The sequence below is a fragment of the Mycobacterium sp. IDUB_39 genome, from assembly GCF_055419205.1.
Genome location: NZ_JBVAXF010000001.1, coordinates 1 through 113,521 on the forward strand (window position 1 = coordinate 1; position 113,521 = coordinate 113,521).

108 protein-coding genes and 1 riboswitch (1 of these 109 cut by a window edge) are annotated in these 113,521 nt (G+C 66.8%); of the genes, 57 read left to right on the plus strand and 51 right to left on the minus strand.

Features of this window, described 5'->3' with window-relative positions:
- Positions 1-133 precede the first annotated feature (133 nt).
- Positions 134-757 (minus strand): uracil phosphoribosyltransferase, encoded by a 624-nt coding sequence (upp, locus tag ACZY0X_RS00005; RefSeq protein ID WP_463767570.1) that lies wholly within the window; start codon positions 755-757, stop codon positions 134-136.
- Positions 758-807: 50 nt separating this feature from the next.
- Between upp and ACZY0X_RS00010 the strand changes: the two genes are divergently transcribed.
- Together ACZY0X_RS00010 and ACZY0X_RS00015 are read left to right on the plus strand one after the other, a co-directional pair.
- Complete coding sequence (locus ACZY0X_RS00010) at positions 808-1,104, plus strand: hypothetical protein (RefSeq protein WP_463767571.1); 297 nt, start codon at positions 808-810, stop codon at positions 1,102-1,104.
- Between the two features lie 2 nt (positions 1,105-1,106).
- Positions 1,107-2,192: a C40 family peptidase gene (locus tag ACZY0X_RS00015; protein ID WP_463767572.1), complete on the plus strand. Its 1,086-nt coding sequence runs from the start codon at positions 1,107-1,109 to the stop codon at positions 2,190-2,192.
- Here the strand turns inward: ACZY0X_RS00015 and ACZY0X_RS00020 are convergent.
- Together ACZY0X_RS00020 and ACZY0X_RS00025 are read right to left on the minus strand one after the other, a co-directional pair.
- Complete coding sequence (locus ACZY0X_RS00020; RefSeq protein ID WP_463767573.1) at positions 2,165-5,350, minus strand: adenylate/guanylate cyclase domain-containing protein; 3,186 nt, start codon at positions 5,348-5,350, stop codon at positions 2,165-2,167. The genes ACZY0X_RS00015 and ACZY0X_RS00020 overlap by 28 nt on opposite strands.
- A gap of 10 nt (positions 5,351-5,360) precedes the next feature.
- The gene (locus ACZY0X_RS00025) at positions 5,361-5,813 is read right to left on the minus strand and encodes a universal stress protein (RefSeq protein ID WP_463767575.1); all 453 of its coding nucleotides are present in this window, start codon (positions 5,811-5,813) and stop codon (positions 5,361-5,363) included.
- A 179-nt stretch (positions 5,814-5,992) separates the two neighbouring features.
- Between ACZY0X_RS00025 and satS the strand changes: the two genes are divergently transcribed.
- A complete protein-coding gene (gene satS / locus ACZY0X_RS00030; RefSeq protein WP_463767576.1) occupies positions 5,993-7,243 on the plus strand; it encodes a protein export chaperone SatS in 1,251 nt (416 codons plus the stop codon).
- A gap of 12 nt (positions 7,244-7,255) precedes the next feature.
- Here the strand turns inward: satS and ACZY0X_RS00035 are convergent, their stop codons facing one another.
- Positions 7,256-8,344, minus strand: coding sequence for an adenosine deaminase (locus tag ACZY0X_RS00035; protein ID WP_463767577.1), 1,089 nt, complete (start codon positions 8,342-8,344; stop codon positions 7,256-7,258).
- Positions 8,345-8,642: 298 nt separating this feature from the next.
- On the opposite strand from ACZY0X_RS00035, the gene ACZY0X_RS00040 reads away from it, so the two are divergent.
- Positions 8,643-10,118 (plus strand): sensor domain-containing diguanylate cyclase, encoded by a 1,476-nt coding sequence (locus tag ACZY0X_RS00040; RefSeq protein ID WP_463767578.1) that lies wholly within the window; start codon positions 8,643-8,645, stop codon positions 10,116-10,118.
- On the plus strand, positions 10,115-11,623 hold the full coding sequence (locus ACZY0X_RS00045) for a sensor domain-containing diguanylate cyclase (protein ID WP_463767579.1): 1,509 nt from the start codon (positions 10,115-10,117) through the stop codon (positions 11,621-11,623). Before ACZY0X_RS00040 ends, ACZY0X_RS00045 begins: the two co-directional genes overlap by 4 nt.
- Here the strand turns inward: ACZY0X_RS00045 and ACZY0X_RS00050 are convergent.
- Both ACZY0X_RS00050 and ACZY0X_RS00055 read right to left on the minus strand, forming a co-directional pair.
- Positions 11,613-12,977, minus strand: a complete 1,365-nt coding sequence (locus tag ACZY0X_RS00050) for a thymidine phosphorylase (protein WP_463767580.1) — start codon at positions 12,975-12,977, stop codon at positions 11,613-11,615. The genes ACZY0X_RS00045 and ACZY0X_RS00050 overlap by 11 nt on opposite strands.
- Positions 12,974-13,393, minus strand: coding sequence for a cytidine deaminase (locus ACZY0X_RS00055; protein WP_463767581.1), 420 nt, complete (start codon positions 13,391-13,393; stop codon positions 12,974-12,976). The genes ACZY0X_RS00050 and ACZY0X_RS00055 overlap by 4 nt, the downstream gene beginning before the upstream one ends.
- Before the next feature lie 239 nt (positions 13,394-13,632).
- Between ACZY0X_RS00055 and sdhC the strand changes: the two genes are divergently transcribed.
- The 4 genes from sdhC to ACZY0X_RS00075 are packed head-to-tail and all read left to right on the plus strand — an operon-like array spanning position 13,633 to position 17,090.
- Positions 13,633-14,061 (plus strand): succinate dehydrogenase, cytochrome b556 subunit, encoded by a 429-nt coding sequence (sdhC, locus tag ACZY0X_RS00060; protein WP_241400550.1) that lies wholly within the window; start codon positions 13,633-13,635, stop codon positions 14,059-14,061.
- Positions 14,058-14,540, plus strand: coding sequence for a succinate dehydrogenase hydrophobic membrane anchor subunit (locus ACZY0X_RS00065; protein WP_463767583.1), 483 nt, complete (start codon positions 14,058-14,060; stop codon positions 14,538-14,540). The genes sdhC and ACZY0X_RS00065 overlap by 4 nt, the downstream gene beginning before the upstream one ends.
- Positions 14,541-14,556: 16 nt before the next feature.
- Positions 14,557-16,311, plus strand: coding sequence for a succinate dehydrogenase flavoprotein subunit (sdhA, locus tag ACZY0X_RS00070; protein ID WP_354525296.1), 1,755 nt, complete (start codon positions 14,557-14,559; stop codon positions 16,309-16,311).
- Between the two features lie 2 nt (positions 16,312-16,313).
- Positions 16,314-17,090 (plus strand): succinate dehydrogenase iron-sulfur subunit, encoded by a 777-nt coding sequence (locus ACZY0X_RS00075; protein ID WP_463767584.1) that lies wholly within the window; start codon positions 16,314-16,316, stop codon positions 17,088-17,090.
- Between the two features lie 76 nt (positions 17,091-17,166).
- On the opposite strand, the gene ACZY0X_RS00080 is transcribed toward ACZY0X_RS00075, so the two are convergent.
- The 5 genes from ACZY0X_RS00080 to fabG all read right to left on the minus strand — a co-directional run bounded on the left by ACZY0X_RS00080 (position 17,167) and on the right by fabG (position 22,014).
- On the minus strand, positions 17,167-18,018 hold the full coding sequence (locus ACZY0X_RS00080) for a hypothetical protein (protein WP_463767585.1): 852 nt from the start codon (positions 18,016-18,018) through the stop codon (positions 17,167-17,169).
- A gap of 125 nt (positions 18,019-18,143) precedes the next feature.
- Positions 18,144-18,809, minus strand: coding sequence for a GntR family transcriptional regulator (locus ACZY0X_RS00085; protein ID WP_463767586.1), 666 nt, complete (start codon positions 18,807-18,809; stop codon positions 18,144-18,146).
- A gap of 3 nt (positions 18,810-18,812) precedes the next feature.
- The gene (locus ACZY0X_RS00090; RefSeq protein WP_463767587.1) at positions 18,813-20,006 is read right to left on the minus strand and encodes an acyl-CoA dehydrogenase family protein; all 1,194 of its coding nucleotides are present in this window, start codon (positions 20,004-20,006) and stop codon (positions 18,813-18,815) included.
- Positions 20,003-21,220, minus strand: coding sequence for an acetyl-CoA C-acetyltransferase (locus ACZY0X_RS00095; RefSeq protein ID WP_463767588.1), 1,218 nt, complete (start codon positions 21,218-21,220; stop codon positions 20,003-20,005). Before ACZY0X_RS00095 ends, ACZY0X_RS00090 begins: the two co-directional genes overlap by 4 nt.
- Positions 21,217-22,014: a 3-oxoacyl-ACP reductase FabG gene (fabG, locus tag ACZY0X_RS00100; protein ID WP_463767589.1), complete on the minus strand. Its 798-nt coding sequence runs from the start codon at positions 22,012-22,014 to the stop codon at positions 21,217-21,219. Before fabG ends, ACZY0X_RS00095 begins: the two co-directional genes overlap by 4 nt.
- A gap of 91 nt (positions 22,015-22,105) precedes the next feature.
- On the opposite strand from fabG, the gene ACZY0X_RS00105 reads away from it, so the two are divergent.
- Together ACZY0X_RS00105 and ACZY0X_RS00110 are read left to right on the plus strand one after the other, a co-directional pair.
- The gene (locus ACZY0X_RS00105) at positions 22,106-23,302 is read left to right on the plus strand and encodes an acyl-CoA dehydrogenase family protein (protein WP_463767590.1); all 1,197 of its coding nucleotides are present in this window, start codon (positions 22,106-22,108) and stop codon (positions 23,300-23,302) included.
- A 102-nt stretch (positions 23,303-23,404) separates the two neighbouring features.
- Positions 23,405-23,986: a carboxymuconolactone decarboxylase family protein gene (locus ACZY0X_RS00110; protein ID WP_463767591.1), complete on the plus strand. Its 582-nt coding sequence runs from the start codon at positions 23,405-23,407 to the stop codon at positions 23,984-23,986.
- Here the strand turns inward: ACZY0X_RS00110 and ACZY0X_RS00115 are convergent.
- Positions 23,937-24,881: a sigma-70 family RNA polymerase sigma factor gene (locus ACZY0X_RS00115; RefSeq protein WP_463767592.1), complete on the minus strand. Its 945-nt coding sequence runs from the start codon at positions 24,879-24,881 to the stop codon at positions 23,937-23,939. The two genes, ACZY0X_RS00110 and ACZY0X_RS00115, sit on opposite strands and share 50 nt — an antisense overlap.
- On the minus strand, positions 24,878-26,065 hold the full coding sequence (locus ACZY0X_RS00120) for an MFS transporter (RefSeq protein ID WP_463767593.1): 1,188 nt from the start codon (positions 26,063-26,065) through the stop codon (positions 24,878-24,880). Before ACZY0X_RS00120 ends, ACZY0X_RS00115 begins: the two co-directional genes overlap by 4 nt.
- A gap of 169 nt (positions 26,066-26,234) precedes the next feature.
- On the opposite strand from ACZY0X_RS00120, the gene ACZY0X_RS00125 reads away from it, so the two are divergent.
- Together ACZY0X_RS00125 and ACZY0X_RS00130 are read left to right on the plus strand one after the other, a co-directional pair.
- Positions 26,235-27,752, plus strand: coding sequence for an APC family permease (locus ACZY0X_RS00125; RefSeq protein ID WP_463767595.1), 1,518 nt, complete (start codon positions 26,235-26,237; stop codon positions 27,750-27,752).
- Positions 27,753-27,792: 40 nt separating this feature from the next.
- On the plus strand, positions 27,793-28,647 hold the full coding sequence (locus tag ACZY0X_RS00130; RefSeq protein ID WP_463767596.1) for a universal stress protein: 855 nt from the start codon (positions 27,793-27,795) through the stop codon (positions 28,645-28,647).
- Positions 28,648-28,655: 8 nt separating this feature from the next.
- Here the strand turns inward: ACZY0X_RS00130 and ACZY0X_RS00135 are convergent, their stop codons facing one another.
- Complete coding sequence (locus tag ACZY0X_RS00135; RefSeq protein ID WP_463767598.1) at positions 28,656-30,131, minus strand: gamma-aminobutyraldehyde dehydrogenase; 1,476 nt, start codon at positions 30,129-30,131, stop codon at positions 28,656-28,658.
- 124 nt (positions 30,132-30,255) lie between these two features.
- On the opposite strand from ACZY0X_RS00135, the gene ACZY0X_RS00140 reads away from it, so the two are divergent.
- Both ACZY0X_RS00140 and ACZY0X_RS00145 read left to right on the plus strand, forming a co-directional pair.
- Complete coding sequence (locus ACZY0X_RS00140) at positions 30,256-30,777, plus strand: Lrp/AsnC family transcriptional regulator (protein WP_463767599.1); 522 nt, start codon at positions 30,256-30,258, stop codon at positions 30,775-30,777.
- Positions 30,774-32,159, plus strand: a complete 1,386-nt coding sequence (locus ACZY0X_RS00145) for an aspartate aminotransferase family protein (protein WP_463767600.1) — start codon at positions 30,774-30,776, stop codon at positions 32,157-32,159. Before ACZY0X_RS00140 ends, ACZY0X_RS00145 begins: the two co-directional genes overlap by 4 nt.
- A gap of 43 nt (positions 32,160-32,202) precedes the next feature.
- Here ACZY0X_RS00145 and ACZY0X_RS00150 read toward each other — a convergent pair whose 3' ends face one another.
- From ACZY0X_RS00150 to ACZY0X_RS00160, 3 genes are all read right to left on the minus strand, one after another.
- A complete protein-coding gene (locus ACZY0X_RS00150; RefSeq protein WP_463767601.1) occupies positions 32,203-32,619 on the minus strand; it encodes a PIN domain-containing protein in 417 nt (138 codons plus the stop codon).
- Entirely contained in the window at positions 32,616-32,852 is a 237-nt protein-coding gene (locus ACZY0X_RS00155; RefSeq protein WP_463767602.1) for a type II toxin-antitoxin system Phd/YefM family antitoxin, read from the minus strand. Before ACZY0X_RS00155 ends, ACZY0X_RS00150 begins: the two co-directional genes overlap by 4 nt.
- An 80-nt stretch (positions 32,853-32,932) precedes the next feature.
- Positions 32,933-33,382, minus strand: coding sequence for a MarR family winged helix-turn-helix transcriptional regulator (locus tag ACZY0X_RS00160; protein ID WP_463767603.1), 450 nt, complete (start codon positions 33,380-33,382; stop codon positions 32,933-32,935).
- A 188-nt stretch (positions 33,383-33,570) separates the two neighbouring features.
- Here ACZY0X_RS00160 and ACZY0X_RS00165 point away from each other — a divergent pair, with 188 nt between their 5' ends.
- From ACZY0X_RS00165 to ACZY0X_RS00220, 12 genes are all read left to right on the plus strand, one after another.
- Positions 33,571-34,506, plus strand: a complete 936-nt coding sequence (locus ACZY0X_RS00165) for a helix-turn-helix transcriptional regulator (RefSeq protein ID WP_463767604.1) — start codon at positions 33,571-33,573, stop codon at positions 34,504-34,506.
- A gap of 288 nt (positions 34,507-34,794) precedes the next feature.
- The gene (locus ACZY0X_RS00170) at positions 34,795-36,153 is read left to right on the plus strand and encodes a hypothetical protein (protein ID WP_463767605.1); all 1,359 of its coding nucleotides are present in this window, start codon (positions 34,795-34,797) and stop codon (positions 36,151-36,153) included.
- Between the two features lie 97 nt (positions 36,154-36,250).
- Positions 36,251-36,433, plus strand: coding sequence for a hypothetical protein (locus tag ACZY0X_RS00175; RefSeq protein ID WP_463767606.1), 183 nt, complete (start codon positions 36,251-36,253; stop codon positions 36,431-36,433).
- 387 nt (positions 36,434-36,820) lie between these two features.
- Positions 36,821-38,143: a hypothetical protein gene (locus ACZY0X_RS00180; RefSeq protein ID WP_463767607.1), complete on the plus strand. Its 1,323-nt coding sequence runs from the start codon at positions 36,821-36,823 to the stop codon at positions 38,141-38,143.
- A gap of 537 nt (positions 38,144-38,680) precedes the next feature.
- Positions 38,681-39,619 carry a helix-turn-helix transcriptional regulator gene (locus tag ACZY0X_RS00185; RefSeq protein WP_463767608.1) on the plus strand — a complete coding sequence of 313 codons (939 nt, stop codon included), beginning with the start codon at positions 38,681-38,683 and terminating at the stop codon, positions 39,617-39,619.
- Positions 39,620-39,891: 272 nt separating this feature from the next.
- Entirely contained in the window at positions 39,892-41,244 is a 1,353-nt protein-coding gene (locus tag ACZY0X_RS00190; protein ID WP_463767609.1) for a hypothetical protein, read from the plus strand.
- Positions 41,245-41,323: 79 nt separating this feature from the next.
- Positions 41,324-41,545: a hypothetical protein gene (locus ACZY0X_RS00195; RefSeq protein ID WP_463767610.1), complete on the plus strand. Its 222-nt coding sequence runs from the start codon at positions 41,324-41,326 to the stop codon at positions 41,543-41,545.
- A 325-nt stretch (positions 41,546-41,870) separates the two neighbouring features.
- Positions 41,871-42,779 carry a MarR family winged helix-turn-helix transcriptional regulator gene (locus tag ACZY0X_RS00200; protein ID WP_463767611.1) on the plus strand — a complete coding sequence of 303 codons (909 nt, stop codon included), beginning with the start codon at positions 41,871-41,873 and terminating at the stop codon, positions 42,777-42,779.
- A 12-nt stretch (positions 42,780-42,791) separates the two neighbouring features.
- Positions 42,792-43,991: a D-alanyl-D-alanine carboxypeptidase family protein gene (locus ACZY0X_RS00205; RefSeq protein WP_463767612.1), complete on the plus strand. Its 1,200-nt coding sequence runs from the start codon at positions 42,792-42,794 to the stop codon at positions 43,989-43,991.
- Between the two features lie 112 nt (positions 43,992-44,103).
- Positions 44,104-44,871: an SDR family NAD(P)-dependent oxidoreductase gene (locus tag ACZY0X_RS00210; protein WP_463767614.1), complete on the plus strand. Its 768-nt coding sequence runs from the start codon at positions 44,104-44,106 to the stop codon at positions 44,869-44,871.
- 26 nt (positions 44,872-44,897) lie between these two features.
- The gene (locus ACZY0X_RS00215) at positions 44,898-45,395 is read left to right on the plus strand and encodes a MarR family winged helix-turn-helix transcriptional regulator (protein WP_463767616.1); all 498 of its coding nucleotides are present in this window, start codon (positions 44,898-44,900) and stop codon (positions 45,393-45,395) included.
- 132 nt (positions 45,396-45,527) lie between these two features.
- Positions 45,528-46,016 carry a MarR family winged helix-turn-helix transcriptional regulator gene (locus tag ACZY0X_RS00220; protein ID WP_463767617.1) on the plus strand — a complete coding sequence of 163 codons (489 nt, stop codon included), beginning with the start codon at positions 45,528-45,530 and terminating at the stop codon, positions 46,014-46,016.
- Between the two features lie 54 nt (positions 46,017-46,070).
- On the opposite strand, the gene yhjD is transcribed toward ACZY0X_RS00220, so the two are convergent.
- From yhjD to ACZY0X_RS00235, 3 genes are read right to left on the minus strand one after another with little or no spacing between them, the layout of a single operon-like run.
- Positions 46,071-47,093, minus strand: coding sequence for an inner membrane protein YhjD (gene yhjD, locus ACZY0X_RS00225; protein WP_463767618.1), 1,023 nt, complete (start codon positions 47,091-47,093; stop codon positions 46,071-46,073).
- A gap of 16 nt (positions 47,094-47,109) precedes the next feature.
- The gene (gene trpS, locus ACZY0X_RS00230; protein WP_463767619.1) at positions 47,110-48,135 is read right to left on the minus strand and encodes a tryptophan--tRNA ligase; all 1,026 of its coding nucleotides are present in this window, start codon (positions 48,133-48,135) and stop codon (positions 47,110-47,112) included.
- Between the two features lie 24 nt (positions 48,136-48,159).
- Positions 48,160-48,555: a MarR family winged helix-turn-helix transcriptional regulator gene (locus ACZY0X_RS00235; protein ID WP_463768710.1), complete on the minus strand. Its 396-nt coding sequence runs from the start codon at positions 48,553-48,555 to the stop codon at positions 48,160-48,162.
- 89 nt (positions 48,556-48,644) lie between these two features.
- On the opposite strand from ACZY0X_RS00235, the gene ACZY0X_RS00240 reads away from it, so the two are divergent.
- Entirely contained in the window at positions 48,645-49,283 is a 639-nt protein-coding gene (locus tag ACZY0X_RS00240) for a TIGR03086 family metal-binding protein (protein WP_463767620.1), read from the plus strand.
- Positions 49,284-49,292: 9 nt separating this feature from the next.
- Positions 49,293-49,697 (plus strand): VOC family protein, encoded by a 405-nt coding sequence (locus tag ACZY0X_RS00245; RefSeq protein WP_463767621.1) that lies wholly within the window; start codon positions 49,293-49,295, stop codon positions 49,695-49,697.
- Between the two features lie 7 nt (positions 49,698-49,704).
- Here the strand turns inward: ACZY0X_RS00245 and ACZY0X_RS00250 are convergent, their stop codons facing one another.
- Positions 49,705-50,532, minus strand: a complete 828-nt coding sequence (locus ACZY0X_RS00250; RefSeq protein WP_463767622.1) for an exodeoxyribonuclease III — start codon at positions 50,530-50,532, stop codon at positions 49,705-49,707.
- 12 nt (positions 50,533-50,544) lie between these two features.
- Complete coding sequence (locus ACZY0X_RS00255) at positions 50,545-50,904, minus strand: hypothetical protein (protein ID WP_463767623.1); 360 nt, start codon at positions 50,902-50,904, stop codon at positions 50,545-50,547.
- Positions 50,905-51,049: 145 nt separating this feature from the next.
- Here ACZY0X_RS00255 and ACZY0X_RS00260 point away from each other — a divergent pair, with 145 nt between their 5' ends.
- Positions 51,050-51,892 (plus strand): alpha/beta fold hydrolase, encoded by an 843-nt coding sequence (locus tag ACZY0X_RS00260; RefSeq protein ID WP_463767624.1) that lies wholly within the window; start codon positions 51,050-51,052, stop codon positions 51,890-51,892.
- On the opposite strand, the gene ACZY0X_RS00265 is transcribed toward ACZY0X_RS00260, so the two are convergent.
- The 3 genes from ACZY0X_RS00265 to ACZY0X_RS00275 form a co-directional block, all read right to left on the minus strand.
- Positions 51,889-52,995 (minus strand): PDR/VanB family oxidoreductase, encoded by a 1,107-nt coding sequence (locus tag ACZY0X_RS00265; protein ID WP_463767625.1) that lies wholly within the window; start codon positions 52,993-52,995, stop codon positions 51,889-51,891. The two genes, ACZY0X_RS00260 and ACZY0X_RS00265, sit on opposite strands and share 4 nt — an antisense overlap.
- Positions 52,988-53,893 carry a metal-dependent hydrolase gene (locus ACZY0X_RS00270; protein WP_463768711.1) on the minus strand — a complete coding sequence of 302 codons (906 nt, stop codon included), beginning with the start codon at positions 53,891-53,893 and terminating at the stop codon, positions 52,988-52,990. Before ACZY0X_RS00270 ends, ACZY0X_RS00265 begins: the two co-directional genes overlap by 8 nt.
- A 97-nt stretch (positions 53,894-53,990) precedes the next feature.
- Positions 53,991-56,228: an NADP-dependent isocitrate dehydrogenase gene (locus tag ACZY0X_RS00275; RefSeq protein ID WP_463767626.1), complete on the minus strand. Its 2,238-nt coding sequence runs from the start codon at positions 56,226-56,228 to the stop codon at positions 53,991-53,993.
- A gap of 183 nt (positions 56,229-56,411) precedes the next feature.
- Positions 56,412-56,548, plus strand: a riboswitch (SAM riboswitch).
- 148 nt (positions 56,549-56,696) lie between these two features.
- Between ACZY0X_RS00275 and ACZY0X_RS00280 the strand changes: the two genes are divergently transcribed.
- From ACZY0X_RS00280 to ACZY0X_RS00290, 3 genes are read left to right on the plus strand one after another with little or no spacing between them, the layout of a single operon-like run.
- Positions 56,697-58,055 carry a bifunctional o-acetylhomoserine/o-acetylserine sulfhydrylase gene (locus ACZY0X_RS00280; protein WP_463767627.1) on the plus strand — a complete coding sequence of 453 codons (1,359 nt, stop codon included), beginning with the start codon at positions 56,697-56,699 and terminating at the stop codon, positions 58,053-58,055.
- Between the two features lie 13 nt (positions 58,056-58,068).
- Positions 58,069-59,199: a homoserine O-acetyltransferase MetX gene (gene metX, locus ACZY0X_RS00285; protein WP_463767628.1), complete on the plus strand. Its 1,131-nt coding sequence runs from the start codon at positions 58,069-58,071 to the stop codon at positions 59,197-59,199.
- A complete protein-coding gene (locus tag ACZY0X_RS00290) occupies positions 59,196-59,924 on the plus strand; it encodes a class I SAM-dependent methyltransferase (RefSeq protein WP_463767630.1) in 729 nt (242 codons plus the stop codon). The genes metX and ACZY0X_RS00290 overlap by 4 nt, the downstream gene beginning before the upstream one ends.
- Here ACZY0X_RS00290 and ACZY0X_RS00295 read toward each other — a convergent pair.
- On the minus strand, positions 59,888-61,432 hold the full coding sequence (locus ACZY0X_RS00295) for an FAD-dependent monooxygenase (protein ID WP_463767631.1): 1,545 nt from the start codon (positions 61,430-61,432) through the stop codon (positions 59,888-59,890). The genes ACZY0X_RS00290 and ACZY0X_RS00295 overlap by 37 nt on opposite strands.
- A complete protein-coding gene (locus ACZY0X_RS00300) occupies positions 61,429-62,049 on the minus strand; it encodes a TetR/AcrR family transcriptional regulator (protein ID WP_463767632.1) in 621 nt (206 codons plus the stop codon). Before ACZY0X_RS00300 ends, ACZY0X_RS00295 begins: the two co-directional genes overlap by 4 nt.
- 212 nt (positions 62,050-62,261) lie before the next feature.
- Between ACZY0X_RS00300 and erm the strand changes: the two genes are divergently transcribed.
- Positions 62,262-63,026 (plus strand): 23S ribosomal RNA methyltransferase Erm, encoded by a 765-nt coding sequence (gene erm / locus ACZY0X_RS00305; RefSeq protein ID WP_463767633.1) that lies wholly within the window; start codon positions 62,262-62,264, stop codon positions 63,024-63,026.
- On the opposite strand, the gene ACZY0X_RS00310 is transcribed toward erm, so the two are convergent.
- Together ACZY0X_RS00310 and ACZY0X_RS00315 are read right to left on the minus strand one after the other, a co-directional pair.
- Positions 63,023-63,316: a DUF3017 domain-containing protein gene (locus ACZY0X_RS00310; RefSeq protein WP_241400595.1), complete on the minus strand. Its 294-nt coding sequence runs from the start codon at positions 63,314-63,316 to the stop codon at positions 63,023-63,025. The two genes, erm and ACZY0X_RS00310, sit on opposite strands and share 4 nt — an antisense overlap.
- Positions 63,313-64,167, minus strand: coding sequence for a bifunctional methylenetetrahydrofolate dehydrogenase/methenyltetrahydrofolate cyclohydrolase (locus ACZY0X_RS00315; RefSeq protein WP_463768712.1), 855 nt, complete (start codon positions 64,165-64,167; stop codon positions 63,313-63,315). The genes ACZY0X_RS00310 and ACZY0X_RS00315 overlap by 4 nt, the downstream gene beginning before the upstream one ends.
- A 26-nt stretch (positions 64,168-64,193) precedes the next feature.
- Between ACZY0X_RS00315 and ACZY0X_RS00320 the strand changes: the two genes are divergently transcribed.
- A complete protein-coding gene (locus ACZY0X_RS00320) occupies positions 64,194-65,348 on the plus strand; it encodes an NADH:flavin oxidoreductase (RefSeq protein WP_463767635.1) in 1,155 nt (384 codons plus the stop codon).
- Positions 65,349-65,467: 119 nt separating this feature from the next.
- Positions 65,468-68,149 (plus strand): ATP-binding cassette domain-containing protein, encoded by a 2,682-nt coding sequence (locus tag ACZY0X_RS00325; protein WP_463767636.1) that lies wholly within the window; start codon positions 65,468-65,470, stop codon positions 68,147-68,149.
- A gap of 111 nt (positions 68,150-68,260) precedes the next feature.
- Here ACZY0X_RS00325 and ACZY0X_RS00330 read toward each other — a convergent pair whose 3' ends face one another.
- The 6 genes from ACZY0X_RS00330 to ACZY0X_RS00355 form a co-directional block, all read right to left on the minus strand.
- Entirely contained in the window at positions 68,261-68,824 is a 564-nt protein-coding gene (locus ACZY0X_RS00330; protein WP_463767637.1) for a pentapeptide repeat-containing protein, read from the minus strand.
- Positions 68,825-69,430 carry a GTP-binding protein gene (locus ACZY0X_RS00335; protein ID WP_241400601.1) on the minus strand — a complete coding sequence of 202 codons (606 nt, stop codon included), beginning with the start codon at positions 69,428-69,430 and terminating at the stop codon, positions 68,825-68,827. It abuts the gene before it with no gap.
- Positions 69,411-69,797 carry a DUF742 domain-containing protein gene (locus ACZY0X_RS00340; protein ID WP_463767638.1) on the minus strand — a complete coding sequence of 129 codons (387 nt, stop codon included), beginning with the start codon at positions 69,795-69,797 and terminating at the stop codon, positions 69,411-69,413. Before ACZY0X_RS00340 ends, ACZY0X_RS00335 begins: the two co-directional genes overlap by 20 nt.
- A 9-nt stretch (positions 69,798-69,806) precedes the next feature.
- Positions 69,807-70,211, minus strand: coding sequence for a serine protease inhibitor (locus tag ACZY0X_RS00345; protein ID WP_241400603.1), 405 nt, complete (start codon positions 70,209-70,211; stop codon positions 69,807-69,809).
- A complete protein-coding gene (locus tag ACZY0X_RS00350) occupies positions 70,208-73,012 on the minus strand; it encodes a HAMP domain-containing sensor histidine kinase (RefSeq protein WP_463767639.1) in 2,805 nt (934 codons plus the stop codon). Before ACZY0X_RS00350 ends, ACZY0X_RS00345 begins: the two co-directional genes overlap by 4 nt.
- A gap of 225 nt (positions 73,013-73,237) precedes the next feature.
- Positions 73,238-73,843 carry a class I SAM-dependent methyltransferase gene (locus tag ACZY0X_RS00355; RefSeq protein WP_463767640.1) on the minus strand — a complete coding sequence of 202 codons (606 nt, stop codon included), beginning with the start codon at positions 73,841-73,843 and terminating at the stop codon, positions 73,238-73,240.
- A gap of 27 nt (positions 73,844-73,870) precedes the next feature.
- Between ACZY0X_RS00355 and ACZY0X_RS00360 the strand changes: the two genes are divergently transcribed.
- The gene (locus tag ACZY0X_RS00360; protein ID WP_463768713.1) at positions 73,871-74,323 is read left to right on the plus strand and encodes a tRNA (cytidine(34)-2'-O)-methyltransferase; all 453 of its coding nucleotides are present in this window, start codon (positions 73,871-73,873) and stop codon (positions 74,321-74,323) included.
- A 24-nt stretch (positions 74,324-74,347) separates the two neighbouring features.
- Here the strand turns inward: ACZY0X_RS00360 and ACZY0X_RS00365 are convergent, their stop codons facing one another.
- The 3 genes from ACZY0X_RS00365 to ACZY0X_RS00375 all read right to left on the minus strand — a co-directional run bounded on the left by ACZY0X_RS00365 (position 74,348) and on the right by ACZY0X_RS00375 (position 78,829).
- Positions 74,348-75,001 (minus strand): nitroreductase family protein, encoded by a 654-nt coding sequence (locus tag ACZY0X_RS00365; protein ID WP_463767641.1) that lies wholly within the window; start codon positions 74,999-75,001, stop codon positions 74,348-74,350.
- A 114-nt stretch (positions 75,002-75,115) separates the two neighbouring features.
- The gene (locus ACZY0X_RS00370) at positions 75,116-75,361 is read right to left on the minus strand and encodes a hypothetical protein (RefSeq protein ID WP_463767642.1); all 246 of its coding nucleotides are present in this window, start codon (positions 75,359-75,361) and stop codon (positions 75,116-75,118) included.
- Between the two features lie 171 nt (positions 75,362-75,532).
- The gene (locus ACZY0X_RS00375) at positions 75,533-78,829 is read right to left on the minus strand and encodes an error-prone DNA polymerase (protein WP_463767643.1); all 3,297 of its coding nucleotides are present in this window, start codon (positions 78,827-78,829) and stop codon (positions 75,533-75,535) included.
- 77 nt (positions 78,830-78,906) lie between these two features.
- Here ACZY0X_RS00375 and ACZY0X_RS00380 point away from each other — a divergent pair, with 77 nt between their 5' ends.
- The 3 genes from ACZY0X_RS00380 (at position 78,907) to ACZY0X_RS00390 (ending at position 80,870) form a co-directional block, all read left to right on the plus strand.
- Complete coding sequence (locus ACZY0X_RS00380; RefSeq protein WP_463767644.1) at positions 78,907-79,605, plus strand: histidine phosphatase family protein; 699 nt, start codon at positions 78,907-78,909, stop codon at positions 79,603-79,605.
- A 75-nt stretch (positions 79,606-79,680) separates the two neighbouring features.
- Positions 79,681-80,400 carry a DUF899 domain-containing protein gene (locus ACZY0X_RS00385; protein WP_463767645.1) on the plus strand — a complete coding sequence of 240 codons (720 nt, stop codon included), beginning with the start codon at positions 79,681-79,683 and terminating at the stop codon, positions 80,398-80,400.
- Positions 80,397-80,870 (plus strand): SRPBCC family protein, encoded by a 474-nt coding sequence (locus tag ACZY0X_RS00390; RefSeq protein WP_463767646.1) that lies wholly within the window; start codon positions 80,397-80,399, stop codon positions 80,868-80,870. Before ACZY0X_RS00385 ends, ACZY0X_RS00390 begins: the two co-directional genes overlap by 4 nt.
- 15 nt (positions 80,871-80,885) lie before the next feature.
- Here the strand turns inward: ACZY0X_RS00390 and ACZY0X_RS00395 are convergent, their stop codons facing one another.
- Positions 80,886-81,755, minus strand: a complete 870-nt coding sequence (locus tag ACZY0X_RS00395; RefSeq protein ID WP_463767647.1) for a MaoC family dehydratase — start codon at positions 81,753-81,755, stop codon at positions 80,886-80,888.
- Positions 81,756-81,891: 136 nt separating this feature from the next.
- On the opposite strand from ACZY0X_RS00395, the gene ACZY0X_RS00400 reads away from it, so the two are divergent.
- Both ACZY0X_RS00400 and ACZY0X_RS00405 read left to right on the plus strand, forming a co-directional pair.
- Positions 81,892-83,916: an SDR family oxidoreductase gene (locus ACZY0X_RS00400; protein WP_463767648.1), complete on the plus strand. Its 2,025-nt coding sequence runs from the start codon at positions 81,892-81,894 to the stop codon at positions 83,914-83,916.
- A gap of 25 nt (positions 83,917-83,941) precedes the next feature.
- Positions 83,942-84,979: a nucleoside hydrolase gene (locus ACZY0X_RS00405; RefSeq protein WP_463767649.1), complete on the plus strand. Its 1,038-nt coding sequence runs from the start codon at positions 83,942-83,944 to the stop codon at positions 84,977-84,979.
- A gap of 7 nt (positions 84,980-84,986) precedes the next feature.
- On the opposite strand, the gene ACZY0X_RS00410 is transcribed toward ACZY0X_RS00405, so the two are convergent.
- Complete coding sequence (locus ACZY0X_RS00410; RefSeq protein ID WP_463768714.1) at positions 84,987-86,549, minus strand: DNA polymerase Y family protein; 1,563 nt, start codon at positions 86,547-86,549, stop codon at positions 84,987-84,989.
- A gap of 34 nt (positions 86,550-86,583) precedes the next feature.
- Entirely contained in the window at positions 86,584-87,291 is a 708-nt protein-coding gene (locus ACZY0X_RS00415) for a hypothetical protein (RefSeq protein WP_463767650.1), read from the minus strand.
- 309 nt (positions 87,292-87,600) lie between these two features.
- Here ACZY0X_RS00415 and ACZY0X_RS00420 point away from each other — a divergent pair, with 309 nt between their 5' ends.
- The 4 genes from ACZY0X_RS00420 to ACZY0X_RS00435 all read left to right on the plus strand — a co-directional run bounded on the left by ACZY0X_RS00420 (position 87,601) and on the right by ACZY0X_RS00435 (position 91,505).
- The gene (locus ACZY0X_RS00420) at positions 87,601-87,855 is read left to right on the plus strand and encodes a hypothetical protein (protein ID WP_463767651.1); all 255 of its coding nucleotides are present in this window, start codon (positions 87,601-87,603) and stop codon (positions 87,853-87,855) included.
- Positions 87,856-87,937: 82 nt separating this feature from the next.
- The gene (locus tag ACZY0X_RS00425; protein ID WP_463767652.1) at positions 87,938-89,560 is read left to right on the plus strand and encodes a S53 family peptidase; all 1,623 of its coding nucleotides are present in this window, start codon (positions 87,938-87,940) and stop codon (positions 89,558-89,560) included.
- Positions 89,557-90,786: a zinc ribbon domain-containing protein gene (locus tag ACZY0X_RS00430; protein WP_463767653.1), complete on the plus strand. Its 1,230-nt coding sequence runs from the start codon at positions 89,557-89,559 to the stop codon at positions 90,784-90,786. Before ACZY0X_RS00425 ends, ACZY0X_RS00430 begins: the two co-directional genes overlap by 4 nt.
- Positions 90,783-91,505: a hypothetical protein gene (locus ACZY0X_RS00435; RefSeq protein WP_463767654.1), complete on the plus strand. Its 723-nt coding sequence runs from the start codon at positions 90,783-90,785 to the stop codon at positions 91,503-91,505. The genes ACZY0X_RS00430 and ACZY0X_RS00435 overlap by 4 nt, the downstream gene beginning before the upstream one ends.
- A gap of 5 nt (positions 91,506-91,510) precedes the next feature.
- Here ACZY0X_RS00435 and ACZY0X_RS00440 read toward each other — a convergent pair whose 3' ends face one another.
- Complete coding sequence (locus tag ACZY0X_RS00440; protein WP_463767656.1) at positions 91,511-92,092, minus strand: TetR/AcrR family transcriptional regulator; 582 nt, start codon at positions 92,090-92,092, stop codon at positions 91,511-91,513.
- A 60-nt stretch (positions 92,093-92,152) separates the two neighbouring features.
- Between ACZY0X_RS00440 and kstD the strand changes: the two genes are divergently transcribed.
- The 6 genes from kstD to ACZY0X_RS00470 all read left to right on the plus strand — a co-directional run bounded on the left by kstD (position 92,153) and on the right by ACZY0X_RS00470 (position 99,205).
- Complete coding sequence (gene kstD, locus ACZY0X_RS00445) at positions 92,153-93,769, plus strand: 3-oxosteroid 1-dehydrogenase (RefSeq protein WP_463767657.1); 1,617 nt, start codon at positions 92,153-92,155, stop codon at positions 93,767-93,769.
- Between the two features lie 194 nt (positions 93,770-93,963).
- Complete coding sequence (locus tag ACZY0X_RS00450; protein WP_463767658.1) at positions 93,964-94,962, plus strand: alpha/beta hydrolase; 999 nt, start codon at positions 93,964-93,966, stop codon at positions 94,960-94,962.
- Between the two features lie 5 nt (positions 94,963-94,967).
- Positions 94,968-95,816, plus strand: coding sequence for an SDR family NAD(P)-dependent oxidoreductase (locus tag ACZY0X_RS00455; RefSeq protein ID WP_463768715.1), 849 nt, complete (start codon positions 94,968-94,970; stop codon positions 95,814-95,816).
- 9 nt (positions 95,817-95,825) lie between these two features.
- Positions 95,826-96,758: a ferritin-like domain-containing protein gene (locus ACZY0X_RS00460; protein WP_463767659.1), complete on the plus strand. Its 933-nt coding sequence runs from the start codon at positions 95,826-95,828 to the stop codon at positions 96,756-96,758.
- Complete coding sequence (locus tag ACZY0X_RS00465; protein WP_463767660.1) at positions 96,742-98,280, plus strand: flavin-containing monooxygenase; 1,539 nt, start codon at positions 96,742-96,744, stop codon at positions 98,278-98,280. Before ACZY0X_RS00460 ends, ACZY0X_RS00465 begins: the two co-directional genes overlap by 17 nt.
- A 1-nt stretch (position 98,281) precedes the next feature.
- On the plus strand, positions 98,282-99,205 hold the full coding sequence (locus ACZY0X_RS00470) for a MerR family transcriptional regulator (RefSeq protein ID WP_463767661.1): 924 nt from the start codon (positions 98,282-98,284) through the stop codon (positions 99,203-99,205).
- A 9-nt stretch (positions 99,206-99,214) separates the two neighbouring features.
- Here ACZY0X_RS00470 and guaA read toward each other — a convergent pair whose 3' ends face one another.
- Genes guaA through ACZY0X_RS00485 form a run of 3 tightly spaced genes read right to left on the minus strand, consistent with a single transcriptional unit; the run spans position 99,215 to position 102,265 of the window.
- On the minus strand, positions 99,215-100,783 hold the full coding sequence (gene guaA / locus ACZY0X_RS00475) for a glutamine-hydrolyzing GMP synthase (RefSeq protein ID WP_463767662.1): 1,569 nt from the start codon (positions 100,781-100,783) through the stop codon (positions 99,215-99,217).
- 23 nt (positions 100,784-100,806) lie between these two features.
- On the minus strand, positions 100,807-101,643 hold the full coding sequence (locus tag ACZY0X_RS00480) for a hypothetical protein (RefSeq protein ID WP_463767663.1): 837 nt from the start codon (positions 101,641-101,643) through the stop codon (positions 100,807-100,809).
- Between the two features lie 55 nt (positions 101,644-101,698).
- The gene (locus ACZY0X_RS00485; RefSeq protein ID WP_463767664.1) at positions 101,699-102,265 is read right to left on the minus strand and encodes a TetR/AcrR family transcriptional regulator; all 567 of its coding nucleotides are present in this window, start codon (positions 102,263-102,265) and stop codon (positions 101,699-101,701) included.
- 68 nt (positions 102,266-102,333) lie between these two features.
- On the opposite strand from ACZY0X_RS00485, the gene ACZY0X_RS00490 reads away from it, so the two are divergent.
- Positions 102,334-103,221 carry a TauD/TfdA dioxygenase family protein gene (locus ACZY0X_RS00490; RefSeq protein ID WP_463767665.1) on the plus strand — a complete coding sequence of 296 codons (888 nt, stop codon included), beginning with the start codon at positions 102,334-102,336 and terminating at the stop codon, positions 103,219-103,221.
- A gap of 9 nt (positions 103,222-103,230) precedes the next feature.
- Here ACZY0X_RS00490 and ACZY0X_RS00495 read toward each other — a convergent pair whose 3' ends face one another.
- From ACZY0X_RS00495 to guaB, 3 genes are read right to left on the minus strand one after another with little or no spacing between them, the layout of a single operon-like run.
- The gene (locus tag ACZY0X_RS00495) at positions 103,231-104,967 is read right to left on the minus strand and encodes an FAD-dependent oxidoreductase (RefSeq protein ID WP_463767666.1); all 1,737 of its coding nucleotides are present in this window, start codon (positions 104,965-104,967) and stop codon (positions 103,231-103,233) included.
- Positions 104,968-105,027: 60 nt separating this feature from the next.
- Complete coding sequence (locus ACZY0X_RS00500) at positions 105,028-106,155, minus strand: GuaB3 family IMP dehydrogenase-related protein (RefSeq protein WP_463767667.1); 1,128 nt, start codon at positions 106,153-106,155, stop codon at positions 105,028-105,030.
- Positions 106,156-106,185: 30 nt separating this feature from the next.
- Positions 106,186-107,727, minus strand: coding sequence for an IMP dehydrogenase (guaB, locus tag ACZY0X_RS00505; RefSeq protein WP_463767668.1), 1,542 nt, complete (start codon positions 107,725-107,727; stop codon positions 106,186-106,188).
- A gap of 182 nt (positions 107,728-107,909) precedes the next feature.
- On the opposite strand from guaB, the gene ACZY0X_RS00510 reads away from it, so the two are divergent.
- Positions 107,910-108,317: a DUF5319 domain-containing protein gene (locus ACZY0X_RS00510; protein WP_163918866.1), complete on the plus strand. Its 408-nt coding sequence runs from the start codon at positions 107,910-107,912 to the stop codon at positions 108,315-108,317.
- Between the two features lie 17 nt (positions 108,318-108,334).
- On the opposite strand, the gene ACZY0X_RS00515 is transcribed toward ACZY0X_RS00510, so the two are convergent.
- From ACZY0X_RS00515 to ACZY0X_RS00525, 3 genes are all read right to left on the minus strand, one after another.
- Positions 108,335-109,594 carry an anti-sigma-D factor RsdA gene (locus ACZY0X_RS00515; protein ID WP_463767669.1) on the minus strand — a complete coding sequence of 420 codons (1,260 nt, stop codon included), beginning with the start codon at positions 109,592-109,594 and terminating at the stop codon, positions 108,335-108,337.
- A complete protein-coding gene (locus tag ACZY0X_RS00520; RefSeq protein ID WP_241400680.1) occupies positions 109,587-110,165 on the minus strand; it encodes a sigma-70 family RNA polymerase sigma factor in 579 nt (192 codons plus the stop codon). Before ACZY0X_RS00520 ends, ACZY0X_RS00515 begins: the two co-directional genes overlap by 8 nt.
- Positions 110,166-110,249: 84 nt before the next feature.
- Positions 110,250-111,065 carry a hypothetical protein gene (locus ACZY0X_RS00525; protein ID WP_463767670.1) on the minus strand — a complete coding sequence of 272 codons (816 nt, stop codon included), beginning with the start codon at positions 111,063-111,065 and terminating at the stop codon, positions 110,250-110,252.
- A gap of 442 nt (positions 111,066-111,507) precedes the next feature.
- Here ACZY0X_RS00525 and ACZY0X_RS00530 point away from each other — a divergent pair, with 442 nt between their 5' ends.
- The 3 genes from ACZY0X_RS00530 to ACZY0X_RS00540 form a co-directional block, all read left to right on the plus strand.
- Positions 111,508-111,798: a WhiB family transcriptional regulator gene (locus ACZY0X_RS00530; protein WP_241400682.1), complete on the plus strand. Its 291-nt coding sequence runs from the start codon at positions 111,508-111,510 to the stop codon at positions 111,796-111,798.
- Between the two features lie 151 nt (positions 111,799-111,949).
- Entirely contained in the window at positions 111,950-112,411 is a 462-nt protein-coding gene (locus ACZY0X_RS00535) for an OsmC family protein (protein ID WP_463767671.1), read from the plus strand.
- A gap of 152 nt (positions 112,412-112,563) precedes the next feature.
- On the plus strand, positions 112,564-113,521 hold the 5' portion of the coding sequence (locus ACZY0X_RS00540) for a hypothetical protein (protein ID WP_463767672.1). Its footprint extends 722 nt past the window's final position; 958 of the gene's 1,680 nt are visible here — the first part of the coding sequence; its start codon is at positions 112,564-112,566; its stop codon lies off the right edge, out of view.

The window sequence follows — 113,521 nt, forward strand, 5'->3', positions numbered from 1 at the left end:
AAGCCAAAAACCTAGATGGGGAACGGCGTGCGGCCGTTTCGAAACGATCAACTACCCACGAATGTGGCACAAGAGCCACATTTTTGATGACGCCCCACAACCCGCATGGTCCTCCCCTGCGACCGGTCCGCCTTTAGCGCGGGCCGAACTGCCGATCCCCCGCGTCGCCGAGGCCCGGCACGATGTAGGCGGCCTCGTTGAGGCCGTCGTCGATGGCCGCGGTGAACAGCCGCAGCCCCGGCACCACCCGCTCGATCGCCGCGATGCCCGCCGGTGCGCACACCACGCACACCGCGGTGACGTCGACGGCATTGCGAGCGAGCAGCAGCCGCAGTGTGTGGGCCATCGATCCCCCGGTGGCCAGCATCGGGTCAAGGACCATCACCGGCTGCGCCGACAGGTCCTCGGGCAGCGACTCCAGGTAGGGCGTCGGCTGATGGGTTGTCTCGTCGCGGGCGATACCGACGAACCCGACCCGGGCCTCCGGGATCAGCGCGTGCGCCTGGTCGACCATGCCGAGGCCAGCGCGCAGTACCGGCACCAGCAGCGGCGGTGTGGCCAGCCGCGATCCGGTGGTGTCAGTCACCGGAGTGCGAACGGGGATCGACTCGGCGGCGGCCTCGCGGGTGGCCTCGTAGACCAACATCATCGTCAGGTCGCGTAGCGCCGACCGGAAGCCGGCGTTGTCGGTGCGCTCGTCGCGCAGCGTGGTAAGCCGCGCCGCAGCGAGGGGATGATCGATGACCCGGACGTCCATGCGCAGGAACCCTAATGGAACCGACTGGCCTCCGACGTCGTCATAACAACGTGCACGCCGACACTTCCGCGCTTCGCCTCCTCGCCGCAGCCCAGTCCCGCCACGCCGCCGATCTGGCCGATACCGCCTCCCGGCTGGTCGCAGCCAGTCCGTCGACCGATGCGTTCGGCCCAGTCGGTGCTCGCTTCCTCACCGCTTTGAGCGACGAGCTGACACGCGGCGCACGTGCAGTGGCGGAGCTGGGCGAGCGGCTGGCGACCGCCGGCGGGTCGACCACCGCGGCCGCGTCGTCATTCGACGCCACCGACCGGCGGGTGGGGCGTGCCGTCGGGTCCGTCGGGGTCTGACGGTGCCGAGCACGCTGGCGACGGCGTTGTCGGCACCCCTGCGCGAGGTGCGGGCGCTGCTGGGGACGGGCGATGCGCCGTCCGAGACGGTGGCGGCGCTGGCCGATGTGCGCGATGCCCTGGGCGGAGTCTCGGTCGCCGCGGGGCGGTCGTGGGACGCGACGAGCCCGGGATGGACCGGAACAGCTGCCGACGCGGCAGGTGAGTTCGTCGAGGCGACCATCGCGGAGATCGACGCCCTGTCACTGCGCGCCGAACATCTCAGCACCTCCGCCGCACGCGCGGCCGAAGCGGTGGCCCGCGCGCGCGTCCGGCTCGACTCGATCATCGAGGAGTTCGAGGCCCGCGTCGACGCGTTGGAGACCACGCTGGACGCCCCCGGTGCCGCCGAGGAACTCGCAGACGCGGCACGACGGGCGCTCGATGAGGCGAACGCGGTGGTCGATGAGCTGACCGCCGAACTGGACTCGCACGCCACCCAGGTCGCCGCACCGGCCGGCCCCACCGCGACCTCGCCACCGATCCCGGGAGCGCGCGGGTGGGGCCTGGGCTCCGGCGCGGGTGTCGGCTCGGGCGCGGGTGCTGGTTTTGGGTCAAGCGCAGCACCGTTCGGCGGGTCGCCGGATCTGGGGGCGGCCGCCGGCCGCGGCGTGCCCGACCTGGCCACCCCGTCGGACCCCGGCGTGTTCGGCAGCGGTACCGAGGTCCAGCTGCCCGGCGGGGAGACGGCAACCGCGCCCAACGCCGTTGCCGCGAGTGCCGTGCGGCACGCGCTGACTCAACTGGGTGTGCCCTACGACTGGGGCGGCACCACGCCGGGCGTCGGATTGGACTGCAGCGCACTGACCCAGTGGGCTTACCGAGAGGCCGGACTGGAGATTCCCAGGCTCGCCCAGGAGCAGGACATCGGGTCGGCGGTCGACCGCGGATCCTTGCGCCCGGGAGACCTCGCCGTCTGGGATGGCCACGTCGCGATGATCGTGGGTGACGGCCTGATGGTCGAGGCGGGCGACCCGGTGCAGCTCTCGTCGATCCGCACCACCAATGCGGGACAGGGCTTTCAGGGGTTCTGGCGGCCTACGGCTTGAATGGAGTCCGGCATCGACTCGGCCCATTGCATGTGCCCCTCGAGACCTATCGCGGTGGCGGCCTCGCGGTGGTGCTGCCGATGCCGGCGATAGGCGGTCTCATCGCCGAGCCGATACGCCAGGAGTGCCCGGAGCCGCAGGACTATGACACCGACCGTCGAGAGGCTGCCAACGCCGATCGCCGCCGCCACTCGCTCGATGGTGTTGGCCGCTTCGACCAGATAGCTGTCATCCCCGTGCTCAATAAGCGCTTCCACGAACACTTGGCTGGTCAACACGAAGGTGCCGGGCTGCCCCGTTCGAAGCGATTCCTCAATTGCTGCCCGTAACAGGGGCACAGCACCGTCGAGATCGCCGTCGTCGGCCCTCGCCCGCGCGAAGTACAAGTTGATGAGCGGAGCCTGGAACATCATGTCGCCGGACGATTCACGGACTTGCGCAAGCACTTCGAGTCCGCGTTGGCGATCCGCCGGAGAGTCTCGATACATCAGCGCCAGGCCAAGTGCCATCTGGGCGTTGAGCAGCGCCGAATCATCAGCCCAGCCGCGGGCGTTCAGCAGTGCCTCGTTGATGACGTGAAGCGCGTGGTCGTCCGCCAACAGAACACCGAACGGGATCGCCAAGCCGTATGTCGCATAGACCACATAGGTGTGTGACACCGGATCGACCCGGCGGGCCATCTCCACCGCCTCATCAAAGTCCTCACGCCACCCTGCAAGCCCCGCAACCCATCTCGCGACGCTGCGCGTTGCGAGCGCCCACGCCAGCGGTGCGCCGATGATGAGATCGCCCCTCGTCGGATCTCCGTCTGCCAGGTCGATGACGGCCTGAGACCATCGCAGCATGTCGGCCACGTCGCCGGCTGCGTGTTTCCCGATGATCGCCGCAAACGACAGCCCGATCGTCAAAGTGGAGTCACCAACCGAGTCGAGCAGCGCCATTTGTTCGGATGCCATCTGCGACGCCTCGCGCACCCGGCCGTAGGCGACATGCCCCATGATGCCCCCCGCCATGGCGATGGCCAGCGAAGCCTTGTCGCCGCTCGCTGCGCACAGCCGTCGCAGCTCCTCGAACTCCTGCTCAAAACTGCGTGCACGAACTCGCCAGGCACTCGCGCACAGCATGCCTCGGGGGGCGACACGCATCGCGGTGCGGTCCGGGACGTCGGTGGCCAGCGCATCGGCAATTTGGCGCGCGTTCTCCCAACTCAGCCTCGCAGCGGCGATATCCCGCTTGGCCAACCACCCTCCAGCACGCATATGCCATTGGTAGGCATCACGGAAGTCACCAGCAGCACCCAAATGGTCGGCTATCACCGCCGCATTCGCGTCGAGATCCTCTGCACCGCGCTCACCGATCGCCCGAGCCAGCCGCCGATGCAGCTCCGCACGGTCCGTCTTCAGTTGCGCGTCATAGGCAACCGTGCGAATCAACGAATGATGAAACGCATACACCGCGCGCGGAATGAACCTCACCTGGTCGATCAGTTCTGCCCTGACCAGTTCATCGAGCATTGGATCGGCGACGAGCATCTCCAGCAGTTCGGTGTCGAAGCGCGACCCGATCACCGCAGCTGCGGTCAAGGTCCGCTTGGCTCGCGGGGCCAGGCGATCGATCCGTGCGGCCAGGGCAGCCTGCAGGGTTGCGGGAACACTCGGCACGCCAACGCCTGTTCGGCACACGTAGGACCCCGGTTGCCCTTCCAACACACCGCGCTCATTGAGGTCTCGCACGATCTCATGCGCGAAATACGGATTGCCACCGGCTCGTTCCGCTATTGACCCCGCCAACTCGGCAATCGAGGGGTCATCGCCCAACAATCGAGCGATCAACCCCTCGGATTCCGAACGAGAAAGCGGCACAAGACCAATGGCCTGCACGCCGTGCACCCGCGCGAACGCTCCCTCGTAATCGGTGCGGTAGGTGGCCAAGACCATCGTCGACGTCTGCGGGATGACCGTGACGACGTCAGCGAGCATTGACTCGCTGATCACATCGATCCAATGCACGTCCTCTAGGACGAACACGCTCGGTGTCACCTTGGTCAACAACGCCGTACTGATCAGTGCGGTCAGCCGGCGTCGCCGGGCATCCGGATCGATTCTCGGAAGGTTCACCGCGGGATCAGCGACGCCGAGAAGATCATCCAGGAGCACCAGATCGTGTGGATCAGCGTCGGAGAACTGGGATCGGACACGCGAACGAGCCTCCTCATCCGCGAGGCCGCGGATCCCGAGAGATGCTCGCAGCAAGCGCGTCACCACGTTGAAAGGTATTTCCGTGGAATGTGATTCGCAGAACGTCGACACGACCTCGATACCGCGTGCCTTTGCGAGCGAGACGAGTTCGTCGACGAGTCTGGTCTTGCCGATTCCCGCCGGGCCTTCCACACAAACCACGCATCCGCGCCCACTCACCGACCGTTCCAGCAGGCCGACAACGGTTCTCAGCTCTAGCTCACGCCCGACCAGCATGGTGCGCGTTGCGTCGTTCCGTTCCGGCGACGTGATACCCAGAAGGCGACGGGTCACCGTGGGAGCCTCCCGGCCCTTCAACTGGGCCATCTCCGGTTCACCGAACACTGCCGCGCCCTCGACCAGCCGCGCAGTGGACTCGCTGAGCATCACACCGCCCGCGGGAGCTATCGACTCCATCCGCTGCGCCAACCCGACCTGCTCACCCATCGCGGTGTAACCGAAAGCGCTAGAACCGATCTCGCCGGCTATCACCTGACCCGAGTTCAAACCCACACGCAACTGCAGATCCACACCATCGCGGCCCTGCACCGTGGCCGCCTGCTTGCGTACCTCCTCCTGGATGGCAAGCGCGGCTAGGCAGGCACGTTCTGCGTGGTCCTCCAACGCAATCGGAGCGCCGAAGACCGCCATGATGCCGTCGCCGGTGAAATGAGCGACCGTCCCGCCGTAGCGGTGCACCTTCAGCGCCGCACGGTCGGCGAGTTCGGCCATGATCTCGCGCAAGCGCTCGGCTCCGAGCGCCGCGGCAATGTCCATTGAGTGCACCACATCGGCGAAGAGAACGGTGACCTGCTTGTACTCCGCGGATTGGGTGTCGCCTACGACCGATGTACCGCACTCACCGCAGAACTTGGCCGTTGCGCCCAATTCGGTGCCACACGACCCGCAGGGAACGGTCATGACCGTTTGGTCAGTCGGTGGTGTGGACGATCAGAACGTCGGATTTGGCCTTCGTCGATACCTGGCCTGCGACCGAGAACAACCGCCCGAGGATGGCGCGCCGCGCGTTCAGGCCCACATTGCCGACCACCAGCAGGTCGGCCTTGACTTCCTCGGCGAGGTGGACCAAGGCGTGCACCGGGGCATCCTCGATCGACCGCTCCTCGACGTTGGTCGCCCCTGCCGCCGCGGCGCGGGCGTGAGCCTCACGCAACACCGCGTAGATCGGAGCGTTGCCCTTCACCATGTACGCGTCCTCCTTGAGGACGTCGGCCGCGCGCGAATCCTCAGCGTCGCGGAAGTACCCCGTGGCAATGATCAGCTTCGCGTCCGTGTCCGCGGCGAGCCCGCCTGCGCGGCTCACCGCACGCAGTGAGGACTCCGAACCATCCGTCCCGACCAGCACCGTCCGATAACCACTCATGTCATCCCCCCACCACGGAAAGGTCCAGCGTTCACCCAGAGTAGGCACGTGAGCACGTCCCTGACCAGCAGTTCTTGCCGATACAAGTAGTTGGCCACCTCGGTCGTCGGGATGCTCGCGGGCGGGACTTCGACCGGTGACCATCGAAGCGCTCGAGCGACGTAGTTAGGCTGTGCCGCATGGCTGCAGAAATCGTGCCGGTTCGGCTCGGGCTGACCAAGGGCGATCTGTACACGTTGTGGGCGCCGTCGTGGCGTGATTCCGACGACGAGTGGCAGGGATTCCTCGGCAAGGACGAGGACCTCTACGCCTTCGAATCGGTCGCCGACCTGACGGCGTTCGTCCGGACCGACACGGACAACGACCTGGTCGACCATCCGGCGTGGACGGCGCTCACCGAGGCGAACGCGCACCGTTGCGACCCAGACGATCGCCACACCTACGACCTCATCGGTGTGCCCGACGCGGTCGCCGAGAAGCCCACCGAGGAGTCGGTGAAGTCGCTTCTCGAGGCGCTGTCGTTCGTTCAGGCCCTCGGCTCGGTGTGCGATCTGACGGCCGTCACGAAGTTCTTCAACGGCAACCCGGTGCTGGGCTCACTCGGCGGCGGTATCGACGCGTTCGACGGGCGGCCCGGCCGCAAGCGCTGGGCCGAGATCGAGGCCGCGATCGGTCGTAGTTGGGATGGCGTCGTCGACGCCATCGACGAGATCATCACGACACCCGACGTCAACTCGGCCGCGGTGAAGAAGGCCGAGGAAGAACTCGCCGAACCCGCACCGGAGCCCGAGGCCGAGGAGCCGGTGATCGATGACGTCGTCGACACCGACGAGGAGGTCGACGCGCTCGCGGCCCACGCCGAGGACCAGGTGCTGGGCAGCGACGAGGACTTCTGGACCCGCGTCGGCATCGATCCCATCCGCATCATGAGCCGCGGCGGCACGTTCTACACGCTGCGCTGCTACGTCGGTGACGAGCCGAAGTTCCTCGGCCGCAACGGCCGAATCAGCGTCTTCAGCTCCGAGCGATCACTGGCGCGGTTCCTGGCCGACGAGCACGAGAACGATCTCTCCGGGTTCGACTCCTACGACGACATCCGCACCGCCGCCACCGACGGCTCGCTGCAGATCGACGTCCTCGACGAGAACATCTACGTGTTGAGCGGCCTCGCCGACGATATCGCCGACGGTCCCGAGGCCGTGGATCGCGATCAGCTCGACCTCGCGGTGGAACTGCTGCGCGACGTGGCCGACTACGCCGAGGACCCCGCCGTCGACACGGCCCTGGACGCCGACCAGCCGCTGGGCCGGTTCGTCGCCCACGTGCTGGACGCCGCCACCGTCAGCAAGCCCCCCGCGCCGTACGCCAAGGCCGTGGCGCAGTGGGAGGACCTGGAGACCTTCGTCGAATCGCGGCTGCGCGCCGAGTAGCGCCCGCCGTGATCACCCGACCAGCACGGCGTATCGCGGTTTGATGACGTCATCGATAATGGCGAGGCGCTCGTCGAACGGGATGAACGCCGACTTCATCGCATTGATGGTGAACCGCTCGAGGTCGCTCCAGCCGTAGCCGAAGGCCTCGACCAGACGCAGCATCTCCTGGCTCATCGTGGTGTCGCTCATCAACCGGTTATCGGTGTTGACGGTGACCCGGAACCGCAGCCGCGCCAGCATGTCGAACGGGTGGCCCTCGATGCTGGGCGCCGCACCGGTCTGAACATTGCTGCTGGGGCACATCTCGAAGGGAATTCGCTTGTCCCGCAGGATGGATGCCAACCTGCCCAGCCGCATCGAACCGTCGGGCATGGTTTCTATGTCATCGACGATCCGCACGCCGTGTCCAAGCCGGTCCGCGCCACAGAACGCGATCGCCTCGTGGATCGACGGCAGGCCGAACGCCTCGCCGGCATGAATCGTGAACCGCGCGTTGTTGCCTCGCATGTACTCGAACGCGTCGAGATGCCGGGTGGGCGGGTATCCCGCCTCGGCGCCCGCGATGTCGAAGCCGACGACGCCCCGGTCCCGGAATCTGACCGCGAGTTCGGCGATCTCACGTGACCGGGCGGCATGGCGCATCGCGGTCACCAGGCAGCGCACGGTGATGGGCTTGCCCGCGGCAGACGCGGCCTTGGCTCCGTCGGCGAAGCCCGCCAACACCGCGTCGACCACCTCGTCCAACGACAGCCCGTTGTCGATGTGGAGTTCGGGAGCGAACCGCACCTCGGCGTAGACCACCGAGTCGGCCGCCAGATCCTCGGCGCACTCGTAGGCGACACGGTGTAGCGCCTCCGGGTTCTGCATGACGCCGACAGTGTGCGCGAAGGGCTCGAGGTAGCGCACCAGCGACCCGCTGTGGGCCTGCGTCTTGAACCACATCGCCAGCTCGTCGACGTCGGTGGCCGGCAACTCTGCGTAACCGAACTGGTCGGCCAGCTCCACCACGGTCGCCGGGCGAAGCCCGCCGTCGAGGTGATCGTGCAACAGTGCCTTGGGTGCTTGCCTGATCGAATCCAACGTCAGGAGTGTCGTCATCTCCCCATCTTGCGCAACAACTCCGGCGACGGCGCGGTATTCGGGCCGCTGCACACTCAATGTTCGGGTGATGATCAGCTCCCGGTGCTGTAGCAGTGCCGTTTTCGCCGCCGTCGCGCAGCGACCTCGAGACATGGCAAACACTGCGACCCACTGCGGCTGCCCCGGGCCCGAACTCGCGGTCGACAGCTGAACACTCTCCCAGCAAACGAAAGCGCGTCAGGATGGCTCGTCATTCCCGAACAGTTGGTTGACGATTCAAGCGCAGGCGAGCGTTGCTCGCAGCTACGATCGCCGAATGTGGATACCCGCTGTCGAGCGTGTTCGCTCGAGTCGACGGGCTACCGCAGTCGCCGCAATGGTGCTCGCGAGCTTGTACGTGCTGCTCGGCCGGCTGACATTCTCCGTATCCGTTGAACACAGCAACGTCACCAGCGTCGTCTTCGCGCCAGAGGGCATCGCCTTGGCGTTCTGCATTCTGTTCGGGCCGCGCGTCGCGTGGGGCGTGTTCCTCGGCCAGACCATCCTGTCGATCTGGACGGGTCCGTCGGTGCTGGGCGGTGCCGCCATCGGGCTGGTGAACAGCCTCGAGGGCATGCTCGGCGCGGTGCTGTTCGCGCGCTGGCGGATATCGCCGCAGTTCGGCAGCCCGCGCGACGTGGCCCTGTTCGTCGCCCTGGTGTTCCTGATTCTGCAGCCCATCAGTGCGACCGCCGGCGTGAGCGTGTTGTGGGGAGTTGGGATCACCCCCGACGAATGGATCCCCAGCGGCTGGGACGCCATCTGGGTTCACGGGATGCAACGCCCGATCTCCGATTCGAGTCAGCTCCCGTCGGCGTGGATTCACTGGTGGATCGGAAACTCTCTCGGCCAAATCCTGGTCGCCCCACTGCTGCTGGCCTGGGCCACGAAGGGGACCTGGCGGCGGCCCGATACCCGCGGTGATCTGCTCACCAGCGCACTGGTCATCGGAATGACGGGAATAGCAGCCACCGTGTTGCCCATTCACCCGGTGCTGGTACTTGGAGTGACCTGCCCGTTGCTCGTGCTGATCGGGTTACGCCGCGGCCTGCGCGGTGTGACCACCGCCAACGTCGTCATCACGCCAGCCGTGCTCTGGGCCGGTACCTCCGCCAAGAAGTTCCTGGACCATCTCAGCGTTCCGGATCGCCTCGCCTACGTCGGGTTCTTCGTCGCGACCGCCTTCATCCTCTTCTCGTTGATGCTGTTCGCGATGTTCGAGGAGCGCCGACTGCTGGTCGAACGGCTGGCTCGTCTCGCACGCGAGGACTCGCTGGTTCCGCTGGATAACCGACGCCACTTCGTCGAGCGGCTGGAACCACTCATCCAGCAGGCAACCGCACGTGGCAGCCCTTTGGCGGCAATAACATTCGACATCGACCACTTCAAGCAGATCAACGACGCCAATGGTCACGCGGCCGGCGACCGGGTACTCATCGCCGTCGCCAACACGTGCAAGGCACTGCTACGCGACACCGACATCGCCGCTCGGATCGGTGGCGAGGAGTTCGCCATCGTGCTCCCCGACACCGACGTCTCCGACGCGCAACAATTCGCCGATCGGCTCCGCAGCGCCATCGCTGCGCAGCACCTCGTGGCCCCTGACGAAACTGCGGCCGCTGCCATAACCATCAGCGTGGGTGTCGCCGCCCTGCAGCCGGGTGATTCCCTCGATGACTTCCTCAACCGCGCCGACGACGCCCTGTACGACGCGAAACGAGGTGGCCGGGACATGGTGGTGGTCGGCCGGTGACTAGCCTGCTCCCCACTAATATCCGCACCACCATGTGGACGAGCGCGATCGAGCGGATTCGGTCGAACCCAAGACACACCGCACTCGCGGCTCTGGTACTGGCGTTCGCCTACGTTGTGCTGGGTCGGCTCACCTTCGCGGTGTCGGTCGAGAACAGCAATGTCACGAGTGTCGTCTTCGCGCCCGAGGGCATCGCCTTGGCTTTCTGCATCCTGTTCGGGCCGCGTGTCGCATGGGGCGTGCTTGTCGGGCAGACGATCCTGTCCATCTGGTCCGGGCCGTCGGTGCTGGGCGGTGCCGCCGTCGGGCTGGTGAACAGCCTGGAATGCGCCCTCGGCGCGATTCTGTTCGCGCGCTGGAGGATCTCGCCGCAGTTCGCCCGGCCGCGCGATGTCCTCCTGTTCGTCGCGTTGGTCTTCCTGATCTTGCAGCCGATCAGCGCCACCGGAGGGGTCAGCGTGCTCTGGGCGATCGGCGCTACACCCGCGGAGTGGATTCCGGACGCGTGGCAGTCGTTCTGGATTCAGGGAATCCAGCGCCCGCTTGCCGACCCGAGTGCGATCGCCCCGGCTTGGATTCACTGGTGGGTCGGCAACTCCGTGGGACAGATGTTGTTCGCACCGTTGCTACTCGCCTGGGCGATCCGGGGCGTTTCGCGCCGGCCGAAGTCGAGCTACGACCTACTTGTCAGCGCGCTGGCAATCGGTCTGCTGGGCCTCGCCGCGACCAAGTTGACCATCTACCCGTTGCTGGTGCTCGGCGTGACCTATCCGCTGCTGGTCTGGATCGGGCTTCGGCGTGGCCTGCGTGGCGTCACCACTGCGAACGTCCTGATCGCACCGGCCATCACGTGGGCGGGAGCGGTCGGAACCGGTTTCCTGTCACATCTCGACGTTCCCGACCGCCTCGCCTATGTCAGCTTCTTCATCGCCACGGCCTCCATCTTCTCGTTGATGCTGTTTGCGATGTTCGAGGAGCGTCGAGTGTTGGTCGAGCGGCTCGACGATCTCGCACGCCTCGATTCGTTGGTGCCCTTGGCGAATCGCCGACACTTCGTCGAGAGCCTGCAACACGAACTCAGGAGGAGGACCGAACGCGACGGTCCGGTGGCGGTCGTGGTCTTCGACGTGGACCACTTCAAACGCATCAACGACGAACACGGCCACGCGGCAGGCGATTCGGTGTTGATCGCAATCGCGCTCACCTGCCAGACGCGGCTGAAGGAGGGTGAGTTGGCGGCCAGGATCGGCGGCGAGGAGTTCGCCCTCGCACTACCCGGCACCGAGCTTTCGGACGCCCAACGATTCGCCGACCAGCTCCGCGACGCCATCGCACACCAGCATCTGACCCAGGACGCTGCCGACGCGTTGATCCCCGTCACCGTCAGCGTGGGCGTCACCGTGGCGCGGACTGCGGATTCGATCGACGCGATTCTCACCCGCGCTGACGAGGCTCTCTACGGTGCCAAAAGGGGCGGCCGGAACACCGTGGTTGTCAGCGAGTGATCCGATCGATGATGAGCGGGCCGATATCGGGTGGCTGCTCCCCGGGGCCGCTGACGCTCCACCCGCCGTCGAGTTCGGCGATTGCACCCGGGTAGCGCTGCGGGGTGTCGGTGTAGAGCGTGAACAACGTCTCACCTGCGGCGACGGGCTCACCTGGCCTGCGGTGAATCCTCATACCCGCGCCGAACTGCACGTTCTCGCCCGGCGCCGACCTGCCGGCCCCGAGCCGCCACACCGCAAGACCCACCGCCATCGCGTCGATGTCCCCCATCGTGCCGCCGTGGGGCGCCGTGATCGTCTCGGAGTACGCCCCGACGGGCAGCGGCTGGTCCAGGTCGCCGCCCTGGGCGGCGACCAGCGCGCGGAACCGGTCCATCGCGGTGCCGTCGGCCAGCGTGTCCGCGGGGTCGATCCCGTCGACCCCGGCGGCGTCGAGCATCTCGCGGGCCAGCGCCAGGGTCAGCTCCACCACGTCGGCGGGGCCGCCACCGGCCAGCACGTCGATCGACTCGGCGACCTCGACGGCATTGCCCACGGCTAGGCCCAGCGGGCGGTTCATATCGGTGAGCAGCGCCCGGGTGGGCACCCCGTAGGCCGTCCCCAGGTCGACCATCGTGCGGGCCAGCTCGCGCGACTGCGCCTCGGTCTTGAGGAAGGCGCCCCTGCCCACCTTGGAGTCCAGCACCAGTGCGCGGGCGCCCTCGGCGAGCTTCTTGCTCATCACCGAACTCGCGATCAGCGGTAGCGACTCAGTGGTGCCCGTGACGTCGCGCAGCGCGTAGATCTTGCGGTCCGCCGGCGCCAGGTCCCCTGCAGCGAACACTGCGGCGCCGATGGTCTGAAGTTGTTGGCGGATTTGGTCTTTTGAGATCTCCGCGGTGAAGCCGGCGATGGCCTCGAGCTTGTCCAGGGTGCCGCCGGTGTGCCCGAGGCCGCGTCCGGCCGCCTGGGGCACCGCCGCGCCGCACGCCATCACCACCGGCACCAGCGGGATGGTGATCTTGTCGCCGACCCCGCCGGTGGAGTGCTTGTCCACCAACGCCAATGGCTTGCCGCCACGCCGGAGGTCGCCGAAGTCGAACCGCTCCCCCGAGGCGATCATGGCCGCCGTCCAGCGGGCGATCTCGCCGGTCTCCATGCCGCGCAGGAAGATGGCCATCAACAGCGCCGACATCTGCTCCGGGTGCACCCGACCGTGGGTGTAGCCGTCGATGACCCAGTCGATCGCGGCGTCGGACAGGACACCGCCGTCGCGCTTGGTCCGGATGACGGACGGAGCATCGAGATGCGACCCTGCGTCCTGAGCATCGAGATGCGACCCTGCGTCCTGAGCATCGAATGTGAACTGGGTCACTGCGATTGCCCCTCACGCTGCACCCGGTCGAGATCGTCGGGGCCGAACGCGTCGGGCAGCAGTTCACCGAGCGTGCGTGGCCCAGCCGGATGGTCGATCAGCATGCCGGGACCGCCATGCTCGAGCAGCACCTGCCGACACCGTCCGCACGGCATGAGCAACGTGCCGGAACCGTCCACACACGCCAGTGCGACGAGCCGGCCGCCCCCGCTGGAGTGCATCGCGCAGACCACAGAACACTCGGCACAGAGACCTAGGCCATATGAGACATTCTCCACATTGCAACCGACCACCACACGACCATCGTCGGTCAGCGCGGCCGCCCCCACCGGAAAGCCGGAATATGGCGCATAGGCCAGCTTGGAAACACTAATTGCGTTGTGCCGCAGATTCTTCCAGTCGATTTCCGTTGCCATATCAGGCCTTCCGTCCATCTTCTGAATGCATTCCGAAGAACCTCTCGAGCGGCTCGAATAGCTAGATAGGTGACCCTAACTTTCTACGCCAGTGGGTCATCCGCCCTTCCACGCTAGTTCTTTCAGTGGGACATTTGGGATTAGAGTCCCCCGTGGTTTCGGGCAGTTCGAATCGATGGCTTTGCGCTACCGGTTACGACGGGATTCCGAAGTCCACCGATGACGTTGGAGGGTCGGAGATGAGTACAGCGACAGCCGCGGATTCGGCCATACCGGCCCCGCGTTCGTCACCCCCGCGCCGCCGCACCTTGTATCGCGGCGACCCGGGCATGTGGTCGTGGGTGCTGCACCGCATCACCGGCGCCACGATCTTCTTCTTCCTCTTCGTCCACGTGCTGGACACCGCGCTGGTCCGCGTCAGCCCCGAGGCCTACAACCAGGTCATCGAGACCTACAAGACGCCGATCGTCGGGCTCATGGAGATCGGCCTGGTGGCTGCCGTGCTCTACCACGCCCTCAATGGCGTCAGGATCATCCTGATCGACTTCTGGAAGGACGGCCCGAGGCATCAGCGCAAGATGCTGTGGATCGTCGCCGGCGTGTTCATCGCCGTCCTCATTGCCTCGCTTGGAGTGATCGGCATGCACATGGTGGAGCGATTCCTATGAGCCCCTCGGTGGAGAACCCCTACGACCACGTGACCGAGCGCGGCGGCCCCGCGCCGGTCATGCAGCGCGCCTTCGACCGGCCCGCCAGCCTGGACAATCCGCGTGCACCGCGGAGTCGCGGCGGAATGCCGAACTTCGAGAAGTACGCCTGGCTGTTCATGCGGATGTCCGGTGTCGTCCTGATCTTCCTTGCGCTCGGACACCTCTTCATCATGTTGATGTGGGAGAACGGCGTCTACCGGATCGACTTCAACTACGTCGCGCAGCGCTGGTCCTCGCCGTTCTGGCAGACCTGGGACCTGCTGCTGCTCTGGCTGGCGCAGCTGCACGGCGGCAACGGCATGCGCACGATCATCGCCGACTACACCCGCAAGGACTCGACGAAGTTCTGGCTGAACACGGTGCTGTTGCTCTCGATTGTGTTCACCCTGGTTCTGGGCACGTATGTGCTGCTGACATTCGACGCGAACATCTCTTGACCCAGGAGTCCTGCAAATGCTGATCGAACACCGATACGACGTTGTGATCGTGGGCGCCGGCGGCGCAGGGATGCGCGCCGCTGTCGAGGCCGGCCCCCGGGCGCGCACTGCCGTCCTGACCAAGCTCTACCCGACGCGCAGCCACACCGGCGCCGCGCAGGGTGGCATGTGTGCAGCACTGGCCAACGTCGAGGACGACAACTGGGAGTGGCACACGTTCGACACCGTCAAGGGCGGCGACTACCTCGCCGACCAGGACGCGGTCGAGATCATGTGCAAGGAGGCCATCGACGCGGTCTATGACCTCGAGAAGATGGGGATGCCGTTCAACCGCACCCCAGAGGGCCGTATCGACCAGCGCCGCTTCGGCGGGCACACCCGGGACCACGGCAAGGCCCCCGTCCGCCGCGCCTGTTACGCCGCCGACCGCACCGGCCACATGATCCTGCAGACGCTCTACCAAAACTGCGTCAAGCACGACGTCGAGTTCTTCAACGAGTTCTACGCGCTGGACCTCGTCCTGTCGGAGACCCCCGGCGGCCCGGTGGCCACGGGCATCGTCGCCTACGAACTGGCGACCGGCGACATCCACGTCTTCCACGCCAAGGCGATCGTGTTCGCCACCGGCGGGTCGGGTCGCATGTACAAGACCACCTCCAACGCGCACACGTTGACGGGTGACGGCCTTGGCATCGTGTTCCGCAAGGGACTTCCCTTGGAGGACATGGAGTTCCACCAGTTCCACCCGACAGGCCTAGCCGGCCTGGGCATCCTGATCTCCGAAGCCGTGCGCGGTGAGGGCGGTCGCCTGCTCAACGCCGACGGTGAGCGGTTCATGGAGCGCTATGCGCCGACGATCGTCGACCTCGCGCCGCGCGACATCGTGGCCCGCTCAATGGTGCTCGAGGTGCTCGAGGGCCGCGGTGCCGGACCCAACAAGGACTACGTCTACATCGACGTGCGCCACCTCGGCGCCGACGTCCTCGAGGCCAAGCTGCCCGACATCACCGAGTTCGCCCGCACCTACCTCGGCGTCGACCCGGTCACCGAGCTGGTGCCGGTGTACCCGACCTGCCACTACGTCATGGGCGGTATCCCCACGACGGTGCACGGCCAGGTGCTGCGCGACAACAACTCGGTCGTGCCCGGCCTGTACGCCGCGGGCGAGTGCGCCTGCGTGTCGGTGCACGGCTCCAACCGACTGGGCACCAACTCGCTGCTGGACATCAACGTGTTCGGCCGTCGCGCCGGTATCGCCGCCGCGAACTACGCGCTGGGACACGACTTCGTCGACCTCCCCGAGACTCCGGCGAGCATGGTGACCGGCTGGGTCGGCGACATCCTCTCCGAGCACGGCAACGAGCGCGTCGCCGACATCCGCGGAGCGCTGCAGCAGTCGATGGACAACAACGCCGCGGTGTTCCGCACCGAGGAGACGTTGAAGCAGGCGCTCACCGACATCCACGCACTGAAGGAGCGCTACTCGCGAATCACGGTGCAGGACAAGGGCAAGCGCTACAACAGCGACCTTCTCGAGGCCATCGAACTCGGCTTCCTGCTGGAGCTGGCGGAGGTCACCGTGGTGGGCGCGCTGAACCGCAAGGAGTCCCGCGGCGGCCACGCTCGCGAGGACTACCCGAACCGCGACGACACCAACTACATGCGTCACACCATGGCCTACAAAGAAGGCACCGACCTACTGTCCGACATTCGGCTGGACTACAAGCCCGTCGTCCAGACCCGATATGAGCCGATGGAACGGAAGTACTGACGATGAGCGCACCAGTCATCGACAAGGTCGATCAGCAGGAACCCCCCGTGCCCGAGGGTGCGGTGATGGTGACCCTGAAGATCGCACGGTTCAACCCCGAGGATCCCGACGGCGCGGGCTTCCAGAGCTTCCGCGTGCCGTGTCTGCCCACGGACCGACTGCTGAACCTGCTGCACTACGTGAAGTGGTACCTCGACGGAACGCTGACCTTCCGCCGGTCGTGCGCCCACGGCGTGTGCGGTTCGGACGCCATGCGCATCAACGGTGTGAACCGGCTGGCGTGCAAGGTGCTGATGCGCGACATGCTGCCCAAGAAGGCAAGCAAGCAGCTGACCATCACGATCGAGCCGATCCGCGGGCTGCCGGTGGAGAAGGACCTCGTCGTCGACATGGAGCCGTTCTTCGACGCGTTCCGTGCGGTCAAGCCGTTCCTGATCACCAGCGGCAACGAGCCCACCCGCGAGCGCATTCAGAGCCAGACCGACCGGGCGCGCTACGACGACACCACCAAGTGCATCCTCTGCGCGTGCTGCACGACGAGCTGCCCGGTGTTCTGGAGTGAGGGCTCCTACTTCGGGCCCGCGGCGATCGTCAACGCCCACCGGTTCATCTTCGACAGCCGCGACGAGGCCGCCGCCGAGCGCCTCGACATCCTCAACGAGGTCGATGGCGTGTGGCGTTGCCGCACCACGTTCAACTGCACCGAAGCCTGCCCCCGTGGCATCCAGGTCACCAAGGCGATTCAAGAGGTCAAGCGCGCGCTGATGTTCGCGCGCTAGATTTCCCTGCGTCGAACGTCAACTAGATGGCGAGTTCTCACGAATTCCTCGCAATCTTGTTCACGTTGGGCGCACTTTAGAAAGGTCCACCTGCGGCCTGTAACGCTGCCCGGGTCCGCCCGATGACAGTGGCCTCCCGGTACCGCATAAGGTCGGCGCCAACACGGACGATGCGCCAGCCCAGCTCGGCGTAGGCGACGCCCTGATCGATGTCGCGGGCACGCTGCACAGGGTCGTCCCAGTGCTGCTTCCCGTCGTACTGGACGCCGACCTTCCATTCCGGCCAGCCCATGTCGAGTCGCCCCACGAACTGGTCGTACTCGTCGAACACCTCAATCTGCGTTGCCGAGGGACGCATACCCGCGAAGGTCAGCAGCAGCCGCAGCCGGGTCTCCTGCGGCGACTCGGCGCCGTAGTCGGCCAGATCGAGCACGCGGCGCAGCTGGACCACACCGCGTGCACCGCGATGCGAATCGACAAGCGTCTGCACGTCAGACAGTTTCAGCTCCCCGGTCTGCAGGAGCGCATCGACCCGGATGACCGCGGTCACCAGTCCGTGCTGGCGACCGAGATCGAATACGGTGCGTGCCGGTGTCGTCACCCGGATGCTGTCGAGCACACCGACGTCGTCCTCCGCGAGGTGGTCGCTGTGCAGGATGATGCCGGTGGTCTTGTGCCTGCTGGGCTGATTCAGCTCGGCGGGCAGGTTCGCATCGATCCACATCGATCCGTGCAGCGCCGCAGCCGAGAGGCCCGCCACCACCCCGCGTCGTCCCGACCACAGCCATGCCGCCACCGCCTTGTCGACGGGGGTGAGCACCGCCCCGCGCGGCACGAACACATCGCGGTGCAGCATGTCGTGGCTGGTGTTCAGCTGATATCGGTTGACGGCGCCCGCCGCGAGCGCCTCACTCCCCAGAAATGGCATGTGGATAGGACGGTGCACAGGCCCGCCGCGTTCCATCCCCGCCGAATGTGAGGAAGATTGCGAGGAATCCGCGAAGTTTCGCCATCTTCTTCACGTTCGGCGGGCCGGGTCAGGGAGTGCGGGGCCTACTCCAGCACACCCAGCCCGGCTAGGTGATCAATGAGCGGTTGTGCTCCCGCACAAAGATGCTCGGCCATTGCCGCGCGGGCCGATTCGCCGTCGCGCTCCCTCAGCGCCGTCAGCACACGCCGGTGATCGTGCATGGACTGTTCGGCCCAGCCGTCGACTGTCGGGAACACTGATTCCAGTGCGTACCGAGTGATCTGGGACATCAGCTGCGCCAGCTTCGGGGACTGAGCGGCGATGTTCACGCCGCGGTGGAACTCGTGGTTGAGCCGGACCGCCCGATCCTGGTCATTCTGGGCATGCGCGTCCTCGAGCTGCGCCTGGAGGCGTTCGAGTTCTGCGATCTGATCATCGGTGATGTGCGTGGCGGCGCGCGCCGCCAGCTCACCGCCGATGTGGCCCTGCACTCCGGCGACATCGTCGATGTCTCGGCGAGTGACGGGTAACACCGCGAAGCCACGTCGGGGCTGCTGAGTCAGCAGTCCCTCAGCCTGCAGACCGAACAGTGCTTCGCGCACGGGCGTCACGCTGATACCCAGTTCCGCCGCGAGCTGCTCGAGACGGACGTACTTCCCTGCCGGGTAGGTGCCGTCGAATATCCGCCGGCGTACCAGTCGAGCCACGTCGTCGGCCAGCTGCGGCGCCGTTGTATCCGAAGCGGTCACCGGTCAGATCCGGTAGTCGGCCAGCAACCGCTTGCTGATGATGTTCTTCTGGATCTCACTGGTGCCCTCGCCGATGAGGAGGAATGGGGCGTCCCGCATCAGCCGTTCGATCTCGTACTCCTTGGAGTAGCCGTAGCCACCGTGAATCCGGAAGCTCTGCTGAGTGACCTCGGCACAGAACTCACTGGCCAGGTACTTGGCCATCCCGGCGGCGACATCGTTGCGCTCACCGGAGTCCTTCAGCCGCGCCGCGTTGACCATCATCAGGTGCGCGGCCTCGACCTTGGTGGCCATCTCGGCCAGCTGGAAGGCGATGGCCTGGTGGTCGGCGATCAGCTTGCCGAACGTCTCCCGTTGCTGCGCATAGCGAATGGCGAGTTCGAAGGCGCGGATGCCGACGCCGCAGGCACGGGCCGAGACGTTGACTCGGCCGACCTCGACGCCGTCCATCATCTGGAAGAAACCCTGCCCGGCCACACCGCCGAGGACGTCGTCCGCGTCGGCGCGATAACCGTCGAAGATCAGCTCGGTGGTGTCGATGCCCTTGTAGCCGAGCTTGTCGAGCTTGCCCGGGATGGTCAGGCCGGGCATCACCTCTCCGAATCCGGCCGGCTTCTCGATCAGGAAGGCCGTCAGGTTTCGGTGCGGTTTGTCCGCTCCCTCATCGGTTTTCACCAATGCGGCGACCAGGGTCGAGCTTCCACCGTTGGTCAGCCACATCTTCTGGCCGGTGATGGTGTAGTTGCCGTCCGCATCGCGGACGCCCTTGGTGCGGATCGCCGCGACATCAGATCCCAGTTCGGGCTCCGACATGGAGAACGCGCCGCGGACCTCACCGGTCGCCATGCGCGGCAGAAACCGCTGCTTCTGCGCATCGGTGCCGTGCTGACGGATCATGTACGCCACGATGAAGTGGGTGTTGATGACGCCGGACACGCTCATCCAGCCGCGGGCCAGCTCCTCGACGCACAGTGCGTAGGTCAGCAGCGACTCGCCGAGCCCGCCGTACTCCTCGGGAATCATCAACCCGAACAGGCCCATCTCCTTCATCTGGTCGACGATGGCCTGCGGGTAGGTGTCGGAGTGCTCCAGCTCCTGGGCGACAGGGATGATCTCCTTGTCGACGAATTGCCTTACCGTCGAGACGATCTCGGCCTGAATCTCGGTCAGACCCAAAGTCTGTGCCAGTTTGGTCATGGCGCGATCCTCTCGAAGACGGCGGCCAACCCCTGGCCGCCGCCGATGCACATGGTCTCCAGTCCGTAGCGCGCCCCGCGCCGGTGCAGCTCCCGGGCCAGGGTCGCGAGCATCCGCCCGCCGGTCGCGCTGACGGGATGTCCGAGTGAGATGCCCGAGCCGCGAACGTTGGTGCGCTCGTGGTCGGCCGCACCGAACTTCCACTCCTTCATCACCGCCAGCGCCTGGGCCGCGAACGCCTCATTGAGCTCGATGAGGTCGATATCAGCCAGTTGCAGTCCGGCCTTGGCCAGGGCCACCTCGGTGGCAGGGACCGGGCCGATACCCATGATGTTGGGCGCAACTCCGGCCGACCCCCAGGAGACCATCCGCACCAATGGCGTCAGGCCAAGTTCGGCGGCCCTCTCGACGGTGGTCACGATGCACATCGACGCCGCGTCATTCTGGCCGCTGGAGTTGCCCGCCGTCACGGTCGCCTCCGGATCCTGTTTGAGCAGAACCGGTTTGAGCTTGGCAAGCGTCTCCACCGTGGTGTCGGCACGGGGGTGCTCGTCGGTGTCGACGACCTGTTCCCCCTTGCGGGTGTGGACCGTGACCGGAATGATCTCCTCGGCCAGCACGCCTTCGGCCTGGGCGGCGACAGCACGCTGATGGGAGCTGACGGCGAGCTCATCCTGCTCGGCGCGGGTGATGCCGTACTGACGGCGCAGATTCTCGGCGGTCTCCAGCATTCCGCCGGGCACCGGGTAGTCCCGCCCGCCCGCGGTGGTCCGTCCACGTGCCAGTCCGTCATGGATCTGGACACCAGCGCGTGCACCCCATCGCATGTCCGTGGAGTAGAACGCGACATTGCTCATGCTCTCCGCGCCGCCGGCGACGACCAGATCGTTGTCACCACTGCCGACCTGCAGACAAGCCTGGATGACGGCCTGCAGACCGGATCCGCATCGGCGATCCACCTGCATACCGGGAACGGTGACGGGCAGACCGGCATCGAGTGCCACCACCCGGCCGATCGCAGGAGCCTCGCTGTTCGGATAGCAGTGCCCGAGAATCACATCCTGCACCTGATCGGGTGCGACCCCGGTGCGCTCCAGCAGTCCCTTGAGCGCCGTCACGCCGAGATCCACGGCGGTCAAAGATCCGAACACGCCACCGTATCGACCGATCGGGGTGCGGACAGGTTCACAGATGACGACATCGCGGGTGCTCATACGTGCCGACCTCCAGTCACTTCGAGCACGGTCCCGGTCATGTACGACGACAGATCGCTGGCGAGGAACAGCGCCACCTTGGCGACCTCGTCTGGCTCTCCGGCCCGGCCGATCGGAATCTCGGCGAGCTTCTGATCCCAGATCCGTTGCGGCATGGCCTCAGTCATCGCCGAGCGGATCAGGCCCGGCTGGATCGCGTTGACCCGCACACCGAGGTGCGCCAGCTCCTTGGCCGCGGCCTTGGTCATCCCGACGATGCCGGCCTTGGCTGCTGAGTAGTTGGTCTGGCCGACCAGGCCGACCTTGCCCGAGATAGACGACATGTTGACGATCGCGCCAGACTTGTTCTCCCGCATGATCGCCGCGGCCGATTTGAGGCCGTTCCAGGTGCCCTTGAGGTGGACCGCTATGACCTGGTCGAACTGGTCCTCCGTCATCTTGCGCAGAGTCGCGTCACGCGTGATGCCGGCATTGTTCACCATGATGTCGAGGCTGCCGAACCGATCGACTGCCGCTGCGACCAGCGCGTCGACGTCGGACGCGCGAGTCACGTCGCACTGCACCGCGGTGGCGACATCGGCGCCGCCGAGCTGTTCGACAGCTGCCTCCGTCGCCTCCAGATTGAGGTCACCGAGCACCACCCGGGCACCTTCGGAGATGAAGCGCTGCGCGATGGCGAGGCCGAGGCCCTGGGCACCACCTGTCACGACTGCAGTCTGGCCGGCCAGTAACGACACCTGATCACCTGTCCTAACTCGATATTCCTGTGGTTTCGCCACCGTCGACGGCCGCATTTTCGTATACGATAGCATTTTCATATACGAAAATGACGCACGGTTCCGCCGCGCTGCGAGACCACCAGCCGAGACAACTAAGGAGTCCTCTGTGACCCCCACCGCGAGTGGCACCCCGGTCGCCGACGACGTCAGCGACGAGGACTTCAAGGAGATCCTGGCGCAGACCCGCACCTTCATCCGCAGCGCCGTCGTACCGCGCGAGAACGAGATTCTGGCCAACGACAAGGTGCCCGACGAGCTTCGCGACCAAGCCAAGGCGATGGGGCTGTTCGGCTACGCCATCCCCCAGCAGTGGGGCGGCCTGGGCCTCAACCTCGCCCAGGATGTCGAGCTGGCAATGGAATTCGGCTATACCTCGCTGGCCCTGCGGTCGATGTTCGGCACCAACAACGGCATCGCCGGTCAGGTGCTGGTGGGCTTCGGCACCGAGGAGCAGAAGAGCATGTGGCTGGAGGGGATCGCCTCCGGGGATGTGGTGGCGTCCTTCGCACTGACCGAGCCCGGCGCCGGGTCGAACCCGGCTGGCCTGCGCACCAAGGCGGTCCGCGACGGCGACGACTGGGTGATCAATGGGCAGAAGCGCTTCATCACCAACGCCCCGACTGCCAATCTGTTCGTCGTGTTCGCCCGCACCCGGCCGGCCGACGATGCCGGCCCCGGGATCGCGGTGTTCCTGGTGCCCGCCGACGCCGCGGGCATCGAGGTCAGCCCCAAGGACGCCAAGATGGGTCAGGAGGGCGCCTGGACCGCCGATGTCAGCTTCACCGACGTGCGGGTCTCCGACAACGCGCTGATCGGTGGCAGTGAGGACGTCGGCTACCGCGCCGCGATGACATCGCTGGCCCGCGGCCGGGTGCACATCGCCGCGCTCGCCGTCGGCGCAGCCCAGCGGGCGCTCGACGAGTCGGTGGCCTACGCCGCCGCGGCCACCCAGGGCGGTCAACCGATCGGCAGCTTTCAGCTGGTGCAGGCCATGCTCGCCGACCAGCAGACCGGGGTGATGGCGGGCCGCGCATTGGTCCGCGACGCCGCCGCCAAATGGGTGTCGGGCGAGGACCGCCGGATCGCCCCGTCGGCAGCCAAGCTGTTCTGCACCGAGATGGCCGGTAACGTCGCCGACCTCGCGGTGCAGGTGCACGGCGGCACCGGCTACATGCGCGAGGTCCCTGTGGAACGGATCTACCGGGAGGTCCGACTCCTGCGTCTGTACGAGGGCACCAGCGAGATCCAGCGACTCATCATCGGCGGCGGTCTGGTCAAGGCCGAGCAGAAGAAGACTCGCTGACCCCCCGCCGAACGTGAACAAGATTACGAGAAATCCGCAAAGTCTCGCCATCTTGTGCACGCTCGGCGGTCACACATCGACGAGCTGTCTCGTCTGAGGGGTATGACCACGAGAATCGCACCGCTATCCCCCAAGAAGGCCCCGCTCGTGACGCGGCTGATGTGGCGCTACGCCAAGCGCCGCTACGGCGAGGTCCCCGAACCGTTCACGATCTACGCCCACCACACGGGCCTTCTGGTCACCGGCGCCGCACACGAGGGCATGTTGGAGAAGGCGTCGAGAACGCTGCCCGCCAACATCCGCGAACTCGCCGTCTATTGGACGGCCCGCTGCGTCGGCTGCTCCTGGTGCGTGGACTTCGGATCGATGCTGATGCGCATGGAGGGCCTGGACATGGCGCGGCTGAAGCACATCGACGACTACGCCACCTCCTCGCACTTCTCCGACGACGAGCGCGCCGCCATCGCCTACGCCGACGCCATGACCACCGATCCGCACAACGTCACCGACGAACAGGTCGAGGACCTGAGGCGACGCTTCGGTGACAAGGGCGTGATGGAGTTGACCTACCAGATCGGCGTCGAGAACATGCGGGCCCGGATGAACACCGCACTCGGAATCACCGAGCAGGGCTTCAATTCCGGTGACGCGTGCCGGGTTCCGTGGGCTGACTCGAACGGCTAGCCAGCGGCGACGCGGTGAACTTGTCCGGGTTGGCGACGTCCCAGATCGCGCACACCAGACCGTCGCGCACGGTCAGCGCCTGGATGCGCGGCGCCAACTCGGGCCACTGCCCGTCGGTGTCGAACCTGTCGTTGTAGATGCCAAGTTCGCCGTTGATGAGTGCCAACTGCGGGGCCTCGAAGATCCTCGGGCCGTACCGCGACACCAGACCGAGGATGAACCTGGCCACCTTGTCGGATCCGTGGATGACGCGGGCAGCGGTGGGCGCCATACGATTCGAGTCCCCGGTGAAGGTGATGTCGGGCGCAAGCACGGCGACGACGGCGTTCAGGTCACCGCTCGCCATGGCCGCCATCAGCTTGCCGACGACCTCGTTATGAGACGAGTCGCGGGGCGGCGCCTGCGCACCGACCACCGACCGGCGCGCGCGTGAGGCGAGTTGGCGTGCCGAGGCCTCGCTGACGTCGAGCACGGCGGCAATCTCGCCGAACGGCACCGAGAAGCCGTCGTGCAGAACGAACGCGACCCGCTGGTCGGGGGTGAGCCGCTCCAGCACGACCATCGCGGCGAACCGCGCGTCCTCGTCGGCGACCACCGCGGCCAGTGGATCCGAGCCGTCGAGCGGCGTCACGACCGGTTCGGGCAGCCACTCCCCGACATATGTCTCGCGCCGGTGCGCCGCCGACCGCAGCCGGTCCAGTCCGATGCGGCTGACAACTGTGGTCAACCACGCCCGGGCGTCGATGATGCCGTCGCGCTTGGAACCCAGCGCGTCCCAACGCAGCCAGGCGTCCTGGACCGCGTCCTCGGCGTCCGCGAACGTGCCAGTGAGCCGGTACGCCACTGCAAGCAGATGCGAACGCAGCCCCTCGAACTCATCGACGCGGGTCGTCACCTCTTCGAGCCTAGTAACCCGACGACGACTGACGCCACCGCCGCGACCGCGCCGCCCGCCACCATCAGCGCCACCACCGACACCCCGTCGAGGAGCACCCCGCCCAGTAGCGCACCGATCGAGATGGTCGCCTGGAACGAGGTGGTGAAAAGCACCGTGGCCGCCTCGTCGGCTCCGCCGGACGCACGCGCCAGCCACGTCTGGCTGCACGCGGGCACCGCGCCATAGCCCACGCCCCACAACAGCAGCAGCAGTACCGCGCCGGCGACATGACCGCCGATGACGGGCAGCAGCAGCGTCGCAATGGCAATCAGTGCGGCCGCGCACCCGAAGGTGGCACCCACGCTGCGCCCCAGGGCCACACCGGCGATGGCGTTGCCCGCCAACCCCGCCGCGCCGTACAGCAGCAGCAGCGCGCTGACCGCCGCCAATCCGATGCCCGTCACCTCGGTCAGGAACGCCGACACATAGGTGTAGGTGCCGAAGTGCGCGAGGACGACCAGGAACGTGATCAGCAGGCCGACCCGGATGTCGCGGACACGCAGCAGCCGACCGAGCACCGAGAGCCGCGTCGCCTCCGCGGCGGGAAGTGCGGGAACGGTGCACGCCAACGCGATCAGCACGACGGCCGACAGGGCGGTCAGGCCGACGAACGCGGCGCGCCAGCCTGCGACGTCTGCGACGAATGTGCCCAGTGGGACACCAAGAACCGATCCCAGGGGCACCGCCAGGAAGATGGTCGACGTGGCCCGGGCGACTTGCCGGGTCTCGACGAGACGACCGGACAGGCCGGCGCCGATGGACCAGAAACCGCCGATCACCACGCCCACCAGGACGCGCGCGGCGAGGATCATCCAGAAATCCTGCGCGACGGCGCAGATCAGGTTCGAGGCGACCAGCAACGCCGTCCACACCATCAACATCGTGCGCCGGTCGACCCGGGCGGTGGCCACGGTCGCCAGCGGCGCCGCCACCGCGGCCACGAACCCGGGCACGGTCATCATCACGCCGGAGACTCCGGGCGTCACCCCGAACTCCGATGCGATCGGCAGCAGGAGCCCGATGGGAAGGATCTCGGCGGTCACGATCGCGAAGATCCCCGCCATGATGGACACCACGGCCAGCCACCGGTTGGCCGGCGGAGCCGCGGGATCCGTGCGAAACAGGTTGAGGGCGAACGTCACTGAGTCTCCGATCGAGTGATGAGCTACTCGTCGAAGTCCAGCACCGCATCGCCGCCGACGCTGGCGGGTTTGCGACGGCGCAGTCGCGCGGCACTGCGAGGTCGCTATTCCGCTACCGCGCTCAACCGAACGGGCTCGCACAGCCGAGCGGAACCGTATATTCCCTGAAATGGCAATCGCTGAACCGTCGGCTCCCTCCCCGCCGACCGTTGCGGGCAAGGGACTCCAGGCCGGGGCGCTGGGCCTCGTCGGCAATATCGTCATCGGTCTCGCCGCGGTCGCACCCGCATACAGCCTGGCGGCCACCCTCGGCTATGTCGTGCTCGCGGTGGGCGACAAGGCGCCCGCGATGTTCGTTCTCGCGTTCATCCCCATGCTGCTCGTCGCCTTCGCGTACAAGGAACTGTCGCAGGACACCCCCGACTGCGGCACGACCTTCACGTGGGGCACAAAGGCGTTCGGACCGTGGATCGGCTGGATCGGCGGCTGGGGTCTGGCTGTGTCGGCGATCATCGTGCTGGCCAATGTCGCCGAAGTCGCTGCCATCTACCTGTTCAAGTTCCTGGGCCAGGACGCGCTCGCCGAGAACCTCTGGGCGAAGGTGACGCTGGGCTCGTTCTTCATCATCGCCATGACCCTCGTCAGCGCCCGCGGCGTGGTGCTGTCCGAGCGCATCCAGAACGTCCTGATCGCCATTCAGTTCGGTGTGCTCATCATCGTCAGCATCTGGGCGTTGGTCCGGGTGTTCGCCGGAAACGCCGGGGCGCAGGCCATCACGCCGTCGCTGGCCTGGCTGTGGCCCGGCGGTCTGGACGCCTCCTCGATCGCCGCGGCAATCATCCTCTGCATCTTCATCTACTGGGGCTGGGACGCCTGCCTGGCCGTCGGCGAGGAGACCAAGAACCCCGGCCGCACACCCGGTATCGCGGCCGTCCTCACCACGCTGATCCTGGTGTGCACCTACGTTCTCGTCGCCTACGCGGTGCAGTCGTTCGCGGGTTTCGGCACTGTCGGGATCGGCCTGAACAACGCCAACAACACCGACGACGTGCTGACGGTGCTCGGCAAGCCGGTGGCGGGCAGCATCGCAGCATCACTGCTGTTGTTGACCGTCTCGGTGTCAGCTCTGTCCTCGACGCAGACCACCATCCTGCCCACCGCACGCGGCACGCTGTCGATGGCGGTCTATGAGGCGCTGCCGAAGCGGTTCGCCCAGGTCCACCCGAAGTACATGACGCCGGCGTTCGGCACCATGGTGATGGGTGCCGCCGCACTGTTCTTCTACCTGGTGCTGACGTTCCTCTCCGAGAACGCCCTGGCGGACTCCGTGGCCTCCCTCGGTCTGGCGGTGGCGTTCTACTACGGCATCACCGCCTACGCCTGCGTCTGGTACTTCCGCAGGACGCTGTTCGCCTCGGCCAAGAACCTGTTCATGCGTGGCATCTTCCCCCTGCTCGGGGCGCTGGCCATGACGTGGGCGTTCATTCAGAGCGCCACCGACATGATCGCGCCGGACTACGGCTACACGGCGTTCGGTCCCATTGGCGGCGTCTTCGTCCTCGGTGTCGGCATGCTGGTACTCGGCATCCCATTGATGTTGGCCTGCTTCGCATTCGGCACCAAGCGCTTCTTCCGGGGCGAGACGCTCAATGCCTCGACGGAGGTCAAGGTCCCGGACGTCTACTGATCATCTCGAGAGGCTCGGCCACGCGGACTTAGGAGACAACATGCATTTGACCGTCGGCTATCTGGCCACCCCCACCGGTGATGACGGCGTGGCACTCGCCGGCGTGTTGGCGAAGACCTTCGGCGCGACCGTTGACGTCGTTCTCGTCGTGCGCGAGGAGCTGCCCGATGGCCATCCCGGCCGCGCGCAGTACCAGGAGTTCCTGATCGAGCGTGGCAAGGAATGGATCAGCAAGCCCATCGCCGCCCTCGCCGCCGCGGGTATCCAGGCTGCTGCGACGGTGACGATCGGCGACTCATTCCCCGAGACGCTGATGTCCTTCGCCGAGGAACACCACTCAGACCTGATCGTTGTGGGTGGCGCGCGGGACGGGTTCTTCGGCGGTCACGTGATCGGTCCGGTCTCCAGCGCGTTGCTGCACACCTCCTCGATTCCGGTGGCCCTCGCGCCACGCGGTTACGCCGAGGATCCCCCGGCCGCCATCACCGCGGTGACGGCGGCGGTCCCGACGAAGGCGGGCGACGACAACCCGCTTCCCTTCGCCATCACCCTGGCCAGCGCCGCGGGGCTGTCCATCCGAATGGTGTCACTGGTATCGGCCGAGAATCTGGCGACTGCCGAGAACCTGGCAGATTTACGTGCACAGCAGATTGCGGCCGCGCGGGAGAACCTCGCGATCGCCGATCGTGCCTTGCCGGACACCACTATCGAGTCGCTGGTCGCCGAGGGCATGACGCTGGAGTCGGCGCTGAAGAAACTGAACTGGTCCGACTCCGAGGTGCTGGTCGTCGGCTCCAGCCGGTTCGCCGCACCCAAGCGAATCTTCCTGGGCTCCACCGCTTCCCGGATCCTGGCGGGAACCGCCGCTCCGGTGATCGTCATCCCCCGCGACTAGGCGAAGCCCTAGCGCTTGCTGAAGATGATGCGGTGCCAATCCTTCTCGGCCACAGCGGTGATATCGCTCATCACGTGCTTGATGGTGAGGTACTCCTCGAACGAGTAGTCGCTCATGTCCTTGCCGAAACCGGATGCGCCGACGCCGCCGTGCGGCATCTCGCTGATGATCGGGATGTGATCGTTGATCCACACGCAGCCGGCATGGATCTCGCGCGACGCGCGCTGCGCCCGGTAGACGTCGCGGGTCCACGCCGAGGCGGCCAGGCCGTAGTCGGTGTCGTTGGCCTGACGTAGCGCGTCGTCGTCATCGGTGAACGCGCGTGCCACCAGGACCGGGCCGAAGACCTCGTCGCGGTAGATCTCGGAGCGCTCGTCGACGTCGGCGATGAGCGTCGGCCGGTAGAAGGAGCCGGGCCCGTCCGGTGCGCTGCCGCCGGTGACGATCCGCCCGCCCTCACCCGGGGCGCGGGCGACCATGGCGGCGACCTTCTCGCGGTGCGCCGTCGTGATCAGCGGACCCAGGTCGGTGTCGGGATCGTGCGGGTTTCCGACGACGATCTTGCCCATCAGCTCGCCGACACCGGCGACGAAGTCGTCATACAGCGGGCGGGCGATGATGGCGCGAGTGGCGGCGGTGCAGTCCTGACCGGTGTTGATCAGCGACGCGGCGACCGCCCCGTGGATGGCGGCGTCCAGGTCGGCGTCCTCGAACACCACGAACGGCGCCTTGCCGCCCAGTTCCAGCTGGGTGCGGCGCCCGTGCAGCGCGGCGGCGGCCATGACCTTGCGGCCGACGGCGGTCGAGCCGGTGAACGTCACGAGGTCGATGCCCGGGTGCCCTGCCAGTGCCGTGCCGACGTCGTGACCGGCGCCGGTGACGACGTTGAGCACACCGTCGGGCAGGCCGGCCTCGCTGGCCAGCCTGGCCAGCGTCAGCGTCGTCAGCGGGGTGATCTCGGCGGGCTTGATCACCACCGAGCAGCCGGCGGCCAACGCGGGCAACACCTTCCACACCGCCATCTGCAGCGGGTAGTTCCACGGAGTGATCGTGGCGACGACGCCGATGGCCTCGCGCCGAATGCTCGAGGTGTGATCGGCCGAGTACTCGGCGGTCGCCTTGCCCTCGAGGTGCCGGGCGGCGCCCGCGAAGAAGTCGATGTTGTCGATGCTGCCGGGTACGTCGAACTCGGTCGCCAGCCGAACCGGCTTACCGGTCTGGCTGACCTCCTCGGCGACCAGACTCTCGGCGTTCGCGCCGGCCAACTCGGCCAGTTTGGCGAGTACCGCCGAGCGGTCCGCCGGGGTCGCCGTCGCCCAACCTGAGAGCGCCTTGCGCGCCGACGCGACCGCTGTGTCCACCTCCGTCGGGGTCGCCAGTGCGTACTCGGTGACCACGTCGCCGGTGGCCGGATTGATGATCTTGTGGGTTGGGCCTCCGGTCAGAACCTCGCCACCGTCGATCCAGCTGCTCGCCATCGTCATGCCACCAAGCTAGCCGACCTCTGGAGGCCTCCGCCACGCAATACCGCAGCATCGGGCACCCGAAACTTACGATTTCAGACGGATCGGTTGCCCCTGACGACTGATTCCGTGCACAATCGTGGGCATGGACACCCCTGACGCTCGCCCCGGGTTGCAGGCCGTCTCACTCCGCATCAACCACTCTCGGCCAGGTGCGGCGTATCACCTTGACGAGCTGTCCAAGGCGATCGTCGAGAAGCTGCAGCAGGACGGTCGACGGTCGTACGCGGGTATCGGCAAGGCGGTCGGGTTGTCCGAGGCCGCCGTGCGCCAGCGCGTGCAGCGCATGGTGGATGCCGGGGTGATGCAGATCGTCGCGGTCACCGATCCCATGCAGCTGGGCTTCGCCCGCCAGGCCATGATCGGCATCCGCTGCACCGGCGACACGCTCAAGGTCGCCGAGCAGCTGGCCGCCATCGATTCCGTCGACTACGTCGTGCTCACCGCGGGCTCCTTCGACGCGATCGCCGAGGTTGTGTGCGAGGACGATGACGACCTTCTAGACCTACTCAACACCAAGATCCGCGCCGTGCCAGGAGTGATAACCACCGAAACCTTGGTTTACCTTAAACTCGTTAAGCAGCAATACAATTGGGGCACAAGATGACACTCATCGACTCAACGAACGACACTACTTCCAACCTCAGCGCCAAGGCCGACCGCCATCTGTGGGGGCACTTCTCCCGCCACGGCGCCGGCATCACCCCGCCGATCATCACCCGCGGCGAGGGCGTGCACATCTTCGACGACAAGGGCAAGAGCTACATCGACGGGCTCTCAGGGCTCTTCGTGGTCCAGGTCGGGCACGGCCGCAAGGAACTCGCCGAGGCCGCGGCCAAGCAGGCCGAGACCCTGGCGTTCTTCCCGCTGTGGTCCTACGCCACGCCGCCGGCGATCGAACTCGCCGACCGGCTCGCCGGGTACGCACCGGGCGATCTGAACCGCGTCTTCTTCACCACCGGTGGTGGCGAGGCCGTCGAGAGCGCCTGGAAGCTGGCCAAGCAGTACTTCAAGTTGACCGGCAAACCCGGCAAGTACAAGGTGCTCTCGCGGTCCATCGCCTATCACGGCACCCCGCAGGGCGCGCTGGCCATCACCGGCATCCCGGCGTTCAAGGCGCCGTTCGATCCGCCGACCCCCGGCGGTTTCCGGGTGCCCAACACCAACTTCTACCGGGCACCCGACCGCTATGACAACGACCCGAAGGCGTTCGGCCGCTACTGTGCTGACCGCATCGCCGAGGCCATCGAGTTCGAGGGCCCCGACACCGTCGCGGCGGTGTTCCTGGAGCCGGTGCAGAACGCCGGCGGCTGCTTCCCGCCGCCGCCCGGGTACTTCGAGCGGGTCCGGGAGATCTGCGACGAGTACGACGTCCTGCTGGTCTCTGACGAGGTGATCTGCGCCTACGGCCGGATCGGTTCGATGTTCGCCTGCCAGGACTTCGACTACATCCCCGACATCATCACCTGCGCCAAGGGTATGACCTCGGGGTACTCGCCGATCGGGGCGATGATCGCGAGCGACCGGCTCTTCGAGCCCTTCGACGACGGTCAGACGGTCTTCGGGCACGGTTACACCTTCGGCGGGCACCCGGTGTCCTCGGCGGTCGCGCTGGCCAACCTCGACATCTTCGAGCGCGAGGGCATCAACGACCACGTCAAGACCATGGCACCCGCGTTCCGGTCAACGCTGGAGAAGCTGTATGACCTACCCATCGTCGGCGACGTCCGCGGCGAGGGCTTCTTCTACGGCATCGAACTGGTCAAGGACAAGGCCACCAAGGAGACCTTCAACGACGAGGAATCCGAACGGCTACTGCGCGGCTTCCTGACCCCCGCACTGTGGGAGGCCGGACTGTACTGCCGCGCCGACGACCGTGGCGACCCAGTCGTTCAGCTCGCGCCCCCGCTGATCAGCGGGCAGAAGGAGTTCGACGCGATCTACGACATCCTGCACAACGTGTTGAGCGAAGCCAGCGCCCGGATGTAGGCAGCAACCCCTGACCACGTGGCCTGGCGTCCAAGGTGGGACGTCAGTCCACGTGGTCGGGATGCGGGACCCCGCGAACATCCAACGCAGCGATCCCCGTGAAGTCGGCTGGATTGCACGTAAAAAGCGGCAGCCCATTTGCAATTGCACTGGCGGCGATCAACGCGTCGTAGGCGCGTTCCGCCGGCTTTCGCCCGGCGGCACGCAGCGCGGCCGCAACCTGACCGAACACCCGGGCCGCGGCGGCGTCGAATGCGACGACGTCGAAGTCAGCTTCGGCCTGTTGCAGGTGCGCCTGACGGGCAGCGCGGTCATCCTCAGAAGTCGCGACGTGAGGGCCGACCGACAACTCGGCGAGCGTGATAGCGCTGATGACGGCTTCCTGGGGCAGAGCCGTCGGATCGCTGATACGGCCCAGCAGAATCACTGTTGACGTGTCGAGCATTCCGCGACCCGTCACAGCGACTGATCCAGGACGGCGTCGATGTCACGTCGCAACGCGGCGGGGTCCACCTGCGGCAGTCGACGGCGGCGGGCGATCAACTCGGCTGGACCCACACTCGGACGAGGAAGCGGGCGAAGCTCGGCAACGGCGCGTCCGTCCCGGGTCACGATGACGCTCTCTCCGCGTCCCACGCGGTCGAGTACCTCTCCACCCTTGTTGCGCAGGTCGCGCACGGTTACCGTATCCATACGACCACGGTATCACCGGTGAGACACTCGCGGTTCGACCGAAAAGCGCACGCAGAACTGCGACCGCTTCCACCCTTGACCTACGCGGAACGCCAACCTCTCAAGCCGTCACTGAGTCGACTCGCGGTGTCCCCCAACGCGGTCATCCGGTCTCGGGTCAGGGAACCGAGGTAGTACTGCCGCACGAGTTCGGCATAGGTGTGCAGCGCGAGCCGCAGACGATCCTCTCCCTTTCGGGTGATCCCGACGACGACAACTCGTCTGTCCTTGCGGCTACGGACCCTGCCCACCAGCCCCCGATCCTCCAGTCGGGTCACCAACCATGTGACTCGACTGGGTGAGACCACCAAAGTCTCTGCGAGAACTCCCATTCGAACAAGACGAGTCGGGTCGGTGTTGAGCTGTTGAAGTATCTGCACGTCCCGAAGCGCGAGGTCGTGCTCCGCCGTGAGGGCGGTGTCGATCTCTCGGTAGAGCAGACTGGCCGAGTCCGCGAAGCGCTTCCAGGTCCACTGCTCCTCGTCAGTCATGTCGAGGAATCCTCGAGCCAGGACTTGCTCCCCGGATACAGTTGCCGACATCGCGTGCGACACCCCCTCGCCCATTGAAACGCCCATTGCGCGGTGTGGTGAGTCACCGCTAGGGAGATCACAACGGAGCCAGAGAATGCGGTCTATGCAGATTGGGACACCGGCCCGATGTCCTACACTGACGATTCATGCAGGTGCCGTTCGCTCGGACGCAGATCGATCGACTCGAGGATCTTTGCGACGCGGTCGACAACGCGGGACTCAGTGCCTTCCAGCTATCGCGCCAACCTCCCAGCGGCAGTCTGGTGCACGCCGCCCACGACGACATAACGCTGAGTTCTGGCCAGCATGAGGGCCGGATACAGCTCCGCGGGCCACTGTCCGATGAGGCGATTTCCGTCTGTGTTGGCCTACGGATGCCCAGGAGCCGACTCCTACTGCGTGACATCGACAGCGGGATCGTCTGCATGCTGCGCCCCGGCGAGGAGCAAGAGGCATTTCACGATCTGGACACCCGCTACGCCGTCATAACCCTCAGCGAGGAGGCATTGGAGCGCGAGGCAGAGCGCCTTGGCTTACCGTTCTCCCGCAACGCCTTTCGGCGCACACGCGTTCATCCGGAGCCAATGGCACCGGCGCCCCTCACGATGATCTCCGACGTCCTGGCCCGCCTGCACCAGGCCGACGGCCAGTCCCGACTCAGCTCGGCTGTGTTCGCCGATATCGTCGCGGCCCTCATCGGCCATTTCGCGCAGCGCCCCGAATCCCTGATCCTGCGGCCGCTGCGGCAACGCGAGAGAATCGTCGAGTCGACCCGCGCCCACATAGACCAGAACCTGGGTCAACGCCTCGACATCGAGGATCTCGCACGCCGCGCAGGCGTCTCCCGCCGAACTCTCACAAGGTCTTTCGAGGAAACGCTCGGCGAGTCACCGTCGTCGTACATCGCACGCATGCGGCTGCACCGCATCCGGGCCGACCTGCTTGCCATCGACCCGCGGACCTCAACGATCGCCGATGTGGCCAATCAATGGGGAATCAGCGAACTGGGTCGTATGTCGGCCAGGTACCGCATCCTGTTCGGCGAACTCCCGTCGCAGACCCGGGCGCGAGGGGCCCGATGATCGTGTTGAGGGGACGGGCCAAGCCGGCAACGCTCGCTGGCTGAACGTGTTCTATTTTGCGCCTTGAAGTACTTCCATGTTGAACTTTTCACGATTGCCGAACTCTGATTGCTAGTTCGCACCGTCCTACGTGTTCAACAGGCTCTTTATGACTGTGTATTGATTGCCTGATGTTTGGCCATCGGCATGCATCCCGCGCATGATTGCAATTCGTTGACGGCTCTCAGGTTCCTCTCAGTTACGTTCGTCGCTGGCTCAATCCCAGTCCGGCCCAGCAAAGGAACCCACTTGCAACTCGCACTTCGCCCCTACGTCACCAGCGGCATAGCGCTGGTCGGTGCCAGCGTCATCGCCATGAGTCCGATCAGCCCCGTCACGCCCGATATTCACGTGCCGTCGATCAGCACCTCTTCTGCGACGGTGCAGCTGACGGCATCCATCGACAACCCCGTCGACGTCTTCCGGCCGGTCTTCGATCAGGCTGGCGCCGTCATCCAGGGCTTCATTGCCACGCAGGCCGCCAACCCGTTCCCGGTCCTGCGGCAGTTCATTGCGAATCAGGTCGAGAGCGCGGCCATTCTCCGCGGCTATGTCGAGATCGTGGGCCGGTCGCTCCAGGTCATGGTCATGAACATGCCCGGGGTGCTCGGGCGCGGACTCCAGAAGTCGCTCGCGGGTGATCCCGCCACGGCGTTCGGTGACGTCTTGCAGGGAATCCTGTTGCCGGCGGGCTCATTCGTCACTGAGTTGTATCGTGTCTACACGGTCCTGCAGCGGCCCGTCGCCGTGTTCCAGGAACTCGTCGCGGCGGCATTCACTCGACCATCGAACTTCATCCTCGCCGTTATGACGTTTGGGATTCCCGTAATCCAGCAAGTCATCCGCAGCGGCCAGTCAATCATCGACTCGGTTATGACAGGCGACCCGGTGAAGATGATCAATGCCGTTCAACACGGCATCGCCGACGTCGCCTCGAAGGGTGTGACGTTCGCCGGTGGCATGCTCAACCAGATCAAAGTCATCCAGACCATTCTGACCAGGGCGTTCAAGGTGAGGCCTCCCCGCCTCCCCAACCCGACAGCGGCGAGCGCTGTGGCCCCATTGGCGGCCGCTCCAGAGACGCAGGCGATCGCAGCGGGCCCGTCCGAGATCGTCATCGCGGGTGATGCACCCAGTGCCGCAAGCGATGACGCGCTTGACGCGGCTATTGCCAGCGCCAGCACAACACTGGCTGTCGATGCGCCGTCAACCGAAGTCACCGCCACCGATGAGGTAGTCGAAACCGAGCCTCAGGTTGTGGACGCCGGGGCACAGGTCGTCGACGTGCCTGCGACGGATGCAACCGTCATCACCGAGGTCGCCGCCGAGACCCCGGTCGACGAGACTCCCGTCGTCGACGCCGAGGCCGATGTCGAAACGGAGCCGACTACGCGCGTTCGCGACAGTGCCCAGGCCAAGCCGGGCCAGCTCGGATTGACCAAGGCCAGCGAAGCAGGTGCGGGCCTGTCCAAGTCCGTCCGTGGCGAAATCTCCAAGGTTGCCAACAAGATTGATGAAGGCATCAAGAAGGCCCTCGGACAACCGACCAAGAAAGCTGCCACGCAATCCGCCGGCAGTGACAGCTCCGACAGCGCCAGCAACGAGTAAGTAATTCAAACCCGACCGGCCCCTCTCCCTTCACGGGAGGGGGGCCGATCTCCTTGCCCGACCGACCAATGGAGACGAAGCAAGTGGATTCCGCGTGGTGGCTACTACTCAGGGTGTCGACGACTTGGCCGCTGCTGTTCATCAGCAACCCGCCGACCACTGCGGCGGCGATCTCACTCTCGCCCGCCAGCACGGCGGCCGAAGCGGGTGCGTCCAGATCGACGTGGGCATCGTCGGCTCGCTGATCGTATTGGGCTCGTCATCGGCGCACGGTCACTGAACCGTCGGCCCATTCACTAACTGACTGCCACATTCGCCCGCCGCGCCATCGCACGCACTACATCGATCAGATATCACGCAAACCGATGATCGCGTTAGGGAACGGCAGGCGACGGGCCAAACGGGCAACTATTTCTGGCTGAACATGTTCCATTTTCTGCCGCGAGATACTTCCATCTTTAACTTTTCGCCATTGCCGAACTCTGATTGCCATGGCGCACCGCCCTACGTGTTCAACAGCCATTTCATGGCCGTTAGTTGATTGCCCACTAAGTGGCCATCGGCATGCAGCCCGCCATGATTGCTCAATGTTTGACGTAACTGAGATTCTTCTCAGTTACGTTCGTCGCTGGCTCAAATCCCAGGCCAGTCCAGCAAAGGATCCAACTTGCAACTCGCACTTCGCCCCTACGTCACCGCCGGCATAGCGATGGTCGGAGCCACCGCCATCATCGCCTCGCCGATATCAGTGACACCACACGACATCCACGTGCCCGCGGTTTACGGCACTGACGTGCAGCTCGCCGCGGTGTTGAATCCGTTCGAGGTCTTCGCGCCCATCGTTGGGCAGGCGGTTGCGAACGCACAGGTCATCGGCCAGAAGGTCTTTGACAACCCCATGCCCATCCTGCGGGCACTGACCCTCAACCAGCTCGATAGCGCCGGTACCCTCGCCGGGCTGGGAGTCGATGTCGCCACCGCGCTCGCTACGACGGTGCTCTCCGTGCCGGGAAATCTGCAGACCGCGATCGGCCTGCTCCAGCAGGGGAAGGTCGATCAGGCGCTCAAGGTCGTCGAGAACGGCTTCGTCAGCCCCTTCATTCCCCTGTTCATGAGCGGGCTCCCCAAACTCATCGAGGTCCTGAAGAGACCCCTCATCGATGCGCAGGTATTGCTTGACACCCTTCCGAGTTCATTGATCGCCGGTGTCGGATTTCCGCTTCTGAACACGGCGTATGGCCTCCAAACCCAATTCATCAATGGCATCACCGCTGTGGTTGCTGCGTTGGGCACCGGCGACCCCGAGGCAGTCGTGAATGCCGTCATCACCGGCGCGGCGAACTTCACTCAGGAACTGCTCAACGGAAATCCGGCCAACGGCACTCATGGGCTTCTAGGCATATACGGGGCCATCAACGGGTTCCTGGACGCACGGACACTGGCTGAGTATTTCCTCCGGCCACCGGCGGCGTTCGCCGCACGGACCGCGGCACCCGCAGCAGTGGAATCTGCGCCAGACCTGTTGGTGGCTGATGTCTCGAGCATCTCGAGCACCACAATCTCGGCGATCGGCGGGGCGGGAACCGTCACGTTGTCGCCGGCTACTGAGGCCCCGGCTGGGGAGACCCCCACTGCCGAAACCCCCGTCGAAGAGACGCCGGTCGAGACCCCGGTCGAGGAGACCCCGGCTGCCGAAACCCCCGTCGAAGAGACGCCGGTCGACGAGACTCCCGTCGAGGAGACCCCCGTCGTCGACGCCGGGCCGGTTGTCGAAACGGAGCCGACCACGCTCGTTCGCGACAGTGTCCAAGCCAAGCCAGGCCAGCTCGGATTGACCAAGGCCGGCGAGACGGCCAAGTCCGTCCGTGGCGAAATCTCCAAGGTTGCCAACAAGATTGATGAAGGCATCAAGAAGGCCCTCGGACAATCGACCAAGAAAGCTGCCACGCAATCCGCCGGCAGTGACAACGACGGCGGCAGCGACGAGTAAGTAGTTCGAACGGACCGGCCCCTCTCCCTTCACGGGAGGGGGGCCGATCTCCTTGCCCGACCGACCAATGGAGATGAAGCAAGTGGATTCCGCGTGGTGGCTACTACTCAGGGTGTCGACGACTTGGCCGCTGCTGTTCATCAGCAAAAGGCCCGTTGCCGAAGCCACTGCTAACCTGTTGCCAAGTCATCGGATGTAAGCGATTGGCCCTCTCCACTCGCGGAGGGGGCCGATTCTCTGGCAGGGACCATTCTTCACATCAGGCACACAAGCCGATCAACAGCAGGTCGTGGGCACCGCCGACGAACGCCACCGGGGGCACCAAGATCGGCGCCACCGAACCGAGACGAGCTGTGCGCACGGCTTCGGTCTCTCGGCAGAGCAACGAGGCTGAAGCGCCAAAGTCCATCCAGCTCTGCCCCTTTCGTTCGCGTTGACTCCAATGTGCGGCCTGGCGAGTTGCCGCTGTCGAGATCACACCACAGCCAAACAGATCGGTCTATGCAGATTGAGAACCCCGCCCTACACTGCTGCTCCATGAACGTGCCGCTGGTTCGGACGCGGATCAACCGACTCGAGGATCTGTGCGACGCGGTCGACAACGCTGGGCTCAGTGTCTTTCAGCTGTCACGCGAATCACCCAGCGGCAGTCTGGTGCACGCCACCTACGACGGCATGACGCTGAGTTCTGGCCAGCTCGACAGCCGGGTACAGATCCGTGGGCCGCTGTCTGACGAGGCGATTTCCATCTGCGTTGGTCTACGGATTCCGCCGAGGAATCGACTCCTGCTGCGCGACATCGGCACCGGGATCGTCAGCTTGTTTCGCCCCGGCGACGAGCATGAGGCATTTCACGATCTGGACACCCGCTATGCCGTCGTCACTCTGAGCGAGGAGCACCTGGAGCGCGAGGCGGAGCGCCTTGGCCTAGAGTTCTCCCGCACCGCTTTTCAACACACCGGCATTCACCCAGAACCACTGGCAGCGGCGCACCTCAGCACGATCTCGGCGTTCCTGACCGGCCTGCACCAGGACGAGCGCCAGACCCGACTCAGCGCGGCAGTGTTCGCCGATATCGTCGCGGCCCTGATCGGGCATTTCGCGCAGCGGCCGGCAGCCCTGCTCCTGCGGCCGCTGCGCCAACGCGAGCGACTCGTCGAGGCCACCCGCGCGCACATCGACCAGAACCTGGACCAACACCTCGACATCGAGAGCCTCTCGCGCCGCGCGGGCGTGTCTCGTCGAACTCTCACCAAATCTTTCGAGGAAACACTCGGTGAGCCTCCGAGCGCTTACATCGCACGCATGCGCCTGCACCGCATCCGGTCTGACCTCCTCGCCATCGACCCTCGGGATGCCACCATCACCGACATCTCCAACCAGTGGGGCATCGGCGAGCTCGGCCGCATGTCAGGCCGATACCGCGCCCTGTTCGGCGAGCTACCCTCACAAACCCGAACGCGCGGGGCGCGTTAGCTCTCCAAACTGGAACCGGTTGCAGTTCAGCGCGAACGAATCTAGTTCCGCGGCCCCTTGTTTGAATGTTGCCGCTATTCGCGCGTTGCCGTGAACGCAGACGAAGCGGGAATCCCCCTGTTCACCGGGTGTGGTTTGGGCGGTCCACACGTCGCCCGAAATATCAAGGTTCCCAAATCGCATATTGCTAGAGGCTCTCACTCCATTACCTTCTGGTCGTCCTAGCCCGTTCCAGGAAGGAACACATCTTGCAACTCACACTTCGGCCCTACGTGACAACGGGCGTGGCCCTGGTGGGCGCCACCGCCATCGCCCTCACGCCGATCAGCCAAGCGCCTGCCATCCTGTCCTCGCCTGCGGGACTGTCGTCCACAGTCGTCTCGAACGCCCAGGTTGCGCTCACCGCCGCCGTCGACCCGTTCACCAGGTGGGTACAGGTCGGGCAAGCATCCGTTGACAACATCTCCGAGATCATCAACAGAGTGGTCGAACAGCCTCTGCTGCTAAACGCGGTACAAGCCAAGCTGGGCTATTTGGGGCAGACGGCTTTCGGCGAGATCCCACTCACCGTCCAGAAGCTCGTCAACTGGGCGACGACAATTCTGCCCACCGGACTGCAGCAGGCAGGGCAGGAGCTGCTGTCCGGTCAAATCACAGCAGCGGCAACTACCATCCAGGCCACGTTAGGGTCGGTGATCTGGGCCGGGATGGGGCTGGCCGGAATGCTGAGCATCCCGGGTGTCATTCTGCAGGATCTGACGAACACCGTGAATACGGTAATCGGTATTCAACAGGTTACTGGGTATCTGACGAACGGCCTACTGAACCCGATCTTCAAGCCATTCATGTCACTCGCAGAAAGCGCGCAAGCGACTCTCGACGCAATCAAGGCCGGCGATGTTGTAGGGGCACTGAGCGCCATCGCGAACGCCCCCGCCAACGCCGTGGACGCGTTACTCAACAGTGAGGGCGGCCTGCTCGATTTCAAGTCGCGGGGGCCCGGCGGCCGCATCGTCACGGGCGGCTTGTTCACCCAACTCTTCGTCCAACTCCCGAACGCCATCGCCAGGGCTCTGACCCCGGTGCCGCCCCGCGCCGCGGCGAGGATGTCGATCACTGACACCAGCCTGACCGGTGGCACGTTGGTTTCGCTCGATGCCGGCTCGACGGTTACCGACCCCGGAGTAACCGATCCAGCGGCCCTGCCCGCGCCCAGCGAATCGGCACCGGAAGCCGATGGGGCAGTGGCTGTAAGCAACGAGACGCAGGCGCCGGTAACGACACCGGTACCGGCCGAGGCCGAGCCAGTTGTCGTCGTGGAGCCGATTGTTGAGGCCGAGCCAGTCGTCGTCGCCGAGCCGGTTGTGGTCGCCGAGCCGGTGGTCGAGGCCGAAACGGAGCCCGCCACACTCGTTCGCGACAGCGCCCAGGCCAAGCCGGGCCAGCTCGGATTGACCAAGTCCAGCGAGGCAGGTGCCACCCTGGCCAAGTCCGTCCGTGGCGATATCTCCAAGGTTGCCAACAAGATTGATGAAGGCATCAAGAAGGCCTTCGGTCAACCGGCCAAGACCGCTGCCACGCAATCCGCCGGCAGCGACAGCTCCGACAGCGGTAGCGACGAGTAAGCAGTTCGAACGAATCGGCCCCCTCCCCCAAGGGAGGGGGCCGATCTCCTCGCCCGAATAACCAATGGAGACAACGCAAGTGGATTCCGCATGGTGGCTACTACTCAGGGCGACGACGACGTGGCCAATGCTGATCATCAACAAGCCGGCAGCGACCGCAGCGGCGACGACCGGGCCCTCGCCCGACAGCACGGTTGCCGTTGCGGCACTTGCGACTGATCCCATCGACGACACCGCCGGCTCGCTGCCATCCGCTGAAGCCCGAATGGTCTCACTGGACGCCGGTTCACCCGCCGACTAGAACGCGACGGGCAAAAGACAGAACCCGGCTCGGGCACCGACCAGGGCCCGTGACGCCGGGACGTCCGGTGACCACTCGTGACCGTCACCGATAAGCCCACCGGCGACGACATCACTTCGAGCAGAAAGAAGGACACTCCGTTGCGACTCGCACTTCGGCTCGATGCGACTGCCTGCCTGGCGATACGTACATGAGCGGCCCCACCATCGGCCACCTACCGGGATTAGATACCGCAGAGGCGAATTCGTGGCAGCACTATCTGGAGTCCGCGCGTAGTTTTCATTCAGCGCAGACCCGTCTGTTGCACGGCGAACACCAACTGTCCGTGGTTGACGTAGAGGTACTGGACATCCTGAGCAATTCGGCCAGCGGATCCGCACGCATGGGCGATCTGGCCGAGACGCTTGAGTTGATGCCACCCCATCTGACCACACGGATCCGCCGCCTGATGACGCTGGCTCTGGTGCGGCAGGAACCGAGTCCAGCGGATAGGCGCGGGGTGCTAGCGATCATCACCAATGACGGCAGGAACGTCGCTCGGCAGGCCGCGGCCACCTCCGCGCACGGGGTTCGGACCCATTTGATCGGCCCGTTGTCACGTTCGCAGATCATCGCATTTGAGAAGAGCTGCCAACGGATCAGCACCAACCCGGTCCAGACACTGCCCCCGCTGTCGACGTTCCACCTCCCCGGCCTTGATGACATCGAGGTGACATGCTGGCGACAGTTCGTGAATTCCGCACGGCGGCTATTGCCCAGCGTGAACAACACACTCAAGGCGACACATCAACTCACCCTGGCCGAAGTGCTGATGCTGCACGCACTCGCCACCTGCGACCGGTCCGCCCGGATGAGCGCCCTAGCCAGATCGCTCATGCTGATGCCCAGTCGGGTGACCCAACAGATCAGCCGCCTGGAAGCACGGGGGCTTGTCAGCCGTACCCCGTGCCCTGGCGATATGCGGGGCGTGCTTGCCGACATCACCGGCCATGGGCGGGCGCGCGCCCAGCCCGCCTTCGAGACGTATGCCCGAACGATTCGCACGCACTACCTCGACCGGTTGACGCGCCGGCAGATGTTGGACCTCGGCGACACCTGTCGCCGGATCAGTGCACCGCTGATAAGTGCGAGCCCGCTGGCGAAGCCAAAGCGGGCCAAGCCGCCCCTGGGCCATTTCACATCAGTCACACACGTCACAGCGTGCCTCCCCGAAAACCGACGCTCGATCTCCTAATCTGCAAACACCATGTCTGGATCCGTATCGCGCCGCGTGGCCTGCGTGGCCGCGGCTCTCGCCTTCGGGGCGGCCCCCGTGTTCGTCGGCGTCCCGATCGCCGGCGCCGACCCTGACCCCTGCCCGTACAAGGTCGCCACCCCGCCCGCCGTCGACTCCTCCGAGGTGCCGAAGGCCGGACCTCCGCCCGCGCCGCTGCCCGTACCGGCCAAACCGCTTGGCGGCGACGCACTGTCGGGGTGCGGCATCATCACCGCGCCCGACACTCCCCCAGTCCCGGACGACATCTCGGCCGAGGCCTGGCTCGTCGCCGACCTCGACACCGGTGACGTCATCGCCGCACGCGACCCGCACGGCCGACACCGCCCCGCCAGCATCATCAAGGTTCTGGTGGCGATGCAGTCCATCAAGGACGTGCCGATCAACAAGCAGGTCGTGGGCACCGCCGACGACGCCGCCGCCGAGGGCACCAAGATCGGCGTCAAGGACGGCAGCGTCTACACCGTGAACGACCTGCTCCACGGGCTGCTGATGCACTCCGGCAACGACGCCGCCCACGCGCTGGCCGGGCAACTCGGCGGCATGGACTCCGCACTCGGCAAGATCAACGAGCTGGCGGGCAAGCTCGGCGGCCGCGACACCAGGGCCGCCACCCCGTCGGGCCTCGACGGTCCCGGCATGAGCACCTCGGCCTACGACATCGGGCTGTTCTACCGCTATGCCTGGCAGAACCCGGTGTTCTCCGACATCGTGGCCACCCGCAAGTACAACCTGCCCGAGTACGAACTCGAGAACGACAACAAGCTTCTCGACAACTACCCCGGGGCCCTCGGCGGCAAGACCGGCTTCACCGACGACGCCGGCCAGACGTTCGTCGGCGCCGCCGAACGTGACGGCCGCCGACTGGTCGCGGTGCTGCTGCGCGGCACCCGCGTGCCGATCGCCCCTTGGGAGCAGGCCGCCCGCCTGCTGGACTACGGCTTCGCCACCGCGCCGGGAACCAAGATCGGCACGCTCATCGACCCCGACCCCTCGCTGACCGTCAAGGACCCGGCCACGTTGTCGAATCTCGAAGCGGCCCAAGACCTTGCGGCGGCACTGCCCCCCGAGGACGCCACCCCGGTGCGCGTCGGAGTCGGCATCGTCGGATCGCTGATCGTCTTCGGGCTCATCATGGGCGCACGGTCTCTGAACCGGCGCCCCACCCACTAGCGCCGGGGCCCCCACACAGGACCTCACGTTTCGACTCGGTGCCACGTCTACCTCATGTGCGGACAGCGTTTCAACGCGCCGCCAACAGTTGACACCGCCGAGAGGAACTTAAGTGACCACCACCGATAGCACCACAACATCGAAGCGAATTGCCCTGATCACGGGCGCAAACCGCGGTCTCGGCTTCGCCACGGCCCGGGCCCTGGGCCAAGCAGGCGTCAAAGTTCTGGTAGGAGCACGGAATTCGGAGCAGGGACGGTGCGCGGCTGCTCGCCTACGCAGTGAGGGATACGACGCCGAGTCCGTCGATGTCGACGTCACCTCCGAAGCGAGTGTGGCGTGCGCGGCAGCCGAAGTCGACCGCCGGCACGGTCATCTCGACATCCTGGTCAACAATGCCGGCATCTTGCCCGAGGCTACGACGACGGACATCGACTGGCCGCTCGATCCATCGATGTTCAGGACAACATTCGAGACAAATGTCTTCGGGGCTGTCACGGTGATTCGACACTTCCTTCCACTGCTGCGGATATCGGTCGCCGGAAGGATCGTGAATGTCTCGAGCACCATGGGCTCACTCGCCGATCAGACCAACCCGGAGTCCGGGTACTACGGAATGGTCATCCCCGCGTATCAGATGTCGAAGGCCGCACTCAACGGGCTGACGGTTGCGTTGTCGAAGGCGCTGGCTGACACAGCCATCAAGGTGAACTCGGTCTGCCCAGGCTGGGTACAAACCGATCTCGGTGGACCCGTCAATCGTGCTGCCGCGCCAACCACCGCCGAGGAAGCGGCCCGAGTCGTGGCAGAAGTGGCATTGATGCCCGACAACGAACCCACGGGGCAATTCGTCGGCAGTGCCGGCGCGATCGAGTGGTAGCAGGGACTCGTGTTTAGCATGGCGCCATGGAACGTCGTCAGCATCGCCGGTCGGCCAGCGATCTTCCCGGGCTGGATATCGCCGAACAGAAGTCGTGGCAGAACTATCTGGACGCGACGCTGCGCTCCCGTGCGGCGGTCAACCGTCAGCTGACCGACGAGCACCAGCTTCGCGTGGTCGACCTTCGGGTACTGGACATCCTGGCCAAAGCCACCGACGGCTCGGTGCGGATGGGCGATCTGGCCGACGCGGTGGAATCACTGCCCGGCCGCCTCACCAAGCGGGTCCGTCGGCTTGAGGAGCGCGGGCTGGTGCGCCGCGAGACAGTTCCTAATGACAGACGCGGAGTGATGGCCGTTCTCACCGACGACGGTCGAGCGATGGTGGCCAAGGCGGCGGTGACCTATGCGCAAAGTGTTCGCACAGATCTCCTTGGCGGGTTATCGCGTGCGCAGGTCGCCGCCATCGAGGAGAACAGCCGGCGGATCCACACCGCTCTGAAACCAGCCTGCCCCACGGGGTAGTCCGCCTGCGGGGACCAAGCGACCTGGTCGGCGCCACGGACTACACAAAATTGAACGGGTTCCAAAAATATGCGCTGAGCAGGTGGCGATTCATCAGCGATTCGGCCGCCGCACTCATTATCGTCGCCCGCCATGCAGGTGGAGACAGACCCGGAGCCGTCGACGTGGCACATACCGGAAGCCGATGGCGCCGAGATCAGGTGCTGGCAACAGTTTTTCGCCTCGTCGACGCGTCTGTTGGCCACCCTGAACAGCAGCCTGACAGAGGCCCACGGGCTCAGCCTGTTCGAAGTGCTACTGCTCGACTCGCTCAACAAATCGCACGTCGGAAGCGCACGGATGCGCGATCTGGCCGACACATTCGTAATGGCGCCGAGTCGGGTGACCCAACAGATTCGCCGCCTGCAATCTCAGGGGCTGGTCACCCGCAGCGCCGATCCTGGTGACCGGCGGGGGGTACTCGCCACCATCACGACGAGGGGCCGATCTCGGCTCGGACCTGCGGTGGAGACGTATGCCCGAGAGATTCGCGCGCACTACCTGAATCACATGTCACGCGAGCAGATGATCGCGCTGGGTGACAGCTGCCGCCGGGTGGGTCCCGCGCGCAACCCCGAGTGAACGTGTTCTATTTGCGCCCTGGGCCCTTCTCCGAGGAGGGGCCCACCGCTTGCGTCAACGACGTCGCATCAACCGGGAAAGACCAAGGGCGCCAAGCGCACCAGCGGCCACCGCCGTCACCGTGCCCGCGACGCCGAGCCCCTCCCGCACCTGCACGCGAGTGATGATCTGCGCCGGGTCCGGCGGATCGACCGGTGCCGCGGCCAGGTTGTCCCTCGACGTGGCCGCCCACGCGGTCGCGAACAGGATCAGCCGGGCAGTGATATAGGCGAACACCATCAAGCCCAGGACGGGACCGAACGTCGCACCGGCGGGGCCGGTCACCACCGACTGCAGGTAGATCGAGGCGACCTGTTTGAAGATCTCGAAGCCGACGGCGGCCAGCAGCCCGGCCCGGACCGAACTGCGGAGGCTCACCGACTCCCGCGGCAGCCGGGCGATGATCCAGGTGAACAGCAGCCAGGACACCAACAGCGACAGCACCAACGACACCACCCGCAGCCCCACCGTCAAGGCCGGGAACTCGGGTATGCCAAGCCAATCGAGCACCTTGTTGATCAGGTCCGACCTCGCCAGTACGGTCAGCGCGATCGTCACCACGATGGCGAGGAATGCCGAGACGAGCGCACCGAGGTCCGACAGCTTCGTCTTGACGAAGTTCGCGGGTTCCCGGCGCTGCTCCCACATCGCGCTGAGCGCCTCCCGCAGATTGGCCATCCAGCCCAACCCGGCCCATGCGGCGGCGGCCAGGCCGATGACGCCCACCGAGGTGCGCGACTCGATCGCGGAGTCCATCAGGCTGACCAGCTGGTTACCGAGGTCGCCGGAGATCACTGACTTGATCCGACTCTCGATCTCGTCGAGCAGGTCGGGCCTGCGCGAAAGCACGAAACCTCCGGCGGCGAACCCCACCATGAGCAACGGGAACAACGCGAAGATCGTGAAGTAGGTGATACCCGCCGCGTAGAAGTTGCCGTCGCGGTCGGTGTAGCGCTGCTGGGCCCGCATCGTGCGATCGAGCCAACGGAATCTGGCCCGCAGCCGGTCGAGCACTCCCGGTTCGGCCGGCTCGGTCATACCAGCCTCCTGGGCGTCAGTGGGTTTGCCGCAAGAACCCTAACCGGTCATATACCCGCTGCACCGTCTTCGCAGACACCTCTCGCGCACGTTGCGCGCCAGCGGCCAGAACGCTCTCGAGTTCGGCCGGGTCGGCCAGAAGTTCATCCACCCGCGCCTTGATCGGCGTGACGAATTCCACGACGGCGTCGGCGGTCTCCTTCTTCAGATCGCCGTAGCCGCGTCCGGCGTAGCCGTCGACCAGCTTGTCGATGCTGGCTCCGGTGACCGCCGACTGAATGGTCAGCAGGTTGGACACACCGGGCTTGGCCTGCTGGTCGAAGCGGATCTCGCGCTCGCTGTCGGTGACCGCCGAACGGATCTTCTTGGCGGTCTTGGCCGGATCGTCCAGTAGGGCGATCAACCCGGTGTCGGTGGCCGCGGACTTGCTCATCTTGGCGGTCGGATCCTGCAGGTCGAAGATCTTGGCGGCGGCCTTCGGAATCATCGCCTCGGGCACGACGAAGGTGCCAGGGAAGCGCGCGTTGATGCGCTGCGCCACGTCGCGCGACAGCTCCAGGTGCTGGCGCTGATCCTCGCCGACGGGCACCAGATCGGTGTCGTAGGCCAGGATGTCGGCGGCCATCAGCACCGGATAGGTGAACAGCCCCACCGTGGTCGCGTCAGCGCCCTGCTTGGCCGACTTGTCCTTGAACTGCGTCATCCGCGACGCCTGGCCGAATCCGGTGAAACATCCGAGCACCCAAGCCAATTGGGTGTGCGCCGGCACGTGACTCTGCACGAAGATGGTGCTGCGGGCGGGATCGATGCCCAGCGCCAGGTACTGCGCGGCGGTCACCAGGGTGCGCTTGCGCAGCACGGCCGGATCCAGGTCGGTCGGAATGGTGATCGCGTGTAGGTCGACGACGCAGAAGAACGCCTCGTAGTCGTCCTGCATCCCCACCCACTGGTTCACCGCGCCCAGGGCGTTGCCGAGGTGCATGGAGTCGGATGTGGGTTGGGCGCCGGAGAAGACGACGCGCTTGCTGTCGCTCGTGCTCATGATGGGTCGATCTTCTCATCCGGGTCATTCGATTTCGTCACGGGCCAGTCGTCGCAGCACGCGTAGGAACACCCGGCGCTCGTCGGCGTCCAACTCCCCCAGCCACCGCTCCTCGCCACGTTGAATCTCGGCCTGTGCCGCGTCCTTGACCGACCGGCCGGACTCCGTGATCGCCAGCAGCCGCACCCGGCGGTCGTCGGGATCGGGGTGGCGCTCGATGTGGCCGTCGGCCTGCAGTTCATCGAGGGTGCGGATGATGCGGGTCTTGTCGGCGCCGATTGCCTCCGCCAGCGCGGACTGAGAGCGCATCGCTCCCCGATCCAGCGCCAACAGCACCACGTACCCCCACATCGTCAGCCCGTGGGACGCCAGCACGGGGTGCTCGGCCGCGATGAGATCGCGCATGAGTGGGGCAAGCATCGCTGCCAGGTCGGGGCGTCGAGAGCCGCTGGTGGACACCGCGTCATCGTAGGCGTTGCACAATCATGTGCTGCGCTTACCGTAAGCGCATGCCTACTTTCAATTCGCAGCACCGCACTGCCGTCCTCGCCTCCGTCGACGTCGTCAACACCGTCCGCCCCACCGACCTGCACCTGACCACCCCGTGCGCGGGCTGGACGCTGGCCGACCTGCTCGCCCACATGACCGTGCAGCACCACGGGTTCGCCGCGGCGGCCCGCGGTGTGGGCGCCGATCCGAACGTGTGGCGCGTCGAGAACGTCGCCGAGGCGGTGACGGCCGACCCGGCCGGCGCCTACGCCGCCGCAGCGCACGACGTACTGGAGGCGTTCGCTGCCGACGGCACGGACGAGGCGCCGTTCGCCCTGCCCGAGTTCGGCCCCGACGCGGTCGTCCCGGGTGCGACGGCGAAGGGCTTTCACTTCGTCGACTACGTGGTGCACGGCTGGGACGTCGCGGCCTCGCTCGGCGTGCCGTTCACACTGCCCGCCGACGTCATCGAGGCGGTCCTCCCCCTCGTGATGGCGGTGCCCGACGGCGATTTCCGCGACCAGGCCGGTTCACCGTTCGCGCGGGCCGTCGAGCCCGCCAGCACAGACGATTTCGATCGGATCCTGCGCCACCTCGGACGCCGAGCGGATTGGCACCTGAATTGCGAAACCCCACCGTCGGTCCGCTCAGGGGGCTAAGCAGGAATCATGTCCGACACAACGTTTGCGCCCCTGGCCCACGTGGCAGTCACGGTCCGCGACCTCGCGGTGAGCGTGCCCTGGTATCGGGCGCTGATCGGCTCCGACCCGGTGCTCGACGAGAACACCGACGGCGGGTTTCGCCACGTCGTGTTCCTGATCGGCGACGGCATGCTGTTCGGGCTGCATCAACACGAGACACCCGCACCGGACGGCGACTTCAGCGAGTACCGGGTCGGCCTGGACCACGTCGGATTCGGCTGTCCCAACAGGGCAGCGCTCGAGAAGTGGGCGACGAAGCTGGACGCACTCGGCATCAAGCACAGCGGCATCGTCGACGCCGGCTACGGGTCAGGCCTGAGCTTCCGCGACCCCGACGGCATCGCCCTGGAGTTCTTCGCGCCCCCGGGCTGAGTTTGCGCTACTCGGACCCGTACTCGACGGTGACGGGTGCGTGGTCCGACCAGCGCAGCGCGTACGCCTCGGCCCGCTCCACCCGGGCGGACACGACGCGTTTGGCCAGCCGCTCGTTCGCCAACTGATAGTCGATGCGCCAGCCCGCGTCGTTGTCGAATGCCTTACCGCGCCACGACCACCAGCTGTACGGACCCGCGACGTCGGCGTGCAGCACCCGCACCACGTCCACCCAGCCGGTGGCCAGCAGATCGGTAAGCCACTGCCGTTCGCTCGGCAGGAAGCCGGCCTTCTTCTGGTTGGCCTTCCAGGCCTTGATGTCGAGTTCGGTGTGGCCGATGTTCCAGTCGCCGCACAGCACGGCGTCGCGGTCCTCGCCCCGCAGGTCGGCCATCCGGGCGGCGACGGCGGCCATGAACCGCTCCTTCTCCAGCTGCCGGTCAGTCTCTGCCTCCCCGGTGGGGACGTAGACGCTCGCGACGGTCAGGTCGCCGGTGTCGACCTCCAGATAACGCCCGTGCGCCTCGAACTCGTCGACCCCGTTCTCCACACCAGGCCCGATCTTCACCCGGGTGATGGCCTGACGGCTGAGCACGGCAACACCGTTGCGGCCTTTGATGTGCGGATCGGCCGACGCGAGGTGCCACCCGTCGGCCAACGCGGGCGCCAACGCCTCGGCCAGTTGCTCGTCGTCGGCGCGGGTCTCCTGCAGGCACACCACGTCGGCGAGCGTGGTCTTCAGCCACGGCAGCAGTCCGAGGTTCTCCGGCGATCGCTCCTTCACGGCAGCGCGGATCCCGTTGACGTTGATAGTGCTCACGATCGTCGATGTCATCAGCGAGAGACCCTAATCGAGGAGACCGACGTCGCCGAAGCGGCGGTGCAGCGACTGCCGGGACACCCCGAGCAACTGACCGATCTCGCCCCAGGACAACCCCGCGGCGCGAGCGGCGCCAATGGCGTCGGCGTACCGCTGTTTGGCGCGGTGGAGGTCGTCGCGAGCCTCAGCGAGTTTCCGCGTGATCGCACCGCTGAGGACGTCAACGAGCACCGGATCGGGCTCAGTGGGCGCCGGTGGCCGCGGCTGCGGCGGCACATGCACGAACTCGTCCATGACAGCCTGGTTGATGGCCGCGATGTCCGGATCGGTGGCCCACCACGGTTGTGGTTCCTCACTCGCCGGGTCGGCCGCCTCGTTCACCGCCATGGAGTGCACCACCTTTTGCGGGCCGTCAACATTTGATGACGTCAACATTTGATGACGCCTCGCAAAAGCATGTCCCGCCCCACCGACATCGACACCGCGACGACGCACCTTGCGGTACCGGCGGTATCACCTTAGTGTCGGCCGCATGCCAGAACGTGATCCCATCCACCTCGGGTCCGGCGAACCGATCCTGCATCTGCACCCGTTCCTGTGCTCGCAGAACGTGTGGCGGACCGTGGCCGAGCAGCTCGCCGACACCGGGCGCTTCGAGGTGTTCGCACCGACGATGGTTGGCCACAACGGCGGCACCAGGGCCAGCAGCTTGTTCCTCGACACCGCCACCCTGGTCGACGACATCGAACGCCGGATGGACCGGCTGGGCTGGGACACCGCTCACATCGTGGGCAACTCGCTGGGCGGCTGGGTCGCCTTCGAGCTGGAGCGCCGCGGCCGGGCCAGGACCCTGACCGCGATCGCCCCCGCCGGCGGCTGGGGCAAGCACGCACTCACGAAGTACGAGACGGTGCTGAAGTTCCTGCTCGGCGGGCCGGCGCTCATCGCGGCGCGGCTCATGGGCCCCCGGATCCTCGATCTGCCCTTCGCCCGCCGCCTGGCGACGCTGCCCGTCAGCGGTCCCGCTGACGGACCCAGCCAACCCGACCTTCTTGCCCTGGTCGAGGACGCGACGCACTGCACCGCCTACGTCCAGCTGATGGTCAAGACACTGCGGCTACCGGGCCTGCTGGAGCTGGCCAACGTCGCGGCGCCGACGCACCTGGTGCTGTGCGAGAAGGATCGGGTGTTCCCCAGCCCCCGCGGCACCCGCTACTTCGTCGACAACCTGCCGCAGGAGGCCAAGCTGACTCGGCTCGAGGGGCTTGGCCACATTCCGATGCTGGAGGCACCCGGCCGCGTCACCGAACTCATCGCCGACTTCGTCGACGCCCACACCGCGCCCGAGCGCGCCGAGGTGCCGCCGACCGGTTAGAGGTCCAGCACCAACCGTCCGCCTGCGGACTTCGCGCGGGACACACAGACCTGCACCTGACCGAGGTCCCGCTGCCGTTGGGTGAGGCTGTGGTCGCGATGCTCCACCTCACCGGCGAGCACCCGCTGGACGCACGTACCACAGAAACCCTGCTGGCAGGAGTAGCCGACATTGGGCCGCACCGCGCGCAGCGCAGCCAAGGCGCTCTGATCGGCGGCGACCTGCACGACCTCAGAGGTGCGCGCCAGTTCCACCTCGAAGGGCACCCCGTCGATGACGGGCAACGGGGAGAACCGCTCGACATGCAGTTCCGTGCCCGTGCCGACTGGTATCCCCCGACGGACCGCGTCGAGCAGCGGCGGCGGGCCGCACGCGAACACCGCGGTCCTGCCGTCGACGCCGGCCAGGAGGTCAGTCGAGGACGGCAGCCCGTGCACGTCGTCGGTGCGGACCTGCACCCGGTCACCGAACGCGAGCAGCTCGTCCACAAACGGCAGGCTGCCCACATGACGTCCGGCGTAGCACAGCGACCACGGCACGCCGAGCCGTGCGGCGAGGCGGACCATCGGCAGAATCGGGGTGATACCGATACCGCCGGCGATGAAACGGATCTTCTCCGTGCGCGACCCGGAACCGGGTATCGGCATCATGAAGGCATTGCGCGGATCGCTGATCTCGACGTGCTCTCCCGAGGTCAACCCATGCACCTCGATGGAGCCACCTCCGCCATTGGGTATGCGCCGCACCGCGATTCGATACTCGCGCTCGCGGTGCGGATCCCCACACAACGAGTACTGCCGGGTGCGCCCCGACGGAAGGTGGAGGTCAATGTGGGCGCCCGCGTGCCAGCGCTGCAGCTTCGCCCCGTCCGGGGCCGCGAGGGTGAGTTCGACGACGTCCTCGTCCCGCGCGATGAGTCGTCGGTCCGCGATCAGCATCCTCGTCCGATTGACGCGCCGCGGGAGTTCGGGCGGTTCCTGATCGCCACCGAGCCGCATGATCACCGACAGCAGGCGCGGCACCGCCGCCCCAACGGCACGGATAAGCAGGTCTGAGGAGCCACGCCGATACAACCCCGGCGGCGGTGCGCCGGCCTCACCCATGGTGGGCGCGTGCCGCCGGCGAGCTGGCCAGATACGCGACGGCCTGCGCTGTGCTCGCCTCATTGGCCGGGTTGTAGTCACGCCGCAGCAGGTGCAGCCCCGATCGGGCGACGAATCCCGCGGCGGGCAGGGCACCGCTCTTGCCTGACGCACGCAACTTCCAGGCCAGCCGCACATAGCCGAGCGTCGGCAGCGACGGATCCTCGTGGACCAGAAACTTCGTGCCGCGCAGCACCATCGCGAAGAACACGACGCTGACCATCACACCCGCCAGCGCCTGCGCCAGGTGATCCATGCCGAAGTACTTGGCGACGTTGTAGGAGACGTGGCGGTGCTCCACCTCCTCGGCGCCGTGCCAGCGGTAGAGGTCAGACAGCGTCGGGTCAACACCCATGTCATCCCAGGAGTTGTTGAGTGCCCAGTCGCCGAGCACCCCGGTGAAGTGCTCGGCGGCATTCAGCGCATGCGTGCCCGACGCGAGCGCCTTGCGCCGCTTGCGCTCAGTGACATCCGAGACTCGCTGGTCGTACTTGCCGACCACCCACTCCAGCTGACGCGTGAACGGCACGGGGTCGATGCCGTGTCGGAGCAGATACTCGACCAGGACGTCGTCATGGGTCTTGGCGTGCACCGCCTCCTGACCGATGAAGCCGATGATCTCCTCGCGCAGGTGCTCGTCACGCACGTAATGCAGCGCGTCACCGAGCAGCCGGGCAAACCATCGCTCCGCGACCGGCAGGAAGAGGTTCAACGCCGTCACCGCGTGCGATGCATACGGGTCACCGGGAATCCAGTGCAGCGGCGGCGTGCGCCAGTCGAAGTGGACGTCGCGGGGCCGCAACGCCACTTCGTCAGGGGCGAACTGATCCGGCGCCGGGTCGTTCGCGAGATTGTCCATCGCCACGATTCCTGTGTACCCACACATCGCGTGGGCATTGGATCGAAATTTGTGACCTTCTCAGAACGTTAGTTACGCGGCGCCGCCAGCACCAGCCTCAGCTGTGAGATGCCTCCAGCACCGAGTTGAACGTCTTGCTCGGCCGCATCACCGAAGTGGTCTTCTCGCGGTCGGGGTAGTAGTACCCACCGATGTCGACGGACTCGCCCTGGACCTCGTTGAGTTCGGCAACGATGGCGTCCTCGTTCTCCGCCAACGCCTTGGCAAGCGGTGCGAAGTGCTCGGCGAGTTCCTTGTCCTCGCTCTGCGCGGCGAGTTCGGCCGCCCAGTACATGGCGAGGTAGAACTGGCTGCCACGGTTGTCGAGCTCACCGGTCTTGCGCGACGGGTTCTTGTCGTTGTCCAACAGCTTGCCGGTCGCGGCATCGAGCGTCTTGGCGAGGATCTTCGCTCGCGGGTTGTCGGTCTTCTTGCCGAGGTCCTCCAGGCTGACCGCCAGCGCGAGGAACTCGCCGAGCGAATCCCAGCGCAGGTGATTCTCCTCGATCAGCTGGCTGACGTGCTTGGGTGCCGAACCGCCTGCCCCGGTCTCGTACAGACCACCGCCGGCCATCAGCGGAACGATCGACAGCATCTTGGCGCTGGTGCCGAGTTCCAGGATCGGGAACAGGTCGGTGAGGTAATCGCGCAGGATGTTGCCGGTCGCGGCGATGGTGTCCTGCCCGCGGCTTACTCGCTCGATGGTGTACCGCATGGCCCACACCTGCGGCATGATCTGGATGGTCAGACCCTCGGTGTCGTGATCCTTCAGGTACTTCTTCACCAACGTGCGCAGTTCGTTCTCGTGCGGACGCTCGGTGTCCAGCCAGAACACCACCGGCATGTCGGAGTCGCGAGCCCGGGTTACGGCCAGCTTCACCCAGTCCCTGATCGGTGCGTCCTTGACGATCGGCATGCGCCAGATGTCGCCCTCTTCGACGTTCTGCGTCAGCAGCACCTCGCCGGTGTCGTTGTCGACGATGTTGGCGACGCCGTCTTCAGGGATCTCGAACGTCTTGTCGTGGGAGCCGTACTCCTCGGCCTTCTGTGCCATCAGACCGACGTTGGGGACGGTGCCCATGGTCGTCGGGTCGAACTGGCCGTGCGTCTTACAGAAGTTGATGATCTCCTGGTAGATCCGCGAGAACGTCGACTCCGGGTTGACGGCCTTGGTGTCCTTGGTCCGTCCGTCGGCGCCGTACATCTTGCCGCCGAGGCGAATCATCGCGGGCATCGAGGCATCGACGATGACGTCGCTGGGTGAGTGGAAGTTCGAGATGCCCTTGGCCGAGTCCACCATGGCCAGCTCGGGACGGTGCTCGTGGCACGCGTGCAGATCTCGGATGATCTCCTCGTGGAGCGAGGCGGGCAACGACTCGATCTTGTCGTACAGATCGGACAGCCCGTTGTCGACGTCGACGCCCAGTTCGTCGAACAGCTTCTGGTGCTTGGCGAAGGCGTCCTTGTAGAAGATCTTCACCGCATGGCCGAAGACGATGGGGTGGCTGACCTTCATCATCGTCGCCTTGACGTGCAGGGAGAACATCACGCCGGTCTTGTAGGCGTCCTCCATCTGCTCCTCGTAGAAGTCGCAGAGGGCCTTCTTGCTCATGAACATGCTGTCGATGACATCGCCCTTGTCCAACGACACCTCGGGCTTGAGCACGATGGTCTCGCCGCCGGTGGTCAGCAGTTCCATCCGCACCTTGCGAGCGCTGTCCAGCGTCATCGACTTCTCGCTGTGATAGAAGTCGCCGTGCTTCATGGTCGCCACGTGGGTGCGCGAGGCCTGTGACCAAGGACTCATGCTGTGCGGGTGCTTGCGCGCGTACTCCTTGACGGCCTTGGGGGCGCGGCGATCCGAGTTTCCTTCGCGCAGCACAGGGTTCACCGCACTGCCGAGGCACTTGCCGTAGCGCGCCTTGATCTCCCGCTCCTCGTCGGTCTTCGGCTCACCGGGGAAGTCCGGCAGGTCATAGCCCTTGCTCTTCAGCTCCTTGATGGCGGCCAGCAGCTGAGGCACCGAGGCGCTGATGTTCGGCAGCTTGATGATGTTGGTGTCCGGCAGCTGCGTCAGCTCGCCCAGTTCGGCCAAGTTGTCCGGCACGCGCTGCTCTTCGGTCAGGTAGTCGGAGAACTCGGCCAGGATGCGCGCCGCCACCGAGATGTCACTCGTCGTGACATCGATGCCGGCCGCGTCGGCGAAGGTCTGCACGATCGGCAGAAAGGCGTACGTCGCGAGCAGCGGAGCCTCGTCGGTCAGCGTGTAGATGATGGTGGGCTGCTTGGCAGTCAAGGGTCACTCTCCTGGCATCACGGACGTAAGTATTCAGAACACAAGTATCGCGTCGGTTCCGAACCTACGCGTAGGCGGCGGGTCGGCAGGAGGCTCCCCCGCGGTCCGCGGAGCCGGGTCACCGACCGTCCTCACCAGCAACCTACTGGCACGGGATCGCGGTCGTGAGTTAGGCTTCGTATCGGTCATGAGTGCCAGCGTCAAGCCCCGGCTCGCTGGCCGGCAACCCTCCAACCGCGGTGGGGTGCCCCGGGTGATTGACCAGGTTGGGTAGCTGACTGGTTGTGAAACCACAGTCGGCCACACGGCAAGCGCGGGTCCGCAGTCAACGGACCCCCCGAGAGAACAGGGAAACCTGATGTGGAGGCCCGTCATGTGTGCGTGTCGTTGATCTCGCCTAAAACCCCAGATCACTTGCGTGCGCTCGCCATCGCGACGCGCCGCACACCTCGCTAGGAGATCTACCCCATGACCGACCCGGAAAGAGCGGCCAACCCCGAAGCGGATCCGAGCGCCAACTGGTCTTTCGAGACCAAGCAGGTGCATGCCGGCCAAACCCCCGACATCGCCACCAACGCGCGCGCACTGCCGATCTACCAGACGACGTCGTACACGTTCAACAGCACTGAACACGCCGCGGCGCTGTTCGGGCTGGCCGAGCCCGGCAACATCTACACCCGCATCATGAACCCGACCACCGACGTCGTCGAGCAGCGCATCGCCGCACTCGAGGGCGGCGTCGCGGCGCTGTTCCTGTCGTCCGGCCAGGCCGCGGAGACCTTCGCAATCCTCAACCTCGCCAGCGCGGGTGACCACATCGTGTCCAGCCCCCGGCTGTACGGCGGCACGTACAACCTGCTGCACTACACGCTGCCCAAGCTCGGCATCGAGACCACCTTCGTCGAGAACCCCGACGACCTGGACTCCTGGCGCGCCGCCGTGCGGCCCAACACCAAGGCGTTCTTCGCCGAGACGATCTCCAACCCGCAGATCGACATCCTCGACATCCCCGGCGTCGCCTCGGTGGCCCACGACAACGGCGTGCCACTGATCGTCGACAACACCATCGCGACGCCCTACCTGATCCAGCCGATCAGCCACGGCGCCGACATCGTGGTCCACTCGGCCACCAAGTACCTCGGTGGCCACGGCTCGGCGATCGCAGGCGTGATCGTGGACGGCGGCACGTTCGACTGGACGGCCAGCGGACGCTTCCCCGGTTTCACCACCCCCGACCCGAGCTACCACGGCGTGGTGTTCGCCGAACTCGGCGCGCCCGCCTACGCGCTCAAGGCCCGCGTGCAACTGCTGCGCGACCTCGGCTCGGCGGCATCGCCGTTCAACGCGTTCCTCGTCGCCCAGGGCATAGAAACGCTCAGCCTGCGCGTTGAACGCCACGTGTCCAACGCGCAGAAGGTGGCCGAGTTCCTGGTCGGCCGCGACGACGTGGTGTCGGTGAACTACGCCGGCCTGCCGACGTCGCCCTGGTACGAGCTGGGTAAGAAACTGGCGCCCAAGGGGACCGGCGCGGTGCTGGCCTTCGAGCTGGCCGGCGGCATCGAGGCAGGCAAGGCGTTCGTCAACGCCCTGACGCTGCACAGCCACGTGGCCAACATCGGTGACGTCCGCTCACTGGTCATCCATCCGGCCTCGACGACACACGCCCAGCTCTCACCCGAGGAGCAGTTGGCGACCGGCGTGACCCCCGGCCTGGTACGCCTGGCGGTCGGCATCGAGGGCATCGACGACATCCTCGCCGACCTCGAGCAGGGCTTCGTCGCCGCCAAGGCATTCTCCGGTGCGGGCCACACCGTGCCGTCGGTGTGAGTGCGGAGACGACATGACCACCTTCGACATACTGAGCGACGTGCCGACAGCCCTGCCCTCTGACGGAGACACCGGCGTCGTCCACATCGGTTCGCTGACGCTGGAGAGCGGCATAGTCCTGCCCGACGTCTCGATCGCCGTGCAGCGCTGGGGCGAGCTCTCCCCCGAACGCGACAACGTGGTGATGGTGCTGCACGCCCTCACCGGCGACTCGCACATCACCGGGCCGGCCGGACCGGGCCATCCCACGCCGGGCTGGTGGGACGGTATCGCCGGACCGGGAGCCCCGATCGACACCGACCGCTGGTGCGCGATCGGCACCAACGTCCTGGGCGGCTGCCGCGGCTCGACTGGCCCGAGTTCGATTGCCCCGGACGGCAAACCGTGGGGCTCACGGTTCCCTGCCATCACGGTGCGCGATCAGGTCAACGCCGATCTCGCCGCACTCGCCGCGCTCGGCATCACCCAGGTGGCCGCCGTTGTCGGTGGGTCCATGGGTGGCGCGCGGGCGCTGGAGTGGGTCGTCGGCCATCCCGACACCGTTCGGGCCGCGCTGGTCCTGGCCGTCGGGGCACGCGCCACCGCCGACCAGATCGGCACGCAGTGCACCCAGGTGGCGGCCATCAAGGCCGACCCCGAGTGGCAGGGCGGCGACTACCACGGCACCGGGCGGACACCACACCTCGGCATGGAGATCGCGCGCCAATTCGCCCACCTGACCTATCGCGGTGAGGAAGAACTCGACGAGCGCTTCGGCAACGACGGACAGGACGACGAGCGGCCGTCCGAGGGCGGCCGGTACGCGGTGCAGAGCTATCTGCAGTACCAGGGCGGCAAGCTCGCCCGCCGGTTCGACGCAGGCACCTACGTGGCGCTGACCGACGCGCTCAGCAGCCACGACGTCGGCCGCGGTCGGGGCGGCGTGCGCGCCGCGCTGGTTGGCTGCCCGCGTCCGGTGATCGTCGGCGGCATCACCTCCGATCGGCTCTACCCGCTGCGTCTGCAGGAGGAGTTGGCCGAGCTGCTGCCCGGCTGTACGGGCCTCAACGTCATCGACTCGGCCTACGGCCATGACGGCTTCCTGGTCGAGACCGATGCTGTGGGCGAACTCATCCGGCAGACACTGGATTTGGCGTCGAAGTGACCGACGCCACCCCCACCCGTTCACTGTCATTCGGTGCGCAGGCGGCGGCCTACGAGCGCGGTCGACCCTCATATCCTCCCGAGGCGATCGACTGGCTGCTGCCCTCGGGGGCACGCGATGTGCTCGACCTCGGAGCGGGTACCGGAAAGCTGACCGTGCGGCTCGTCGAACGCGGCCTGAACGTTTTCGCGGTTGATCCGATCCCCGAGATGCTCGAGGTGCTCAGCGGATCGCTGCCCGAAACGCCGGCGCTCCTGGGCACGGCCGAGGAGATCCCGCTGCCTGACGACAGCGTCGACTCCGTTCTGGTGGCGCAGGCCTGGCACTGGTTCGATCCCGAGCGCGCCGTCAAGGAGGTCGCCCGTGTGCTGCGTCCCGGTGGACGACTCGGGCTGGTGTGGAACACCCGCGACGAGAGACTGGGCTGGGTCAAGGATCTGGGCCACATCATCGGCCACGACGAGGCCTCCCACCACAACGTATCGCTGCCCGACGCGTTCTCCGATGTGGAGCGCCACCATGTCGAGTGGACCAGTTACCTGACGCCGCAGGCGCTCATCGACCTGGTGGCGTCGCGTAGCTACTGCATCACCTCACCGGCCGACGTGCGCACCCGCACGCTGGACCAGGTTCGCGAACTGCTGGCCACCCACCCGGCACTGGCGAACACCTCGGGCCTGGCACTGCCCTACGTCACGGTCTGCATCCGCGCCACGCTGACCTGAGACGTCGCGCCGAACCAGCGGGTCGTCGCGGCCGTCAGTCGCTGCGCGTCCTCGGGTCCGAAGTCGTCTGCCGCCCAGGCGACATAGCCGTCTGGCCGGATCAGCAGCGCGGCCGCGGGGGGCGACGCCATCGTGCCGCTCACCACCTCGATCCGGTCGTGCGACAGCGTGATGCCACCGGACAGGTCCAGCAGAATCGGTCGGGCTGAGTGCAGCATGTCGGCGACGCGGCGGCCGTCGTCGAGCACGAGGTCGGGCACCAAGTAGCCCGACAGCGGGTGATGGTCTCCGACGTCGTAGCGGACATCCGATCCGGCCAGCAGGTTTGCGATGTGTGTCGACCCGTCCGGCGTGGACAGCAGCTCGCCGAAAAGCGTTCGCAGAGCCGCGACTTCGGGGCCTGCTGCCATAAGGGCGGCCTGAGCCATCGAATGCATCATCACGCGCTGACCGGCCGGGTACCGCTCGGCGTGATAGCTGTCCAGCAGTCCGGGCGGGGCCCACCCATGGATCACCGCAGCCAGCTTCCAGCCCAGATTCATTGCGTCCTGCATCCCCAGGTTCAGGCCGGGACCGCCCATCGCGGAGTGCACATGGGCGGCATCCCCCACCAGAAACACATTCCCGGCCCGGTACCGGTCGGCCTGCCGGGTGTTCTGTCCGTTGATACGCCGTAATGCGTGCGGCCCGGGGCCGGTCGGCGGCTCAATCGGCACATCGACACCGAGCACCCGCCCGGCACTCTCGCGTAGTTCGGCGATGGTCAACGGCGGTGCGTCGTCGGGCAGCAAGGTGCCGTACTCGATTGTCCCGAACATGGGACGACCTGGCTCAAACTCGGCATAGATGAGTACGCCGCTATCGAATCTGTTGTGTCCAAACGGGAGACGTCCGACACCGGGAATGTCGATACCACCGTCTCCGGTGCGTAGCTCGTCGGGAATGCTGACGTGAGCCAGACGCGCGACCATATCCGTCGTCAGGCCCGGAAATTCGATGCCGACGCTCTTTCTGACCTGGCTTCGACCACCGTCAGCGCCGACGAGATAGGTGGTGTCAAGACCATAGCCGCCATCGGGTGACGCCACGGTCAGAGCGACGCCGTCGCGTCCGGGAACGACACCTTCCAGCTCATGCCCCCAACGGATCTCAGCACCCAAACCCAACACCCAGTCGACCAGGTGGCGCACCACGCGTGGCTGCTGTATCAGCATGCCGTACATCGGGTTGTCGGCCACATCGACGAACGGCACCTGCATGCCGGCGAAGAGGAAGCCGTTCATCGGTTGCGGTGGCTGGTCCGATCCACTGAGCGTTCGGTAGAGATCACGCAGGTCGAGCACCCGATTCGCCTGCCCGATAATCCCGTTGGCCTTCAGTTCGTCATCGGGACCAAGCAGGCGCTCCAGCACGACTGGACGAATACCGGCCAGTGCCAGCTCGCCGGCCAGCAGCAGGCCGTTGGGTCCGGCGCCGGAGATGACGACGTCTGCGCTGCTCTCGTTCATCGGTTCCTCTCCGGTTCGGGCAGTCCCGCGGCGACGGCCGCGAAACCGCTTCGCAGCAACGACGTGAATGCCACCGGCGGATCGGCCGTCACGTACTGGTCCATCGCGGCATCACCGACCGCCCGCACCACGGCGGCCACGAGCCGCGGGTACATATCGCGCTCGGGATCAGTGCCGGTCCGCTCGGCGAGCACTGTGACCCACTCGTCGAACAGTCCGCGGAACGTCGCGTTGCGAATCTCCGGAACCATGAGGAGTTTTCGGACCTCGGCGAGCTGCTGCCGCGTCGGCAGCGCCATCTCCGCGCCGTACACGTCCGCGAAGTCGTCCTCCAACGGTTCGACCACGGATTCTACGATCGAGGTCCACAACGGCTCGCCGGCGGGTCGGGCACTCAGGAGGTCAATGCTGCGCCGCATTCGCTCGACCTGGCGGTAGGCCAGCGCCTCGTACTTCCCGGTGAAGTAGTTGTTGAACGTGCGCAGCGAGACACCTGCCAGGGTGGCGATGTCCTCCCGCGTGACGGCGTCCAGGCCGCGCTCGAAGACCAGCTCCAAGGCGGCGTCGCTCAGCGCCCGACGGGTGTCCGCCTTCTTGCGCTCTCGCAATCCAGTCATGCCCACCACAGTAGACACAATATTGCCCACTGTGCAATATTGCCTTCCGGGCAATTTCCTGTGAAATTCCTTTGCACCCGCGATGCACACCCCGGTACCGTCGCCGCCATGTCTGTGACCTACATCCGCTTGCGCACCAACTAGCGGCGGATCGGCTCCAACTCAAAGCACGTCCGCCGCAGCGGCTTCATCCCTGCGATCGCGGAGTCACTTTGTCCTGCTCAAATCACGGCCGACATGAACTCGGCCAGAACTTCATTCATGACCGTGCCGTCATCAGCGCCATGGTCGACCTCGTTGCATCCACCGACGGGCCGATCATCGAAGTCGGCGCTGGAAGCGGCGCCCTCACCCTGCCACTGGAGAGACTCGGCCGGCCGCTGACCGCTATCGAGGTCGACGGCCGCCGGGCCGCGCGCCTCGCCGACCGCACCACGGCGTCTACTCGCGTCGTCGACTCCGACTTCCTGCGCTACCGGTTACCCAGGACGCCCCACGTCCTGGTCGGCAACCTGCCGTTCCATCTGACCACGGCGATGTTGCGGCGGATCCTGCACGGACCGGGCTGGACCGACGCCGTCCTGTTGGTGCAGTGGGAGGTGGCCCGGCGTCGCGCCGCGGTGGGCGGAGCGACCATGATGACCGCACAGTGGTGGCCATGGTTCGAATTCGCCTTGATCCGAAGGGTTTCGGCATCAGCCTTCCGGCCACAGCCCAATGTGGACGGCGGTCTCATGACGATCACCCGGAGATCCGATCCGCTGGTCCCGCACCCCGACCGACGGGCCTATCAGGCGATGGTGCACGCGGTGTTCACCGGCCGTGGCCGCGGCCTGCCCGACATCCTGGGACGCCACTACCGCGGGGCCACCGTGCGAGGCTGGTTGCGACACAATCGGATAGGGCCATCGACGCTGCCGCGGGATGTGACCGCCGAGCAGTGGGCGGAGTTGTATCGGATCGTGACGAGGGACTAGCTGGTGCCGAGCGGGTCAATGGTCCACGCGATGAAGAACATTGCCGCGCTCACTGTGGCGGTGGTGGCGACGTCGATGGTCCGCGATCGCACCACGAGCAGACCGGCGCGGCTATCGGTCATGGTCAGGCGCATCGCGGCCGCGACACCCACCCCGATCGCCAACACCAGCGCGCCGCGTCGCCAGTAGCCCGCGGCAACCAGCCCGAACGCCGCAAGGAAGAACAGCCCGACGGTCAGGATCGGCCACTGACCGGCGAACACCTTGCGGGCGAACTCCCTTGGTGTCACTTACTTTTGGCTTCGTCCAGCTCGACGACGTTGGTCAGCAGGAAAGCCCGCGTCAATGGTCCGACGCCGCCCGGGTTCGGCGAGACGTGCCCGGCGACGCTCCAGACGTCGGGATGAACGTCGCCGACGAGCTTGCCAGCCTCGTCGCGGCTCACGCCCACGTCCACGATCGCCGCACCCGGCTTCACCATGTCGGCGGTGAGCATGTGCCCCACTCCGACCGCGGCGATGATGATGTCGGCCTGGCGTGTGAGGTCCGGCAGATGACGGGTCCCGGTGTGACACAACGTGACCGTGGCGTTCTCCGACCGGCGGGTCAGCAGCAGGCCCATCGGCCGGCCCACCGTGACACCACGACCGATCACCACGACGTGCGCTCCGGCGATCTCCACGTCGAACCGTCGCAGCAGGTGCACGATGCCGCGCGGCGTGCACGGCAGCGGAGCGGGCTCGTTGAGGACCAGGCGGCCGAGGTTGGTGGGGTGCAGACCGTCGGCGTCCTTGCCCGGGTCGATGCGCTCGAGCGCCGCGTTCTCATCGAGGTGCTTGGGCAGCGGGAGCTGCACGATGTAGCCGGTGCAGTCCGGGTTGGCGTTGAGTTCGTCGATGGTCTCGTTGAGCGCCGCCTGGCTGATGTCGGCGGGCAGGTCGCGCCGGATCGAGGTGATGCCGACCTTCGCGCAGTCCGCGTGCTTGCCCCGCACGTAAGCCTGCGACCCCGGATCGTCGCCGACGAGGACCGTGCCGAGTCCGGGCGTTCGGCCCGCGGCGGTCAGACCCGCCACTCTCTTCTTCAGATCCTCGAAGATCTCGTCGCGTGTGGCCTTGCCGTCCAGAGTGATCGCTCCCACGCCAGCCATTGTGGCAGGCTGCGATGATGAACACCCAGCCCAATGTGTTCACCGATATCTTCAGCCCTGCTCAGCTGGGGCCGGTGAAGCTGCGCAATCGCGTCATCAAGTCGGCCACCTTCGAGGCGGCCAGCCCGAACTCGCTGGTCACCGACGATCTGATCAAGTTCCACCGCCTGCCCGCGGCGGGCGGGGTTGGCATGACCACGGTCGCCTACCTTGCGGTGACCCCCGGCGGTCGCACGCAGGGCCCGGTGATCTGGTGGCGCCCGGAGGCCATCCCCGGACTCCGCACCCTGACCGACGCCATCCATGCGGAGGGCGCAGCCGTCAGCGCGCAGATCGCGCACGCCGGCCCCGTCGCCGATGCTCACTCCAACCAGACCGAGGCTCTTGCCCCGATGACGAGCAGGCGCGCCAGGGGTGCCACCCGCGACGACATCGCAGACGTCGTCGCAGCGCATGCCAATGCTGCTCGCTTCGCGATCGATGCGGGGTTCGACGCCGTCGAGATCCACCTCGGGCACGGCTACTTCGTCAGCTCCTTCCTGAGCCCGCTGATCAACAAGCGCGACGACGAGTTCGGTGGCTCGCTGCAGAACCGCGCGAAGGTGGCACGCAGCGTGGTCGAGGCGGTGCGCCGCGCCGTCGACGACGCCGGAGCGGGCAAGATCGCCGTGACCGCCAAGCTCAACATGGCTGACGGGGTGGACGGTGGGATCACCGTCGAGGAGTCACTGCAGACGGCGAAGTGGCTGCAGGACGACGGCTGTCTGGACGCGATCGAACTCACGGCGGGCAGCTCGTTGGTGAACCCGATGTACACGTTCCGGGGCGGCGCGCCCGGCAAGGACGTCCCCGCACTCGCCAAGGTCGTCCGCGAGTATCCGTACCACGACGCGTATCTGCTCGACGATGCCCGCCTGTTCCGGGCCGAGCTGACGATGCCGCTGATCCTTCTCGGCGGCATCACCAACCGGGAGACGATGGATCTGGCGATGGCCGAGGGATTCGAGTTCGTCGCGATGGGACGAGCACTACTGGCTGAACCCGATCTGGTGAACCGCATCAAGGCCGACGGCGACGCGCACACCGTGACATCGGTCTGCACGCACACCAATGACTGCGTGGTCACCATCTACAGCCACACCCACTGCGTGTTGACCGGGTCCCCCGGCTAGCGCCCGCGGTCTTGGGCACCGGCGCGGCCTCGCCAAGGGCGTCAATCACGGGCGCGAATACCAAATCGTTAACCCGCTGAAATCAACGCCCGTGCGCGGTACCGATAGAGTTGCCTTCGATGACGCGACCCTCACCGCCCGCGCTGACCGTTCGGTATGACGGTTCGTCCCGCACCTTCGCGCCAGGAAACGACGTTGTCGTTGGCCGCGATCTCCGCGCCGACGTCCGGATTGCCCACCCGCTGACCTCGCGTGCCCACTTGATCCTGAGATTCGACCAGGGCCGATGGCTGGCCATCGACAACGGCTCCCTCAACGGGATGTACGTCAACGGCCAGCGCGCTCCCGTCGTCGACATCGCCGACGGGCTCGGCGTCAACATCGGCAACCCCGACGGGCCCCGACTGACCTTCGAGGTCGGACATCACCAGGGCGCCGCCGGGTCGCCACCGCCGACCGAGGCGGTGCCGGTCGCCGGCCGGCCCAGCGCGGCATGGCCCACCCAGCCGCCCCACGCGCCGCTGGCCAACCGTCCCCCGATGCCGCCACCCCCGGGACCCCGCGCACAGCCGATGTACCCGTCGGGTCAGCAGCCGCGTTACCAGTCGGGCCCCACGCCGATGCCGCCCAGCGGCGGACAGCCCGCCTATCCGAGCGGTCCGCAGTCGTCGTACCCCAGTGCGCCCCATGCCTACCCGAGTGCGCCGCACCAGGCGTACCCGCCGCCGCACATGTCGCAGCCGATCTCGGCGCCGTCGGCCGAACCCGTCACCCAGCTGGGCCCGACGGCCGCACCGCGCCAGAGTGAGGGCAACCTCGCCACCAGCATGATGAAGATCCTGCGCCCCGGACGGGCGCCGGAGGCTCCTGCGGGGTCGGTCAAGATCGGTCGCGCGACCGATAACGACATCGTCATCCCCGACGTGCTGGCCGGGCGCCACCACGCCACCCTGGTGCTCACCCCCAGTGGCACCGAGATCCGCGACAACCGCAGCATCAACGGCACATTCGTCAACGGCACCCGTGTCGACGCGGCACTGCTGCGCGATGGCGACGTGGTCACCATCGGCAACGTCGACCTGGTGTTCACGGGCGGAACGCTGGCCCGGCGCACCGAGACCGAAGCCGCCACTCGCACTGGCGGTCTCGACGTCAACGGCGTCACGTGGACCATCGAGGGCAATAAGACGCTGCTCGACAACATCTCGCTGACCGCGCGACCGGGCACCCTCACCGCGGTGATCGGACCGTCCGGCGCGGGCAAGTCCACCTTTGCCCGACTGGTCGCCGGATACACCCATCCGACCAGCGGCACGGTGACCTTCGAGGGTCATGACGTCCACGCCGACTACGCCTCGTTGCGCTCCCGAATCGGGATGGTTCCCCAGGACGATGTCGTGCACGGTCAGCTGACCGTCAAGCAAGCGCTGATGTACGCCGCGGAACTGCGGCTGCCACCGGACACCACTACGGCCGACCGCGAGCAGGTCGTCATGCAGGTGCTCGAGGAACTCGAGATGACCAAACATCTGGAGACCCGCGTCGACAAGCTGTCCGGCGGGCAGCGCAAGCGCGCATCGGTTGCGCTCGAACTGCTGACCGGCCCGTCGCTGCTGATCCTCGACGAGCCCACCTCCGGCCTGGACCCCGCACTGGACCGCCAGGTGATGACGATGCTGCGCCAGCTCGCCGACGCGGGCCGCGTGGTGCTGGTCGTCACGCACTCGCTGACCTACCTCGACGTGTGCGACCAGGTGCTGCTGCTGGCGCCCGGCGGCAAGACCGCGTTCGCGGGGCCGCCCAGCCAGATCGGTCCGCAGCTCGGCACCACCAACTGGGCTGACATCTTCAGCGCCGTCGCGAGCGATCCCGACGGTGCCAGCCGCAAGTTCCTCGAACGCAACGGTCCGGCGGGGCCCGCGCCGCAGGCCGGTGAACCCGCGGATCTGGGCAGTCCCGCCGCCACCAGCGTGATGCGGCAGTTCTCGACCATCGCGCGACGACAGATCCGGCTGATCGTCTCCGACCGCGGCTACTTCATCTTCTTGGCCGTCCTGCCGTTCATCATGGGTGTGCTGTCGCTCTCCGTGCCCGGCTCCACCGGCTTCGGTCAACCCGATCCGCTCGGCGACGCACCCAACCAGCCGGGCCAGGTGCTGGTGCTGCTCAACGTCGGCGCCATCTTCATGGGCACCGCGCTGACGGTCCGTGACCTGATCGGCGAACGCGCGATCTTCCTGCGCGAGCAGGCGGTTGGCTTGTCCACCACCGCCTATCTGCTGGCGAAGGTCTGCATCTACTCGGTGTTCGCGATCGTGCAGTCCGGCATCGTTACGGCGATCACGCTGATCGGCGTCGGCATGCCCAAGAATGGCGCGGTGATGCTGGGCAGTAGCGAAACGGCTGCCGCCATCGAGCTGTTCCTGGGAATGGCCGCCACCACCGTGTGCGCGGCGACGGTCGGCCTCGCGCTGTCGGCATTGGCGAAGACCAGCGAGCAGATCATGCCGCTGCTCGTCGTGGCGGTCATGAGCCAGCTGGTGTTCTCCGGCGGCCTGATCCCGGTCACGGGCCGGGCCCCGCTCGACCAGATGTCGTGGGTCACCCCTGCCCGCTGGGGTTTCGCCGCGACGGCGTCAACGGTGGGCGTCACAGACATGGTGAAGCCGCCGATCATGCCCGACGACGCGCACTGGAAGCACACCTCCGGGGCGTGGCTCCTCGACATGGCCATGCTGGCCGCGCTATCGGTGTTCTACCTGAGCTTCGTGCGGTTCAAGATCCGCCTCAAGGCAGGCTAGAGCCCATTCGTTTCGTTGAGATAGCACTGAGCGCCATACCCACTCGAACATTGGCACCGTGAGCGCTATCTCAACGTCCCAGCTACCCGACGTCCCGGCTGCCCGCGAGGGTCAGTCGCCGCCGAGGACCAGGCCATGCGCCACGGCGTAGGCCATCGCCTGATCGATGTCGACCTTGGCCCCGCGGAGCTTCGCGGTGGTCCAGAACGTGGCGTCGACACGCGCGCCACGTAGATCGGCCCCCTCGAGCTTGGCGTCCTGCGTGCGGGCCCCCATCAGGTCCGCGCGCCGCAGCACCGCCTTGCGCAGGTCCGCGCCGACCAGGCTGGCCTCCCGGAGGCGACAGTCCGACAGGTCCACCTTCTGCAGGTCACACGCGGCGAGCACGGTCAGCGTGAGATCCACCTCGGTGAACGTCGCCGGCCGCATCCGACTCTCGGAGAACACCGATCCGAGCAGACTGCACTGCGCAAACGTGCTGTGCTGCAGGGATGCCCGCCGGAAGTCACAGTTGCGGAACGCCGAGCCGTAATGCTCCGACTCGGTCAGGTCGACACCGGAGAAGTTGCAGTCGGTGAACACCACCCGCTCGGTGCGCAGTCGGCTGAGGTCCTCATCGCGAAAGTCGTGGCCGGTGAACTCTTGGTCCACCCATACCTGTTCTGAATCGGCCATTTATGACGCGTTGCTGAGGTTGGTCAACGCGTACTCGGTGACCGCGATGAGCGACGCCCGCGCAGAGTGGCGGTCACGCGCATCAACGAGGACTACCGGGATGTGGTCGGGCAGCGCGAGCGCCTTGCGCACTTCCTGCGCTGGATACCTTGGTGCACCGTCGAATTCGTTGACACCGATGACGAACGGCAGCTTGCGGGCCTCGAAGAAGTCGACGGCGGCGAAACTGTCCTGTAGGCGTCGCACGTCGACCAGGATGATCGCGCCGATGGCACCGCGGATGAGGTCGTCCCACATGAACCAGAACCGCCGCTGCCCGGGCGTGCCGAACAGGTAGAGCACCAGGTCGTCAGCCAGGGTGATGCGCCCGAAATCCATGGCGACGGTGGTGGTGGTCTTGTCCGGTGTCGCCTCGAGACCGTCCAACCCCTGTGAGGCGTTCGTCACGATGGCCTCGGTCCGCAGCGGCATGATCTCCGAAACCGCGCCGACGAATGTCGTCTTGCCAGCACCGAACCCGCCGGAGATCACGATCTTCGTCGAGGCGGTCTCCCGCCGCCGCTGGGTTGCGGTGTCTCGGGGACCATCAAAGTGCCCGTAGGCCACGCAAGGTCCTTCCTATCAGCTCTCGTCGTTCATCCGTGGTCGCCGACTCCGAAAGGGTGGCATGCACCCGAAGATACCCTTGCGTCACCAAATCGCCGATCAGCACGCGCGCGACGCCGAGTGGCAAGGACAACAACGCGGCGATCTCTGCGACCGACGGGCTGCTCACACCCAACTGGAGAATCCGGGCCCGAATGTCGTTACCCGGCCAGCGCGGAGCAGGGCCGGGCTCGAGCGTCCCGACCGGTGCCTCGAGCGGCAGTTCGATCCGGGAATTCGTGCGGCCCGACGTCAGGGTGTACGGCCGCACCAGGCTGGGCTCACCCAGCGGTTCCCTGGACTCCCATCCGTCGCGCCACCTGTCCATGACGTCTCACTAACGCTGCGCAGTGCGACGGGCTGACTGGACGACGGTGCCGACGCGCTCAACCAGGATCGCCATCTCATAACCGATCTGGCCGATATCGCAGGTTCTGGTGGCCAGCGTGGCCAGGTGCGAACCATCACCAACGCGCATCAGCAGCAGATACCCGTTCTCCATCTCGACGACGGACTGCAGCACGTAGCCGCCGTCGAAGAGTTGCGCGGCACCGGCGGACAGGCTGGCCAACCCGGAGGCGACGGCGGCGAGTTGGTCGGCGCGCTCGATGGGCATGTGGGCACTGGCCGCCATCAACAGCCCGTCGGCCGACACCAGGATCGCGTGCGATACCCCGGAGACCTCGTTGGCGAACTTGGCGACCAGCCAGTCCAGTGATTCACGCTGGGCGGAACGGGTCATTCGCTGTCTGCCTCCCTACTCTCGCGGGCCTGCCGGCCAGCGTGCACTCCGCCGAAGTGGTTGCTGATGCTGGCGCGCACCGCCTCGGGGTCACGCACCGGAAGCCCTTCTTCGTCATTGCGGCTGGTGTCATTGCTGCTGGTGTCCTGGACGCCGTTGGTGCCGTTGCGATGTCGACCGTTGCGACCGTCATCGTCCTCGGCGGCGCCGGGCACCAGGCGAGCACCGGGCTCGCGGATCGGCAGACCGTGCTCGGTGTGTTCGGCCACCGGCGCCTGCTCGGCCGCCTCCGCCGCAGACCAGCCCCGGTCCCACACCGTCTGCCAGTCGAGGTCGGTGCTGTTGGCCAGTTCGTTGGGATCGTCGATGAGCCACTCCGAGAGCATCTTGTCGAAGATGCTGCCGTCACCGCTCGCCGGTGCCGGGGCCTGCTCGGCCCGCACCGGCTCCTGCGGCTGCTCCGGCTCCTGCCGCGGCGCTTGCGGCTGCGGCGCTTGCGGCTGCGGTTCGGCGGCCTGTGCGCGCGAGGCGAAGAACGCCGACGTGTCGGTCGGAACCTGACGTTGCGGGAGCGACTGCGCGGGCATCGAGTCTTCCGGCCACTGGTCGTCCGACCACTGGCTCGACGCCGGCTCGGGCGTCGGCTCCGGTGCGAGTTCGGTGAACTCCGGTGGACCGGCCGGGATGTGGGCGATCCCGCTGGCGCCCGGATCGCGTTGCGGCAGGAAGGAGACGCCCGGGTCGACGTGCCCGTTGCGGTACTCGGGCGCGGCTTGCGCCACGGGAGCAACGGGCGCCGACTCGAATTCGGGCTCGTCCGGCGCGAACTGGGCTGACGGGTAGCTCTCCTCGGGTTGCGCCGGCACACCGAACGCGGGCGTATCGAGAGTCAACCCGGTGCCACCGCGCAGCAGCAGTTCGGCCGGTACATAAACACCGGCGGTGGTGCCCGAGTTCAGGTCACCCGCGACGGTGCTGCGCAGCCGTACGACCAGCCCGTGCTGAGCGGCGAGCCGGCCCACCACGAAGAGCCCCATGTGGCGCGCGGTGTACGGATTGACCTCGCCACCGGACTGCAGTCGCGTATTCGCCACGCGCAGATCGGAATCCGTCATACCCAGGCCGACATCGCTGATCTCGATGACGAGGCCGCCATTGCCGGTGTGCACCGCCGACACCCGCACCTGCGAGATGGGCGGTGAGTACCGCAGCGCGTTGTCGAGAAGTTCCGCCAACAGATGCACCAGGTCACCGGCCACCACGCCGAGCACCTCGCTGTCGGGGACCGACGCGGTGACCACGCGGGTGTAGTCCTCCACCTCGGAGGCCGCGGCGTTGATCAACGCCGAGACCGGCACGTGGTCAGCCTGCTCGCGAGCCACCCGCGACCCGGCCAGCACCAGGAGGTTCGCGCCGTTGCGGCGCATGCGAGCCGCGAGATGGTCTAGGTGGAACAGACTTTGGAGTCGTTCGGGGTCCTCTTCGTTGCGTTCCAGGTTGTCGATCAGCGACAGTTGCTGATCGACGAGCGAGCGATTGCGGCGGGACAGCGTCTCGAACATGTCGCCGACCTGAACCTGCAGCCGGGCCTGCTCACCGGCCAGCAGCACGGCCTGCTCGTGCAGTTCGTCGACGGCATGCGCGACCTGTCCGATCTCCTCGGTGGTGTGCACCGGCAGCGGCTTCACCGGACCCGGCTCACCACCGGCGAGGACGCGTTCAAGTTCACGGGAGAGGTCTTCGTGGGCCACCTTGAGCGCGCCGTCGCGCAGCGTGCGCAGCGGACGGATCAGCGTCCGCGCGACCAGCGTCACGAGCAGGAGCGCCAGGAGCACAGCGACGCCGACGATCACGGAGTCCCGAATGGCCTCCTGCCGCTTGGCCGACGCCTGATCCTCGACGCCCGTCGTCACGGCCGTGGTGGTCGAGTCGATCACCTGCGTGGCGATGTCATCGGTCGCCTGCAGCGAGGCGGTGATCTCAGGGTTGTTGACCAGGGGCACGGCCGGATCCGACATCATGGCCATCCGCTTGACCATCTCGGCCTGCAGCTTCTGCGCGTCGGCCGACCCGACGCCGAGCACCTGGGCCATCCCGAACAATGTCGAGGGCTCGGTGCCGGCCAGGGTGATCATCGACGTGCGGAGCTCGGGCTCGGGCAGCTCGGCGCCGAGGTTCACCAGCAGCTGCTGCATCATCATCTGTCCGCGCGCACCCATCGCGCGGGACAGACCGAGTCCCTCGGCGCGGATTCTCTCGTCCTCGACGCGAACAGATCCGATGACCGCGTCCTCGGCGGTGAGCAGGATCGGCGCGTAGGTAGTGACCTTCTCGCGCAGCGGGATGCTGTTGGCGATGACCCGGTCCAGAAGCGCCTGGCCGCCGTCGAGCAAGTTCGTGACACCCGTGCCGACGTCGGGCACGACGTCGGTCGTCTCGAGTGCCCGGGCAAGATCCCGCTTGTTGGAGTCGAATGCGGTCAGCGCCGCCTGAGAGTCACCACCGGTGGAGTTGGCCAGCAGCGCGCCCTCGAGCGCGGCCATGTAGTTGGCGATCGCCGGCGCCATTTCGGCGCGGTCTGCGGCCAGTCGCAGATCGCCCGCCTCATTCCATCCCGAGTAGACGCGCAGCCCACCGAATATGCCCGCAAGGAGCAGCGGCACCAAGACGATTGCGACGACTTTCCAGCGGACCGGCCAATTGCTCATCGACCACCGAGGCGGCCGCTTCGGTGCCTGCGCCGCATGGAGATCGAATTCCGCTGCGACGGCGCCGTGTGGTTGCTGCTCGAAGGACGTCATTACAGCCCGGCCGCACTACCGGCCGCTTGTCCGAATTTCGGTGATCGCGCGTCGTTCATAAGACTTCCTGCAGCTCATTGCCCTGACACGGGCAGGCGTCATCGCCCGACAATTGGTCGAGTATGCCAGCGAAGTGCACCCGATTCCACAATTCTTACTGAACGGACAGAGTCGTTACCGCGGCGTTGCCAGATCGTGTGCTATGCGAGCAAATGCCGATATCGACTACGCCGGCCGAAGGAGCGCGACGAGGAAGTCGGAGCTCTCGGTGAACGGTCGCACATCCCAGGCGGACAGCAGCAGTTCGGGCGCGAGTCCGGCAGTCGCGGCGTCGTCGAGAAAATCGACGAACTCGTAGTCGCGACCGGCGCCGAAGCCGATCACCGCCCGGCCATCGTCGGAGAGGTGGGCACGCAACCGCGCCAGCACCTGAACTCGGGTGCTCGGCGCAAGGAATGTCATGACATTGCCTGCGGACAGGATCACGTCGAAGGGCTCGGTGATACCGCGCGCGGGCAGGTCGAGTTCGGCGAGGTCCCCGACGAGCCAGCGCGGGCCGGGATGGTCCTGCTCGGCGGCCTCGATGAGTGTCGGGTCGACGTCGACACCGACGACGTGGTGACCGGCCGCGGCCAGATAGCCACCCAGTCGGCCGGGACCGCAGCCGGCGTCGAGGATGCGGGCACCGCGCGGAGCCATCGCGTCCACGAGGCGAGCCTCGCCCACTAGGTCCTCACCGGCGCGCGCCTTGGCGCGGAACCGCTCGACATACCAGTGCGAGTGTCCGGGATCGGCCGTGACCTTCTGCATCCAGTGACTCTGCGCGACCATGCGACCATTATCGCCGTGTTCAAGGTGATGTTCTATTCGCCCCGCATCGCGCCCAACACGGGCAACGCGATCCGGATGGTCGCCGCGACCGGCTGCGAATTGCATCTCGTCGAACCGCTGGGATTCGACCTCTCCGAACCGAAGTTGCGCCGCGCCGGACTGGACTACCACGACCTGGCCTCGGTGACCGTGCATCCAGATTTGGACGCCGCCTGGACGGCCGTCATGCCCGCACGGGTGTTCGCGTTCACCGCCCACGCCGACAGTTCGTTCGCCGACGTGGACTACGTCCCCGGTGACGTGCTGATGTTCGGTCCCGAGCCGACGGGCCTTGACGCTGACACGCTGGCCGATCCCCACATCACCACCCGGGTGCGCATCCCCATGCTCGCGGGTCGGCGGTCGTTGAACCTGTCCAATGCCGCGGCGGTGGTGGTGTACGAGGCCTGGCGCCAGCAGGGTTTCACCGGGGCCATCTGAGGCGACTAGGCCATCTGAGGCGATCTACCAGGTGTTCCAGTGGGCGAGCTGCTCGGCGGGCAACCGCTTGGCGGGCTTGAAGTCGGTGCCCTTGGTGTAGGCGATCGGGAACAGCCCACCCTGGGTGTACCGGTCGAACGGGATCCCGAGGATCTCGGCGGCCTTCTTCTCACCGTCGTCCATCATGTGCAGCGTCGTCCACGCCGAGCCGAGGCCACGCGACCGCAATGCCAGCATGAAGCTCCACGTCGCCGGCAGCAGCGACCCCCAGAACGACGCCGACATGCCCGCCGACGCACCCTCCGGCCGACCCTCGAGGCAGGGAATCATCAGCACGGGTGCCTTTTCGAAGTTCTCGTTGAGGTACTTCGCGGAGTTCGTCACCGCACCGATCTGCTCGTCACGAATGTCGCCACGCTCGGGCGGCGGAAAATCCAGGTACGGCGTGCCAAAGGTGCGGTAGATGTCTGCGAGCGCCTTCTTCTTCTCGGCATCCTCGACGAAGACGAACTGCCAGCCCTGCGCGTTGGATCCCGTCGGCGCCTGCAATGCCAGCTCAAGGCATTCCATGATCACTTCGCGCGGCACCGGCCTGTCGAAGTCCAGACGCTTGCGGACCGAGCGGGTGGTGGTCAGGAGTTCATCGACAGTGAGGTTCAGGGGGTTCGAAGGCGTCATCACCGGAGACTACATTCGCGCCCAAGACAGTCATTAACAAGGTGTTAATGACGCCTCGCCGCGACGCCAGTGAGCCCCCTCCCATTTCGGGAGGGGGCTAGTGGGTGTGATGGTTTAGGCCTCGTCCCCGCCGGTGAGGTACGTGATGTAGGCGGGGCCGTGGTTGTGGTACCAGCCCGGCATGACCGTCGGCGCCGGGTCGGCGTAGGTCTGCGGGCTGAACATGTTGCCGGGGCCACTGGGCTCCTGGCCGCCGAGGCTCTGAGCGTGGGCCATACCGGACATTCCGAGGACCGCACCGGCGAAGATGCCGGCGGCCACGATCGGGAGGACGAAGATGCGGGCGATGGTGGTGGTCATGTCGTGAATCCTTCTGTGCGAGTTGACTTCTTGGTCTGCTTGCCGGTGTGTTCCGGCGATGAGACAACTATGTCGCGATCTCGACTCGGGGTCTGTCGGGCGACCGGTGGATGCACCGGGTGAATCCCATGTCCACCGATCAGGGGACAGCTCGCAGGCGCGTCTGCGCGGCTACTGGAAGTCGCGCGACTTCGAGGCCACGCGCATGTCCATGGGGCGCATCTGGTCAGCGACCACGGTGACGGCCCCGGTCGCGTTCTGCACGATCCCGCGCACCACCAGGGCCGACGCGGTCTGCGCCAGCTTGCGATGCCGTCCCCACACGCCGCGCGAGCACAGCACGTTGACCATTCCGGTCTCGTCCTCCAGGTTCATGAACGTCACCCCCTGCGCCGTCGCCGGGCGCTGCCGATGCGTCACCGCGCCCGCGACCAGGACCCGGGTGCCGTCGGGCACCGACAACAGCCGATTGGCCGGCACCACGCCCAGCTGCTCGAGACGCTCCCGCAGGAACTGCACGGGATGGCTGTCCGGCGAGACACCGGTGGCCCACACATCGGCGGCGACGAGTTCCAGCGCCGTCATCCCCGGCAGCGACGGGACGTGCGATGACGACCCGACGCCGGGCAATCGGTCGGGTCGCTGGGTGGCGGCGGCCCCCGCGGCCCACAGCCCCTCGCGCCGGGACACTCCGAAGCAGTTCAGCGCCCCCGCGGTGGCGAGCGCCTCGGTCTGCGGTACCGACAGCTGCACCCGGCCAGCGAGGTCGACCAGGGATATGAACGGCCCGTTGGTGTTTCGCTCGTCGACGATGCGCTCGGCCAGGTCGGTGCCGATGTTTCGGACCGAGCCGAGTCCCAACCGGACGTCGAGACCGCAGTTCTCCAACGTGGCGTGCGCAAGGCTGGCGTTCGCGTCCGGTCCGTGCACGACGACACCGTGGCGCCGCGCATCGGCAACCAACGACTGCGGCGAGTAGAAGCCCATCGGCTGCGCCCGCAGCAATGCCGCGCAGAACACCGCCGGATGATGCAGTTTGAACCACGACGAATAGAACACCAGCGAGGCGAAGCTCAACGAATGACTCTCGGGGAAGCCAAAGTTGGCGAAGGCCTCCAGCTTCTCGTAGATGCGGTCGGCCACCGCGCCGGTGATGCCGTGTCTGGTCTGCATGCCGTCATAGAAGCGGTCGCGCAGCCTGCGCATCTTGTCGGTGGAGCGCTTGGACCCCATTGCCCTGCGCAACTGGTCGGCCTCGGCCGCGGAGAAGCCCGCGCAGTCGACGGCAAGTTGCATGAGCTGCTCCTGGAACAGCGGTATTCCCAACGTCTTGCGCAGCGCGGGCTCCATCGACGGGTGGTCGTAGGTGACCGCCTCCTCCCCATTGCGGCGCCGGATGTAGGGGTGCACCGACCCGCCCTGAATGGGCCCGGGCCGGATCAGCGCCACCTCGACCACCAGGTCGTAGAACACCCGCGGTTTCAACCGGGGCAGCGTGGCCATCTGCGCGCGGGACTCCACCTGGAACACCCCGATCGAGTCGGCGCGCTGCAGCATCTCGTACACGCCCGCCTCGGAGAGATCCAGCCTCGACAGGTCGACCTCGATGCCCTTGTGTTCGGCGGTCAGGTCGATGGCGTAGTGCAGAGCCGAGAGCATGCCAAGGCCCAGCAGGTCGAACTTCACCAAACCGATTGCCGCGCAGTCATCCTTGTCCCACTGCAGCACGCTGCGGTTCTCCATGCGCGCCCACTCCACCGGGCACACGTCGGCGATGGGCCGGTCGCAGATCACCATGCCGCCGGAGTGGATGCCCATATGCCGGGGCAGGTTCTTGATCTGCAACGCCAGATCGATCACCGACTTCGGGATCTCCTCGACATCCGGCGAGTCGGGCAGGCCGTTCCACCGGCTGATGTGCTTGCTCCAGGCGTCCTGCTGGCCTTGGGAGAATCCGAGCGCGCGGGCCATATCGCGCACCGCACTACGGCCCCGGTAGGTGATGACGTTGGCGACCTGTGCGGCGTAGTCGCGGCCGTACCGGTCGTAGACGTATTGAATCGCCTTCTCCCGCAAGTCCGATTCGATGTCGATATCGATATCGGGCGGCCCGTCGCGCGCCGGCGAGAGGAATCGCTCGAACAGCAGGTCGTTGGCGACCGGGTCGACGTTGGTGACGCCCAGCGCGTAGCAGACCGCCGAGTTCGCTGCCGATCCTCGGCCCTGGGCCAGGATCGCATTGTCGCGGCAGAACCGGGTGATGTCGTGCACCACCAGGAAGTAACCCGGGAAGTTCAACTGGTTGATGACCTTGAGTTCATGCTCGATCTGCGCGTACGCGCGCGCGGCCCGTTCGGGCGGACCGTACCGGTTGCGGGCGCCGGTCATCGTCAGGTGCCGCAACCAGCTTCCCTCGGTATGTCCGTCGGGCACCTCGAAGGGCGGCAGCCTCGGGGCGATGAGCGCCAGGCCGAACGCGCACTGCTCACCGAGATCCGCTGCGGCGGTGACGACCTCGGGACAATGCGAGAACAGTCGCGCCATCTCCTCCCCCGAGCGCAGATGCGATCCGCCCAGCGGCGCCAACCACCCCGCCGCCTCGTCCATCGAGTTCCGCGCACGGATGGCACCCATCGCCATGGCCAGCCGGCCCCGTGAGGGTTCGGCGAAGTGCGCGGCGGTGGTGGCGACGACGCCGACCCCGAAGCGGGGTGCGAGCCCGGCCAGCACGGCGTTGCGCTCGTCGTCATGCGGATGACCGTGCCGGGTCACCTCCACGCTGACCCGGTCGGCGCCGAACCGGTCCACCAGATCAGCGAGCGCGGCCTCGGCCGCCTCCGGCCCGCCGGTCGAGAGTGCTTGGCGGACATGACCCTTGCGGCATCCGGTGAGGATGTGCCAGTGCCCACCCGCGGCCTCAGCCAGCGTGTCGTAGTCGTAGCGCGGCTTGCCCTTCTCCCCGCCAGCCAGGTGCGCCCTGGCGAGTTCGCGTGACAGCCGCCGGTATCCCTCCGGCCCACGCGCCAGTACCAGCAGGTGCGGTCCCGGCGGATCGGGCTCCTCGGTGCGTGCGACGTTGCTCAGCGACAGTTCCGCACCGAACACCGTGGACACGTCGAGTTCGCGGGCGGCCTCGGCGAACCGCACCACCCCGTAGAGCCCGTCGTGATCGGTCAGCGCGATGGACCGCAGGCCGAGCCTGGCGGCCTCCTCGACGAGTTCCTCGGGTGTGCTGGCACCGTCGAGGAAGCTGTACGCGGAGTGGGCGTGCAGTTCGGCGTACGGGACTGACGACCCCGTGCCCGCGGGCCGGTCCACCGGCTCGTAGGCACCCCGCTTGCGCGACCAGGCCGGGCTGTCACCGCCGTCGCCCGCGGGCTCCTCGAGTGGCATGCCCGCCCGGCGGGGCTTGCCACCCAGGACTCGTTCCATCTCGGCCCAACTCGGCGGTCCGTTGTGCCAACCCACGCCTCCAGTCTATCGAACAGATGTTCGACACGCACCGTGTCGACCTGAGACAAAGGTTGAGACGATAGGTTCAGGTGATGTCGACTCCACGCCGCACACTCGGCGCCCTCGCCACCCTGATGCTCGCCGCCTGCCTCACCGCAGCACCCGCTGCTGCAGCCGACCCCGACATCACCATCACGTTCGTCCGCCACGGCGAATCTCAGGGCAACGCCAGCGGCCGCGCCGACACGTCAGTCCCCGGCCCGTCTCTCACACCGCTCGGTGAACAACAGGCCAAGGAGGCCGCCGTCGCGTTGTTGCGCAGCCCGCACGACGGCGTGTACGCCTCGACCATGATCCGGACCCAGCAGACGGCACAACCGTTTGCCGACGATCTCCGCGAGCAGATCGTCGTGCTGCCGGGCCTGCGCGAGATCGAGGCGGGCGACTTCGAGGGACAGCCCGAACAGGACGGCGCCTCCGGCTTCTACCAAACTCTGAACCAGTGGATGAAGGGCGACCGTGACGCCCGCATCCCCGGGTCGATCGACGGCAACGAGTTCAACGCCCGCTTCACCGACGCCGTGAACGAGATCTACCGCAGCGGCCATCAGCGGCCGGTCGCGTTCGCGCACGGCGGGTCCATCGCCGTCTGGACGATGATGAACGTCGTCGATCCGCCGCTGGAGCTGGCGGAGACCCAGCCCCTGCCGAACACCGGTCAGGTCGTCGTCCGCGGCAACCCGACCGACGGCTGGACACTGCTGGACTGGAACGGCACCAAGATCGAGTAGCCCGCCGCGATGATTTCCGCGCGCGGCGCCGGTCAACACATCAGAGCAGCACGACCCAACGACTCTGGAGGAACAGTGACCGAGAAGACCGCCACCTCGCTCCCCCAGGTGGTCGACAACGACACCTGGCGCACCGCACTCGAGGACCTACGCCGACGCGAGAAGGCCGCCACCCGCGAACTCGATGCCATCGCCGCGCAACGCCGTCGCCTGCCCATGGTCGAACTACCCGACTACACCCTCATCGGCGAGGACGGCCCCATCAAGCTGGCCGACGTCTTTGACGGCCGCTCCCAGTTGATCGTCTACAACCACATGTGGACCGACGGCGCGGAATGGCAGTGCGGCGGTTGCACAGGATTCACCTCGCAGTTCGCCCGGCTGGGCGGCCTCGACAACTACGACGCCCGCTTCGTCATCGTCACCAACGGGCCCATCGAAGAGGCACTGGCCTACAAGGCCAAGGTCGGCAACAAGATGGACTGGTACTCGTCGTCGGAGAGTTCGTTCGGCGCCGACGTCGACGCGCCCCCCGGAGAGGGATTCGGGGTGAACGTGTTCCTACGCGCGACGGGTCCGTCGGGTGAAGAAGCGGTGTACCGCACGTGGCACACCAACGGTCGCGGCACCGAGCAACTCAGCTACACCTTCCCGTTGGTCGACATCCTGCCGTGGGGCCGCCAGGAGGAATGGCAGGACTCACCCGAGGGCTGGCCCAAGTCACCGACCTACTCGAAGTGGCTCGACTCCCCCGATGTCGCCAGGCTCTACGGCCCGAACGGAGCCGCCCGATGAGCGCGCCGACCCGCGAACGCTACGTCGTCACCCGCACCATCCCCGCGAGCCCGGCGGCGGTCTTCGCGGTGTTGGCCGACCCGACCCGGCACAAGGACACCGAACCCGGCGACTGGGTCCGCGACGCCGTGGACACCGAACCGATCAACGGCACCGGCACGCTCTTCGCAGTCAACATGTTCCTGGACGCCGCCGGTGGCCACTACGTCATGCACAACCTGGTCACCGAGTTCGATCAGGACCGCACCATCGGCTGGCTGCCCGGCCAGCTCGACGAGTCGGGAAACCACGCTCCCGGCGGCTGGTGGTGGCGTTATGACCTGGCGCCCAACGGCTCCGGGACCGACGTCACGCTCACCTACGACTGGTCCGGCACATCGCAGGACTTCCGCGACCAGATCGGGGCGCCGGTCTTCGGCCCGGACTTCATCGAGGAGTCACTGGCATCGCTTGCGCGTGCCGTGAGCTGAGCTAGCTTCCCAGCCTCAGTCGACGTACTCGGCGGTGCCGTCATCGAGCACTACGCGCGCGTTGGATCCGTCGGCCTCGGCGGCCTCGGTGCGGAACACCGCGTGGCCAGGCTCGGTGCGCCACACCGACGTCGTCAGCGTCTCGCCCGGGAACACCGGTGAGGTGAAGCGCGCGCCGACGGCGCGAATCCTCGTCGCGTCACCGCCGCCGAGTTCGGCGACCAGCACGCGGCCGGCGACGCCGTAGGTGCACAGCCCGTGCAGGATCGGCTTGGGGAACCCGGCCAGTGTCTGGGCGAACCACGGGTCGCTGTGCAGCGGGTTGCGGTCACCGGACAGCCGGTAGATCAGCGGCTGATCGACGGTGGTGGCCAGCGCGACCGTCGCGTCGGGTTCGCGGTCGGGGAACACCGGAGCGACGGGACGTTCGCCCTGCTGCCCACCGAAACCGCCCTCGCCGCGGATGACGGCGGTGGACACCGTCTCGGCGACGACCTCTCCGGTCTCCGGGTCGGTGCCGACGCCCTTGAACACCAGGATGGCGTTCTTGCCCTCGCCCTTGTCCTGGATGTCGACGACCTCGGAGTGCACGTTGAGCTTGCCGGCCGGCGGCAGCGGTGCGTGCAGGCGGATCTGCTGGCTGCCGTGCAGCAGCATGCCGAAGTTGAAGGTGCCGACCTCGCCGACTGCACCCCACGCCGGGCACGCGATCACGGCGTACGTCGGCAGGACCTGCTGCTCGATGTCATGACTGTTCTCGGTGGTGAACGCCAGATCGTTGACGCCCGCACCGACGCCGAGCGCGTAGAGAAGGGTCTCGCGGTCGGTCCACTCGAATGGCTGGGGCGCGCTCTTGGCACCGATGGCGTTGGGGTTGATCGGCATGTGGTCTCTCCCTTTGGGGGCACGGGGACGTGGCTGTCTCAGACGTTATCGGCCGCGCCCTGGCGATCTTCGACCACGTCCCCGATCAGGTCACAGCCTGTTGACCTTTGCCTGATTGAGGGTGACCATGGCTGGCATGCGCTATGTCGTTACCGGCGGTACCGGGTTTATTGGTCGCCGTGTCGTGTCCCGAATTCTGTCCCGCTCCGAGGACGCCCAGGTGTGGGTGCTGGTGCGACGAGAGTCTCTCGAGCGATTCGAGCGGCTGGCACAGTCCTGGGGCGAACGGGCAAAACCGCTGGTCGGCGACCTGACTGCGGATGGCCTCGGGCTCAGCGATGAGGCTTTGGGCGAGCTGGGCGCCGTCGACCACGTGGTGCACTGCGCGGCGATCTATGACATCACCGCCGACGACGCCACCCAGCGGGCCGCCAATGTCGACGGCACCCGCGCGGTAATCGACCTGGCCGTCCGGCTGGACGCGACACTGCACCACGTCTCGTCGATAGCAGTGGCGGGCACCTTTCCCGGGGAGTACACCGAGGAGGACTTCGACGTCGCCCAGGATCTCCCGACGCCGTATCACCAGACCAAGTTCGAGGCGGAGTCGCTGGTGCGGTCTGCGCCGCGGCTGCGCTACCGCGTCTACCGTCCCGCCGTCGTGGTCGGGGACTCGCGCACCGGCGAGATGGACAAGATCGACGGGCCGTACTACTTCTTCCCCATCCTGGCCAAGCTGGCCAAGCTGCCGTCACTGACCCCGATCGTGCTGCCCGACACCGGCCGCACCAACATCGTGCCGGTCGACTATGTGGCGGACGCGTTGGTCGAACTCGTGCACACCCCCGGCCGCGACGGCCAGACGTTCCATCTCACCGCACCCAAGACGACGGGTCTGCGCGGCATCTACCGCGGGATCGCCAAAGAGGCCGGACTGCCGCCGCTTCGTGGCTCGCTCCCCAGCGCCACGGCGACCCCCTTCCTCAAGGTCGGCGGCCGGGTCAAGATCGTGCGCAATATGGTGGCCACTCAGCTGGGCATCCCGGGCGAGATCCTCGACGTGGTCGATCTGGCACCGACGTTCACCGCCGAGAACACCACAGAGGCGTTGCGCGGCACCGGAATCGAGGTCCCGCAGTTCTCGACGTATGCGCCGAGGCTGTGGCGGTACTGGGCGCAGCACCTCGACCCCGACCGGGCGCGACGCGATGATCCGCGCGGGCCGCTGGTGGGCAAGCACGTCATCATCACCGGCGCGTCCAGCGGTATCGGACGCGCGTCGGCGATCGCGATCGCCGAACGCGGGGCCACCGTCTTCGCGCTGGCCCGCAACGCGTCGGCACTCGACGACCTGGTCGCCGAGATCCGCCAAACCGGCGGCCAGGCATACGCATTCACCTGTGACGTCACCGACTCCGCGTCCGTCGAGCACACCGTCAAGGACATCCTCGGCCGGTTCGGACACGTCGACTACCTGGTCAACAACGCGGGCCGGTCCATCCGCCGATCGGTCACCGCCTCCACCGACCGCCTGCACGACTACGAACGCGTGATGGCGGTCAACTACTTCGGTTCGGTGCGCATGGTGCTCGCCCTGCTGCCGCATTGGCAGGAGCGTCGATTCGGCCACGTGGTCAACGTGTCCAGCGCGGGAGTCCAGGCCAGCAGCCCCAAGTACAGCGCCTATGTGCCGACCAAGGCCGCGCTCGACGCGTTCGCCGACGTGGTTGGCACCGAGACGCTCTCGGATCACATCACCTTCACCAGCATCCACATGCCGCTGGTGCGGACGCCGATGATCGCGCCCTCGCGCCAGCTCAATCCCGTCCCGCCCATCACCGCCGAGCACGCCGCGGCGATGGTGGTGCGCGGGCTCGTCGAGAAACCCACGCGGATCGACACCCCGCTGGGCACCCTGGCCGACTTCGGCACCTATCTCACCCCGAAACTGTCCCGACGGCTGCTGCATCAGCTGTACCTGGGGTACCCGGACTCCGCGGCGGCCCGGGGCGTCACAGCCGCCGACGGCCACGACACCGGGGCGTCCGACCCCGCGCGCATGCGCCAGCCCAAGCCTCCGGCACGCGTCAGCGGCGCGCACCTGCGGGTACCGCGTCCGATCAAGCAGGCGGTCCGCCTGATCCCCGGCGTGCACTGGTAGTCGTTTCGGCCCTATCGTTGGCGGCGTGAGCGCGCCCGTATTCGCCGACGTCGACACCGGTGTGGACGACGCGATGGCGCTGGCGTACCTGTTCGCCAGCGACGACGCCGACCTGATCGGGATCGCGTCAACGGCGGGCAACGTCCCCGTCGACGTGGTTTGCGCCAACAATCTCGGCCTTCTCGATCTCTGCGGTATCAGCGGGGTCCCGGTGTCAAGGGGTGCCGACCGCCCGCTGGCGACACCGCTGCGCACCGCCGAGGACACCCACGGACCGTTGGGCCTCGGGTACGCCCGGCTTCCCGCAGGGGACGGGCGGCTGACCGACTACGACGCCGCGCAAGCCTGGGTGCGGGCCGCCCACGAGTATCCGGGCGAGTTGATCGGCCTGGTCACCGGACCGCTGACCAACCTGGCGCTGGCCCTGCGCGCAGAACCACGCCTGCCCAGGCTGCTGCGACGGCTGGTGATCATGGGAGGCGCCTTCGACTACCGCGGCAACACCACACCGGTCGCCGAGTGGAATATCAGCGTCGACCCCGAGTCGGCCGCTGAGGTGTTCAACGTCTGGGGTGCGGCGTGGGGTCTGGAGATGCCGACCCACCTGCCGATCGTGTTGGGGCTCAACCTCACCGAGCACGCCGCGATGACACCGGCGATCCTGAGCCGGCTCGCGGCGGCAGCGGGTTCCGCGACCGCGCCGATGAGCGTGCTCGACGACCGCGGCACCCTGTCGGCAGCCGCCAACCCGTTGATCCGCGTGCTCGAGGACGCCATGCGGTTCTACTTCGAGTTCCACTTCGACCAGGGCGAGGGGTATCTCGCGCACCTTCATGATCCGCTCGCCGCGGCGGTGGCTCTCGACCCCGACCTGGTGCGCTGCCGCCAGACCACCATCGATGTGGAGCTGTCGGGCAGGCTCACTCGCGCCATGACCGTGGTCGACTGGCGCGGACACTGGGGCCGACAGCCCAACGCCCTCGTCGGCGTCAGCGTGGACCCGGACGCGTTCTTCGACCGGTTCATCTCCCGTGTGGGGCCCTTCGCCGCCGGTCTGTCCTGACGGCACCTCACTCGTACACCCCCTCCAGATACCACCTCCTCTGCCGGTAACACAGCAGCATCGCGCGGCCGACAGTGTCGTTCCGGTTCTCGAGCAGCACCTGCACGCGAGCCGTGCGCCCCTTCCCCTGAGCCGACGACTCCTCCGGCTCCCCTGACTCCCACCACCTTTCATCGACGAGCCACGGTCCGGCCCACCAGCTCAGGCTCTCGGATCTGCCGTCCTCGGTCAGACGCGCCGGAGTTGCGGAGAGCAGTCCCCTGGCGGTCACCCGTACCGGGGCGCCCTCGACGTCGAGCAGTTCCACCGGATCGTCGAGCAGCACGGTGGGCGATGGATCGGGTAGCCGACCGGGCCAGGGCTGTGTCGGGTCTGCCCGGGGCACCGGCTCGTCTCCCAACGGGGTGAACGTGATGCGTTCGGCGGGCCCGCGGCCCCCGCTGAGCACCGGCACCCGAACCGCATCCGGACCGAGCAGACCCTGGACCCGCACCAGGGCGCGCCGAGCACGCAGCCTGTCGTCATCACCGGAGGACCCCCACAGCGGCAGCTGCAGCGCGGCCGCCGACACCACCTCCACCGGATGCAGCCTCAGCAGGATCACCGGCGCGGTCGGCCGGTCCTCCCGGCGACGGTTCAGCCACCCGTCCAGCTGCCAGCGCACACGATCCGCGGTGGCATCCTCGGTCAGCGGTTCGGCACATCGCCAAACCCGTTGCAGCTCCTCACCATTTTCCGTCACAGCATGGATGGCCAGCCGGGTGCACCCGATCCCGGCGGCCTCGAGACTGCGATGCAGTTCGGCGGCCAGTGACCGGCCGGCGAATGCCGCCGCGTCCACCCGGTCCACCGGCGGATCGCAGTTGCGCACGGCATCGAGATCCGGTGACGGTTCCCGGCCGGAGGGTCCGCGGGTCGGCTCACCGCGTGCGAACCGGTGCGCGCTCACCGCATCCGCACCGAATCGGGACGCCACATCTGTGCGCGACAGCGCGGCGAACTGGCCGACGGTCCGGATGCCCATCCGCCACAACAGATCCGCCAAATCCTCCCGACCGGGCGCGGCCAGGCTGGGCTCGGTGGCCAGTTGCCGGATGGACAGCGGGGACAGGAACCGGGCGTCACCCCCCGGCTCGACGATCCGGCCGGCACGCGCGGCGAACACCGCGGTGGACAGGTGATCGGCGATGCCGACCTGACACTCCACGCCCGCCGCGGCAACGGCATCGACGAGGCGCTCGGCGGCGGCCTGCTCGGACCCGAAGTAGCGGGCCGCCCCGCGCACCGACAACACCAACAGCCCGGGCCGCAGCACCTCGGCACGGGGCACCACATCGTCGACGGCGGCCGTCACGCCCTCGAAGTGGCGGGCGTCGCGAGCGGGATCAGCAGCGGTGACGTGCAATTGGGGGCAGCGCGCCTGGGCCTCCCGACGCCGCAGACCCCGCCGCACCCCCGCCGCACGTGCGGCTGCCGAACAGGCCACGACGCGATTGGCCAGTGTCACCGCGGCCGGGGCGGTGGCAGGCAGACCCGCCGCCGTCGCTGCCGCCACCGTGGGCCAGTCCATACACCAGATGGCCAGCACCCGAGCGTGAGCCACGTCAACCACCCACTGCGCGAATGGGATCGCTTGCCCTACCGCGACCCCGCATCGCCAACCTCACCGCACTGATCCGCCCACATCCGGGCACCGGTGGCCCCGACCCCGCACCCGTCACCTCGTATCCGCAGACCCTGGCCTCCAGCCGCGCCGACGCACCCGGCCAGTCGCCCCCGGTCACCAGCAGGGTGCATTCCCGCTGCCGGGCCCGTGCCGTGACCGCCCGGGCCCGACTGGGCGACACCGATCGCCCACCCAGGCCCAGCACCACCAGGTCCAGGCCGTCCATCAGAACCGCGGCCACCTCGACCGGGTCGGGACCGGGATCTGGGATCACCGCGAGCCTGCTCAGATCCGCACCCATCTCGACCGCCGCCAACAGCCCGACGTCGGGCAGCCCGACGATGGCCACGTGATCACCCGCCGCCGTGACGGTGGCAACCATGTTCAGCATCAGCGACCGGGCGCCCGTCAGCACCGCCACCGCCCCGCGTGGCAATGCCCCTGGGAGCAGATCGGCCAGCGAATCCGGGACCGGCAGCAAACTTTCCGAGGCGGGCAGGAGTGCACCCGCCGGCCCCGGGGTACGCTGTGCCGATCCGGCCGGAGCGGCACCCTTCCCGGACATCGCCGCCATCTTCCGGCGAAGGTGTTCTACCTGTTCAGCGCGGCTCGACCGACGTTCCTCCAGGCTCGCGGCACTCGTCACAGAAGCACCTCCCGCACCATCCTGAACAGATCTTCAATCGAACATGTGTTCGATGATCTGAGTAAACACTCGCCCTCCGACAATCGTCAAGCGGATCGGACCGCCGATACGCCGCGTGGGTGACCAACATCGCTGGTGAGGCCACACGTAATGACTGTGCGCCGATATGAGTGGTGAGCTAAAGTCAAGATCGCCAGAACCCGCTTCGGGATGGGGCTGGTGTACGGGCCCCGACACGGACCGTGCGGAGCCGCGCGAGCGGTTCGCCGAAGACTCGTGTTCGAACTCGGGGATAGTTAGGACTCACACATGAAGTCGAATCGTCTGGCTCGTCGCATCGCGGCGGCTGTGGGCGGTACCGCCATCGTTGCCATGATCGGCCTGACCGCCGCCTGCGGTACCGAAGAGGAGAAGGCCCCCGAAACGACCACGACGACCACGACTCCGTCGTCGGCCCCGTCGTTGTCACCCACTGAGAAGTCAATCAGTCCCACGGGCGGCAACCTGTTCACGCCTCCGGTCAAGGCGCCTCCTGCGCCGACGGCCATTCCTGGCGACAACTGATCTGGCGCGGCCTCGGGAGCCACAACGGCTTCCGAGGCACCGCTAGCGCAACACCGCGATGGTTCGGCAGCCGCTACCGACCATGACGACACCCTCCAACCGACGGGTCAGACCCGCGCGGTGGTTGCTCGTCGCCGTCGCCGCGGCAGCTCTCCTGGTCACATCGGACATTCGGCCGGCGCCGAACCCCGATGCCGCAGGCAGGATCGACGGACCGTTCGCGTCACTGCTGGCCGCCTCGACCGATCTCGGTCCCGCCCGCGGTGACCACGTCCAGCTGACGGCTGCCCTGCGTGACCGCACCCGACCGGTGACGTTGATCGAATGGGCACGGGCACAAGGGCTCTCGGCGCGCTGGCGACTCGGCGACAACTGGGCGATCATCGAGGGCGCCCCGGCAGCGGTGGCGGAGTCCCTCGACGTCGAGGTGCACGACTACCGCGGCAAACGCGGCCAGGAGTTCTACGCCTCCCCGCAGCAACCCCGCGTGCCGACAGCCCTGGCCGGCGACGTCACCGAGCTGGGCCGGATCCTCAGCTACACGCCCCACCGGATGTCGCGACCGGACAACTTCCCCCTCGACGTACCGAACCGCGGGCTCAGCCCGACCGACCTGCTCAACACCTACAACGCGGACGACTTGGCGCGAGCCGGTTTCACCGGCAAGGGCCAGACGATCGTCATCTTCGCGTTCGACGGGTTCGACCAGGCCGACCTCGACACCTTCTCCGCCACGTACGGGCTCCCCCAGTTCACTCCCGAGGTGGTGGGCGGATCGCCCGGCAAGCCACGTGGTGAGTTGACGATGGATCTCGAAGTGGCACATGCCATTGCACCCGATGCGACGAAGGTCGTGGTCAACGCCCGGCCCACCGTCGAGGGTGAGGGCGGCTACCAGAGGGTCGGTCAGATGCTGGAGGACACCGACCGCCAGTTCCCCGGCGCGGTCTGGAGTTTCTCGATCGGCTGGGGCTGCGACAAGCTGCTGACCGCCGCCGACCTGGCACCCGTGCGTTCAGCACTTGCCGCGGCCCACAAGAACGGCACCAGCGCGTTCAACGCCAGTGGCGATCTGGCCGGGCTGGAGTGCAAGGGCGGCGATGACTGGGACTCTCCGCCGGGCACACAAGACATCGGCCTGGACTCGGTGGCGTCACTGCCCGAGATGACCAGCGTCGGTGGCACCACGCTGTCCACCGACGCCGACGGCGGCTGGCTCGCCGAACAGGCCTGGTTCGACGTGCCGCTGTCCCAGGGCACCGGCGGTGGGGTGTCAACGCTCTTCGACGTTCCGCCCTGGCAGCGCGGTTTCACCGAACAGGTTGCACCCGAACGGAACACCGGGAAGCGGATGACCCCGGACATCTCCGCCGTCGCCGATCCGTTCACCGGGGTGAAGATCGTCCTCGATCAGCAGGACGTGGTCGGAGGTGGCACCTCGCAGTCGGCCCCCATCTGGGCCGGGCTGGCCGCCGTGATGAACCAGTACCTGCTCGCCAACGGCGGCGATCTGATCGGCGACATCAACCCGCTGCTCTACCGGATCGCCCAGGGCGCACAGCTTCCCGCGTTCCGCGACGTGACCCTCGGCGGTAACGCCGTCGACACGGCGGGGCCGGGCTATGACCTCGTCAGCGGTCTGGGCACACCTGACGTCGACAATCTGGTTCGCAACATCCTCATTCTGCAGAAGGTGACGCGATGAGCACGCAGTCCGAACCCAATGATCCAGAGCGGCCCACCATGGAGTGCTCGGTGTGCCAGATGGACGTGCCCGCCGGGCAGTTCTGCGGTTACTGCGGCGACTACCTGGAGGATCACCCGCGAAGCGGCCCGAAGTGGTTGCGGATGAGAGCGTTCAGCGCATCGCCCGGTGAGCACCTGCTGACCCCGAACCTCGCCAGCTCGCTGTTCCCGCAACTACCGCCGGCATCCCGGAAGGTCTTCCTGCTCGGGCTCGGCCTGCTGCTGGTCGCACTCGTCGCCGCCACCTGGTTCAAGCTTCCCGCCGTGCTCATCACCGTCGCCGCGTTGGGACTGCCCCTGCTATTCCTGATCTATCTGCAGGAGGCCGACGCGCACCGCGACATTCCGTCGGTGACCCTGGTGATCACCGCCGCTCTTGGCATCGGCCTCGGGGTGGGCTGGGTGCTGCTGACTGGTGCGGCCATGGCCCGTTCGTACGGGGTGCCGCTGGGTGCGGGTATCAGCGCAACCCGCATCGTTCGCGACGGACTGGGCATACCCGTGGGCGGCATGCTGCTGATGCTCGTGCCTGCCGCGCTGGTCCGACTGTTCCGGCCGGGACCGCGAGAGTCGTTGGACGGCTTCGCACTCGGCGCCCTCGGTGCGCTGATGTTCACCGGAGCGGCGACTCTCACCCGTCTGGCACCGCAGTTCACCACCGGAATGATCGCCAGGGCGCGGCCGATGGACGGGCTGATGGTCGAGGCGGGGATCCGGGGTATCGCGGTGCCGCTCACCGCGGCATGCGTCGGCGGGTTGATGGGTGCGGCACTGTGGTTCACCCGACCCGCCAACAAGAAGGAGAAGGGCCGCACCTACGTGCGACTGGTCCTGGTCATACTCGCTCTGGCCGTGATGGCGATGTACGCCGGTCTGGGATTGGTCGACGTCGCGCGGGTGCCCCAGTTCCTGCAACTGGCAGTGCATCTCACGATCGCCGTCATCGCGCTGCTGGCGCTTCGGGTCGGTCTGCATCTGGCGCTGCTGCACGAGGCCCACGACGAGGTCCGAGAGGACGAACCGATCCTGTGCCCGTTCTGCGGTCACGTCGTGCCCGATATGGCCTTCTGCCCGGCGTGCGGGGCGGCCACCCACGCGGCGTCGCGGTCGTCGCGACAGATCCGCCGGGATCATCGCCCGGTCCGGATCGACTCCGGCCCCACGCCCGAGGCGGATGACCGATGACAACGGTCGCTCCCGGCTACTCGGTCTTCGGCGGCACCTACACCGTCGCGGCGCCGCCGGCCAAGACGTCGCACCGCCGCCTCGTCGTCGTGTGGGTGCTGGCCATCGCCGTCGTCGCCGCCGGCCTGGTGGCGCTGTCGGGCGCACTGGAGAAACCGAAGCCCCGGTACGTGTGCCCGCCAGACTGCGGCGCACCGCCACTGGGTGAGCCCGTCACGATCAATCCCCGCTTCACCTCCGACGACGGCGCCTTCTCGGTGGCCTATCCCGCCGAGGGCTCGGCCTACCAGATCACCACCGCGCCCAACAGCGTGACGGCGAACCTGCAGGCCGGCGACGGCGGCACCATGCGGCTGTTCAGCGAGCCGGCAGCCGGCCGATCCCCGCGCGACATCGCCATCGCCCTGGTGAACAAGACGTTCCCCGACACCAAGACCGCCTACGAGATTCCCAACGCGATGGTGGGCTATCAACCCGGGTTCGGGATGGTCGCGGACTGTTGGCCCCAGGGTGCGACCGCCAGCTATTCACGGATGCGGGTGATCGTCATGGTGGCGGTGAAGGACGACCTGGCCCTGGTGGCCGGCGCGGTCGGGCCCTATCACGCCTTCGGGCCGGACTTCGGCTCCGGCAAGCCGTCAGCGGCGAATCTCCAACTAGCCCTGGACATGGGCAAGTACGTCAACAGCTTCAGCTGGCGCGGCGACCCGCCACGCTGAAGTCGCTACGTCGCATACGGGGACGCCGCGATGGCCTGGTCGATGCACGACAACAGCGTCGACTCCGCGTTCGCGGTCGTCATCCACTGCCGGTATCCGAATTCGATGACGGCTAGAACGGTGCACACAGCGACTCCTGGCCGGTAGTCGGTGTCCGGATCGAGGCGCATGCGACGAGCGGTCATCTGAATGAGGGTTGCGCGGTCGGCGTCGCTGATCAGAGCCACTCTGTCCAGTATTGCGGGCACTGCGGTGACCACCGACCGCCATTTCCGCATCTCAGCTGCGTCGACGTGACCGGTTTGTGTGCGGATCGCGTCGATCAACCCCTCACACACGTCGCGATCCTCGGGGTGCGAGGCGAATCCGTTGACGATTGCGGCGCTGCTGGCCCGTAGCGGCCTCAGGAGCAGGTCATCCTTGGTGGGGACGTGCCGGTAGTAGGTGCTTGGCGAAACTCCTGCGGCGGCGGCGATTTCATCGGTTGTGACCCTCGCGTAGCCACGTTCGGCGAACAGTTGCAGCGCCGCGGCGTCGATATCGCGGCGCACCTGCTCACGCTGCTTCTCCCGCAAGGACGAGCTCACAGCTGACCATCATGCCACCTTGTGCCACCAACTACCTACATGATAGTAACTGTCATATCGATGGATACTGTCAGATTGGTCACCGCCGCCGCCCACGGCCTGAGTGTGGTGATCCTGGAGAAGTCCCAGTACTGGGGCGGTTCGACCGCGCGCTCGGGTGGCGGGGTCTGGATCCCGGGCAACGACGAACTGCGCAGACACCTGCCCGCTGATGACGTCGAGTCGGCGCGCACCTATCTACGGGCCATCGTCGGCGCCGATGCAGACGCTGCGCGTATCGACGCGTACATCGACCGGGGGCCCGAGGCGCTGCGCTTTCTGACCGAGCACTCGGCGCTGAATCTGCAATGGGTGCGCGGCTACAGCGACTACCTTCCCGAACAGCCGGGAGGTAAGGCGCTGGGCCGTTCGTGCGAGCCGCGTCCGTTCGACGCGCGCCGGCTCGGCGATGACCTGGCCACGCTGCAACCGTTCTACACCCGCGCACCACTCAACGTGGTGGTGCAACAGTCCGACTATCGGTGGCTCAGTGTCGGATTCCGGCACTGGCGGGGGCCTGTTCGCATGCTCAAGGTCGCCGCCCGCAGCGCTCTCGCGCGAGCCCGCGGCGCCAAACTCGTCGGCCTGGGTAGCGCTCTGGCCGGATCGCTGATGCTCGGGGTTCGACAGGCCGGTATCCCAGTTCACCTCGGCACGGCTGCCCTCGAGTTGGTCATGACCGGCGACCGCGTCACCGGGGTCAAATGTACCGACGAACGTGTGATCGACGCTCGTCGCGGCGTCATTCTGGCCAGCGGTGGATTCGATCACGACGAGGAGATGCGCGCTCACCACCATCGGTCACCAGCCGGCCCAGCGCTATCGCTTGGCGCGGCGTCCAACACCGGCGATGGCATCCGGGCCGCGGAAAAGCTGGGTGCCGCAACCGATCTCATGGATGACGCCTGGTGGGCACCGTCGATTCCCCTACCCAAGGGCCCGTGGTTCGCCCTCGCCGAACGCTCGCTACCTCGCAGCATCATGGTCAACGCCACCGGCAGACGATTCATGAATGAGTCGCTGCCCTACATCGAGGCCACCCATCGCATGTTCGGCGGCCCTCACGGACAGGGCACAGGCCCCGCCAGCAACCTGCCCTGCTGGCTGATCTTCGATCAGACCTACCGCAACCGCTACATGTTCGCCGGCAAGCCCGCCCGCACCCCGCTACCGCCCTCGTGGTTCACCAGCGGTGCGCTCACCACGGCGGACTCCATCACCGCGCTAGCCACCGAAATCGGTGTTCCCCCAGACGCTCTCACCGAGACGGTCAACACGTTCAACCACGCGGCGCGATCGGGCCACGACACCGACTTCCACCGCGGCGAATCGGCGTACGACCACTACTACGCCGACCCCACCAACACCCCCAACCCCAGCCTCGGCGAGATCACCCAAGCACCCTTCTACGCCGCCCAGATGGTGCCCGCCGACCTCGGAACCAAGGGTGGCATCAGCACTGACGATCACGCGCGCGCCCTCACCCCCGATGCCACACCGATCCCCGGCCTCTACGCGGTCGGCAACACCTCAGCCGCACTCATGGGCCACACCTACGCCGGCCCTGGAGCCACCATCGGTCCCGCGCTCGTATTCGGCTACCTGGCAGCGCTTCACATCGCCGGTCGTCAGATGTAGCGGCCGCCGTCGCCACCGATCGTCTACCCGGTGACGCAGCCGCCGCGGTGATCTCGTCGACGGTCCGCTGGGCCGCGCCCCAATCCTCACAGGCCAACGGAAGTGATGAAGACCTCCTAACAGCCAATGTTGACATTGACTAATGTCAACATTGGTGATGTACTCGTGGGACGCTTCGACCAACGGAGGTCCGAATGCCCGCCAATGTGGCTGTGACCAGCACTGATCTGCCCACCCGCGGCTCGCTGCGGTCCCGCGGCGCTGCCGCGATCAGCGGAGTCACCCTGCGACAACTCAGCGCAGTGCTGCCGCCCGAGCGGGCCTGGGGGCTCTGGGCCTCACGCCGGATCGTCGCCCAGATCATGAACTCGTTCGGGCCGTCCCTGGCCGGCACGCGTATCGAACCCGTCGACGTCCGGATGGCCGACGGCAGGCGCGTGGTCGGCGAGTGGGTCCGCGGCCCCGGGGTCGATACCGGCGATCGGGCGATCTACTTCGTGCACGGCAGCGGGTTCGCACTGTGCTCACCACGCACGCACCGCCGGCTGACCGCGTGGCTGTCCCGGCTGACCGGGCTGCCGGTGTTCTGCGTCGACTACCGGCTCGCCCCCGAGTACCGGTTCCCCACCGCAGCCGACGACGTCCGCTCCGGTTGGGACTGGCTGTGCTCCGAGCGCGGACTGGCCCCAGACCGCATCTTCATCGGGGGCGACTCGGCGGGCGGTCACCTTGCCGTCGACCTCCTGTTGCAGAACGACATCGAGCACCCCGCCGGGCTCGCCCTGTTCTCCCCGCTCATCGATCTGACATTCGCGCTGTCCCGCACCCGCGAGTACCTGCGACGCGACCCCGCGATCCGCGCGGCCGACGCCGCCAAGCTCGTCCGACTGTATTGCGCGGGAACAGATCTCGACCACCCCCGCCTGTCCCTCGACGTCGCGGGCGGCCGGAGGATGCCGCCCACCCTGATCCAGGCGGGCGGCGGCGAGATGCTCGTCGCCGACGCCCGTAGGCTCGCCGCCGATGTCGCCGCGGCGGGCGGACGGTGCGAGCTGCAGGTGTGGCCCGACCAAGTGCACGTGTTCCAGGCGCTGCCTCGCCTGACCCCCGAGGCCGCGCCCGCCATGCGCCACGTCGCCGCGTTCATCGCCGACTCAATGCACCGGCACGACGCCGAGCGGGTCGCGGGGTGACCGTGTTGGGCATCCTCGGATCGCGCGGGCGCAGCAAGGCTGCCGACGCCGTCATCACGGGCGCGGGCAGCGGCATCGGCGCCGCATTCGCCGTCGAACTCGCCAAGCGGGGCGGCCGAGTGGTGTGCAGCGACCTCGACGAGGCCACGGCGCGCACCACCGCCGACGGCATCACCGCGGCGGGCGGTCAGGCAATCCCGTTGCGCTGCGACGTCTCCCGTATCGACGACGTCCAACGGCTGGCCGAGCAGGCGCAGACCTGGTTCGGCGGTCCCCCATCGCTGGTGATCAACAACGCCGGCGTCGGGGCGGGCGGCCAGCCGATCGGCGAGGCCGGGCTCGACGACTGGAACTGGGTTCTCGGCATCAACCTGTGGGGTCCCATCCACGGGTGCCACGTGTTCACACCGATCCTGCGCGAGGCCAGCGAGACTGGTGACGACCGGCCACGCGGCATCATCAACGTCGCGTCGGCGGCGGCGTTCGGCGCGGCACCGGGGATGGCCGCCTACAACGTCAGCAAGGCAGGCGTGCTGTCACTGTCGGAGACGCTGTCCGCGGAGCTGGCCGGGACCGGGATCGCCGTCACCGCACTGTGTCCGACGTTCGTCAAGACCAACATCGTCTCGGCGGGCCGGATCAGTGAGCAGTCCTCGGAGCTGGCCGACCGGCTCATGCGCTGGACCGGATTCTCCCCGGAGCGCGTGGCCCGCAGCTGCCTCGACACCAACGACCGCGGCGGCCTCTACTGCATGCCGCAACCCGACGCCAGGATCGGTTGGGGCATCAAACGTTTGACCCCGACGGTGTACACCCGCGCCGTCGGACTGACCACCCGCATCAGAACACCCTAGGAGGTAACCATGGCCCCCAAGTCGAAGCTCGACATGGACGCGATGCTCGCCAAGATCAAGGACCGGCAGTGGGCGCTGGCAGACATCGACTGGGATGCACCGGGTGCCGAGACCATCACCGACGAGATGCGGCCCAAGCTCAAGGCCTTCATGGCCGACCTGTGCTGGATCGAGAACATCGGTGCCCGCGGATTCGCCGCGCTGGCCAAGAAGGCGCCGACACCGACGATCGCGGAGATCTACCGCTACTTCCACGCCGAGGAGCAGCGCCACGCGAACGCCGAGCTGGCACTGATGCAGCGGTGGGGAATGCTCTCCGACGGCGAGGTTCCCGAGCCGAACGTCAACATCAGGCTTGCGATCGACTGGCTGGACCGCTGGGCCGACGATATGCCGCTGTCGCTGCTGGGCACGGTGATCCCGATGCTGGAGGTCGCCCTTGACGGTGCGCTGCTGAAGTTCCTGCTCGACGAGGTGTCCGATCCGGTGTGTCATCAGGTCTTCGAGAAGATCAACAACGACGAGTCACGGCATCTCGTCGTCGATTTCGAGGTGCTCGACATGATCGGACAGGCCAAGATCCGGCGGTTGCTGATCGACTTCGTCGGCCACAACGCCACGCCAGGTCTGATCATCGGCGCGATCATGGGTGCCCCGCTGATCAACAGGATCCGCAACGAGATCGTCGCCATGGGCATGGAACCAGAGCGGCTGTACAAGGCCGTGAAGCGGTTCAAGGAACTCGGTGATCGGGGCGAATCCACCAGGCGGGTACCGACTTACCGCTTCCTGCGGCAATACGCCGGCGTGGTCACCAACCCCCGCCACCCCTACCACCTGCTGGCCAACTCGATGGTCTGGCTCTCCGACCGGTACCCGCGGCCGCTGCTGCCGTCGGTGCCGAGCTGGGTCAACGAGGTCACCCATGAGCCGGCGGCCTGACGTGGCGAATCGCGTTTACGACACGATCATTGTCGGCACCGGCTTCACCGGAATCGGCGCGGCCATCAAACTGACTCAGGCCGGGGTCGACGACTTCGTCATCCTCGAACGCGAGGACCGCGTCGGCGGAACATGGCGGGACAACACCTATCCCGGTGCTGCATGCGATATCCCGTCGCTGCTGTACTCGTTCTCGTTCGTGGCCAACCCGACGTGGTCACGGGCGTACTCGCCGGCCGAGGAGATCCGCCGCCACATCGAGGCCATGGTCGAGGAGTTCGACCTGACCCGCCGAATCCAGTTCGGCGTCGAGGTCAACGGGCTGGCCTTCAACGAGGACGACGGCACCTGGACCGTCAAGACCACGGGCCGCAAGACGTTCCGGGCCCGCACCGTGGTGCTCGCGTCGGGTCCGCTGCCCGACCACAAGCTGCCCGACATCAGGGGTATCGACACCTACGAGGGCACCAAGATTCACAGCGCCCGGTGGGACCACGACTACGACTTCACCGGTAAGCGGGTGGCCGTCATCGGCACCGGTGCCAGCGCCGTGCAGATCGTGCCCGAACTGGTCAAACAGGCTGCGTTCGTCAAGGTGTTCCAACGCACCCCGGGCTGGGTGATGCCGCGGTTGGACATCGCCACGCCCCAGCGGGCCCAGACGTTGTTCGCCAAGGTTCCTGCCGCACAACGCCTTGCCCGCCAGGCGCTGTACTGGGGCCACGAGGCCAGTGCCACCGCACTGGTGTGGGACTCACCTCTGACCGGCGTGGTCGCCCGGCTCAGCAAGGCCCACCTGCGCCGTCAGGTCAAGGATCCGTGGCTGCGCCGTCAGCTCACCCCCGACTTCACGCCTGGATGCAAGCGCATGCTGGTCTCCAGCGACTACTACCCCGCGCTGCAACGCGACAACTGCAAGCTCATCGACTGGCCGATCGCCACCATGAGCCCCGTGGGCATCCGCACCAGCGACGGCATCGAGCACCACCTCGATGCGATCGTCTTCGCCACCGGTTATGACGTGCACCTGTCCGGTCCGCCGTATCCGGTCACCGGGATCGGCGGCCGGTCGATGGCCGACGAGTGGTCGGGCGGTGCGCAGGCCTACAAGAGCATCAACGCCCACGGCTACCCGAATCTGTTCATCATGACCGGCCCCAACTCGGGCCCTGGCCACAACTCGCTGCTGGTGTACGTGGAGGGGCAGCTCGACTACGCCGTCGCGGGCATCACCACGATCCTGCGCAATCAGCTGCGCTATCTCGACGTGCGCGAAGACGTCCAACGCCGCTACAACGAGCGGCTACAGCAGCGGTTGACCAAGACGACGTGGATGAGCGGCTGCAACAGCTGGTATCTGACCGCCGACGGATTCAACGCGTCGATGTACCCGGGCTTCGCCACCCAGTATCTTCGACAGATGCGCGACTTCAGATTCGGCGACTATGACATTGCGGACGCGAGGAGCAAAGACGACACCGTGGCACGCGATGCGCGCGCCACCCTTACATCGTCTGCCTGACATGCCCCCAGCCAAGCCTCCTCGGCAGCCTGCGGGTGCCATCTCGACGATCCTGGGCGGGTTGCGTCGCGCACCCCGCCAGATCCGAAGGGGTTCCCGCGACGTCATCGAGAACGCGGTGTCGCAGCTGTTCGACGCCGCGGTCCAACCGCATGGCATCGAGTCCTCCGGCGAGTACCGCATCGAGGAGCTGGCCCGGCTGGCAGGCACCACCACACGCAACATCAGGGTGTACCGCGACCGCGGTCTGTTGCATCCGCCGCTGCGAGTCGGCCGCATCGCGCTGTTCAACGACACCCACCTGACACGGCTACGCCTCATCACCTCGATGCTCGAGCGGGGCTACAACATCGCGCACGTGAACGAGATGCTGTCGGCCTGGGAGCAGGGCAAGGACCTCGGCGACATGCTCGGCCTGGAGTCCGCGATCGCCGGCAGCTGGGCCACCGAGCGGCCCGAGCGGATGTCGGAGGCAGAGGCCAGGCAGCTGGTCGATGACGATGACGCTTTCGAGCGGATGCTCGGCAACGGGGTGCTCAAACGCGATCCCGACGACGCCGACCGGATAACCGTGGTGCGCCCCAAGCTGATCGAGATCTTCAACGAGATCCACGAGTACGGTGTCGCCACCTCCAAGCTCGTCGACCTGCACGAGCAGATCACCCCGCTCATCGACCAGATCAGCGGGCTTCTCGTGGCTGCCGGCGTCGAGCACGTCGTCGATCGACTCAAGCCCGGTGCGGTGCTGCCACCGGATACCGAACTCGCCGAACTGATCACGATGCTGGTGCGGTTCCGCACCCAAGCGGTCAGTGCGGTGACGGCGACGCTGGCCTTCTCGATCGAGTCGACCATCGAATCGGCAGTGAGTCAGATCCTCGGCGACTTCATCGCCAAGGAGGCCGAGCGCGAAGCCGAGGCCTGAGCCCCGCCGTCACTCCCACTCGATGGTGCCCGGCGGCTTGCTCGTCACGTCGAGCACCACCCGGTTGACCTCAGGCACCTCATTGGTGATCCGCGTCGAGATGCGTTCCAGCACTTCGTAGGGCACCCGCGTCCAGTCCGCGGTCATGGCGTCCTCGCTCGACACCGGGCGCAGCACGATCGGATGACCGTAGGTGCGTCCGTCACCCTGCACACCGACGGACCGGACATCGGCCAGCAGCACCACCGGGCACTGCCAGATCTGGTTGTCCAGGCCCGCCGCGGTGAGTTCCTCGCGCGCGATGGAGTCCGCCCGACGCAGCGTGTCCAGCCGCGGCGCCGTCACCTCGCCGACGATCCGGATGGCCAGACCCGGTCCCGGGAACGGCTGGCGTGCAACGATTTCCTCGGGCACTCCGAGTTCACGCCCGACGGCGCGCACCTCGTCCTTGAACAGCAGCCGCAACGGCTCGACGAGCTTGAACTTCAGATCCGCGGGCAGACCACCCACGTTGTGGTGGCTCTTGATGTTGGCCGCACCGGTGCCGCCGCCCGACTCCACCACGTCCGGATACAGCGTGCCCTGGACCAGGAACTCGACGTCGGAGTCGGCAGACCCACCGTCCTCGACGATATCGCGCACCGCACCCTCGAACGCGCGGATGAACTCGCGGCCGATGATCTTGCGCTTGCCCTCGGGGTTGGTCACCCCGGACAGCGCCTCGAGGAAGGTCTCCTCGGCGTCGACCGTGACGAGTTTCGCGCCCGTGGCCGCGACGAAGTCGCGTTGCACCTGACCGCGCTCGCCGGCGCGCAGCAGACCGTGGTCCACGAACACACACGTCAGGCGGTCACCGATGGCCTTCTGGACTATCGCCGCCGCAACCGCGGAGTCCACGCCGCCGGACAGCGCACAGATCGCCCGGCCGTCGCCGATCTGGGTGCGGACCTGTTCGACGAGTGCGTCGGCGATATTGGCCGCGGTCCACGTCGCGCCGATCCCAGCGAATTCGTGCAGGAACCGGCTCAGAATCTGCTGCCCGTGCGGTGTGTGCAGAACCTCGGGGTGGTACTGCACCCCGGCGAGGCGACGGCCGCGGTCCTCGAACGCCGCCACAGGAGCGCCTGCACTGCTGGCGACGACATCGAAGCCGGCGGGCGCCTCGGTGACGGCATCACCGTGGCTCATCCATACCGGCTGCGCATCGGGCAGGTCCGAATGCAGTTGTCCCCCGGTGACATTGAGTGTCGTTCGGCCGTACTCGCTGGTGCCGGTGTGTGCGACGGTGCCACCGAGCGCCTGGGCCATCGCCTGGAAGCCGTAGCAGATGCCAAAGACCGGGATCCCGAGATCGAACAACGCCGGGTCGAGCCGAGGTGCACCCTCGGCGTACACGCTGGCGGGTCCGCCGGACAGGACGATCGCCTGGGGATCCTTGGCCTTGATCTCCTCGATGGTCGCGCTGTGCGGGATCACCTCGGAGTAGACCCGCGCTTCGCGGACACGTCGCGCGATGAGCTGCGCGTACTGCGCGCCGAAGTCGACGACCAGGACGGGACGGGGGGCTGCAGATTCCACCCGGTCAGTCTAGTGGGACCCAATCAGCGGGGATTGGTGACAACGAGTTCGTGGTCACCGGTCTGCCACGCCTGCTCGAACACGTCCATGTTCACCTGTTCACCGCGGGTGTCCTCGCCACCGCTGTCCCCGAGGTAGACGATGTCGTTGTCGACGTCGATCGCCGCGACGGTGACCAGATGACCGCAGTTGGTTCGGTCACCCTCGGTGTCCCAGATGATCTTCGAGTTCACGCACACGATGGCCTGCTGACCATTGCCCAGGTAGTCCATGAGCGCCTCGATGCCCGTCTCCTGCCCGCCATCGTCCGCGACGAAGTCGTTGGTGTAGACCGCGCCGATTCCGTAGTGATCCAACAGCAGCAGCAGGTCTTTCGTGCACGTCCCGTGGCCGACGCCGCCGTCGGCAGGGTCGATGCTCTCGTCGTACACCGGGTCACCCGGTGAGCACTTACTCGGCGTATCCGCCGCCAGATCGATGATCTGCCGCTCGGTCGGGGGCTGGTCGATGATCTCACCGATGACGGCCCGCGTTGCCATCAGCCCGCAGTCACCCTCGGACTGCTGCTCCCAGTTCCGGGTGGCGGCGTCGGGGTCGCCGTAGACCCCGCTGTACTCGTTGGGTCCGTCCTGGTCGTCCCGCGCGGCCCCATTGTCAGTGGACGCCTCAACCTTCGCGCGGTCCCCACCGGGCTTCGGCCGGGCGACCTCGGTGCAACCCCAGTTCGACTCAGCGGCTGCAGCACTTGCCGTCTCAGCCGGGGGCGAGGCCGATCCGCAGGCAGCACCGAAGAAGGCAGCCGCGGTGGCCAGACAGATCGCGACCCGTCGAGTTCGCCGACTGTTTGAAATGACAACCATCGACAGAAACTAACAAAGCAGGTCGGTCCCTGGCGGGCGTTTACTGACGCATACGTCAGTGCGGTTCGACAAGGTCGGCTGCCGCCTTGTCGATGGACTCGCGCAGGACGGCGTCGTCGACTGCGTCCAGACCGAGGGCGGTACGCAGAAACGGCTGGAAGAGCTGCCAGCCAATTTGCAGTGCAACGACGTTCGCTGCCGCGAGCCTGGCGCTGGTGTCGTCATCGAAGCGCGGGCTGAGCTGCTCGAGCAGATCCGCCAGATTCGGGAAGCTGGTCTGCAACTGCCCCGCCGGATAGCCATCCAGCAGAGCGCGAGCCACCACCCGAGAGTGTCGGTCAACAGCCTGTTCGATCTCCGCCTGCCCCGCGCCGGCGTGACGCAGGCCGGTGAGGTTACCTGCGAGGTGATCGAGAACCGCACCCACGAGGCGGTCCTTGGTGCCGAAGTGACGGAAAACCAGCCCGTGATTGACCTTCGACCGTGCCGCGATATCGCGGATCGAGGTCGCGGCCGGCCCCCGTTCGGCGAACAACTCGGATGCGGCCTCGAGCACCGCTGCCGCCACTTCATCGCGCCCCACCGGGGCCGTGACCCGCTTGGATGGCGGCCGTGTAGTCATCTGGCTACACTAGTCCAGGCAACGTGTAGTCACTTGACTACACCGCACCGAGCGAACGAGGAGACCACATGACATCGGCCCCGACTATCACCAAACTCGGCAGTCGAATCGGCGCCCGCGTCGATGAGGTGGCACTCGGCGGCGACCTGTCGCAGGACACCGTGGCGACCATCCGCGCCGCCCTGCTCGAACACCGCGTGATCTTCTTCCGCGGCCAGAACCACCTCGACGACGAACGCCAGCACGCGTTCGCTCGACTGATGGGAACCCCGGTCGGTCACCACGCCCTCAAGCAGGACAGCGCGCCGCTCATCACGCCACTCGACTCCGAGTACGCCAAGGCAACCCGCTGGCATACCGATGTCACGTTCGTCCCCGACTACCCCGCCGCGTCGATCCTGCGCGCGGTGACACTGCCCGAATACGGCGGCTCGACGCTCTGGGCATCCACGGTGGCGGCCTATGACGCGCTGCCTGCACCGCTGAAAGCACTCACCGAGAATCTGTGGGCCGTGCACAGCAACCGGTTCGACTACGCCGCCGCACCGGCGGGCGCCCTGAACGAGGAGCAACAGCGGATGCGGGCCGCATTCGAGAAGCCCGACTTCCGCACCGAGCACCCGGTGGTACGAGTTCATCCCGAGACCGGCGAGCGCACGCTGCTGGCCGGTGACTTCGTCCGCGGATTCCTCGGCCTGGACAGCCACGAGTCACAAACCCTGCTCGAGCTGCTGCAGCGTCGGATCACGATGCCCGAGAACACCATCCGGTGGAACTGGGCACCTGGCGACGTCGCCATGTGGGACAACCGGGCCACCCAGCACCGCGCGGTCGACGACTACGACGATCAGCGCCGCATCATGCACCGGGTGACGCTGACCGGCGACGTGCCCGTCGACGTGCACGGGCAGTCCAGCCGTCCGCTCGCCGATGCGGCGCTGCTCATGGCGAGCTGAACCGCTCGGTCAGCCGGCGGAGCTGACCGGTTCGATCGGCAACCGCCGCAGGGCCGCAGGCGCTGTCGCCGGCACGACCGGATGTCCGGGCTCGACCGGCGCCAGCCTGCGGTAGGGGTCCCCCTGATCGGGTCGCAGATCGTTCTCACCCTTGTTGGGCCAGAGCGAGGCGGCCCGCTCAGCCTGCGCGGTGATCGACAGCGACGGGTTCACCCCGAGGTTGGCCGAGATCGACGCGCCGTCCATGACGTGCAGCGTCGGGTAGTTGTACACCCGCTGATACGGGTCGATGACACCGTGCTCGGGGCTGTCACCGATCGCGGCGCCACCGAGGAAGTGCGCGGTCAGCGGGATGTTGAAAAGCTCGCCCCACGTGCCGCCGGCAACGCCGTTGATCTTCTTGGCGATGCGCCGGGTGACCTCGTTGCCCGCCGGAATCCACGTCGGGTTCGGCTCTCCATGGCCCTGCTTGCTGTCGAGCATGCGGAAGCCGAACTTCGTCTTCCTGGTGAAGGTGGTGATCGAGTTGTCCAGGTGCTGCATGACCAGCGCGATCACTGTGCGCTCGCTCCACTGCCGGGGGTTGAGCATCCGCAGCATCTGCTTGGGATCCTCGCCCGCCTGATCCAGCAGCTGCCGCCACCGCGGGGTGTCAGTGCCCTGCGGTCCGGTGCCGTCGGTCATCAGTGTCTGCAGCAGACCCATCGCGTTCGAGCCCTTGCCGTAGCGCACGGGTTCGACGTGGGTGTCGCTCGTCGGGTGGATCGACGACGTGATCGCCACACCGTGGGTGAGGTCGTACTCGCCGGTGACCTTCAGGGTGGCGGCGCCGACGATGGACTCCGAGTTGGTCCGCGTCAGCACGCCGAGCTTGTCCGACAGCTTGGGCAGCTTGCCCTTGTCACGCATCTTGAACAACAGCTTCTGTGTGCCGTAGGTGCCAGCGGCGAGGACGACGTGGCGCGCCGTGAACGTCTTGCGCCTGCGACGCAGCTTGCTGCCGGTGCGCGCGGTGCGCACCTCCCACAGCCCGTCTGGCCGTTGCTCGAAACCGGTGACGATGGTCAGCGGATGCACCTGTGCGCCAGCCGATTCCGCCAGTCCCAGGTAGTTCTTGAGCAGAGTGTTCTTGGCGCCGTACCGGCAGCCGGTCATACATGCTCCGCACTCCAGGCAGCCGGTTCGCGCTGGGCCCGCACCGCCGAAGTACGGGTCGGGCACCGTCTTGCCCGGCACCTTCTCGCCATCGGGCCCGAAGAACACACCGACGGGCGTCGGGACGAACGTGTCGCCCACGCCCATATCGTCGGCGACCTCCTTCATGATGCGGTCGGCGTCGGTGAAAGTCGGGTTGGTCACGACGCCGAGCATCCGCTGAGCCTGGTCGTAGTGCGGCATGAGTTCGGCACGCCAGTCGGTGATGTCCTTCCACTGCGCGTCGTTGAAGAACGGGTCCGGCGGCACGTACAGCGTGTTGGCGTAGTTGAGCGATCCGCCGCCGACACCGGCGCCGGCCAGGATCATCACGTTGCGCAGAAGATGGATGCGCTGGATGCCGTACATGCCGAACTGCGGCGCCCAGAGGAACTTGCGCAGGTTCCACGATGTCTTCGCGAAGTCCGCGTCCTCATAGCGCCGACCGGCCTCCAGCACGCCGACTCGGTAGCCCTTCTCGGTGAGCCGCAGCGCGCTGACGCTGCCCCCGAAGCCCGAGCCGATGATCAGGACGTCGTAGTCAGGATCCATGCCAACAGTATGAACTTACCGACGGGTAACTAGCTAGACAGGGGACCCTAACTTGTAAAGCTAGCTGCCGACGGCCAGACCGACCTTCTGGAATTCCTTGAGATCGCAGTACCCGGCCTTGGCCATCGCCCGGCGTAGACCGCCCACCAGGTTCAGCGACCCGAACGGGTCATCGGACGGCCCGGACAGCACCTGCGCCAAGGACGGCCGCTCGCCCAACGCGACCTGCAGCAGGGCGCCACGCGGCAATGACGGGTGCGCGGCGGCCGACGGCCAGAACCAGCCGCCGCCCTGCGACTCCTCGGCAGCGGCGAGCGGTGTGCCCAGCACCACGGCGTCGGCGCCGCACGCGATGGCCTTGGCCAGCTCGCCTGAGGTGTGGATGTCGCCGTCGGCGAGCACGTGCACGTAGCGGCCGCCGGTCTCATCGAGGTATTCCCGCCGCGCGGCGGCGGCGTCGGCGATCGCGGTCGCCATCGGCACGCTGATGCCCAGCACCTCATCACTGGTCGTGACACCCCAGGTGGACCCGTAGCCGACGATGACGCCTGCGGCTCCGGTGCGCATCAGATGCAGCGCCGTGCGGTGATCGAGCACGCCGCCAGCCACGACGGGCACGTCCAGTTCGGAGATGAATGTCTTGAGGTTCAGCGGTTCGCCATCGGACGCGACCCGCTCGGCCGAGATGATGGTGCCCTGGATGACCAGCAGGTCGATACCTGCCGCCACCAGCGTAGGGGTCAGTGCCTGCGCGTTCTGCGGGCTGACCCGCACCGCGGTGACAACGCCGGCGTCTCGGATGCGCATGACCGCGGCACCGAGCAGCTCGGGATCCAGGGGGGCGGCGTGCAACTGCTGAAGCATCCGGATCGCCGCCGTCGGATCAGGCTCCTTGGCCGCGACCTCGATGACCTCGGCGACCCTGGCCTCGACGTCGGCGTGCCTGCCGATCAGGCCCTCGCCGTTGAGCACGCCCAGTCCGCCCTGCTTGCCCAGTTCGATGGCGAACTCGGGCGAGACCAGGGCGTCGGTGGGATGGGAGACGACCGGGATCTCGAAGCGGTAGGCATCGAGCTGCCATGTTGTCGACACGTCCTGCGAGGACCGGGTACGCCTCGACGGCACGATGTTGATGTCGTCGAGTTCATAGGTCCGTCGGGCGTTTCTGCCCAACCCGATTTCAACCATGTCACGCATGCTGACTAGATTCCCCCGGCCCTAACGGGCGTAGTAGTTGGGTGCTTCGACCGTCATCGTGATGTCGTGCGGATGACTCTCCTTGAGACCGGCCGCGGTGATCTGCACGAACTGCGCCTGCTGCAACTGCTCGATGGTGGCCGCGCCCGTGTAGCCCATGGCCGCGCGCAGACCACCCGTCAACTGGTGGATGACGGTGGACAGCGGACCGCGGAACGGAACCCTGCCCTCGATGCCCTCGGGGACCAGCTTGTCCTCGCTCAGCACGTCGTCCTGGAAGTAGCGGTCCTTTGAGTAGGACTTCTGGGTGCCCCGGGTCTGCATCGCGCCCAACGACCCCATGCCTCGGTAGCTCTTGAACTGCTTGCCATTGACGAAGATGAGGTCACCCGGGGACTCGGCGGTGCCGGCCAGCAATGAGCCCAGCATCGCGGTCGAGGCACCCGCAGCGAGTGCCTTCGCGATGTCACCCGAGTACTGCAGGCCACCGTCGGCGATCACCGGCACACCGTGCGGCGCGCATGCCGCCGTGGCCTCCAGGATCGCGGTGATCTGCGGTGCGCCGACCCCCGCGACGACGCGCGTGGTGCAGATCGAGCCGGGCCCGACGCCCACCTTCACCGCGTCTGCGCCTGCCTCGACCAACGCAGCGGCTGCGGCACGGGTGGCGATATTGCCGCCCACCACCTCCACGCGGTCGCCCACCGTGGACTTGACCCACGCGACCATGTCGAGCACGCCGCGGTTGTGCGCATGCGCGGTGTCCACGATCAGCACGTCGACGCCGGCGTCCGCCAGTGCCATCGCACGGTCGCGCGCATCGCCGCCGACTCCGACGGCCGCACCGACCAGTAGCCGGCCGTCGCTGTCCTTCGTGGCTAGCGGGAACTGCTCGGTCTTGACGAAGTCCTTGACGGTGATGAGGCCCGTCAGCTTTCCGTGGCCGTCGATGATCGGCAGCTTCTCGATCTTGTGCCGGCGCAACAGGCCGAGCGCGGCGTCAGCGGTGACACCCTCCTGCGCGGTGATCAGCGGCGCCTTGGTCATCACCTCGGCGACGGGCTTGCTCATATCGGCTTCGAAACGCATGTCGCGGTTGGTGATGATGCCGACGAGCGCCCCTGCCGGGTCCACCACGGGCAGACCGGAGATCCGGAACCGGGCACACATGGCGTCGACCTCGGCCAGTGTGTTCTCGGGCGAGCACGTCACGGGGTCGGTGACCATGCCCGCCTCGGAGCGCTTGACCGTCTCGACCTGGCCGGCCTGCTCGGCGACCGACACGTTGCGGTGCAGGACACCCATGCCGCCCGCCCGCGCCATCGCAATCGCCATCCGGGCCTCGGTGACGGTGTCCATCGCGGAACTCACCAGTGGGACGCGCAGCCGGATCTTGCGGGTCAGCTGGCTGGACGTGTCCACGTTCGCGGGAATCACGTCCGAGGCGGCGGGAAGCAGGAGCACGTCGTCGAACGTGAGCCCGAGCATCGCAATCTTGGTCGGGTCGTCGCCGCCGGTGGGCACCGGAACGGCGAGAGGAAAACTACGTTCAGCGATCGACATGGGTGAGGCCTCCCAAAGCGGGGCACATAGAGACGTTTAGGTGTCCATCTTATCGGCACGTACCCACGTGATCTGGTTCACGCCAGATCACGCTCAGCTGATCTTGGAATCCGACGCCAACACTCCCCCACGACGGAGTGGACGGCTGGCGCGATGGCCGCGCCGCTGCGTAGTGTGGAACCGTGCGTGATCACCTGCCGCCGGGTCTGCCGCCGGACCCGTTCGCCGACGACCCATGTGATCCGTCAGCTGCGCTCGATGCGATCGAGCCCGGCCAGCCCCTGGACCCGCAGGAACGCATCGCGGTCGAGGCCGATCTCGCCGACCTGGCGGTATACGAGGCTCTATTGGCCCACAAGGGCATTCGTGGCCTGGTGGTCTGCTGCGACGAGTGTCAGCAAGACCACTACCACGACTGGGACATGCTGCGTGCAAACCTGCTGCAGCTTCTGGTCGACGGTACGGTCCGCCCCCATGAGCCGGCCTACGATCCGGAGCCCGATGCCTACGTGACGTGGGACTACTGCCGCGGTTATGCGGATGCGTCGCTCAACGAGGCGACATCGTCGGACTCCGACGGCTATCGCTGACGGCGTAACCGCTCAGCTCATTCACCGCCACCCGGTGCCACGACTGTGGTCGTGACGGGTGCGTCGCTCTTCTCGACAGCGTCGGTCGACTCCTCGCGCACCGTCGACGGCGCCGCCGACGTCGTGACCGCCGTTTTGGGCGCACTGGCGGGCTGACTCGGCTCCGCGGCCGGGGCTTGGCTCACCGGGGGCGGCGCTTCGGCGACTGGAGCCGTTGGCACCGTCGTCGTGGCGGTCACGGTGGACGTCGCGGCCTTGGTGGCCGTTGTGGTCGGAGCCGTTGTGGTCGGAGCCGTCGTCGTCGGAGCTGTTGTCGTCGTCGGAGCCGTCGTGGTCGTCGGAGCCGTCGTGGTCGTCGTGCTGGGTGGCGAGGTCGTCGTCGAGGTCGGCACCGAACTGGTCGGTGTCGAACTCGGCGGTGTTGAACTCGGCGGTGTTGACGTCTCGGTCGGGCTCGTCGGCGGCGAGGTTGCCGGCAGCGAGGAATCCGACGGCGGCGTGAGCAGCACCTCGGGTCCGGGGGTATCAGTCGGTGACGACGGCAGCGACGTGTCCGACGGTGATACCGGGGCCGACGTCGGGACCGATGTCGTGTCGACGATGACCGGAACGGGCAGCAGCGTCAGCGGCGAGTCGGGAAGGACCGGCATGGGCTCCCCGACCGGTGGCAGCGTCGCCGCGGGGTTCTGCTCGACGACCTTGTAGGTCAGGGCGTTCCACTGCTCGATCAGGTCGTGCTTGCTCTCCACCTGCTCGACGCTCTGCACGGTGGTCGACAACGCGACCAGCTTGTCCTGGGCCTGCTCCCACTGGCCCTGCTCGACCAGTTGTTGGACCTGAGCCAGCTCGGTCTGCGCAGCGAGCACCACCTGGTCGTCACGGGTGGTCTTCTGGTCGCCGAAGAACATTGTCCGCACGCCATACAGACCGTCGCCGGGTGCCGCACCGTAGACGGCCGCACCGAACCCGCCGAGGCATAACACGGCCGCGGCGGCGGAACCGACGACGGCCAGATGCCCACGGCCAACACGTCGGGTGGAGGGCTGCCCCGCACGCAGGGCTTCGATGGCGTCCTGCTCGGTGATCGTTACGGAGGTCGGCGTCGCGCGGACACCATCGCGCCAGTCGGCGAACAGGAACGCCAGTTCTGCCTCTTCGCGATCGGTCGAGTAGGCCTGTCCGTTCGAGCTCAACGCCTCGATGAACTGGTCGACCCGGTTGATCTCGTTGAGCGACGGGTCTCCCCCGTTGGAGGACCAGCGACCGTAATCAGCCATGGTCGGGTCCCGTCGCTACGATTTCGGCCTTCAGCCGCGCCAGTGCGCGGTGCTGTGCCACACGGACGGCGCCCGCCGTACTACCGACCGCCTCGGCGGTCTCCTCGGCGCTCATTCCGACGACGACGCGCAGGATCACGATCTCGCGCTGCTTCTCGGGCAGGGTGGCTAGCAGCTTGTCCATCCGGGCGGCCGACTCGGAGTCGATCGCCATCTGCTCGGGCCCGGCATCTCTCGACGGCCGATCCGGCAGGGTGTCGGTTGCATCGCTCTTGTTACGCCCAGCAGCGCGGTGGGAGTCAGCAACCTTGTGTGCGGCGATGCCATAGACGAAGGCCAGGAACGGTCGTCCCTGATCCCTATAGCGCGGCAGCGCCGTGATGGCGGCCAAGCACACCTCCTGAGCCACGTCGTCAGCTGATACACCACTTCGTTCCGCGGTTCCGATCCTCGCCCGGCAATACCGGACGATGATCGGGCGGATGGTCTCCAGCACTATCCGGAGCGCGTCTCGATCGCCAGCCACCGCCTGAGCAACGACAGCATCGAGACCATCTCCCGAAATTGTCATCGTGCGCGATCTCTCCAGCGTTACGGATGGGGCGCAATCCCCATGCTCAGATAAAGACTAATGATCCCGTTGCAGCGGGCAGAATCAGCGGACCGTCCATGCGCCGCCCCTGCGACGTACCGTATCTGCGGACACGTCACGAATGGTGGCGATGTCCTCCGGCGTGTTCGTGGCGCTGCCGACATCGGCAAGCAAACACGCCAAGGCCCAGCTCAGCGGTACCAGACCCAGACGCTGCGCGAGACCGAGGGCCGCATCGGCGACACGGCTGGATGCGGATGTCTCGCCGCTGCAACACAGCGCGGCGGCCAACACGACCTCTGACTTCACGGCGTGTCGCATCGAACCGGTGCTTCCGGCCAGCGTGACGGCCCGCTCGGCATGGTCGACCGCCGCTCCCCCCTCACCGGTCACCATCGCCAGCTCGGCGGACACCCACGCCAACCGGACGGGAATGCGCGCCGCGAGGCCACACGCCGAGCCGCGCGCCAAGGTGTCGCGCGCCCTTCGGAGCAGTCGGGCCGACGCCGCGAACCGGCCAACGCCGAGCGCGTCGGCGGCCAGTCCGATGAGCGCATCGGCCTCCGCCTCGAGGTCACCGCCGGCCTGAGCCCACGCCCGGCCGTCCCACACCCTGGCTGCCTCGTGGCCGCCGAGCTGGCGCAGGAACGAAGCCCTGGTGCTGAGCGCAAGCGACGGCAGCGGCCCCGCCGCCGACGTCATGGACGGCCCCGCCGCCGTGGCCCGGCCCAACGTCTCGAGATCGGCCAGAGCGCTGGCGTAACGGCCCTGGCCACCCGCCGCGACCGCCCGGTGCCAGAGGTCGACGGCGGAGTGCGCGGTGGGCAACGGCCAGTGGCCCGGCACGGCCCCGAACGCAGCGTCGGACAACGTAGTCATCGAATCCGCACGCTATCAACACCGGCTAAACCAGGCCCCAAGAACCCGGTACCGGCGGATACACGCCGAGAAAGTGTTGCCAACTCAACATTGGTTAACTCTTGATGGACCAAATGTTAATTCGATGTCAACTGCCTACTGAGGGGCGACAACGCACCGCACGACACCGTTCGTCACCAACAGCGAAAACACGGCCGAACGTCTTGATCTTGAATTTCCGCAACCATGTTTGGGATTGCAGTCCAGTGGCAAAGATGAACGTGACGTAAATTCTCGAGCAGCGGATACACCCCTGAGCGCTTGCGCGGGCCCTTGACTGGATTTCGTGAGTCCTTCTACGTTGTGTGCACGAGTTGTCATCGGCGACATGTACTCGAAACGGTTTTACGACCTCGCGCATTCTCATAATTGCGAAAGAATCGCGTAGAGAGGGGATTTCCCAATGCCACAGCCACAGCAGCTGCCTGGACCCAACGCCGATATCTGGGATTGGCAAATGCAAGGGCTTTGCCGGGGCGTCGAGTCATCGGTGTTCTTCCACCCCGACGGGGAACGCGGTCGCGCCCGCGCGCAACGCGAGATGCGCGCCAAGGAGATGTGCCGCGCCTGCCCGGTGATCGCACAGTGCCGTTCGCACGCACTCGGTGTCGGTGAGCCATACGGAATCTGGGGCGGCCTCAGCGAGGCCGAGCGCGAGCTGTTGCTCAAGAGGGGAATTCGCCGCTCCGCCTGATCCACGACCAACGCAGAGAACCCCATCCCGGGCGACCGGGGTGGGGTTCTTCGTGTTCCATCGGTGAGTCAATGGCCCGCTCTCCAGCCCTCGAACGTGCGACCATCGGATTCGCCCGGGCTCGGGCGTTAGCTCCGCCGAGGAGAGGTGCATGACAGACGACCAGACTGGCGATCCCGCGGCGTCCTCCGAGGACACGGTCACCGTGACGGAGGCAGGTTCTGGGACCTACACACAGCAGATCACCCTCGGGCGCCACCGGCTCGTCGCCGACGAGCCACTTCCGGTCGGCGACGACGCGGGGCCAACACCCTACGATCTGCTGCTGGCCAGCCTCGGGTCATGTACGTCCATGACGGTACGGATGTACGCCAACGGGAAGGGCTGGCCGCTCGAGCGCGTTCGAGTCACACTGCGACACCAACGCATTCACGCCGAGGACTGTGCCGATTGCGAGACCAAGAAGGGATGGATCAACCAGATTGATCTCCACGTCGAATTGGTGGGCAATCTCGACGAGGCTCAACGGCAACGGCTACTGCAGATCGCGCAGCGTTGCCCGGTTCATCAGACCCTGACCTCAGAGGTTCGCATCACCACCACATCGCAGTGACCGCGACGTTGACGCCACTAGGTTGCACGAGCGTCAACGATGGGCTGGACTCAGTCGGGGCTAAGCGACCGAAATATGCTATACAGGGCTGTCTTTGCGTTCGCTGAGACACTGTTCTCAGCTTCCTTAGCTACGACAACAAAGGATCACGAATGGCAGCCCATTCGGCGTCGCATCGCACCCATCGCAAGAGTGGCAAGCATCGTGCCCCGTCGGAGCCAAGGATTGCTCGGTACGCCTGGCTGGGCGCAGGCGCCGTCACACTCGGCATCGGTGCGGCCATGGCTAACGGGGCTGGCGTCGCCGGCGCGGATACCGGGGCGGACGACGGATCGACATCAAGCGCGACACAGTCGACACCTGCTGCACAAACACCCAACGACGGTGGTTCGCAGCCGAACAAGGGTCCCGACACCAAGCCCGTGAGCACAGTCGGGTCGGGCCGTGATGACGCCGTCGACGATGAGGCTGTCGAGTCGAGTCCGGGCGGGTCGAGTGCAGGCGGGTCGACGAGCCCGTCGTCGTCAGCCGGCAACGCGCCGGTGACATCCGTCGCGGCAAGCGGCGGCAACGTGAAGACCGTGATCAAGCACGGCGAAAAGCTTGCGAACCTCCTTCGCGCGAACGCGAAGAAGCCCGACAAGCTCGACCCTGCCGAGGCCACCGCGGCCACCGAGGACGTGGCAGCCGAGGACGTCACGGCGGCCCCCTCGACGTCGCCGTCCACTGTCCCCGAGACACCGTCCAAGCCGCTCGCGCTGCTGACCGAGGTCGAGCCAGAACCGGTCATTGACCTTGTGGAGGAGCCGGCACCCAAGGCCGCCGCTGCACCGGTGCCGTGGAGCCTGAATCCGTTCCGGCCGATGCCGCCCGAGCCGGCCCCCAACGACATGCCGGGCCAGATCTGGGATGTCGAGAAGGCCATCATCAAGGCCTTCGACCCCGCGCCGTTCCTCAAGCCGTTCGTCCGTGAGGGCTTCGAAGCCGGGTTCCGGGTCAGTCAGATGATCCCGTTCGTCAACGCGGTGATCCCGGCCATCACCATCGTCAACCAGCTCCCGAACCTGGCCAGCGCTGACCCGACGGTTGTCCGGGCCGCCGCTCAGAGCA

Bases quoted from the DNA above. Each gene is read 5' to 3' on its own strand.
- upp (WP_463767570.1), bottom strand. From the start codon at position 757: ATGGACGTCCGGGTCATCGATCATCCCCTCGCTGCGGCGCGGCTTACC.
- ACZY0X_RS00020 (WP_463767573.1), bottom strand. From the start codon at position 5,350: ATGACCGTTCCCTGCGGGTCGTGTGGCACCGAATTGGGCGCAACGGCC.
- ACZY0X_RS00025 (WP_463767575.1), bottom strand. From the start codon at position 5,813: ATGAGTGGTTATCGGACGGTGCTGGTCGGGACGGATGGTTCGGAGTCC.
- satS (WP_463767576.1), top strand. From the start codon at position 5,993: ATGGCTGCAGAAATCGTGCCGGTTCGGCTCGGGCTGACCAAGGGCGAT.
- ACZY0X_RS00035 (WP_463767577.1), bottom strand. From the start codon at position 8,344: ATGACGACACTCCTGACGTTGGATTCGATCAGGCAAGCACCCAAGGCA.
- ACZY0X_RS00040 (WP_463767578.1), top strand. From the start codon at position 8,643: ATGTGGATACCCGCTGTCGAGCGTGTTCGCTCGAGTCGACGGGCTACC.
- ACZY0X_RS00055 (WP_463767581.1), bottom strand. From the start codon at position 13,393: ATGGCAACGGAAATCGACTGGAAGAATCTGCGGCACAACGCAATTAGT.
- sdhC (WP_241400550.1), top strand. From the start codon at position 13,633: ATGAGTACAGCGACAGCCGCGGATTCGGCCATACCGGCCCCGCGTTCG.
- ACZY0X_RS00065 (WP_463767583.1), top strand. From the start codon at position 14,058: ATGAGCCCCTCGGTGGAGAACCCCTACGACCACGTGACCGAGCGCGGC.
- sdhA (WP_354525296.1), top strand. From the start codon at position 14,557: ATGCTGATCGAACACCGATACGACGTTGTGATCGTGGGCGCCGGCGGC.
- ACZY0X_RS00075 (WP_463767584.1), top strand. From the start codon at position 16,314: ATGAGCGCACCAGTCATCGACAAGGTCGATCAGCAGGAACCCCCCGTG.
- ACZY0X_RS00080 (WP_463767585.1), bottom strand. From the start codon at position 18,018: ATGCCATTTCTGGGGAGTGAGGCGCTCGCGGCGGGCGCCGTCAACCGA.
- ACZY0X_RS00090 (WP_463767587.1), bottom strand. From the start codon at position 20,006: ATGACCAAACTGGCACAGACTTTGGGTCTGACCGAGATTCAGGCCGAG.
- ACZY0X_RS00095 (WP_463767588.1), bottom strand. From the start codon at position 21,220: ATGAGCACCCGCGATGTCGTCATCTGTGAACCTGTCCGCACCCCGATC.
- fabG (WP_463767589.1), bottom strand. From the start codon at position 22,014: ATGCGGCCGTCGACGGTGGCGAAACCACAGGAATATCGAGTTAGGACA.
- ACZY0X_RS00110 (WP_463767591.1), top strand. From the start codon at position 23,405: ATGACCACGAGAATCGCACCGCTATCCCCCAAGAAGGCCCCGCTCGTG.
- ACZY0X_RS00125 (WP_463767595.1), top strand. From the start codon at position 26,235: ATGGCAATCGCTGAACCGTCGGCTCCCTCCCCGCCGACCGTTGCGGGC.
- ACZY0X_RS00130 (WP_463767596.1), top strand. From the start codon at position 27,793: ATGCATTTGACCGTCGGCTATCTGGCCACCCCCACCGGTGATGACGGC.
- ACZY0X_RS00135 (WP_463767598.1), bottom strand. From the start codon at position 30,131: ATGACGATGGCGAGCAGCTGGATCGACGGTGGCGAGGTTCTGACCGGA.
- ACZY0X_RS00140 (WP_463767599.1), top strand. From the start codon at position 30,256: ATGGACACCCCTGACGCTCGCCCCGGGTTGCAGGCCGTCTCACTCCGC.
- ACZY0X_RS00145 (WP_463767600.1), top strand. From the start codon at position 30,774: ATGACACTCATCGACTCAACGAACGACACTACTTCCAACCTCAGCGCC.
- ACZY0X_RS00155 (WP_463767602.1), bottom strand. From the start codon at position 32,852: ATGGATACGGTAACCGTGCGCGACCTGCGCAACAAGGGTGGAGAGGTA.
- ACZY0X_RS00160 (WP_463767603.1), bottom strand. From the start codon at position 33,382: ATGACTGACGAGGAGCAGTGGACCTGGAAGCGCTTCGCGGACTCGGCC.
- ACZY0X_RS00165 (WP_463767604.1), top strand. From the start codon at position 33,571: ATGCAGGTGCCGTTCGCTCGGACGCAGATCGATCGACTCGAGGATCTT.
- ACZY0X_RS00185 (WP_463767608.1), top strand. From the start codon at position 38,681: ATGAACGTGCCGCTGGTTCGGACGCGGATCAACCGACTCGAGGATCTG.
- ACZY0X_RS00205 (WP_463767612.1), top strand. From the start codon at position 42,792: ATGTCTGGATCCGTATCGCGCCGCGTGGCCTGCGTGGCCGCGGCTCTC.
- ACZY0X_RS00215 (WP_463767616.1), top strand. From the start codon at position 44,898: ATGGAACGTCGTCAGCATCGCCGGTCGGCCAGCGATCTTCCCGGGCTG.
- ACZY0X_RS00220 (WP_463767617.1), top strand. From the start codon at position 45,528: ATGCAGGTGGAGACAGACCCGGAGCCGTCGACGTGGCACATACCGGAA.
- yhjD (WP_463767618.1), bottom strand. From the start codon at position 47,093: ATGACCGAGCCGGCCGAACCGGGAGTGCTCGACCGGCTGCGGGCCAGA.
- trpS (WP_463767619.1), bottom strand. From the start codon at position 48,135: ATGAGCACGAGCGACAGCAAGCGCGTCGTCTTCTCCGGCGCCCAACCC.
- ACZY0X_RS00235 (WP_463768710.1), bottom strand. From the start codon at position 48,555: ATGCTTGCCCCACTCATGCGCGATCTCATCGCGGCCGAGCACCCCGTG.
- ACZY0X_RS00240 (WP_463767620.1), top strand. From the start codon at position 48,645: ATGCCTACTTTCAATTCGCAGCACCGCACTGCCGTCCTCGCCTCCGTC.
- ACZY0X_RS00245 (WP_463767621.1), top strand. From the start codon at position 49,293: ATGTCCGACACAACGTTTGCGCCCCTGGCCCACGTGGCAGTCACGGTC.
- ACZY0X_RS00250 (WP_463767622.1), bottom strand. From the start codon at position 50,532: ATGACATCGACGATCGTGAGCACTATCAACGTCAACGGGATCCGCGCT.
- ACZY0X_RS00255 (WP_463767623.1), bottom strand. From the start codon at position 50,904: ATGGCGGTGAACGAGGCGGCCGACCCGGCGAGTGAGGAACCACAACCG.
- ACZY0X_RS00260 (WP_463767624.1), top strand. From the start codon at position 51,050: ATGCCAGAACGTGATCCCATCCACCTCGGGTCCGGCGAACCGATCCTG.
- ACZY0X_RS00265 (WP_463767625.1), bottom strand. From the start codon at position 52,995: ATGGGTGAGGCCGGCGCACCGCCGCCGGGGTTGTATCGGCGTGGCTCC.
- ACZY0X_RS00270 (WP_463768711.1), bottom strand. From the start codon at position 53,893: ATGGACAATCTCGCGAACGACCCGGCGCCGGATCAGTTCGCCCCTGAC.
- ACZY0X_RS00280 (WP_463767627.1), top strand. From the start codon at position 56,697: ATGACCGACCCGGAAAGAGCGGCCAACCCCGAAGCGGATCCGAGCGCC.
- metX (WP_463767628.1), top strand. From the start codon at position 58,069: ATGACCACCTTCGACATACTGAGCGACGTGCCGACAGCCCTGCCCTCT.
- ACZY0X_RS00295 (WP_463767631.1), bottom strand. From the start codon at position 61,432: ATGAACGAGAGCAGCGCAGACGTCGTCATCTCCGGCGCCGGACCCAAC.
- ACZY0X_RS00300 (WP_463767632.1), bottom strand. From the start codon at position 62,049: ATGACTGGATTGCGAGAGCGCAAGAAGGCGGACACCCGTCGGGCGCTG.
- ACZY0X_RS00320 (WP_463767635.1), top strand. From the start codon at position 64,194: ATGAACACCCAGCCCAATGTGTTCACCGATATCTTCAGCCCTGCTCAG.
- ACZY0X_RS00325 (WP_463767636.1), top strand. From the start codon at position 65,468: ATGACGCGACCCTCACCGCCCGCGCTGACCGTTCGGTATGACGGTTCG.
- ACZY0X_RS00330 (WP_463767637.1), bottom strand. From the start codon at position 68,824: ATGGCCGATTCAGAACAGGTATGGGTGGACCAAGAGTTCACCGGCCAC.
- ACZY0X_RS00340 (WP_463767638.1), bottom strand. From the start codon at position 69,797: ATGGACAGGTGGCGCGACGGATGGGAGTCCAGGGAACCGCTGGGTGAG.
- ACZY0X_RS00345 (WP_241400603.1), bottom strand. From the start codon at position 70,211: ATGACCCGTTCCGCCCAGCGTGAATCACTGGACTGGCTGGTCGCCAAG.
- ACZY0X_RS00350 (WP_463767639.1), bottom strand. From the start codon at position 73,012: ATGACGTCCTTCGAGCAGCAACCACACGGCGCCGTCGCAGCGGAATTC.
- ACZY0X_RS00355 (WP_463767640.1), bottom strand. From the start codon at position 73,843: ATGGTCGCGCAGAGTCACTGGATGCAGAAGGTCACGGCCGATCCCGGA.
- ACZY0X_RS00360 (WP_463768713.1), top strand. From the start codon at position 73,871: ATGTTCTATTCGCCCCGCATCGCGCCCAACACGGGCAACGCGATCCGG.
- ACZY0X_RS00365 (WP_463767641.1), bottom strand. From the start codon at position 75,001: ATGACGCCTTCGAACCCCCTGAACCTCACTGTCGATGAACTCCTGACC.
- ACZY0X_RS00370 (WP_463767642.1), bottom strand. From the start codon at position 75,361: ATGACCACCACCATCGCCCGCATCTTCGTCCTCCCGATCGTGGCCGCC.
- ACZY0X_RS00380 (WP_463767644.1), top strand. From the start codon at position 78,907: ATGTCGACTCCACGCCGCACACTCGGCGCCCTCGCCACCCTGATGCTC.
- ACZY0X_RS00390 (WP_463767646.1), top strand. From the start codon at position 80,397: ATGAGCGCGCCGACCCGCGAACGCTACGTCGTCACCCGCACCATCCCC.
- ACZY0X_RS00395 (WP_463767647.1), bottom strand. From the start codon at position 81,755: ATGCCGATCAACCCCAACGCCATCGGTGCCAAGAGCGCGCCCCAGCCA.
- ACZY0X_RS00400 (WP_463767648.1), top strand. From the start codon at position 81,892: ATGCGCTATGTCGTTACCGGCGGTACCGGGTTTATTGGTCGCCGTGTC.
- ACZY0X_RS00410 (WP_463768714.1), bottom strand. From the start codon at position 86,549: ATGGACTGGCCCACGGTGGCGGCAGCGACGGCGGCGGGTCTGCCTGCC.
- ACZY0X_RS00420 (WP_463767651.1), top strand. From the start codon at position 87,601: ATGAAGTCGAATCGTCTGGCTCGTCGCATCGCGGCGGCTGTGGGCGGT.
- ACZY0X_RS00425 (WP_463767652.1), top strand. From the start codon at position 87,938: ATGACGACACCCTCCAACCGACGGGTCAGACCCGCGCGGTGGTTGCTC.
- ACZY0X_RS00430 (WP_463767653.1), top strand. From the start codon at position 89,557: ATGAGCACGCAGTCCGAACCCAATGATCCAGAGCGGCCCACCATGGAG.
- ACZY0X_RS00435 (WP_463767654.1), top strand. From the start codon at position 90,783: ATGACAACGGTCGCTCCCGGCTACTCGGTCTTCGGCGGCACCTACACC.
- kstD (WP_463767657.1), top strand. From the start codon at position 92,153: ATGGATACTGTCAGATTGGTCACCGCCGCCGCCCACGGCCTGAGTGTG.
- ACZY0X_RS00450 (WP_463767658.1), top strand. From the start codon at position 93,964: ATGCCCGCCAATGTGGCTGTGACCAGCACTGATCTGCCCACCCGCGGC.
- ACZY0X_RS00460 (WP_463767659.1), top strand. From the start codon at position 95,826: ATGGCCCCCAAGTCGAAGCTCGACATGGACGCGATGCTCGCCAAGATC.
- ACZY0X_RS00465 (WP_463767660.1), top strand. From the start codon at position 96,742: ATGAGCCGGCGGCCTGACGTGGCGAATCGCGTTTACGACACGATCATT.
- ACZY0X_RS00470 (WP_463767661.1), top strand. From the start codon at position 98,282: ATGCCCCCAGCCAAGCCTCCTCGGCAGCCTGCGGGTGCCATCTCGACG.
- ACZY0X_RS00480 (WP_463767663.1), bottom strand. From the start codon at position 101,643: ATGGTTGTCATTTCAAACAGTCGGCGAACTCGACGGGTCGCGATCTGT.
- ACZY0X_RS00485 (WP_463767664.1), bottom strand. From the start codon at position 102,265: ATGACTACACGGCCGCCATCCAAGCGGGTCACGGCCCCGGTGGGGCGC.
- ACZY0X_RS00490 (WP_463767665.1), top strand. From the start codon at position 102,334: ATGACATCGGCCCCGACTATCACCAAACTCGGCAGTCGAATCGGCGCC.
- ACZY0X_RS00495 (WP_463767666.1), bottom strand. From the start codon at position 104,967: ATGGATCCTGACTACGACGTCCTGATCATCGGCTCGGGCTTCGGGGGC.
- ACZY0X_RS00500 (WP_463767667.1), bottom strand. From the start codon at position 106,155: ATGGTTGAAATCGGGTTGGGCAGAAACGCCCGACGGACCTATGAACTC.
- guaB (WP_463767668.1), bottom strand. From the start codon at position 107,727: ATGTCGATCGCTGAACGTAGTTTTCCTCTCGCCGTTCCGGTGCCCACC.
- ACZY0X_RS00515 (WP_463767669.1), bottom strand. From the start codon at position 109,594: ATGGCTGATTACGGTCGCTGGTCCTCCAACGGGGGAGACCCGTCGCTC.
- ACZY0X_RS00520 (WP_241400680.1), bottom strand. From the start codon at position 110,165: ATGACAATTTCGGGAGATGGTCTCGATGCTGTCGTTGCTCAGGCGGTG.
- ACZY0X_RS00525 (WP_463767670.1), bottom strand. From the start codon at position 111,065: ATGACTACGTTGTCCGACGCTGCGTTCGGGGCCGTGCCGGGCCACTGG.
- ACZY0X_RS00530 (WP_241400682.1), top strand. From the start codon at position 111,508: ATGCCACAGCCACAGCAGCTGCCTGGACCCAACGCCGATATCTGGGAT.
- ACZY0X_RS00535 (WP_463767671.1), top strand. From the start codon at position 111,950: ATGACAGACGACCAGACTGGCGATCCCGCGGCGTCCTCCGAGGACACG.